Genomic DNA, 102,618 nt, shown 5'->3' on the forward strand with positions numbered 1-102,618 from the left:
CGACGTACCCCGTCCAGGGGCAGCGGGTACTGCCCGGACCTGTTCGGGCGGTTGCCCTGGTAGGGGTCCAACGGCAACTCGAGTTGCTTGCCCCCGGCTGTGCGGGTGCGCCGACCGCCGGTGTCGGTCCCGGTGGGTGAGGCCGGTGGTGGCGTGGTGCGCTGGACGTCCAGGGGCAGCCGGTACTGCCCGTCGCGGCCGAGCACTGGCTTGTTCTCCGGCCAATCGTTCCCCAACGGCAGCACCAGCTGGCGGCCCTGCGAACCGGAGGACTTCGGGGTCGGACCGGACGTCGGCTTCGGCGCGGGCTTGCCTGTCGGGCGGGTGCGGCGTACGCCGGGCAGCGGCAGGACGTACTGCCCGCCTCCGGTGGTGCGCGCGTTGGCGTACGGGTTCGACGAACCGCCGCCGCTGGAAGCTCCACCACCGTTGCCGCCCCGGCCGCCGCCCGAGGGGCGGGGCTTCGGGCTCTTGCCCCCGCCGCTCCCGCCACCGCGGAGCAGACCGAAGGTTTTGTAGACGAGGAAGCCCTTGACCAGCGACCCGATCAGTCCGCTCCGGCCGCTCCCGCCGCGTACTGAGGACAGCACCCAGAAGGGGATTTTGAACAGGATGTATATCAGCGCGAGTGCGACCAGGAGGTTGATCAGACCGGAGGTGGTGGGGCCGAAGAGGGTGAAACCGCCGGGGGCGAGGAACACCTTCATCGCGGTGATCAACGTCAGGCTCTGGCCGAGCTGGATGGCGAGGCAGCCGCCGTAGGCTTTCCACCACCAGTAGGCGATGCCCTCGGTCTGGGGCAGGGCGTGGAACATCAGCGCCAGTGGTGCTCCGGCGATGAGGATGATGGTCAGCGCGACGCGCACCACGTAGGTGATGAGCAGCGCGACGAGCATTCCGGCGAGGAAGATGCCGATGAAGATGATCCAGATGCCGCCGTTGAGGCTGCCGAGCACGAGGTTGCGCAGCGTCTCGCCCGCGGAGTTCGCGTCGACTCCGCCGCCCATGATGGCGGCGACGAGGGCGTTGGCGATCTGGATGCCCTTGGTCGCCACCCACAGCGACAGTGCCCCGGCCAGGAACCCGATGACCAGGCGTGGGGTGAGTTCCTTGATGGAGTGTCGGGTCTGGACGGTTTGGTAGCCCATCGCGATGACCCCTGCGAGGAGGACGAGCAGGCTGTAGGAGATGAGCAGGATCTGCCAGGAGTTGTCCCACAGCTCGCCCACCCGCGGTAGCGAGTCCGGCATCGGCGTGGTCAACAACGTGCGCGAGAGCAGGTCCAGTAGCGGGTTGAGTGCCTCGGTGACGATGCCGCGGAAGAAGGCGTTGATGGCCTCGGTGATGCAGGCGCCGATGTCGGTGATGCCGCAGTCGTCGGCCGGGTCCTCGCCCTGGCCGGGTTGCCCGGTTCCGGGGTTGCTCGGTGGCGTGGTGGTGGTGCCGGGCTGGGGGATGCAGCCCTCACCGGAGCACGGTGCTGTTGGGGTCGTGCTGCCGGTGGGTGCACACGGCTGCAGCGGCAGGGTCGGGTCGCACGGCGGCAGGGGCGGGACCTCGGTCGGCAGCGGCAGCCCGGTCATCGGAGGTGTCGTGGTCGGCGTCGGCAGGGTGCAGATGGGCAGCGGCGGCGAGCCTGGACCGCAGGGGTCCGGGTCGACCGTCGGGATCGGGATCGGCGGCTGGTTGGTCGGCGGCGCGGGCTGCGCCGCGGCAGCCAGGACCACCGGTGTAGCCGAGTCCGGACTGAACGCTGCCGAGGCGAGGGTGCTGCCCAATAGGACGACCAGGCTCACCGCCAACGCCACCAGCGCCCGGCTCCGCGAGAAGCGAAAGAATCGCCCGATCCGCCGGGCCCGCCGAGGGCTCGCGACCGGAGGCGCGAGCATCTCCCGGCGGTCCGCCGACACCGATCCGCTTCGCGCGGTGGGCGTTGTGTCGTGCGGTGAGCTGACAGTGGGGACCGATGCACGGCGTGGGGCAGACCTGACCGGCCTGTTCGGCGGGCGCATCGCCTCAGGCCCCCACGATGCCCTTGAGCACCGTCACGACCAGTGGTGCGAGCGCGGCCAGGGCGTAGCCGATCCCGGCCGCCTTGAAGCACTCTTTGGCCTTCTCCTGCTCGCCGGGGTCACCGCCGCCGAACACGCGGCGAACACCGCCGATGGTGAGGAACACCGTGGCCAGCCCGGCGAGGATGCCCATCAGCCAGTTGCGGATGTTGGTCAGGACCTCGTCGACGCTGCCCGCGATCGCGAGGACCACGGTGTCGGCGTGCGCTGTCGCACCAGAGGTCAGCAGCGCTACCACGACCAGTTCGGCGATCAGCATCATGCGACGGCGGATGCTGCTGCGGCGGTCGCTACGCCTATCAGAGATCGGAGGTGTACTGCCGTTGCTGGTCGGCCGCCGCTGGCTCGCGCACATCGGTCTGTGGGCCCGCGAGGTCACCTCACGGCGGCGGAGGACAACCCTGTGGTGAGGACGGTTGTCACCGGGCCGGCTGTGGTGACGAGGACGAACTGGGGTGCGAGTCAGGCGCATCGCGACGCTCCCGGAGTCGTGCCCGACGGCCGCTGTGGCGAGTGCTGTGTGGACTCGCGCGGCGGGGTGGGCGAAGAGGTGGTGTGCGCGGGGGTGGCTGGTGTCTTCCCGCACCCCTGAACTCCGGAAAATCGGCCCTGTGGGGACACGCGGTCGCCGACTTTCTTCGCCGTGCGCGCTGCCAGATCAGTGACACTGCGTGATGGCAAGGTGGCGGTGGTCGTGTGCTGGGCGGCGGCGGTGATGGTCACCGCGTCGGCCACCTGGGTCGCCACGTCGCCCTCGTGCGGACCGGCGTGTGGGGTGTCGGTGGTGTCCGCGAGGTCATTGAGCAGGTAGGCGACCAGGCGGTGCTCGGCGCGTTGGCGCGCCTTCTTCGCCGCTTGGTAGGAGAGGTTGCATTCGGTCGCGGCGTCGGCCATGGCCACGCCTTCCAGCCGGGTGGAGCCGATGAGTTCGGCCTCGGCGGCGGTGATCGCGTGCTCGGCGACGGCGCGGGCGAGGACGAAGTCGGGGTGGCCCCACGGGGGCGGCGGCGGCGTCGAGCGGAACCCGTGCCCTGAGGGCACCGGCGCGTCCAGCGCCTCGCGCACGCACGCGTGGCCGGCGCGGTAGGCGGCCCACCGCAGACGCAACATGACCCGCGGGCGGCGCAGGTCGATCTCGCCGAGCTCGGCGACGAAACCGGCGAGCACCGCGGCGTGGATGTCGCTCGGGTCACCGGCGAAGCGCGCCGACAAGGTGGCGGCGATGGAGGTCAGCGCGGGCAGCGCGACCCCGACCGCGCCCACGGTCCAGGTGCTGCCCTCGGTGCGGGCGAGCAGGACCAGGTGCGCCCACGCCGCGTCCCGCAGCGTCTGCGGGCAGCGGCGGCGCAGCAGCCGGGCGCGCAGCTCGTTCAGCGGCACCCGGCGCGCCGGAAGACCGGGGAACAACCGGCCGTCCACCGAGACCGGGTGCGGTCCGGCGACCAGCCACTCGAACGCCGACCGCGCCGCGTCCAGCGGCATGGAGTCGCGCTCGAAACCGGAGCGCGGAATAGCCTCACGTGAACTCATGGAATGGCTCCCGAAAGCAAGTCGGAATCAACGACTTGCCCAGGACGCCACGGCGGGTGGTACCAACCGATGACCAAACTGGTACCGAACTAGTACCGCAGAGGTACCGGCGATCTTCACGGCCGCGCCGCAGGCACCACAAGATCCACTCAGGCTGCCATTGTGAATCACCGAGCATGTGTGTCGAGATCAAATCGACTTGTCCGGTAGTACCCGCCTAGCTGGGAGTATGAGTTCCCGGTACTAGTTCGGTACCAGTTTGGTCATAGCCGTGAGCGAGTAGTAACGCGCTGCTGTCAGTCGGGAGCGCCCGCGATCTCCGGCGGATCGGAAAAAGCGCTCGGTCCCCTTCTTTCGGACCCGCCGCCTCTCCCTGTGCGGGCACGCGCGCGCGAACGTTTCCCGGATATTCGCGCCGTGGAATCCGGTGGAGAAAAGTTGGCAGGGGCGTGTCCCCAAAGGGGCTGTATTTCGGAGTTCAGGGGTGTCATCAGCGCCTCGCACCGACAGGCGCACCCAGTTTGGCGAAGGGACACCCGTGACCCAGCCCGACAACTCCGCCCGCCGCTCGCCCCGAGGGCACGCTGACTCTACCCATCCGGCTCCGGCCCGCCCCGGCGGACGCCGAGGCGGCGACCGCCGCCCCTGGCCGACCGCTCCGACCACCACCCGCGTGAGCCCCGGCAAGCCCGCGAAGTCCACGGCCGGCACCGGTCGCTCGCGCTCACGCGGGTCGGCCTCGACCCCGACTCCGGCGACCGTCTGGACCGCCGGCTCCGCGCCGATCGACCTCGACGCCACGTGGCCCGCGGCCCTCGTCGAGCGGATCGTCACCTCGTTCAGCAAGCCCACCGAACAGGTCGTGCTGCTGAGCTGGCCGACCCCCGACCGCGCCCGCCCGAGGCTCGGCGTGGTCGGTGCCGACGGCGTCATCGACCACGCCCCCGGCACCGAGTCGGACCCCGAGCTGGTCGACGCCATCGCCGCCGTCGAACGCCTCGACCGCGCCGCGCGCGTCGAGCGAGTCCCGGTCGATCCGATGTTGACCGGCCTGGCGTCCCGCCCGTTCTGGGCCGACCTCGTCGGCGGGCTGGGCCCGGCTCCCGCGACCCTCCCCACGGCACCGGAAGCCACCGTCGAGGTGCCCTTCCCGGACGCGGTGACCGCACCCGTGGACAGCGCCGACCTGATCATCACCAGCCTGCCGCCGCACCCCTCCGGCCACCACGGTCACGGCAACACCGCCGACCTCATCGCGCTCTACGCGGCACGGCGACTGAGGGTCGGCGGCATCCTCGTCGTGCTCACCCACTGTGACTGGACGTCGGGCGAGCTGACCGACCCGACCGGCGCGGTGGTGACCGCAGGACAGAACGCCGACCTGCTCTACCTCCAGCACATCGTCGCCCTGCACACGCCCGTCCGCGACGGCCGTTTCCACCTCGCCGACACCCACCCCGACGCGCACTCCGACGGTGTCCACGGTGACCTCGACACCGACGACGGCGACGCGCGTGCGCGTCACCGCGCCTCGGTGCGCGGTCTGCCCGCTCCGCATCGGCGCATCCACTCCGACGTCCTCGTCTTCGCCCAGCCGCACGACCACCAGCCGACGCCCGCGGCGTCGCCGAGTGCGCCCACGGACGCGGTCCCGCAGCCCGAAGACCTCCAATGAACACCACGCCCAACCCCGCGCCGAACGACGCCCTCGCCCACCCCGGACCGCACCGCCAGGAAGGCACGCCCGTGACGCACGACGCCACCCACCAGCCCACCGCCGAGTCCTCCGCGACCACCGCCGCAGCGGTCGGCGACGAACCGACCCAGCGCATCCCACGCGCGCTCATCACCGCACTCGACACCTCGCCCACCGCTGTGAACAACTCTGTGGACAACGGTGAGCGGAAGGGCAGCGCGGAGACGCCCGCGGTGTCGGTGTGGACGACCGCGCAGTCCTCGCCAGCGGCCCAGCGCAAGAACAAGTACACCCCTGAGTCGACCGCGCATCCGGCCAAGATGTTGCCCGAGGTCGTCCGTCACGCTGTCACCCACTACACCCGGCCAGGCGAGTTGGTGCTTGACCCGATGTGCGGCATCGGCACCACCCTCGTCGAAGCCGTCCGACTCGGGCGCCGTGCCGTCGGGGTGGAGTACGAACCCCACTGGGTCGATGTCGCTCGCGCGAATCTCGACTTGGCGCGGGAGCAGGGCGTGGGCGGTGACGACGGGATCGACGCGCGGGTGTTCCACGGTGACGCCCGCCAGCTCGTGACGCTGCTGCCGCCGGAGTACGTCGGTCAGGCGGCGCTGGTGGTGACGTCTCCGCCCTATGGTCCCTCGACCCACGGGCAGGTGTCGGTCGCGCCCGGAGCCGGGGTGCAGAAGTACCACCACCTCTACGGCAACACCCTCGACCGGGGCAACCTCGCCAACATCGGCCACCACCGGCTGCTGGCCGGGTTCACGCGCATCCTCGCCGCGTTGCGGACGTTCCTGAAGCCCGGTGGGCACATCGCCATCACCATCCGCCCCTGGCGGGAGCACGCCGAGCTGATCGACCTGCCCTCCCAGATCCTTGCCTGCGGACGCGCCGCCGGCCTGATTCCGGTGGAGCGCAATGTCGCTCTGCTGGCCCGCGCCGCCGAGACCGACCTGGTGGCGCGCGGCAGCTTCTTCCAGCGCGATTTCATCCGCAAGCAGCGCGAGGCTGGGCTGCCGCTGCACTTGATCGCCCATGAGGACGTGCTCGTCTTCCGCACCGCCCTGCACAAGACCACAGGTAGGTCCTCGGCGAGCGTGACCGACCTCGAGCAATTCCGGTCGACACGGTCCGCCGGCCACCTCGGTGACGACCCTGCACGCGGAGGCCGGGCGGCATGACCCGGCACCGTTCACCCCGCTCGTCTCGTGCGCGGGCGGCGCGGCCGCTCGCTCTCGTCCCGGCCCCGGTGATGCCGCTGGGGCCGGGGCGAGGCTCCTCCAGCGCCGAGTCCGGTCCGGTCGTGGGGTCGTTGTGCACCGGCTACGGCGGCCTGGACCTTGGCGTGCTGGCCGCGCTCGGTGGGGGCCGGATTGCCTGGGTCGCCGACCCCGACCTGCACATCGCCCAGGTCCTCGATGCCCGGATGCCGGGCATCCCGAACCTCGGCGACCTGCGGCACATCAACTGGCGTGCGGTTGAGCCGGTCGACGTGTTCGTCGCTGGGTTCCCGTGCCAGGACATCTCCGCCGCGGGCAAGCGCGCGGGCATCGAGAAGGGAGTCCGCAGTGGGCTGTGGACCGACATCGTGGCGGGTCTTCGCCTACTACGACCCGCGCTCGTCGTTGTGGAGAACGTCGCCGCGCTTCGCTGGCGCGGGGGAGGACTCCACCGTGTACTCGGCGACTTGGCCGAAGCGGGGTATGACGCGGCATGGCGTAGCGTCCGCGCCGCCGACATCGGAGCCGCCCACCGCAGGGAGCGGGTGTTCCTGCTCGCCTGGCTGCGCATACCCTGCTCCGGTCACGGAGGCGGGGATGCCGGCGGCGCCGACCGCGTACGACGGCTCGTTGAACGGTGCCGCAGCCGCGAGCAGACAGGGTGGCCCGACGCTGCCGGGCCAGCTTCGGCTGCTGCCGACTCCACGGGCCTCCGACACCGGAACGGCGGGCCGCAAGGCCGGACGGGGATTCCGTCCGCCGCTGTCGCAGCAGGTGCTCCCGTTGGTGGCGCCGGAGGTGTTGCTGCCCACCCCACGCGCCACCGACGGCACGAAAGGATGCCCGGCGCAACGGGGTTCCAAGGGCGACCTGATGCTGCCCTCGGCGGTCATCCGGCTGCTTACCTCGACCGAGGGCCAGGCAGGCGAGGCCACCTCGTAGCGGTGCCCGACTCGACCGGCGGCGTGGCCGGTGAGCCGACCGTTCGGCCGTCGTCCGCGACGGTGAACTGGGGTGTCTACGAGGCGGCGATCCGCCGCTGGGAAACCGTGCTCGACCGCCCGGCGCCGCACCCGACCCAGCCCGGCAACCACGGCCGCCCGGTGCTCGCGCCCGCCTTCGTCGAACACCTCATGGGCCTTCCGCCCGGGTGGGTCACCGACCTCCCGCTGCCCCGCACCGCGCAACTGCGGGCGCTGGGCAACGGCGTGGTCCCACAGCAGGCCGCCCACGCGGTGTCACTGCTGCTGGACGACCTCGCCGAACTTCTCCACACCGACCATCGGCCGCGGGCCGGCAAGGAGGTGCTTGCGGCATGACCACACCAAACCCGGCGGTGCCCGACCCCGGGCCCGCTTTGCGACTGCTGTCCCTGGGCGCCGGGGTGCAGAGCACCACCGTGTTGCTGCTGGCCTGCGAGGGCGAGATCCCACGGTTCGACGTGGCTCTGTTCGCCGACACCGGCTGGGAACCGCGCGCCGTCTACGCCAACCTCGACCGACTGACCGCACACGCCGAACAGCACGGTATCCCGGTGCGGCGGGTCTCGGCCGGGAACATCCGCGCCGACGCCCTCGACCCGAAGCACCGGTTCGTCTCCATGCCCCTGCACACCCTCAACCCGGACGGGTCACGAGGACTCGCCCGCAGGCAGTGCACCTCCGAGTACAAGATCACCCCGTTGAAGAAGGCGGCGCGGGAGCTGCTGGGGTATCCGCATCCGCGTCGGGTGCCGCGAGGGGTGTACGCCGAGCAGGCCATCGGCATCAGCACCGATGAGTTCCACCGCGCCAAGGACTCCGGGCTGCGGTTCCTGCGTAACGTCTTCCCGCTGATCGACCTCGGCTTCGACCGCGCACGGTGCATGGAGTACTTGGCCGAGCGGGGTTTTGGGGAGACGGTGAAGTCAGCGTGTGTCGGGTGTCCGTTCCATGGCAACGCCGGATGGCGGTGGGTGCGCGATCACGACCCGCAGGGCTGGGCGGAGGCGGTCGAGTTCGACCGCGCGATCCGCGACGGTTATCCGCGTGCCACGACGCAGGGGCAGGAGTTGCGCGGGCAGTACTTCCTGCACCGCTCCTGCACTCCGCTGGACCAGGTCGACCTCGACGTGCTTCCGAAGTCGCGGCCCACGAGGCATTTGCGGCTGATCACCACCGACTCGACACATGGGGCCGAGGAGGACGGCGAACCGGACGGTTGCTCGCCGTGGTCGTGCCGCTCGGGAGAACCAGCAGCAGCCGCCGCCGACTGCGGTCGTGCGGCATGAGCATCGCCATCACACCAACCCAGCACGCGCCAGCCGTGTCGAGGTGGCGGGGTCGAGCGATGACGTCCGGTACGTGACGCCAGCCGCGGCGGCGATGACCGGGGACCGGCCCTCGGTCATCGCCGCCACCATCGCCACGGTGCGCTGGCTCGTCCGGGTCGTGTGCGGCGACTCAACCACCTCTTCGATCCATCCGAATCGACATCGACGGTCACCAACAAGCAGGGGAGTGGACCATGTCCAGCAGCAGCCCTCGGCACGCACGACGCATCGCCGGAACCACACGCCCAACCCGCCCCACACCGCCCGCCGAACCCTCAACAGCAATCGAGGACGAGTGCCCGGAGACGCCGACACGGGTGCCACGTGAGTCGGGGGTGGGGGAGGGGCAGGTCGTGTTGCTCACCGCGGAGCAGGCGGCGGCGCGTTTGCAGTTGCGGCCCTCGTGGTTGCGGCGCAAAGCCGCTGCGCGGGTGATCCCATGTCGTTATGTCGGCAAGCATCTGCGTTTCACCCACTCCGACGTGGTGGCCATCGCCGAGCAGTTCGCCAGCACTCCGCGTCCCGTGGCCCGGTTTCGTGGGGGTGGTGTCCCCTGATCGGGTCACCTTCGCCGTGGATGCTTGCCCACTCGGCGGTCACCACGGGTCCATACAGCCGTCATCGCGTCACCCGGTTCGTGGGAAGGTGATCACCCGTGGCCTACGTCGAGCCCTCAGGCCCTGACACTTGGCGGGTCCGCTACCGCAAACCCGACGGCACCCTCGGCTCCATCCCCGGCTACACCAGCAAACCCTCGGCCGAGGCCAAAGCCGAGGAGATCAACGTCGACCAACGGCGCGGGCAGTTCATCGACCCCGACGCGGGCAAGACCCGCCTGCAAGCGTGGGCCGAGGCCTGGTTCGACGCGCTCGATGTCTCCCCGAACACCGAACGCCAATACCGCAGCCTCTGGCGCAACCACCTGCACCCCGACTGGGGCCACCAACCCCTGGCGGGCATCACGAACCTGACCATCCACGCCTGGGCCAAGACCAAACGCGGCGACGGCTACGCCCCCACCACCGTGACCACCATGGTCAAAATCCTGTCCATGATGCTCACCGACGCCGCCGACGAACGCCTCATCCACGCCAACCCCTACCGCCCCAAACGACGCGGCCGCCGCCACCACACCCCCACCCGCGAACGCGTCCACACCACCCCCGACCGCGCCCTGCGCATCGCCCTGCACGCCTACCACCTCACCGGAGCCTGGGCCGCCGCACTCATCATCACCGCAGCCTGGACCGGAGCCCGCTGGGGAGAACTCCTCGGCCTGCAACGCCACAACCTCCACCTCCCCACCACCGGCACCGGTCGGATGATCATCGACCCCGACCACGGGGCCCTCCTCGAGATCGACGGCAAGTTCCAACTCGGCCCACCCAAAACCGCCGAATCCGCCCGCACCGTGTCACTCCCACCATTCCTCACACAACTGCTGCGCCACCACCTCACCACCCACCACCACCCACACGTCTTCATCACCACCACCGGCGAACACCCCCGCCGCTCCAACTTCTCCCGCCGCGTCATGCGCCCCGCCGCCGACGGCACCGGACACCACCCCACCAACTGGCCACGCCTACCCCCGATCGAACCCGGACTCACCTTCCACGGCCTGCGCCACAGCCACAAAACCTGGCTCATCGCCGACCTCATCCCCGACATCGCCCAAGCCAAACGCCTCGGCCACCGCCTCCCCGACAAAATCGAACACATCTACAGCCACGTCGCCCCCGAAATCGAAACCCGCCTCCTCACCACCCTCCAACAACGCTGGCACAACGCCCTCCACACCATCGGCAACCCACCAGACACCCCACTCCTGAAACTTGAGGCCGCGTAGTACTTCGACATCCAGCGCAACGTCGCAGTCAGGGGCGGCAGCTTGACGAGCGCCCGTACCTCTCGCCACATCGGGCCACACTGCTGCTGCTGCTGCTGACCTGATCGGAGATTCTCACCGAACGGCCAGATCTGGGAAGTCGCCGATGGCCTACCCTGCCACTTTGAACTGAGTTGCCACGAACTGGCACGAGCGCACGAACCGTGCGGGCTGTGTGGTCTGATGGCGGACATGACGCGGACCCGCATTCCCTATCCTTCGTGCCGGCCGGTGTATGAAGCGGCGCGGCGCTGGCGGGATCGGAGTCTGCTCGATGACCTGAGCCTGTTCGGTGAGGATCGCATCGCGACCGCCGCGAACGCGGACATCCTGGTCCGCGATTTCGTCGACCAGCCGGACGTCGGCAAGGACACCTTCGTCACGAAGCTCCGCGGCCAGCTCGCCGCGTCGCCACCGTCGGCGGTACGGCTGGTCGCTGAGCTGCTGTACGTGCACCTGTTGGTCGCGCGCAGCACCACGATCGGTGGCCGGATGAAGGCCGAGCACGTGCGCGCCGTGCTCGGGTTCGCCGGAGACGGCCACGACATCCCGGCCGAGTTCGCCGAGGCGCTCGAGTCGGGCCTGGTAAACCCCGGTCAGGGATACAACAACTACCGCTGGCGCCAGTTCTCGCAGCTCATTCGAACCGTCGCGGCTCTGAAACGATTGTCTGAGCCCGCACGGCGGCGCGCGTTGACCGAGCCGGCCGCGCTCGTCGAGCTGCTGGATGGAGTTGAGGACAACGGCGGGGCGATCCAGCGCTACTCCCTGGAGCACCTGCTGTTCCCGGACGTGTTCGCGCCGGTCGTCAGCCGCGAGCATCGGCAGCGCATCCTGGACACGTGGCCGGACCTCGCGGGTCCCGCCACCGAACCGCAGTCGTTCCGGCTCGCTTCTGTTGTCAACGCGTTGGCGCCGAACGAGACTTGGGGCGTCGAGGAGTTCGTGAACTTGTACCGTTCGCCCCACGTGTGGCAATGGTCCGAGCAGAGCGACCGGTGGACCGCGCTGGTGGCATGGGGCAGACGACTGCGGGGCGCCGTCGACCTCGCCGCGATGGAACGCGCCTACAAGCTCGAGGGCGCCGAGGCGCTCAGGACCGCTCGGGAGTCCGGGGCACCCGAGGACGTGCGGAACGCTTTGCGGGGCCTCAACCTCGTCGACTGGCGGGTCACCGACTCGTTCCTGAAGTGGCTGACAAACGCTGAGGACGGCCCCGACGTTCTCGCCCAGCTGTGGACCGACCCCGGCCCCTCCTCGGTGGACCGGTTCCTCGAGCGCCTGCCCCAGACGGCCGTTGCGGGCAGCGGCGCACGGCTGAACCTGGCCTCGGTGCTGCTCGGCGCAGTGGATGTCACCTCCATGCCGCCGTGGCGGGCGCGGGCGGTCGACGCGGCCTACCGGCTCACCAAGCACAGCAAGCCGGAGCCGTCCGCGACCGAGGGCGAGCGGTACGCGTGGTTCCTCGTGTTCCTCGACCAGCTCGTGACCGCGTTCCGGAGCGCGGGCGTCGAGCTCGCCGACCGGCTCGACGGCCAGTCCCTCATGTGGGCGCTGATGACCTACGACCCGCCGAACGAGTGGTCGGACATCGAGGCCGATGCATTTCGGAAGTGGCGCCGCGGCAGCGGCGCGACGCCTCCGGAGCCAAAGCCGGACACACCCAGACCGCCCAGCGATCCCGTCGACGGTGAGCAGGAACGATCGCTGACCGACCTCGCACGGGACCTGTACCTGGACGAACCGTTCCTCGACGAGATCGACCAGCTGCTCAGGGAAAAGAAACAGCTCATCTTCCAGGGCACGCCCGGCACCGGGAAGACGTACGTGGCTCGTGAGCTGGCGGCGTGGTTCACCAAGTCGCGCGACCGCGTCGAACTGGTGCAATTCCATCCCACGTACTCCTACGAGGACTTCGTTGAAGGCTTCCGCCCTCGGGTCGACGGCAGCGGTTTCCGGCTCGTGGACGGACCGCTGCTGAGGATCGCGGAGCGGGCCCGAGCCGACGAGGACAACCAGTACGTGCTCGTCATCGACGAGCTGAACCGCGGCAACGTGGCGCGTGTGTTCGGGGAGCTGTACTTCCTGCTTGAGTACCGAGGCGAGCCTGCGAGGCTGCTGTACCGGGAGGAGCGGTTCTCTCTTCCGCCGAACCTCTTCTTCATCGCCACCATGAACACGGCGGACCGCTCGATCGCACTGCTGGACAGCGCGTTGCGGCGCCGCTTCTACTTCGTCGACTTCCGGTCTGACCAGGGTCCGGTGGCCGAGATGCTACGCCGCTACCTCCAGCACCGGCATCCGAAGTACGAGTGGGTTGCCGATGCCGTCGCCGCCGCGAACCGGCGGATCGCCGACCCCGACGCCGCCATCGGCCCCAGCCACTTCTTCCGCGACGGCAACGAGATCGACGACGCGTGGCTGGATCTGGTGTGGGAGCACGCCGTGCTGCCCACGCTGAGGGAGCACTTCCACGGCCGTCAGGACCGCCTCGTCGAGCTCACCCTCGCCCAACTGCGGGTGGAGGTGGGTGCTCCCGGTGACGACGCTCCTCTTCCGTGAGTACGAGACGCGACACGCGGTTTGGCTCACGCCGCACCAGGCCGAGCTGCTGCGGACCCGGTTCGCCTGCCGGGTGGACTTATCTGACACGTCCGGCCAACGGTACGACGTCCGACCGGGGCGGTTGGTCGGTGCGCTCGTGGACGGTGACACGACGATCGTCGTCCGGCCCAAGCTGGACATCGCCAGGGTCCTGTTCCTGCTCGCGCACGCGGTTGACCCGGAATGGCACGGGGACGCGGCACTCGACGAGGCGAGCTCGCTGACCGACGCCGTGGTCGTGCTCTTCGGCGCCTTGTGCGACCGGGCGCTACGAAACGGTGTCCTGCGGGGCTATCGCGGCCACGAGGAGCATTCGTACACCGTGCGCGGACGTATCGACCTCGCCGAACAGCTGCGCACCACACCGGGTCGCGACCTGCCGCTCGCCGTGTCCTACCAGGAGCACGACGAGGACATCCTGGAGAACCGCCTGCTCCTGGCCGCGCTGCTCGCCGCAGCGGACCTCCCGGCACACGCCGAGGTCACCCGTCGCGCTCTCGTGCGGTTGCGGCGCGCGCTGGCCGGGGTGGCTCCGGTCCGGTACGACGCGCACCAGGTGCCGTCCGTGCCGTGGACGCGCCTCAACCAGCACTACCGGCCCGCGGTCGAGCTGGCACGGCTCATCCTCACCGGCGCGGAGGCCGACCTGCACACCGGTCACGTCCGCGCCCCCGGGCTGGTCCTGGACATGGCCACCGTGTTCGAACGTTTCGTCCGCAACGCCACCCGACGCGCTCTCGGCATCAGCGAGCGAGAATTCCCCTCCGGCTCCTCGACCCGGCTCCACTTGGACGACGCGCGGCAGTTGGCCATCGAGCCCGACCTGAGCTGGTGGGTCGAGGGTCGCTGTCGCTTCGTCGGCGAGCTGAAGTACCGGTACGACAAGGGAAAGGGCCACGCACCGAACCTGTACCAGACACTCGCCTACGCCACCGCGGCCGGCCTGTCGGACGCCATCCTCGTCTACGCCGACGGCCCGAGCACCGGGATGACCCACCACCTGCCGCACGCCGGCGTGCGTATCCACGTCCGGCACCTCGACCTCGGCCTCGAGCCCACCGCTCTCCTGCGCCAGGTCCGCTCCCTGGCCAGCCACATCGCAGACCTCACGACGCGTCCAGGACGTGCGACCGTAACCAGTCGGGCACCGCTACCTGCTTAGCACCTCGCCTAACTGGTCCTAACAAAGTCGTTGGATGTGTCGGTAGCAGATGATGCAGGTGGCGAGGCCGAGGAGGGCTTCGTGGATGTCGTCGCGGCGTTCCCAGCGGATGCGTAGGCGTTTCATGCCGTGGTACCAGGCGGTCGTGCGCTCCACGACCCAGCGGACCGTGCCCAGACCGGAGCCGTGGGGTTCGCCGCGGCGGGCGATTCGTGTAGCGATTCCCCTGGCGCGCAGGAGCCTGCGGTACTTGTCGTGGTCGTAGCCGCGGTCGGCGTAGACCGTCTTCGGGCGTCGACGCGGGCGTCCGCGTCGACCGCGCACGTTGGGCACCGCGTCCGGCAGCGGCTCCAGGCCGATGACGTCGTTGCGGTTGCCGCCGGTGAGCAGGACCGCGAGCGGGATGCCGCCGCCGTCGGTCAGGACGTGGTGCTTGGAGCCCGGTCGGGCGCGGTCGACCGGGCTCGGCCCGCTTTTGGGCCGCGGCGAGCGGCCCGCACGTGCGAGGTGTCGACGACGGCGCGGTCCCAGTCCAACCTGCCCGCCGAGTGCAGCTCCGCGAGCAGTGCCTCGTGCAGTCGAGACCAGACGCCGGCCTGGTTCCAGTCGCGCAATCGTCGCCAGCAGGTCATCCCGGAGCCGAAGCCCAGCTCCTGCGGCAGGAACTCCCACTGGATCCCGGTGTGCAGCACGAACAGGATCCCGCACAACACCTGCCGATCGGGCACCCGCTTCCGGCCGGGGTTGCGAGGTCTGCGTGGCACCACCGGCAACAACGGCTCGATCCGCTCCCACAGGTCGTCCGAGACGATCCACGGCGGCGACTAACCTCTCCTCACGACCGAACATGATCCACAACGGGCACGGCCGACGCAACGACGTTGATCATTTTGTTAGGACCAGTAAGTCACTGGCATTGGACCTAGCTCCCAGATTGCGGTGGCGACGACCTCGGGACGCCATTCGTCGCGCGCCAGATCCAGTCGGCCGGTGAGAGGTCGTTCATCCCGGGATGCGGACGATGGTCGACCAACTGGTGTTCCTGTACCACTGGGCCCGCCTAGCCTTAAGGTCATCATGAGCACCAGTGGTCGGATCTCGTTGATGCCCGCGTGATGATCGAGCAGTCAACCCCGAAACAGGCGCCCAGCACATCATGGGTGACACCGTGACGGAGGTGCACATGGGTCGCCAACAGTTGGTCGACAAACACCAGCCGGTACTTTCGCGCCCGCACCCGGTGCGCAGGCGAGACCGCGCAGCCAGCCGCGTGTCGAGGTTATCTCGGGTCGGGTCGCCCTCGGGGGTGTGTGAGGGGGAGTCCATCGTTGCCACTGCACGGTGGTGGGGTTTTGTTGGTGGGCGAGTTCAGGTGGTGGAAGCATCTGATGCGAGGAGTTCGGTGAATACCTCGCTGGGGTTTGCGCCAGTGGTGGATCTTACGGCTCGGCCGTTGACCTGGCGGCGATCGCGGCCAAGTAGTGTGGGTTGCTGGTGATCTCGGTGCCTTTGGGTAGGTACTCGCGGACGATGCGGTTGAGGTTCTCGTTGCTGTCGCGCTCCCATGGGGGAGTGAGGTGGGCGAAGAACACCAGCAGTCCGGTGGCCGTGACACCCTTGTGCATGACCATTTCCGCGCCGCAGTCCCAGGTCAGCGATCGTGTGATCGAGGATGGCGGCGGGCCGACCGCGGAGATGATGGCCTGGGTGACGGTCAGCGAGTCCCGCCCGGTCAGCAGCACCAGGACCAGGAACCGGCTGGTGCGCTCCACCAGCGTGGCCACCGCTGTCTTGCCGCCCTTGCCGACGACAATGTCGCCTTCCCAGTGCCCCGGCACCGCGCGCCCGGCGACCTCGACAGGGTGTTCATCGAGGTAGCGGGGCTCGCGGATACGCGGCGCAGGGGCTGGGCGCGGCCCGGTTCGTGCGACCGGTGCGCAGCGCGATCAACTCCCGGCGCAACGTGGCGACCGGCTGGGCATAGACCCACTGGTAGATGGCCTCGTGACTCACCCGACCAGCGTCCCCGCCGCCGTGATCACGCGCCAGGCGGCCCGCGATCGAGGCCGGTGACCAGCCGATCCGCAACAACCTGAGCACCCGAGCCCTCAGCACCGGGTCCCGATCCACCGCTAACGCCTTCGGCCGCGTCCGAGCCACCGCAGCGGCCCGCTGCGCACGCTCGACGCGATAGACATCCCGCCCACCGTGACGAGCCACCTCACGCGAGACCACCGACGCGTCACGACCGATCCGGACCGCGATCTCCTTGTACTCCAACGACTCGGCCAAACCCCGGGAGATCTCCTCCCGATCGGCCAAGGTCAACATCCTGCGCACGACAGGGAATCCTTCCCCACCGAACACCAAGATCACATGCTACGACCGACTGAACTCGCCCCCTGGACAAGCCATATCCTTGCAGCTGAGAGCACCTTTCTCCATGAAACGACCGCCCTTACGCCATTCCCCGTGAAAACGGCGAATTAACGCATTGCGCATTGGCGATACTGGAAATTGCGTACTTTTTCTCAATGTTTCAAAATTTCCGTCTCGTTGGAAGTAGCAATATGTTCCATACCGCCTTGTCGTATGACGTGAGGCGCAAGTGTTCAGTTCCCTAATGCGGCGAGTCGTGAGACGCGTAAAATTTCATCTTAATCCGGCACGCGAGGCAATCCACATCGTGTGCTCGCGGCTGATTGCTTCTTCGGCATCAGCCATAGCGTCCACCCAGCTTTCTTCAGACGCGTCCGAAAGTCTTGCTCCAGACAGACTCAGTTCAGTGGCGGCAATCGAGTAAGCGGATGCCAACGAACTGTATTGCTTCAATCCGAGCCAGGCCGCGCCTGCGGCAATCGCAGCTGCGATGATTCCACTTACATCCAGGTTCCAGGCACCAAAAGCGCGACCGCCAGCTAAAACGATGGCAGCAACTTCAGCCGCTATCAATGCAACTCGCCAGTGGGTAGCGTTACGCGCATTGGTTGCCGCCTTTGCGGCGTACCAGCTTCTTTGTTCGGCAACACGTTCTTCGAGGTAGATCCTTTTACGCTCCCCGAAAGAGGTTTCGCGTACACGGGTCATCCCTGAAGTGATTCCAGGTGCTTCCACACCCAGCACCAATCTGTCTTTTCCCTTTTCCGCAACCTCAGCAAGGCGCTCATGCATCAACTGACGCGCTTCGGCTGCGCCCATCGATGGCGGAAAGGGATTTGCGGCCACTGCGTACCGCCAGGCGAGCGTTTTGGCTGACTCGGCTAATGCTCGCCCCGCATACCAATCGCGTTCAGGCTGCGTCGTCATGAGAGCGATCTCGGCAACGAGTGCGACCCCGAAAGAGAGTAAAGCTAGTATCGCCCAGAGATCGAAGTTATCAACTTTTAAGCTCAGTGCTCCACCAACGGATGCGCCTACCGCACCAAGAAGACGAGCACGACTCCATCGCAGCATACGGCGCTGACCGCGGAGCGATGCCCTGTCTGCTTCGACAAAGAAGCCAGGCAATTCAAAGGCGGGGGACGTCATGGGCACTTCCGGTTGTGATCAAACAGCAGGCGAGTATTCGTCGCAGACTGAGCCCGCATTGTACGCGCCCGATAGGCGTCATCAATGTAGCCTGCAAGATCAGCAGCCGAGCTCGGGACGTCGTAGTATCTGGCGTAGCGCTCGCCCTGATTCTCGGTCAAATTATCGTGAAGGCGAGGAGGAAGATTGGGATTATAGTGAGCAACCGATGGCAAGCGAATCGCCATGAGTCCGTTCCGGCTTGAGTTCACCGTATTGCGCAACGATGCTGCGATCTCCCAGTCAACGAACCTACGAGCCCACGTGCACTTACCAATCATTACGATGGTTACCGTGCTGGTATTAAGGTAGAGCTGCCGGATCCGACTCTTGATGTAGTCGGGGTCCCAGCTATCGATGATGTCTCCCGGCATACTTGCACCGATACCGCGCGAGATAAAAACATCGTTCGTGTGGTCAAACGTATCGACAAACCGCTGAACTTCTTCTTCGTCTGCTTGGTGATATGAGATGAAGCATCGATGCCTAGTATAAGAGAGCAGGGTCCTCGATGTATGAGTCATGGTATTCTCCGCGCCTGTAATTATGGTCTGCCTACACTGCGTCCGAACTCACGATGAAGGGTAGAGACTACGTCGCCAAAAGTTTCACGTATGTTGCCGCGACTGAACCCGATCTGCTGGACGCCATCAATGTTGGAGAAGAGCTCAACATCCTCCTCAACTACCAGTACTGCACGGTGCCATCCCAACCTGCCCTGGAACAGTCCAACTTCATGCACCACATTCTGACGAGCACGCTTAGTGCCAGCTTCCGTGGTATCATCACCGGTAAGTACAAGTATTGCGAATGCTGCATCTGAAAGCAGACTTTCGAGAATATCTCGGATACCGTGACCTGCGCGTGCTCCCGTTTCATATGCCTGGACAGTTAGACCGTGCTGATGGAGAAGGTGATCTTTTAGGTCACGCCACAAATCAGAGCGACCATGGCCAATGAACACTGCTGGTGATCGCAGTGCTATCGCGTTTGCTGCTGGCAACGGACTGGGCACCCCGGTTGTCGCTGCAAACAGATTCATAACTGATTCGATCTTATCTGTGCTGTTGGCTTCCACTGCAACTGACGTTCCGGCAGGACCTGCAACGTCACTTGAGAACCGGAGCTCCAGCGTCACGGCTTCCCGCAGTGTAGAGTACTCCTGGTATGGAGGGAGTACGACTGTCAATGTCGCCGACAAGGGCTGCCGTCGATAGTCATCCATCCATGCATCGATGTCGTCGTGCGTCCAGATGCTGTGGCCATGAGCAACCACCATCGACGAAAAGCGAACTGGTTCTTTATCCTTCACGGTATCGAGAAGGCGAAACCGGCTAAGTACAGAAATGGCTGCATCAATAACTTCCACCGGGAACTGTGCGCCGGGAAAGTACGTTTCACGTTTCATTCATGCCCTTCCGGTTGTGCAGCCAACCGCGTGACGCGCGAGTTCGGGGTATCTTATCTTAACGAGTGCATGCATGGCAGACTTTTAGGTTGACTGTTCGTTCGCAGATGCCTGCGATGCTCAGCTTCATGTACACGACCTATTGAGACGAAAGTGATCACCTTCCTGTAGGTTGATCACTCGTGGTCGATGTCGAGGGTGCGCATCGGTTGTCGCCTGCCGAGCGTGAAGTGCTGCGGTTGCGGGTGGTGGCGGCGTTGGAGGCCGGTCGGGTCGAGGGCTATCGGCAGGCGGCGGAGGTGTTCGGGGTCTCCGAACGGTCGGTGGGCACGTGGTGGCGTGCCTACCGGCGGGATGGTCGTGGCGGCCTGGCGACTCGCAGGGGGCGTCCCGGCCCTGCTGAGCTGATCGCTCCACAGGATCGGGGCACGCTGTTCGCGGCGATGGCCGACTACACCCCCGAAGAGTTGCTGATCGGCGGCCCGCTGTGGACACGATCGGCGGTGGTCGAGCTGATCCGGCTGGTGGTCGGGGTCGACATGACCGAGCAGGGCGTCGGGTTGTGGCTGCGCCGCCACGGCTTCACCCCGCAGCGCCCGGCGCGCCGCGCCTACGAGCAGCAGCCCGCCGCGGTGCGCGCGTGGCTGGATGAGGAGTACCCGGCGATTGAGGCACGCGCGAAGGCTCAGGGGGCCGCGGTCGCGTGGGTCGACCAGTGCGGGCTGCGCTCGGATGCCGCACCGCCAGGCAGGTCTTGGACACCGAAAGGCCGCACGCCGATCGTGCGGGTGACCGGGAAACGCCTGCGGGTCAACGTCATGTCCGCGGTCGCCTCGCGAGGCGCCCTGTGGTTCACCGTGTTCACCGAGCGCTTCACCGCAACCGTGTTCACCGCGTTCCTCGACCGCCTCGCCCGCCAAGCGGGCCGGAAAGTGCACGTCATCGCCGACCGGCACCCGGTCCACCGCAGCAAGACGGTCCGCGCCTGGCTGCAGACCAACAACGAGCGGATCGAACTGCACCTGATGCCCGGCTACAGCCCAGAGCTCAACCCGGACGAGTGCTCAACGCCGACCTCAAACGCAACGTCAACGCCGCACGGGCCCACACCGCCGACCACCTCGCCCACGAAACCCGCCGCTTCCTGCACCGCCGCCAGCGCCAACCGCACATCGTCCGCGGTTACTTCCGGGCACCCCACGTCCGCTACGCCATCATGTAGGCAACCGAACAATTTCGACTCAAATATGTTGAAGCGCCTGGGGCGGTAGGTAGACCCGCTTCGTTGCGTTGGTACTATGACAAGCAGAAGGTGGAAAGTCAGTCACAAGCCCCGGTGATGGTGAGAATGCCGTGCAGGCAGACAATCTGGTCTGCCGCGGGCAGCGGCAGCAAGCGAAAAGACATCGTGGCGATCTGGCCTGGTTCCAGTTTCCAGCGAAAGTCAACCAGGAGCCGTCCCGGTACGACGCTGGCGGTCGGGTCGAGCCAGAGGTTGCGCCTCAGGCGGATCGCTGCCCTGCGGTATAGGAACCAGGCGAGCGCCACGACGCTGATGATCACCGCCACTCCGGGGGAGCGGGCCAGCAGCACCACCGCGTCCGCGCGGCTGCCCAACCAAGCCACCAACGCCGCCCTGCACCAAGACGACCGGCAAAGTTACCTTGACCGCCTTCAGTACCGCGGGTGGTCGACCTGCTTGGCCACCGCAGCACAGACGGGCTGCTTGCCGCCGTCGACCGCGCCCGCGCGCCAGCCACCGGCCAGCACCAGTTACGCGACCAGCGCTCCCGCATCGCCAGCCAAGACCACGACGCCACCGCCTGGGTCGGCGGCACACCGAGCTGCGCACCGAACCCGCACCCGGGCCGCCATGTTCTCTGAGCAGACCGGCTGCGTACTACCTGGCAGGCACAGCAGCCGCGTACCAGCGGGCCCGCGCCGCGGAACGCGCCCGACAACTCGCCTACGACCAGCCCGCACTACCCCAGCCCATCCCCAGGGCGGGGACCAAGCCTGTAGCGGTCGGTGCCCGGCAGGACTCGTACCAGGACTGTCGGTGGTCGCGCCTAGACTCGCACCATGCGATGTACAGCGCCCGTACGCGGCCACATCCGGGGCGGTGGCGCAGACTGCCCTGTTCATGGTGGCCAATACCGGTCGTCCTACTCCCCGTCCTCCTACACCTCGCCGACCCCTCGCGCTTCGAGCGGTAGAGGCGGGTCCAGCGGTGGAGGCGGCGCTGGCCGATCGACTCGTCCGCGTTGGTCGCCGGCCAACTCTCCCGTCACCTACAGCTCTGACGAAGTCGCGGCACTGGATCGCTACCGTCAGAAGGTTGAAGCGGTGGGACCACGGGCCGAGTCCTACGACCTGTTCCTCTGCCATGCCTGGGACGACCGGCGAGAGACCGCGACTGAACTACACGACCTCCTCGAAGCCCACGACGTGTCGGTCTGGTTCAGCGAGCGGGACATCATCCTCGGCCTGCCGTTCATGCGGGAGATTGACAAGGGCTTGGCCAAGACGCGCATCGGTCTCGTCCTCATCACGCCCGCCTTCCTCAAGCGCATCGAAAACGGTGGTGTGTCCGAAAAGGAACTCTCCGAGCTGCTGGCTCGCGACCTGCTGATCCCCGTCGCGCACGGGGTGAGCTACGACGAAATTCGGGCGATCAGCCCGCTCCTCGGCTCCCGTAACGGTCTCAGCACTGACGAGGACTCGCTAGAAGACATCGCTAAGAAGATCGCTGAACTCGTCGCCTTGTAGAACCTCTTCGCGAATCTCGAGAGTGGAGTGCGTCCCGGCCACCCACTGGCGGGCGACCGAGTAGACGCTTAGGTCCTGGGCCACGCCCACCCTCGGGGGTCGGCGGGCTCATCGTCGGTAGTTGGCGAGCGCGGTCGCCGCCTGCGAGGACGGACACGCTTAATCTCCCCGCGCCCGCGCGGACAACTTTGGACGTTGACAGCCCTGCTCAGCAGCAGTGTCGACAAACGAAGGTCTCCGAGACACCGGATCGAGCAGCGTTTGCCCAGGTGGGTTTGTATCGCATGCCGTGTCTCTCGATGTCCGAGGTCGTGTGCACGGATGTCCCGAAGTCCCGAGCATAGGCTTGCGTCAAGAGGGTGGGCGGGAGCGCCAGGGCGCATTGGGGTCGATCAGGGGTGTCGAGCATGAGTTGGCACCAGGTGAGGACGGCATCGACGGCGAGTTGGACATGGCGGGACGGCGGCCGACCCGGCGGGCGCGGGTCCGTGTCCCTGTGCCGGTGAGGTTGTGCAGCTCGTTGACCCCGAGCGCGACGTCACTGACGGAGCCGAGGATCTTCTTCACCGCGTCGCTGCTGTCCGGTCCCGAAGCGATCGAGGCGGGGTGCAGCTGCAGGCTTCCGCCAGGGACTCACCGACCGCGGCCTGACCTACGCGGTGGCGGCCACTCCGATCGCCACCGCCCACCCCGCCAGCGTCGCCGGTCGTACGCCTACGGCGGAATCAGCCGTCAGCCCGAACCCCGCTACCCCGACCCACCGATCGTTCTGAAGACGCTGGTGATGGCCGCGGTCGGTCAGCGGGGAAGTTCGTGGTCTGGCGCCACGGCTCCCACAAGAGTCCAGCCAGCCCGACCGGACGCATGCGGTCGTGGTTCCTCGCGCCGCAGGTCCGCCCGGCCTACCGGCACATCCCGCGCAACCCAGACAGCAGCCTTCCGCAGTGCTGGCTGCTCGCGGAATGGCCCACCGGCGCGGCCGAGTCCACCGACTACTGGCTGCCTACCCTTTGTCGGAAGCTGATCCAGGCTGATCAACTCCTGGCTCAGGGGCCGGAACGTGGCGATGTGTGTCGGGAGTTGTAGGTCACTGAGGCCACCTATTACCGGTGGCGCAACCAGGTCGGAGGGTTGAAAGTCGACGACGCCAAACGGTTGAAGGACTTGGAACGGGAGAACGCGACGCTCAAGCGACTGTTGGTCGACGCCCAGCTGGAGAAGGCCGCGCTCAAGGAGGTCGCCAAGGGAATTTCTGAGCCCGCAGCAGCGGCGGGCTGCGGTGCATCATCTGATGAAAATCCTGCGGGTCAGCGAGCGGTTCACCTGCCAGGTCGCCGGGCAACACCGTGCCCCCAGCGGCGCCTGCCCGCGGCACAGACACCGGTCGACCTCGACGCGGCGCTGCGGGCGTAGCTGCGCGCTTATGCGGAGGCGCATCCGCGGTGGGGTATTCGGCGGGGCCTACCACGACGCCCGCGGCGAGGGCTGGAACATCAACCACAAGAAGGTCCAGCGACTGTGGAGGGAGGGGGCCTGCGGGTACCGCAACGGCGCCGCCGCAAGCACCTGGGCGTGTCCACCGCCGAGCTGCCGGTCACGGCGGACGCGCCGAACCGGGTCTGGGCGGTGGACTTCCAGTTCGTCGCCCCCACCGACGGTCGACCGGTCAAGATCGTATCCATCGTGTGATGAACACCCGCGAATGTCTCAGCGGACTGGTCGAACGGTCGATCACCGCAGACCGATTGGCCGACTAGCTGGGCCGGATCGCAGTGGACCGCGGATACCCTGCGGTGTTGCGCAGCGACAACGGCCCGAACTGGCCTGCGCGACGACGCGGGACTGGGCCGGTGAATGAGTCGGCTTGGCGTTCATCCCACCAGACCGACCGTGGCGCAACGGCTACATCGAGTCGTTCAACGGCCGGTCCGCGACGAATGCCTCAACCTGCCCCAGTTCTAATCATTGACCCAGGCCAGGGTCGTGATCACCGACTGGAAGACCGAATACAAACAACTCCGACGGCATTCGGCGCTGGGCTCTCAGACCCCCGCCGGCTACACTGCCATCTGCACCCACCGATAACCAGCTCTCACAAGCCCTAGCCCAACTATCGGGTCCCGTCACCCGCGACACGGTTGGGGAACACCTCGGTCCACAGTTCGTCGGGGTTCAGTCGTAGTCCAGGGCCGCGCTCGCCCTGGCGACGGCAAGTTGGGGCAGCTGCGCCCAAGTCCACTCCAGCCGGATCTCGTCGCTGTGGAACTTGTCGACGTCGTCGAATCCCAGGGAGTCGTAGATGTCCGAGCAGAGGAAAGGACGCTGCGGACCCTGCGGTGGTAAGTCAGGGCGGCGTGTTTGCCTGCCAGCAGCAGCCCGGTGATGAGTGCCTCGCTGTCGGCTTCGCCGGTCCACACCTGTTCGAGTTGGTCGACCAGCAGTAGTAGCGGCGGCAGGGCGATAGCGTGCTCGTCGACAGCCCTCAACCTCCCTTCTTCGACGGCACCGGGCACCGGGCGCGCGGCGGCAAGCGCACCACCGCGCTTCACCCCGAACGCCTCCAACGACAGCGACGACGTCAGCGCTTGCATCTGATCACAACCGCTTTAATTCTGCCGGGATTGTCTTACCTTTCCAAGTAAATATCGCTTAACGGGCTGCGACTCTCGCGCGCAGTGCGTCAACGAGACCTACCAGCTCCGCAGGTGTACTTCCCCGATAGACTAGCCCATTAGGAATATCGGCAGGTAGCTTTCCGCAGTCAAGTAGGAGAATTCGGTCGGGTGCCTCGCTCGCTACTGCGTCGTACTCGATCCGCGTCCAGTGCTTGGTCGCGTATACTTCTGTGCTGATCACCAGCACGTAGCGGCTACAGACGCCATAGGTGTTGGGAAGCACCCTATTGAGGTTGCTTCCCCAGAGCGGCGCGTCCTGCTCTGGGGCGTAGAAGACGTTGAACTCATCGCGCAGCGCTCGGTGGATCTGCCTGGCTAACGGCTCGTCCTCCGTGGCGTAGGAAATCGCCAGATCCCAATGCAGCTCGTTGGCGTCACGATCGAGCAACCACTCAGTGAACAGCTTCGGTCCCAGTCGGACGCACCCGTCCTCGACTCGCAGCACGCCGATACTGCGTCCCACGCGCGCGGCCTCGCGGTGCTTGGACCAAGGCTGCGAGCGCAGTTGGGCTCGGGTGAGGCCGTCGGCGGGCAAGCGGTGCAGGAGAGCTCGTCCACTGTTGCCGAGCTGCCGCTCCCACACCTGGAAGGTCTTCACGGCCTGGTCGAAGACCTCGTCCAGCGCGTCGTCGAGTGGCGTTCCCTCATACAGAGCTGCTAGGAGTTGTGTGGTCAGCCAGGCGTGACCACCGCAGTGCTCGACCAACTCGTCGACATCGGCACTGGGTACGTGGGCGGCCAGCAGTTTGACCGCGGCACGGTCCAGCGGGTCGACGTGTTGCTGGTCGGCGGTGTTCAGCGGCGGTGAGCCCTTGTCGTCCGGGTCTCGAAACGAGGCGAGCACCGGCCCGCCTGCCAACAGGATGCCGATGTCATGGCGTAAATGCGTGTCGTCCAGCCAGCGAAGATAGGAGAAGAAGCTCGGTCCCCACTGAGCGAGCAGAACTTTGTCGGCCTCGTCGATCACCAGGGCGAGCGGAGCCACACTGCGCAGCGCGACTGCCACGTCGTGCCGGGTTGCGTGGCTGTGCGTGGTTTCCTGTTCGCCCGACACCGCCCCTAAGAGCGCGCCGAACGCCGCCTGCTCAGATGTCAGATCCCAGCCGCTGACATCCGTGCGCACGAGCGCACGGCCGAGCATCTCCGCTGTGAGTTTGCGGACCAGCGTCGTCTTGCCCGCGCGGCGCCCGCCGATTAGCAGCGCCGACATCCCTTGCCCCAACCGGGCCGCCAACCGGGACAGCACCTCGTCCCGTCCGACGAACAGGTCCCCGGTATGAAAGGGGTTGGGCACCGGTCAGCTCTCCTCGTCCCTTAGCCAGGTGCGGAACAGCCCGATCTGGACGGTGTCGTCGATCAGACCCTGCGCGCGCAGCGCCGAGCGGGCTTCCCGTACCGCGGGTTTCGGAAGGTACTTTGGAATGGGACGATCGAGCGCCAAACACCGCACCACGGCTTGTTCGGCGGCGGTCATGAGCTGCCAGAGGTTGTTGCGGACGAAGTAGCCGATTGCGTCGTCGTCGTGCAGGCGGTCGACGCCAGCGACTAGGTCGGGCCCGGTCATGGCGTGTCGGTCCGCACGCCCACGGCTGATCTCTGCCGCGATAGTACGGATCAGCGACGGATGCCCGCCGGTCAGCTCGAACAGTTCGCGGACGACGTCCCCTGAGACATGCTCGATAGCCATCGCCTGCCCAATTTCGCGGATCATCCGGTCAACCGCATTGCGATCTAGCAGCGTCAGCGGAGTCTCCTGGAAGAATGCGAAGAACGGGTTGGTGCCCGCTGAACCGAGGTCGTTGGAGCGGTTGACGTCGGGCCGCAGGTCCGCGCCGACGACCACGACCTGCCGCAGGTCGCCTTGGGCCAGAGCGCGCAGCGCCCCGCTGCCGCGGATCCAATGCCGGGCCGCTTGTTCTTCACCGGGCGCGGGAAAGATCCTTTCCAGCTCGTCGAGCATGACCACCATGCTGTTGGCCGGATTGCCCTCCGACCTTAGGTATTCCCTCCTACTCTCCAGCGCAGCTTCGAGCTCCGTCGCGGTGACGGGCGATGAGGGTGTGAATGGCCACTTCTTGTGCTCGGCCATTCCCCAGTTATCGAACGCCCTCACCATGAGCGTGAACAAGCCGCTGGGCCAGTCTTCACGGTGCCGGTCGAACCGCTGGAGATCGACCTTGCATACCGGCCGATCAGTCAGACGCTGTCGCAGGATGTTAAGCAGGCTGGTTTTGCCCACCTTGCGCAAGCCAGTGAGTAGGATACTCTCGCCGCGCCGCAACGCGCTGCCAATTGTGTTGAGCATCAGATCGCGACCGAACAAGAACCGTTCATCGATAAGCGCGTTCTTGGTATCGAATAGGTTGTCGCGGTTGCCGTGGTCGCGTTCAAGCTCTGCGAGAAACCCGGCGACCCGCTGGTCTGCGTGCGCCGCGCGCAGCGACCGTGCGCTGATCGTGAGCACCGGGGTGCCGCTCAATCGCATCTCGTCCACCGCCGCCAATGCGTCGGGCCGCAATTCGGTTGCGTGGACCAGGTATCCGAGCTGTCCGTGCGAGAGGTGCACCGCGAATCGCTCCAGCTCGGCCGGGCTCGGCTCCTCAGCGACCCACACCGGACCGGGCCAGAGCAGGCCCGGCATGCTGTGATCCACCCGCAGCGGCCGATCTGCCGCCGCGAACGCGTTCCGCACCATGGCGGCATCCCCCTCCGGCACGGTCAGCTCGATGGCTTTTGTCACCAGCGTGCGGCGTGCGCGGACTGCCCGAAAGACTTGGCCCGCGAGGAAATCGAGATGTTCTGGCCCTGTCCCATCAAGCCGTATGCTCTGCCTAGCACTGATCTCAAGGGGCAACCCGCCTTGCCCGGCGAACGGCCCCAAGCCGATTAGAAGGGGGATCAAGAGCGCGTCCTGGCGCAGCGCCGATTTGATCTCATATCGCTGTTGCTTGGACACCCCAGCCTCGGTGAGAACGACAAGAACGACGTCGTTCGAGCCCAGTTCTCGCTCGATCATTTCCTGCCAACGCGCGCCCGGCGTACTTGAGGTGTGCACGGTACGCACGATCATGCCGTTGAGCTGGAGGGCGTCGATGATCAACCCGATAGCGAGCGGGTCGTGCGACGTGTGAGAAACGAAGACCTTGGAGGGTCCAAGCGTTTCCTGACGGAGGACGCTCCGCTCCGATCGTCGGGTGTCGGGGTGGTTGGGACGCAGGCGCTGCCGCTGACGGACGGTTTCGCGCTCAATCTCCAGGGCCTTTTCATTGTCGCCGAGGTGGCGAAGGTCGATGGCAAGGTTGGTCGCGGAGAGAAGCGTGTCAGGATGGTCAGGTCCCAATCGCTGCCTGCGACGATCAAGAACTTCCGCATCCAACTCCAGAGCCTTTTCATTGTCGCCGAGGTGGCGAAGGTCGATGGCAAGGTTGGTCGCGGAGAGAAGCGTGTCAGGATGGTCAGGTCCCAATCGCTGCCTGCGACGATCAAGAACTTTCGCATCTAGCCTCTGTGCCTGCTCGTAAGAACCAAGCTGGCGGTAGATCGCAGCAAGGCTGCTTTGAATCACCAGCGTGGCGGGGTGACTCGCATCTGAGGCACGGGACTGCCCATCGAGTAGCCGTTGGAGTTCGCTGGCGGCACGACGCGGGTCGCCCAGATTCGCTAGCCATTGAGCAAAACTGGCACGAGTGGCGTCGGTGCCGGGGTGGTCCGGTCCCAGAACTCGTACCTGATCATTGAGCAGCTCTTCCAACTCCGCGACGGCACGCTTGGGATCACCCGCTCTACCGCGCCATGACGCCAGGTTGTGCCGTGTGATAAGGGTGTCGGGATGGTCTGGGCCGAGCACTCGTATCCGATCGACAAGCAACCCGTCGAGCGTCGAGACCGCTGCTTCTGGATCACCGGCTTCACCGCGCCACTGAGCCAAATTGTTCCGGGCGACGAAAGTGTCAGGGTGCTGCGCACCGAGGATTCGCGTGGAGTCATCCAATAAACGTTCGAAATCGTTGAGCGCACCGATGATGTCGCCCGTGGCGCCGCGCCATTGGGCCAGGTTACTCCGGGTGACGAGGTTTTCGGCGTGGTCAGGGCCCAGTAACCGCGTCCGGTCTCGGAGGATCGCCTCGAGTTCGGCCACCGCGGCCGAGTAGTCACCCGCTTCGCCCCGCCAGTGGGCGATGGTAGTGCGGATAGCGAGGATGGCTGGGTCATCGGGGTACAGGACCCGGCTGGCGTCATCGAGCACCCGCCCGCACTCACTGAGCGCACCGGCGATGTCACCTGCTTCACCGCGCCAGTTTGCGCACTCCATTCGAGTTGCCCGTGTACTGGGGTGGTAGACCCCTAGGCGGTCGATGGCGGTGTCGGATAACTTGCTGAAGTAGGCGGCCGCATCAGCGGCGCGCCAGCTCGTCCCCAGGCTACGTCCAGCCAACACCAGCACCGGATGGACTTTATCCCGCCACAGCTCGTTGTCAGCGAAATGGGCTAGCCGGGTGACATTGGCGCGTAACACTGAGTCGACAGATGAGTCCTGATTGACATCCGACCAAAGCTCCACCAATCCGTCTGCTGCTGAGCGCGCCAACCGGGCCGCTTCCGGCTCGGACAAGCTGTCCCAGGTGGCGCGTTGCACCAGCGGGTGCACTCGCATAAGCGGGATAAAGCTGCCCTGGTTCGTATCAATCAGGTTCAGCAGCTGCAGCCCGGCAAGGCCCAGCCTTACTTCGCCCCCAGTGACTGCGCGCCCGGTCCGTTCTGCGAGGAGTTCGAGGACAGACGGTGTCTCGAAGAGGTCGAGCGGGATGCCGCTCGCAGCTAGCGGACTGGCGATCTCCAGCAGGAGCCGGGCGACCCCGACCGGGGGCATGCAGTCGACCTGTTCCAATGACAGGGACACGATTGAAGCACCGAATGTCCAATCTTCTCGCATAGCTCGCTGAGGCCCTGCGTCAGCGAGCCGCTCGCTGTACTCGGCGCAGGAAATGCGGCGCTCCCGCAGGTACGCTCCGGCCAGCGACAGTGCCAGTGGAAGGTGCCCGAGGTCGTGAGCTAGTTGTTCGGCGCCATTGAGCAGTTCCGGCGTGTCGACCAGTACGGCGTGGAGGTGCGACCGCGCCTCCGCCGGACTGAACGGATCCACAGTGAGGCGTCGTCGTCGATGGCCGGATAGCCCCGCATCGCGACGTCGCGTAGTCGCCAATACCCGACTGGATTGACCGACGGGCGGCCACAGGGACCACAGGTCCTTCGGCTCCTGGATGCCGTCCAAGACCACCAGCCAGCGGGCCGATGTCACGGTCAGCCAATCCATTAGACGCCGAGCGCCTACCTCTGGGTCGGAGTCGGATGCTCCGGTTAGGTCAGCAATCAGCGCTGCGTACGCCGTGGTGATCGACTCACGCGACGTGGCGTCGATCCACGCCAACAGGTCGAGCTCGGCCGCCTCCCACGCGCGGTTGCTCTCAGCGACGACAGCCTGAGTCTTGCCGACCCCCGCCATACCGGTCAAGATCGTCGTGTGCACACCGTCGTCGGCTAGGGGCGCGGCGAAATACGCTCGATCCTGAAATACACGCGCAAGTGGCGGCATCATCCCGAACCGGTAAGGCAATCGCCCCGGTGCTCCGCTCACGCGTATGCGTACCGAGCCACCTGCCTGGATGACCGGACCAGTGATGGAGCCGGACACCGTCACGGCGTTGGACACTCGCCCGGGTTCGTAGCTCATCAGTTCATTATCGGTGCCCGTGCCCGCTCTGTTACTTGCGATGGTCACCGCGACTGAGGACCTGGATCATGGAGAGTGCGGTCACTACAGTCTGGCGCGATACCGACCCGGACGAGCGCCAAGTGAGGATGTGCGCGTGATCGGCCGAGGACTGACCGACGATGCCCCTCCCCGGACTGTTTGACTCGGCGGACAACGCATCCATAGCAGGCCAACGACGGTACGTGAACGCGGTTCGCCTCAGATTGACCCTCGCGGTCGTCGCGGCGGCCACGGGCGTGGTCGCATGGAAGGTGGGCACTCGCGGGATTGACCTCGCCGCTATGGCACGGCCCTCACCTTGAGCGCGCGGCGTCCCGACGGTGGTGGAGTGGCGTCGATGGTGGCGGCACCGCCGCCAGGACGCGGCGATGCGGACGGACGCGCCGCGGGTGGATCCAGCCATGGAGCAGGAGTTGGCGCGGTATCAGGCCGGGCTGCGGCCGAGGACCGCGCAGCGTGGGAGCTCATGGCGTGCTTCGATGATGAGTGGACGCTGTTCCTCGGCTACGCCGACCGCCGCGGCGAGGTCGACTTGGTGACCACCGGGCCGGCGGGGTGTGGGGCGATCGAGGTCAAAGGCCGAGGCGTGCGGGTCCACGTCGACGCCGAAGACTGGACCTTCGAGAAGTTCGACCGCTACGGCAACCTCGTTGAATACGGCGTGCTGCACGATCGGGGCGGGCGCAGCTGGGGCCGCCAGGTCACCGACGTGGCCAGAGAACTGGAGACGTTCCTGCGCGAGCGCAACGCGGTCGTAGTGGTGCACACCGCCGTGGTGCTTATCCACGAGCGCGCCGAGATCGACGCCTGCCAGCGGCTGCGGGTCAACAGTCTCCACGTCGGTACCGACCACTTGATCGAACAGGTGCGCAGCGCACCCACCGTGCTGCACGCCCAGCAACGAGCCAAGGTCGACCGCCTGATCGGCCAAGTCCACACCTTCCATCACCAGCGCCGTAGACGCTGACATGCGAGGCACTTCGGGTTGCGGGATGCGCTTCGCGTCTGGTGACCGGCCTGGGATCGAGGGTTGATCGAGCTGTAGGAACGCCTCCGGCAGCTAACGCTTCGTTGCCGGGTCGAGTAGCAGCGGTACAGCCACTAGTGCGGTGGCCATGAACGTTCACCGGGTTGATCAGGCCGCGTGTGGTCGGCCCCAGCGTTGGTGTCGTTCGCTGCGGATGCGTGCTCGTTCGCGGCGTTGGGCGGCGAGGAGGTCCGGGTGGCGGGCGTTGGCGTTGCGCCAGCCCAGGTGCGCTTGGAGTTCGCGGGCAGGACTGTGTGGTTGGGGTGGTTCGAGCTCGCGATGACGAAAGTCCGCAGCGGTCCGGACTGGGGCTCGATCGGGTTGGCCCAAGAGGCATAGGTCGGGGTCAGGCAGAGTTCGGCCTTGTTGTGCCGCGTCCATGTGCGGATGTCGGGCGTGGTGTTGCCGACAGGTTGTCCATGATCATGTATGGGTGCGCCGTCCGGTCTTGCCGCCCTGATCGACTTCAGAGCGGCAAGACCGTTCGCGCCGCTCTTGCGGCGGCGGGTGACGCCCCCTAGCAGGGTCGTCGCCGATGGAGTAGCAGCCGTGGAAGTAGCGGACGCCGTGGGTGCGCCGGTAGGTGGCTGGCAGGCGATGAGGGCGTGTGCGGGGTGCCAGCCCGAACCCTCCCTGACCTGCTAGTTCGCGATGAGTTCGAGGGCTTCGCCGAACCGGAGACCGGGGGTATCGCTGGTGACGAGCGCGATGTCCCCGTCGGTCTGCACGTCGTGGCCGGCGAAATACAGCAGCGCCAAGTCCGCGCCCTCCGCCAGCAGCGCCCGCACGTCGGCGAGGACCAGCCCTCTGGTCACGGTGCCGGTCAGCGACTTGCGGTGGAAGTTGGGGCTGTCGTCTTCGTTGCGGGCCAGCAGGGGGTGGAGTGCTCTCGCATCGTTCTCGCACCCACCGAGCTCCTTGAAGTTCTGGTACCGGTCGATGCCGACCAGTGGCGCGCGTTTCATCTCAAAGCCCTTCGACGAAGTGGGCTACCGCGGTTGGCCGCGGTGCCGGCGCGGATCACGATCTTCTCGCCCTGGGACATGCGCACTCCTCCGGTCGGCTTGGCCGTTTCGATTCGGTCATCCCACGACTCTTGTGGTCAGTGCGCCAGCGGTGACGTAGTACGCCGGTTCGACGAAGAAAAGCTCCACCGCTTCGGACGGGAGGTCGGTGGTCGACGTAGTCGTGAGGGTGGCGAGGTCGAGCATGACCAACTTGGCGGTCCGGTGGTACGTCCCCACCGCCAAGTGCCTCGACCCGAGCGCCATCACGCCGTTGAACCTCTCCACGTCCACGCGGCCGAGCAGCCGGTCGTCGAACAACGAGAGCTTCACGATGGCGGAGTCGCCGACACTGCCCACGTAGAGCGCGTCCCCCTCGACCTTCAGGACGGCGGGGCTGATAACGGTCGGCACGACTTCCACGACGGAGTTCGTCGCGAGGTCGACCCGGGTCACGCTCATACCACTCAGGCTTCCCACCAGCAGGTGATCCTGATGTCCCGCCAGGCTCCACGGGCCGCCGGGCACGGACAGCGACGCAAAGCCGGACCCAGTTCCCGCGTCCGCCGTCACGACGGTGTCGATCCCCGGCAGCGCCACCGCCACCCGCCCCGCGGCGACCTCCACCGCGGCGGCCCTCGCCGGAAGCCCGGTACGCCACACCTCCCGGTAGTCACCGTTGATCTTGCGCAGCGCGAGGAGCTGGTACGGCCCGAACGTGGTCGCGAACACCGTGCCACCCGAGGTCGCCAGCAGGTGCGGCACCTCGGCGAACCGGTACAGCACGGTCGACCGGTCACCCCGCACGGCGAGCAGTTGCCGGTCGGCCCGGTTCACGCCGACGACCTCGTTTCCGGCTGCGGACAACGTAAAGTCCAGCTCCACGCTCGCCACGACGGTCCCCGGCATCGGAGGCAGTGGCGCCGTGGTCGGTGAAGTGGCCACCAGAACGCTGCCGAGGAACGTCAGCACGATTGACGCGATCCACGGCCACGTGATCCATCGGCGCTGCCACCGGACGATCCGCGCCTGCCGAGGGGATGGGGAGCGCAGGAGCGACGCGCCCACGAGCCGCTCCGGCGCGGACACCGCTGGCGCCGGTGATGAGAGGTGGGTCCTGGTAGCGGAGAACACCTCGACGGCTGCCTGCTCGATCGCCAGGAGGTACGACGTGTCGTCGCGGCCGTTCGACACGATGAGGTGCGGCGTCCCGTCGCCATCGAAGCGCAGGACGAGCACGCCGGGATGAAGCAAGTCCTGCGGCGGAAAGACGGTCGCGTCCAGGCCGAGCGCGGCGGCGAGCACCTCGAGGCGAACGCCCGCCTCGGCACGCGGCACGGGTGGCAGCACGAAAATCGCCCGGCCGAGCGCTCCCTGGCGGCGCACCGCTTCGACTTCGTCGACGAGGCCTTTCGTTCGGCCGACGACGAGCACGACGCACCGGTAGGCCCTGATCTTCTCCACCACGATCTCGAACCAGTCGGCCCCGAAGAACTCGCGCGCCGCGCCCAACGGCGGCAACTTCGTGTTCGGCTCACCCAGGGCTCCGACCGGCCCGAACTTCCACAGCGACCACACCATAAGCTCCTCGAACCGCTCACGGCGACGCAGGGCCAGGCGTTCGAGGAGCGACTGGCGGTTCGTGCGCCGAGCCCGGATCGTCACGCCGTCGTCGAGGAACGACCGCAGCAGCAGGATTTCGTCACGACCGTCCCGCTCCAGCGCGCGCCGTGCCTGACGCGCGGCCACCCGCCGGGCCAGCCGGTACGGCACGTCGGCCAAGGCGAACACGAGCACGCCCGAGAACAGGGTCAGTTCGCTGAGCTTCTTCACGCCCTCAGCCGGTATGCCGCCCGGCACGCCGAGTCGGCTGACCGCGGCGACGGTGATGAGCTCCAGACCCAGGCCGGCGAGCGCGATGCCGATCGTGCCGGCGAGCACCACGAGCGCCGACGAACCGAACCCGTGAGTCGCCCGGAACCGGGACCGGCCACCCCGCTTGGCCCGCACGATCCCGGCCAATGACACGACCAACCCGACCGATGCGAACAGGAGCAGTTGTTCGACCGCCTTGAGCCGGTAAGCCGCGGTGAACACCACGATGAACAATGCGCCTCGCGCGAGCACGCCGAATCGGTGCGCCTTCGCTCTCTGCCGCGCTCGCGCGGAGACATCATCGACCCGGACGCCCGCGCGCACCGGACGGGGACGTTGTGGAATGAATCGCTTGGCCAAGTGCTCGCGGGTGCCGCGGTCGGCCAAGCTCACCGCGAACCAGGCCAGCAGTTGGAGGCTGCCGATCGTACCCAGGACCGTGAAGTAGAGCTCAACCTGGGCAGAGCGGACGGAAATGGACGACTGCTGGGTCAGGTCCGCCGAGTCCGCCACTTTGGCGTACTGCTCGTTGCCGAGTGCGCGCAACGTCGATTCCACCGCTGGCGGATCGGATCGCACGGCCGCCCGTGACCAGATTGACGTCACGCTGATTAGAACACGTCCTCGCACCGCGTGCACCGCGCGGTTGTCCGTGCCGTCATTGGTCGGTTCCCGGACCACTCGCACCCGCGGCGCGTCGAAGCCCTCCAGGCCACCGGCGTCGCGCAGGCCCCCGAGAACGGCGGCGAGGTCGCCGTTCGGTGCTTCGGTCAGTCGGATGGCGACGGTGTGCGAGCCGTCGAACGAGACGAACACGCGCTGGTGCGCCGCGACCACCGAGCCGTCCCGGACCTCCTCGATGTACGAACCGGTGCCCGCGATGATCTCGTCCGGGCGGAGCGGGTGATTTCCGGTAGGGTAATAACCGCTCATGTCACGAACGGACAACAACTGATCGACCAACCGCCGGTCGCCCGACTGCTCGTCCCGCACTTCCGCTGAACTGCTGCCGGAAAGCGCGAAAACCGCCGACAACACCGGAAGCAGTACGATCGCCTTCACCCAACGGCGACGGTCGGACATCCTTTTCGAGCGAAGCACGACGCCCCCCGCCCACTTCGGCAGGAGCGCCCCTGCGCTGCCGCCGGTGGTTACCCTGTTCTCGCATTCGACCGCTCAAGCGTTACTCGGATCGGCGCATAACCGGAGTGTCGCGTCCAGCGCCGGGGACCGCATCGAGTAGCGGCCCTCACGACCGACCGGCCGCCGGAGATGCATCCGGCGGCGGATCACGTGCAGCCAGTCCCGGGTCGCGATCAGGGCGCGCATCGCGTGGCTGGTGTGGGCGTTGAGATTGTCCCAGATCAGCACGATCGGTCCGTCGAGCTGCTGATGGGCGGCGTCGAGCAGGGCGGCGTAGTTGGTCTCGGCGAAGCTGCGCTGCTCGCCCTTGCGTCTGCGGTGGACCACCGTGCGGTAGATCAACCGGGGCCGTTGCCCGGGGCGGAGACAGACGAGTCCGGCGATCGAGACTCGGCCCGAGCCCTTGCCCGACACCGCCACGGTCGGGGGTCCGCCCGCGCCGCCCCCAGGTGCGGGCTTTCGGCGGGCGCAGTGTCTGCCCGGCCTCGTCCTCGAAGCACAGCCAGGCGCCGCGCTCCGCCGCTACCGTTTCCTGCTGGCCACGTCTCCCGCCGCCAGGTCACGACCGCATCCTCATCGCGCTCCACAGCGCGGTGCGCGGGCACCTGCGGCGAGAATCCCATGCGGTGCAACAGATACGATACCCCGCGCGGCGTGTAGCGGGTGTGGAACAGCCGAGCGATCAGGTCGGAGACCCGGGCCAGGGTCCAGCGCTGATCGTCGCCGAACCCCGCACGCGGCCGGACCGCGATCCATGGCTTCGGCGAGCCGGTCCAACCGCCGCTGGTCGAGTCGGCACGACGACCCGCTCGGCCCCTTCGACGCCAACCCGGCCTCGCCCTCGGCGCGCCATCAACGCCGCCACGTGTAGACCGCGTTGGTCGACACCCGCAGCCGACGGGCGATCTCCGCCACGGGCACGTCCCGCCGAACCACTCCGCTGCCTTCAACCGGACCTGCTCGCGTGTGGCCCTGCCCCCGCTCGGACAGACCACCACCATCCGCAGCGAGCTAACAGCTTACGGAACTACTGCAAACGTGTCGACCTCCATCGCTCGAGGCTTGATCGGACGTCGCGGCATAGCCGGAGGACGGCAACCCGCAGCGTCTGTCGACGCCGGGGCGAGGGCGAGCCGAGGTCTGGGCGGCCTGGCTCCAGCCTCGGCTCTGCGTGCTCCGTGCGGTAATCATGTGAAAGGGGGACGGACGGACACGCCAGTCTCTCCTGAGCAGGCGCATCTGGAGGCGGATGGGAGCTTGTCGAGCACGGTGGTGGTCCAACGAGGCCCGCGCCCAGCACCGCCCGACCGCGTATAAGCGCCCCACCCGTGGCGGTTGAGAGTGGAGTCAAGTTGGCAACTCCCATGAGCTAACGCTCCCTAGATTCTTGGCGATGGTTGATCTGTGTCGGGACACAGTGGGTTACCAGGGCTGCTGCCGTTGGTCGACGGCTATCAGTACGACGTCTTCCTCAGTTACCGCCGGTCGGGGCCTGGGAATGCAGCGCAGTGGGTGCGTGAGCACTTCCATCGCATGCTCCAGGACTGCTTGGCGGACGAGATCGGATCGTCGGATGTGTTCGTCGATTTGAACGTGGAGACCGGCTCACATTGGCCGACGTTGCTCCAGCAGGCGCTCGCGCGCAGCAAGGTGCTGGTGGCCGTGTGGTCTCCACCATACTTCGAGTCCCCATGGTGCCTTGCCGAGTGGCACACCATGGTCGCCAGGGAACAAGCGTTTGAGGGACTGGTGAAGTTGGTGTATCCGATCACCTACGCAGACGGGGTCAACTTCCCTGAGGACGCAAAGCAGCGGCAGAGCCGCAGCGTGCATGCTGTATCGAACCCCTACCCATCCTTCCGGGGTTCGCATCGGCAGGCGGATCTCTTCGAGGTGGTTCGGGAGATCGCGGGCGAACTCGCAGACCAGCTCGCCTCTGCCCCGCCGTGGCAGGCAGACTGGCCTGAGTGTTCGATTCCGGCGCCGGTGACGATGGCGCCCGCTGTGCTTCCGGCGTACCAGCGGTGATCGTCACGTTCACGGCTCAGCGTCGGGGCGGCCCGTTCGATGAGATGCCAGCAACAGTGGCGACGCTTCTCGTACAATGGGGATACGCCGTTCTTCTCGTCGATTGGAACCCCTCCGTCGGCCCAACCGCAGAACGCGGTTTGGCGGATCTGCTCGCACACCGGCTCGCGCCACGCGAGGTGATCGTTCCCTTGACGGTCGTTGGTGGAGACGTCGTCGACACGGTACCGGCTGGTGATTGGACTCTTCTGCCCGACGGTTTCGATGCTTGGGCGTCTGCTTACAGTCAGGGTTTGGCGGACTTCGTGGAGGAGTGTGCCGAGGAGTGGCGGGCGATGTACGAGGTTGTGGTGGTGCGGGACGGAGCCCAGGATCACCCGAGCCGGGGAATCGCTGTCGCGCATGTTCCCGATGCGCTGGTGGTTGCTAGTGACGACGCCGCGGCAGTGCGCGTCGCTGCCGAAGGCAGGGACCGGCTGCCCTATGGACGCGGCCAACTGCTGGTGCTGCCTATGGGCGGTGCGGTCGATGCCTTCGAACGGTGGACACACACCTGGGTACATGCCACAGTACAGCCGGAACAGGTCGTGGAAATCGCGTCCGCTGACATGCGGGCGTTGACTGCGCTGCTCGCAAGTGAGTTCGCGGGAACCGACCAGTTGGTGGCTGACATCAACGGTTACACGTTCGCCGCCGAGCACCGCAATGGGCGATCGATGCCTACTAGGAGCGCCGCACGTGACCTGACCATCACCCCCGTGCCCGTCGTTGCCGACCACAACGGAGAAGATCCCACACCCGAGGTGGCGATTGACGGCCCGGGTCGAGATCGGATGGGTGCGAAGGACAGTCGGCAGGAGTTGGTGGGCGAGAGCTTTGCCCCCTTGCGCGACATGCTCTCACCCTCCGCCCTCACCGTATTGGAACGGTACCGCGCCCTCGAGCTTGACACGACGAATGCGCCCCGGATGACGACGGGGGAACGACCAGGCTCCACTCTGTACCGTGCCGATGCACTGCTGCTGCCGCTGCGGTTCGTCCGAGACGCCCCGTTGCTTAGCCGGTTGAACGAGGTGTTGGATCCGATCGGGGTGTTCCTCGAACCGGTCGTGCCAGAGACGACGCATTGGCGAAAGCTGATGCCCAGGCTGAATGCAGACTTGCCGGTGACTGCGCTGCTGCGGCTGCAGGAGGACTCCACCCTCGACGACCTACCCGATCCGTGGGCGGTGCTGCTTCGCCTGCGCCGAAAGATAGGAGAGGAGAACGTGGCGGGGATCGGGCTGGAGCACCTGGTCCATGCGGCACACGCAGGGGTCCCAGGGCGGCTATCTGCCATCGGTAAGATTGGAGGTGTGGGGTCCGAGCCGGGAGTTCAGGCCTCCGGAGCTTTTCCTGTCGGTCACGGAGTGCCCCTAGGCTCCGGGCCTGCAGTTGGGACGCAGTCGGCGACTCACATCCGAACCCCTGTGCGGCTGTTCCAGACGAGGCCGCGCCGTCGTCGAGGAGTCGACCTAATGGCGGGCAGACGGCCCGTGGTGGCTGTGTTGGACACCGGTATCGGCACCCATCCGTGGCTGCCGGTCGGATCTAACACCGAGGACTCGACCGTAGTCGAGGTGGCCTGGAACTTCCAACAGATTCTCGCCGATGCCGAGAGTGCCCTGACCATCGCTTCCGCACACAGTTCCGGGTCGTCTCTGGCCTCACCGGCGGAGCCCATCCAGCACTGGGCTGACCCGATCAATTCGTACTCGGGGCACGGGACGTTCGCCAGCGGCCTGATCCACCAGACTTGCCCGGACGCACGCATCCTGTCGCTGCGCGTCATGCACGCTGACGGTATCACCACTGACCGGATACTACTGCTTGCTCTGGAGTGGCTCAGGCTGCGCGTGGTCGCAGCGTTGGAGGAGGGCAAGCCCGAGGAATTGGTTGACATCGTATCGATGTCGCTGGGCTTTTACCCCGAGTTCCACGACGCCCAGACCGCGTACCTGCTTAGCGGTGCGGTGCGGAGACTGACCGAATTGGGGGTGACCGTCGTGGCCGCTGCGGGCAACGACGCCACGGCTCGCCCGTTCCTTCCCGCTGCTCAGGAACCGGACTCCGGCACCGCCAACCCGCTTTTGATCGCCGTTGGCGCGTTGAATGCCTCTGGCAGGACTATCGCTGCATTCAGCAACGAGGGTGATTGGGTAACTCATTGGGCCCCAGGCAACGCTCTTGTGTCCACCATCCCGCTGTCCCAAGATCCCCGCGTGGCTGAACGCAGTTCGCATTCAGGGGCAAGCGCATTCCCTGCTGACCCCACGATCGGCTTCGCCTCATGGTTTGGCACGTCGTTCGCCACCCCTGTGGTCGCTGGCATGATCGCTAATGAACTGACCGCCGCCCCAGACCCATCCGATTCGACGCACCGACCCGCTCGCGCCGCGACTGCCCTTGCTGCAGTGAACACCCACCTTCGCGACCTCGGATGGCGCCGCGAACGAGAAGAGCATGAATGACGGTCGCAAGTGCACATCGACGTGGGTGGGCATCAGGAGCGGCTACTGTACTCGCTACGCATTCCTGACAATTCCTAGTTCTTGCCAGCGGGTTCAATCTGCTCCCGGATCGAACGGCGCTGGGCGGTTGGTCAACGGGAGTCAATGCGCTACGTCTAAAGGGTGTCTATATCAGTTTTCGGTCTGATGGTAAATTGGGCAGGCAACGGCTTATGGATGTGGTGGTTCGGTGTGTTAGGTCGGTCGACGGGCAGCTCGACGTGCACGATCTGTTGGGCCGAGATAGACGCAGGACAGCAAAGCCTGTGCGAGCGAAAGGGCCACGGCGGCATCGTGTGGATGCGCCACCCTTTCGGCGTGTAGAATGTGTGTTGCAAGCTTATAGACTATGTCGCCTTGTTTCTGGACGGAGCTGGGAATGACGCCTTCGTCGCGAAGGGCCTCCAGGCCGGTGCTCGTGTGGCCAGCATCGGTTTCGCGTGCGACGACTGCTTCGAGTAGGGAGCGAGCCAGGGTGAGTGCCGCCAGGTGAGCGCCCTGGGTGTGGGCTAGACAGGCAGATTCGTAGGTCGCGACGAGGTCTGCGGGGGCGAACAGGGACAGGGGATCGAACCGGGGCGGCGTGCCCGACTGGATGTAGACCGTACCCCCTTCGGAGTGCACGTTGGTCCGCATGTCCTGAAATGTCTGCGTCGACGGCGCGCCCAATTCCGCACCGAGTTCGTCAGCCCGGTCTTCCAGTCCGAGGCGCTCGCTGCGGATCAAGTCGAACAGCTTGCGGAAGTGGTGGGGATCTCCATCGAGTGCTTGGACGATGCTTTCGATCACCTGCCAAGAGGTGACCCTGCTCCCGGACAAGACGGCACTGATGGTGGACGTGCTGCGCCCCGCGCGTTGCGCGAGCTCTCGGTACGAGGGTTCCCCTCGCTCGAGGTATAGGTCCCGCAACTCCTGGGCGAGGCGAGACGCGGCCCAGGATCCGTCTCGGTTGGGCGCCTGATCCGTCATCGCACTCTCCTGTGTTGCTCGTCCCGGCAACCGTAGCGTAGCGTGAGTGTCGAACGTTCGCGATCGTTCGAGAACATCCATGAGGGGGTCGCATGCTGATCGACTGGCGCCTGGTTGCTCTGGTCTGTGTCTTCGCCTGGGTACTGTTTTTCGTCCGTAAGCACGAGGAGTGGACCCAGCCGATCCTGGTTGCTGTAGCTGCTGTGACTCTCGCAGCTGCCTTGCTGTTCCTCGGCATCCCGCTGATTCACTGAGCGTTCCCCAAGGATCTACCGCCGCCACAACACGACGACCGTCGCCACCGTGTATCCGCAAGGCGTGCTTCGGCGGCATGGAAGTCGCCTGGTCGGTGACAGTACTTGCTCCCTCCGCCAATATCGCGTGTCCTGGGTTGCCGACCTTGTCGACCGCGACCCCGTGCCGTTCGCCGTCGCGTGGACACGGCGATCGACCATCTGACCGGCCTTGGCCGACGGCCAAGAGCACCCGGTGCCCGCGGTCGGCCTGAGGTCGGTGGCGTCAGCGGGCCGCGAGCGCGTCCACCTCGGGCTCGTTGCATCCACGCCAACTACACGCGCACATCCTGCAAGTAGCCGCGGCGGGTGTGTGGGCGAGCGCAGAGTCGATAACCACGCCGCCACCAGCAACCGCTTTCGCTCGTCGAATCCGAGAAGCGTCGGGAACTTCGCCACCGCCCGATCGACCAACTCGTGCGCCACCGTCGTCGACCCGGTCAGCCTGACCGGGGCCAGCCACGATCTCGGTGCTTATCGTGGCTTCGGCTTGCCGAGCGGGTCGGAGTTGGCCTGCAGTGCACCGTACAGATCGAACATCATCGACGTGTTGTCGTTGAGTGCCTTGGTGTGTGCCTTCAGCGCGGCCGTGTGCTCCGCGATCTGATCGTTCCCATGGCGGGTCTCGTAGTAGAGCGCCCGCAACGCTGTGATCTGAGCGATGGGCAACCCTGTGACCTTCTCGGCGCCGCCGTAACCGGTGTACGAAGGCTCGAAGTTGTCGATCGTTTCGTGCATCCAGTTCTCACCAGTTTGGCGCTCGGTCCGGTCCGTGATGTCAGTCATGATCGACATGCTAGCGACACCCACCGCTAAGACCGGGTGATATAGCGGGTTATCGCCCGGTGAACGAGCTGAGTTGCATTGGGCGCGACAACTTGTCACCGTCGAGGTATTTCCGCTTCGTCCTGCAGGTGAGGTGCCCGCGGCGGCTCCTCCGATTCAGGAGTGCCCGATTGTGTGACAGCGGCCAGCGAGCCGATGACCTGGGGCGCGGTTGGCTTTCGTGCGTTGGATGCACGATTCGCCCGTCATCGCGGGAGTGGTCTGTGGGAGGTGGCGGTGGGTTCGTGGGGTGGTCCGGGTGCGGCGCCGGAGCTGTTCGTGTTGGGGCGGCAGCGGTTGCTGCGCCCCGACGAGCAGGTGTTCGAGGCGATGCTGGACGGGTGGGCCGATCAGCAGCTCAGCCGCAACCTCGCCCAGGCCACGGTCGCCCGCCGGGTCGAGGGGGTGCGCCGGTTCCAGGCGTTCACCAACGAGTGGCCGTGGCAGTGGGGGCCGGTCGACCTTGAGGAGTTCACAGCGCAGTTGCGGGGTAAGCGGCGGGCGTTGTCGACGATCCGCTCGTATCAGGGTGATGTGCGCTTGTTCTGCGACTACACCGCCGACCCGCGCTATGAGTGGACCGCGGTGTGCCAGCGGTTGTTCGGCACGCATCCGGCGCAGATCTGCTTCGAGTGGAACACCGCCGCCCACACCAGCGATCACGAGGGGCGCGCGCAGCGGCGGGCGTTGACCAAGCGCGAGTTGCAGGACCTGTTCGACTACGCCGACCTGCGCGTCACCGAGGCCCGCGAACACGGCCGCAAGGGCTGGCTGACCGGCATGCGCGACGCCGCCGCGCTCAAGACCGCCTACGCCTTCGGGCTGCGCCGCCGCGAGCTGGTGATGCTGGACCTGGCCGATTTCGGCGCCAACCCGCACGCCCCACGCTTTGGTGAGTATGGGGTGCTGTATGTGCGGTGGGGCAAGGCGAACAAGGGCAGCCCACCCAAACGCCGCAGCGTCCACACGGTCTTCCCGTGGTCGGTGTCGGTGCTGCGGCAGTGGATCGACGAGTTCCGCCCGCTGTTCGACCGCGCCCCCACAGGACGTGGCCCGTTGTGGCCGAGCGAGCGGGCGGAGCGGATCGCGTTGGCGCGGATCAACGCCCGCTTCGCCGACTACCGCGACGCCCTGGACCTGCCGCAGGAACTGTCGCTGCACTGCCTGCGCCACTCCTACGTCACGCACCTGATCGAGGGCGGGTTCGACCCGCTGTTCGTCCAGCAACAGGTCGGGCACTCCCATGCCGCCACCACCGCCCTCTACACCTCGGTGTCCTCCGACTTCCGCAACCGCACCCTGCAGGCCGCCCTCGACCACACGCTCTCCGCGGCACTCGCCCAGCCGCCCGAGCAGGGTGGTCGGTGATGGGGCGGCGGAAGCTGGGATTCCACTGGAACCTGCGCAGGCTCATGGCCGCCCAGGACCTGTGGAAGACCACCGAACTCATCCCGCTGCTGCGCGAGCGCGGCGTCGAGTTGTCCCCATCGCAGGTCTACCGGCTGGTCACCGACAAACCCGAACGGCTCTCGCTGACCGTGCTGATCGCCTTGTGCGACATCCTCGACTGCACCCCGACCGACCTGATCGAGCACTACGTCGAGGCCAGTACCCGACGCACCGCAACCGCCGACAGCGCCACCGTGGTGGACCTCAAACCGGACCTGCGACCCGAACGGGCCCGCATCCTCGACGAGGACTAGACCCATGGCCCGAGCCCGCACCCACCAACCCGACCCCGCCCGGTGGCCGCCCTGCACCCGCTGCCACCAACACCTACCCACCGGCGCCCATTGGCCCGACGGCCGGATCTGCCGCTACTGCTACCTGCAGGCCCGACTGCACACCGGCGTCTGCGCCGACTGCGGCACCACCACCTCCCTCCCCGGCCGCAACCCGGCCGGAGAGCCCACGTGCACCAGGTGCAGCGGCATCCGGCCCGCGTTCACCTGCCACATCTGCGGCCGGGCCGTCACCGCCGGACGCGCACCGTCGTGCTGGTGGTGCGTCCTGGCCGACCTCCTCACCCGAGCCCTCGACGCAGGCGACGGCACCATCGCCCCGCATCTACGACCGCTCGCAGCCGGGCTGCTGGCAACGCGGCGACCGCAATCAGGCGCCGCGTGGGTGCAGCGCAACCACCCGGTGCTCACCGACCTGGCCACCGGCCGCCTCCCCTGCACCCACGACGCCCTCGACCAACTACCCCACGGCCGGGCCACCGACTACCTTCGGGAACTGCTGACCCACCACGGCCTCCTACCCCCGCGCGACCGGCGACTCGCCGACTTCCAACGCTGGGCCACCACCACACTCGACACCGTCACCGACCCCGAGCAGCGGCGACTCCTCGAGCAGTTCGTCAACTGGCGGCTGCTGCGCCACCTACGCAACCGCAGCAGCCCCGACCACCCACTCGGCCACGGCCCGTTCCAACGCGCCAAGCAACACCTCACCACCGCCATCGCGTTCCTGAACTGGCTCGCCGACCGCGGCCGAACCCTGCCCGAGGCCACCCAGCACGACATCGACGCCTGGTTCAGTGCAGGCCCCACTACCACCCGCCACAGCCTGACCCTGCTGTCCTGGACCCGCCAACAACGCATCCTGCCGCGCCGCATCCAACTCCCGGTGATCCGCACCGACACCGACACCAGCGCCCCGATCAGCAACGCTCACCGCGTCGCCGCACTGCGCACGCTCCTGCTCGACGACACCCTGCCCATCGAGGACCGGGTCGCCGGATGCCTGGTCATCCTCTACGGCCAACCCATCAACAAGATCGCCACACTCCGCGCCGACGACCTCGACCCCACCGCCGACCACGTCCGGATCCGCCTCGGCACCGGCTGGCTCGACGTCCCCGAACCCGTCGCCACCCTCCTTCGCCGCGCGCACACCCGCCGCACCATGAACACCGCGACCAACCCCACCTCCTCCTGGCTATTCCCCGGCCAGATCGCCGGACAACACCGCAGCCACCAACGCATCACCACCACCCTCACCACACTCGGCATCCCACCCCGAGCCATGCGCACCACCACCTGGCGCACCCTCGTCCGCCAAGCACCACCACCAGTCCTCGCCCACGCCCTCGGCATCACACCCGCCACCGCTCTACGCCACGCCCAACTCGCCGGAGCCGACTGGACCACCTACACGGCACGCAGAGCCCGCGACAACTGATTGCAATCGAACACGCAGCTCTACCGGTTCCCGGCGTCGCCTTGGGCCTCGTCCCCTGACACGAACCCAGCCACCTCTGCGGGTACGGCCCGCTCGAAGTGCGCGCCGTGGAAGTTTGTCCACGGTGACGGCGTCACGTAATCCGTGTAGCGGGTGGTCGGCAAGGTGGCCTCGTCGAATCTGGCGTTACCGGTGAAGGTGGCCTCGTCGAATCTGGCGTTACCGGTGAAGGTGGCCTTGTCGAATCTGGTGTCGCTGGTGAAGGTGGCCTTGTCGAATCTGGTGTCGCTGGTGAAGGTGGTCTCGTCGAACCAGGCGTTGCCGGTGAAGGTGGTCTCGTTGAACCAGGCGTTGCCGGTGAAGGTGGTCTCGTTGAACCAGGCGTTGCCGGTGAAGGTGGCCTCGTTGAACCAGGCGTCGCTGGTGAAGGTGGCCTTGTTAAACCAGGCGATGCCGGTGAAGGTGGCCTCGTCGAACCAGGCGATGCCGGTGAAGGTGGCCTTGTTGAACCTGGCGTCGCCGGTGAAGGTGACCTCGTCGAATCCGGCGTCGCCGATGAAGGTGACCTCGTCGAATCCGGCGTCGCCGATGAAGGTGACCTCGTCGAACCTGGCGGTGCCGGTGAAGGTGGCCTCTTCGAACCTGGCGGTGCCGGTGAAGGTGGCCTCGCCGAAATCGGCGGTGTGGGCGGTGCAGTTGGTGAGGGTGAAGTTGATGAGAGTGGCGCCGGTGAGGTCGAGGTCGATGTCGCTCCAGAACGTCGTGGCGGGGTTGTCGGTGTCGGGGCCGGGTTGGAGGTGGTGGGCGAGGATGCGTTGGGCGGTGAGGCGGACTTCGCGTTCCTGGGTGCGGTCGCGGTGTTCGGTGGTGAGTTCTTTGCGGAGGTCGGGGTCGGTGGTGGTGTCGGTGTCGGGTGGGTCGTCGGGCAGGGTGTAGGGCATGCGCAGGTAGGCGCAGAGCACGTTGACGATGGTCTGGCGCTGCTCGGCGTGGTCTTGGGCCAGGCGCTCCAGGGCGTAGAGCCCGCCCAGGCGCACCGGGGCTTTGTCGGAGCCGAGTTGCTCGACGGCCTTGGTATAGAGCTCGGTGATCCGCCGGGCGACGGAGTCCTCGCGCTGCAGTTCGTAGGCGCGGGCGACGTCGGCTTGGTCCTGCTGCTTTTGGGCCAGTCCGATCTCGGTGGAGTGTTGGCGCCGCCAGGCCAGGTAGAGGGCGAACAGTCCGCCGCCGCCGAGGCCGATGCTCAGCCCGGTGCGCAGCGCGTCGAAGCGGGCGGTCACCAGCTTCTCGCCGTCCAGGCCGTTGGTTCCGGCCCACCACAACACCACGACCAAGGCCAGCGTCGCGGTGGCGATGCCTGCGGCGACCCAGGCGATCACCTTCTTCGACAGCGGCGCCATCAGCGGATCAGGCCGCGAGGGCTGCGGCACCGGAGAACTCGTCACCTGCTGATCATCGCGGCATCCGGCGCACCTGTTCCGCCCGCTGGCTGGCTGGCGAACTCGTCACTGTCGAATACGCGGCTCTACCGGTTGAACATGATCAGTGCTCCGAGCCCTGCCCGTCTCCTTCCGCAGACACAAACCCAACCACCTCAGCGGGCACACCCTGCTCGAAGCGAGCGCCCGAGAAGCTTGTCCACGGCGACGGCGTCCAGGGGACCTCATAGCGGGTACTCGGCAACGTGGTCTCAGCGAACCAGGCGGTACCGCCAAACGTGGCCTCACGGAACCCGGCGGTGCCGCTGAACGTGGCCTCGTCGAACCAGGCGTCACCGCTGAACGACGCCTTGTCAAACCAGACGTCGCCGCTAAACGAGGCCCACCCGAAATTGCCAGAGCGGATCGCGCAGGCAGTGAGGTCCAGGTCGATCAGGGTGGTGCCGGTGAGATCGAGGTCGATGTCCTTCCAGAAGGTGTCGACTAGATCGTCGGGGTCGTCGCCGGGGCGCAGGTGGTGGGCGACCCCGCCCACCGCGGCGGCGATCGCGCCTCTAGAGGGCGGCTTCATCGGCGCGGGCGGGCGCTCGGGCTGCGGAACCGGGAACTCGTCACCCACTGATCATCGCTGTACCAGCCGAGCAGGGTTTCCGAACGCCGTCTCTAGGACCGATGCCATGTCGGCCAGCAAGCTGTTCGCGTTCGGCTGGCGATCGTTTCCGAACGGCTACGTGGAGCGGCTCGGCGGCGGCCTCGGCCGTGTGAGCGCACTGACGACGAGGTCTACCGGGTCGACGCTGTCTGGCTCGGTCCGCCGAAGCCCACCTTCCCGTTCCGGGCCCGCTACGTGGGCCTGGGGCGTGGGGACCGCCGTCTACCTGCTCGTTCGCCCCCGGGATGCCCTTCCTGATCCGTTCCGAACGATGTAGCTCAGGGGGCCCATTCCGTGGCCGAGAAGGAGATCTTTTCGGCGTGGCACAGAATCCGCGGGCCCCATCCCGGTCTTCCTGGAGTTCGACCCGCCGATCACCCCGGTTGGGGTGATTACCGAATACGGCAACTTCGCACCCACGCCGTCCGCTGGCGCTGCCGCTTGAATGAGCGACCAACTGGCGGAGCAGTTCGTCAGTTCTCTGCTCGGCGAGAGGTGGGGTGATTACAAGCGGGAGGTGGTTGGCGGATACGTCAACCAAGCGGCCATGATGGCCACTCGAATAGCCCTAAGCGGTTAAGCGGAGGGGGCATCAGCGAACGAGTTGGGTGAGGCGCAGGTCGCCCTGCACAAGGAGTTCACGCCGATGGCAGCCACGGGTATCCGAAGCTGTCGATTCCGCTCGTGGCGGCGGTAGCCATGGGGCCATGGCTGGTTAGGGTGTTCGGGTGGATACTCGTGGGGGTCGTCCGGGTTCTGGCTCGCGTGGGGGCTCCGACAGCCGCCGGAGTCGGCAGGTGCCGGGGGCACAGGTTCCTATTGGTGTCCCGCTGGGTCGGTTTCTCTACGAGCGGCTACAGGAGAAGGGTTTTCAGCGGCTGTGCAACGCGCTGTTGGCGCATCTTTTCCCGGACACGGTGTGCATGCCGGTGGGGCACCGCGACGGTGGCCGGGACGCGCTGCGTCGGACCGAGGGCGGGTTGATCGTCTACCAGGTGAAGTGGTCGGCGAACCCGGTGCGCAATCCGGCGGCTTGGTTGGATGCGGCCATACGCGAAGAGTCTGTCAATATCGCGCGGCTGGTCAACGAAGGGGCCACCGAGTACATCCTCATCACCAGCGTGCCGGGCACGGCGGTGCCGCGCCAAGGTGGCATCGACCAGTTGCAGGCGCGGCTGGAGGAGCACGGGCGCAGGCTGGGCGTGCGGATGGCTTGCTGGTGGCGCCATGACCTAGACGCTCGGCTGGAGGCCGCGCCCCAGCAGTTGCTGTGGGCCTATGCGGACATGCTCGCCGGGCATGATCTGATCGGCTATCTTCTGCGCGCGCCCGAGCGCGCCGAGCACGAGGAGCAGCTGCGGGAGTTGCTGCTCAAGGTCGTCGCCGCCCAGTGGGAGCAGGACGCGCGCGTCAAGTTCAAGCAGGTCGACCTCGATACCCACGCACTGGAGGACTTGTTTGTAGATGTCGGCGCCGAGCGCGTGGCCGTGCCGATCAACCGGTCCGCGCGCTTCTCCCTGGAAGAGAAAGCATCGCTGCTGGGCGAGGTGGGAGGCGCGGCGGCCTACCTGCTCGACGAGGACCGCACACGCGCCACATTCCCGATGACCTTGGTGTTGGGTGCCCCGGGACAGGGCAAGTCGACCCTGGCCCAGTACGTGTGCCAAGCACATCGGGAGAAGCTACTGGCCGAGACCGGCCGCGGCGACGCTGCCGATGCCTCCGACAGAGCGCGCAGGCGGATGGATGGTGTGCAGCAGCCGCGGGTGCCGTTGCGTATCGACCTGCGCGACTACGCCGGTTGGCTGCGCGGATACAACCCGTTCGCCGCCGAGTCGCCCGATGCTCGCAGGCCGCAGCCACGGCGGGCGAGGTCGGTGGAGATGTTTCTGGTCGACTGGCTGCACGCTCTCAGCGGTGGGCGTGCGGTGGACGTGGCGACGGTGCACGAGATCGTCGACCGGTTCCCGCTGCTGCTGGTCTTCGACGGACTCGACGAAATCGCCCAAATCGAGGTGCGGGCCCGAGTCGTGTCCGAGATCGAGAAGGTGTCCGCGAGGCTGCGCAGCTGCCGGTGGCCGGCGCGGGTGGTCGTGACGGCGCGACCGAGCGCCGCGGCGCTGCCCGAGCCATCGGGCGCTACGTTCGAGACGCTTGCCTTAATGCCGTTGGGCGCGCAGTTGCGCGAGGAGTATCTGGACCGTTGGGCGGCGGCCCGGGGCCTGAGTGCCGCCGACCGGGCGGCGTTGGCGCGGATTTTCCGGGCACGCTCGGCGCAGCCGCATATCGCCCAGCTCTCGGAGAACCCGATGCAGCTAACCATCCTGCTGCACTTGATCCAGAAGCGCGGAGAGTCCATTCCCGACGCGCGCACCGAACTCTACGAGTCGTTCATGGAGACCTTCCTCGACCGTGAGGCGGGCAAGACCCCCGCCGTGGCACGCCACCGCAAGGACTTGGAGGAGGTCACCGCGCACCTGGGATGGTACCTGCAGTCACGGGCGGAGAGCGCGAACGGCGACGGACGGTTGAGCGTGCGGCGACTCAAGGTCGCCATCGCCGATTACCTCATCGGGGTCGGCAAGGACGCCGGCATGGTTGAGGAGCTGTTCACCGCGGTCACCGACCGGGTGTGGGCGTTGACCAGCAAACAGCAGGGCAGCTTCGAGTTCGACGTGCAACCGGTGCAGGAATACTTCGCCGCCAAACACGCCTACCAGGTCGCTGGCAGCGGTCAGCGGCTCTTCGACTCCTCGCAGGTCTTCGCCGAGATGGTGCGCCGCCCGTACTGGGCCAACGTGTGCCGCTTCTACGCCGGGTGCTGCAAGGTCAGCGAACTGCCCGCCCTCGCAGCCGTGCTCACCGACGAGTTCACCGACACCGCTGACACGGTTGGATCCCCGCCGGGACACCTGCGGACACTGACCTGGCAGCTGCTCGCAGACGGGGTGTTCACCCCGCGGCCGCACTCACGTGCCGCGGTCGCCGCGCTGCTGGCCGACGACCTCAGCACACACCTGCTACTGCACGACGTGAGCCAAGGCGCGGCCCCCAAGCTGGCCGTCGAGCGGGGGGCGACGGACCTGACTCGCGTCCACTGCGCGATGATCACCCAGGCGCCGGAACGGCCCATGCACCTGCTGCGCACCCAATTGCTGGCCGCCGCCCACAGCGGCAACGCCGTCGACACCGCCGACATCACCGAGTTCGACACCTGGTGGCAGCAGCATCTAGCCGACGCTGCGGGCACCGACCACGAAGCGAGCTGGCTGCGGCTGGGCATCGCTCACGCCGCGGGCACCCGCCTGCCCGCCGAGCTCTCCGAGCGGCTGACGCTGCGCGATCCAGACGCCGCCGCAGCAGCCCTCGACGCTGGCGTGGCGATTCCCGAATCGTCACCGGCCACCGCGGCGCTGCTACGCGCGGTGCTCGACGGTCACTGCAGCGACAGCAGCGACGGCAGGGATGCTGGCGACACCGTGCTGGCTCCGGGTGAGGCAGCCGACCTACTGCGTGTCGCCGCTCCCGCCCGGTTCCTCGGTCTAGCTTCCACCAGTACTACGAGGGACGTGATCATGGTGTGGCCGCACGACGGCCTGCCCTCGGTCCTGGCCGCGAGCAGACCTCGCCCCATCACCGCCGTGATGGACCGACTTGTCCACCGCGACAGCCGATACGAGGCGCTGCGCCGCGCGCGCCGCGTCGGCAAAGGCCAGAAAGGCACCACATCGGTGTGGGGCAACACCGCCCGCGCGCTGGCCGCTATACACGGGCCCAGCCTGCTGGCCACCGAGATCGCAGTCATCGGCGCAGCCGCCTCCACCGAAGATTTCGTCACCGGAGGCGACATCACCCCCGGCGCGCCCGCCTTCGGCCCCCGCGCCGACTACGGACAGATGATCGAGCAGACACGCCGCCGCCGCTCGGACACCGCATGGTGGCGCGAGCACGCCAGCGCGCTCACCGAACCGCTGGATCGCGCGGCCTGGGCACTGGCTCTGCTCGGCGTCGCCCATGTCGATGTCGTCGCCGACTGCCTGGACCTGCTCGAGGACACAATGACTGGCCTGCCCGCCCTACTCGGGCGGGCGATGCTTCAGGCCAATAGCCGACTCGGCTATGCAGGCGTCGCCCGAGCACTGCCGTCGGCGCTGCTACACGAGCACGCCGCAACGTTGGACCCGACAACAGCACTGGCACTCGCGCACCACAGCACCAGCGGCGGCACGCATGCCGACGCCCTTCTCCAAGCGCCCGACGCGGCCGTGATCGCCATGATCGACACCGGGGCCGCCAACTGGCCTGCCGTGTCCTCACTACGCAGGCGAGCCCTAACCCACACCGACCTGGCACAGATCATCGCGGCCCTACGCGCCTGCGGACCGCTCCCCTTCTCCGACGAGTTCCTCGAGCCCGAGGTCGACGACGCCGTTGCCCACCTCGGCTTGGCCCACTGCAGCGACATCAGCGACGACTGGGTACTCGTCTGCACCGCAGCGGTGTCCGCGAAACGAACACACCCGCCGCTAGCCACCATCGCCGACAAACTCGACTGGTTCCCCTGACGACCTCGTGCATGGTTGGGTTGGGCGGGACATGACCATCGACTGCGGTGCCGGTAACGACCTCTACACCTACTCCGGACAAGCCCATAACTGCGAAACCAGCGGCCGCCCCTGAGCACACGGCATATCCTGTGCCGCTCGAAAAGTCGTCGCTGCTGGTCAAGCGGCATGTCTGTACTCGTTGATGAGTCCGCCGAGGATGCGGGTGCGGAGCACTCTGCTGGTGTCGGGGTCGTGTACTGCGGCGGGGTGTTGCTGGTCTGCGGGTGGTAGTTGGTCGCGGGCTTGGTGGGGTCTGTGTCGGTTGTAGTGGTCTTCGTAAGTTGTGAGGATCCGACGTGCGTGGGCTTCGCTGATGATCAGAATGTGGTCGAGGAGTTCGCGTCGGATGGTGCCGATGACTCGTTCGCAGTGGGCGTTCATCCGGGGCGCTTGTGGCGCGCTGGTGATGACGCGCAGGTCGTCGGCGTGGAAGACGGTGTCGAAGGTCGGGCCGTACTTGGCGTCGCGGTCGCGGAGCAGGAAGCGCAGGGACTCGATGCGGGTGCCGAGGTCGGCGGCGAGGTTTCTGGCCTGTTGCGCTGTCCATGCCTGGGTCGGGTGGGCGGTGACGCCGGTGATGTGCAGGCGCCGGGTGCCGTGTTCGAGAAAGGCCAGTGCGTAGAGGCGTGTGCCGAGCACGGTGTCGAGGTGGAAGAAGTCCGCGGCGATGATGCCCTCGGCTTGGGCGGTGAGGAACTCCCGCCAGGTGGGGCCGGTGCGGCGTGGTGCCGGGTCGATGCCCGCGTCGTGCAGGATCTGCCAGACCGTCGAGGGGGCGATGCGGTGGCCGAGCCTGACCAGTTCACCGTGAACGCGGCGATGTCCCCACCGGGAGTTCTCTTTGGCAAGCCGCACTACGAGCGTCGTGATCGCTGCTCGTGTTGGCGGACGGCCGATGCGTCGATGTGCGGAGCAGTCCCACTTACGAGCGATGAACCTACGATGCCAGACCAGCAGGGCGCCCGGCGTGACCGGGAAGACCTCCCGCCAACGGCGACGATCCACCAACCCGGACAAAGCGGCGAACCAGAACCGGTCAGCGGGCTCGTAGCGGACCGGACCCGTCAGTTGCCGTCGCAGTATCGCGTTCTCGTGCCGCAGCACAAGCAACTCGGCATCCTTGACCGCCTCGCTGCGCAGGAGCACCGACGGGATAGACAGCAGCTTCCTGGTCACCTTGTAGAGCAGGGACACGATCACCAGGCCATGCTCCCAACACAGTGACACCGCCTGACTCCACCAGCGGCGACGACTTTTCGAGCGGCACAGCATCAATCCCGCCGAACAGGACAAAAACAAGATTAACGCAAGTGTATGGTTCGCGGCGTTTGCGCCTGATCTTCAAGTCGTCGCTGAATGCTGCAGTCCAGATTCTCAACGAGTTGAACTCTGGGTGGTCCTAGTGAGCCGAAGTCAAACTGTCCTACGGCTTCCCTTATCCAGTCGACAGTCTTCTCTTGCCACTGCGATGCGGATGTTGCAAAGATTAGTAAGTCGGCGCGAAGAATCTTCGCAGCTCTACACTTTTTGTAGATTTCTCGCAAGTTGCTTCTGCGTCCGTCGACTCCGAGATTTCCCGTGCTCTTGCATTCTGCGACGATGAGATCGTTGTTGATGTGTGCGACGAGGTCAAGTTCGACCTCCGCCACCCCGGCTCGCAGTATCTCGATCTCGTCGATGTCGCACAGTCGGCCCTCGTTTCGCAAGTGTGCGGAGAGAAGAGCAGGAACTTCGCCGTTATTGGCGAGTAGATTGTGGCCGACTGGGTGTAGGTCGTAGAACCAGATCGGTTCGTTGGTACGAGGGATCCATGCCGCGTGGTTCAAACTGTTGACAGATTCACAGCGTTGGCAGGTCCAGCGTTGGCCCAAGTGGTCGACCTGGATGAACTGGGTTCGGTTGCAGACGCTGCACTGCAGGACGTGACCTCTGCGTAGCACGTCCGCGTCGAGGGCCGAGTCGAGCAGGTCTCGTGTCTGTTCGGGGGACAGTTCAAGGGTGAGGTTGTGGACGCCGTCGAAGGTCAGGCAGCCGCGGAGGTTACCAATGCGGATGCCATCGCAAACGTTGTCTCGCACTGGATAGGCATCGGGGGTTGATGTGGCTGTCGGGCGCATCGCACGCATGGCGGCAAGCAGCGGTCCAGAAAACAGATCCACGAACGCGGTGCGACTGCCAAGCATCCGGGTGAGGTGAGCACCGTGATGGCCCGCGGGGCTGGTGCGAACAGTAAGGTCGTTGTCCGCGCAGATCGCTTCGACCCAGTCGCGCAGGCCCAGGTCACGTAGGCAGGGCCGCGCTGTCCTGGCCTCTGCCTGCATACCGGGGAAGACCATGTCGAAGCGCTGGGCTTGGAACGAGGTGCCTGCCCTGCTCGATCTGATCCAGGTCAGCCATTCGTCGGTGGCGGGCGAGCGCAGGTGATGACCGAGAATGCCCTTCCCCACGACCGACGGCGGACCGTCCCATGCGATGTCGACATGGATGGGAAGATCGAGCACGGCGAGGGCGGGATCTGTGAGCAGCGGAGCGGGCAACGGCGCCATCATGGTTCGCGTCCCGGTCGCCGTGGTCGAGACGGGGACGGGGTACGAGGATTCGAACTGGCCAGTCACCCCGAAGTGGACACGTCGACGTTGCCTCCAGTCAAGATCCTCCGGCAAGCAGACTTCTGCCTGCCTCGAACGTCTTTGCCGCGTGGTGTTGGGTTGCGATGGAATCAGACGAGCGGCTTCGCCCGCTAGATCCTCGGCCGGTCGACTGGTCGACGTGAAGACCAGCGGAGCCCCCATTCGACCCGCATGATTTACCAGGGTGCTCAGTTGCAGCTGCACGCGCGCCTCCGCCGTGCTACCTGGTTCCGCAAGTTTGTAAGGCAGCCAATAGCCGTTGCCATGGATCAACTTCCACGATCGGGCCAGGGCAAAGTCCTCTGGTTGATCTCCGAGCACGACAAGCCACGGCACTCGACGGTCGTGGCCTTGGTGGATCACACTCAACCCCGTCAAGGTCCCGTCGTGCGCGCCGGGCAACTCACTGGTCAGAGCTCCGGTGTGGACCCCGTTGAAGAAATGGATCAGTTCACGCGGAAGGTCGTCCCCTCTGCCGCCGAGCAGCCACACGGCGCAGGCTGCGAGGGGGTCCTCATCGAGAACGACCTCGCCGACAGCTCGAACCGGGCGCTCGACAGCACCTACCCAGCCAGCCGCAGCTGCACCCAGCAAACCACCCCACGACGGCGGACACGCCAAGGCGGCTGGCGCCCCGTTTCCGGGAAGCGATTCCTGAGCCGGGCTGTGCTCATCGAGCCAGATATGCACCTCGTCCCAGCCCCGATCGAAATCGGAGAGTTCTAGCGGCCGGCGGTAGCTGGAACAGACCGCGAAGGCTTGCTCCCTTGCCAGCTCATCCTCCGCAGTCGCCCCGACACTCTGATCGTCTGGGGACTCGATCTCAATGAAGTCATTGCCCCCAGCAGTAGCTTGCTTCGGCATCTGTAAATCGCCAACTCGCCAAGGCATCGCCAGCACATGATCAGGGTCGTAGGCGGCACACGCCCGCAACGCGACCGGGTCAACCACACCTGACCGATGCGGTACGAGGGCGAATCCTGCTCCTCCCCACCGTTGACACGACAGGAACGCGGCCCGCCGGACCAGGAACGACCAGTCCGCATGGTCGGCGTCGAACACCACCGCAATCCGCGGTGCGCGCAGTCCCATCCGCACCACCGCGTACGGCTCGCCCATCGAGTCCAGCATCAACCAAGTACATCATTGTGTGTACTCAACCCGAAACCGACACGCGATGCGCGAGGTTGACAATTTTCTTGCCGCGTTGAGCTTCGCCGATAACCCGAGGCGGTTGTTACCTGGATCGGGTTGGTGACCAGCATCTTCGGTACCACACCCGCACCCGGAACGCGAGCCACCGGCCTCCCCGGCTGGACACACACTCCGCCCGCACCCACCGGCATACCGACGACTCCAGTCATTCTGAAAGGAGTCTTAGCGCCTGCCGGGCCTCATCCACACTGTTCATCGACATGCTCGCCATGATTACCACGTCTTCGTTCAGCTGGGCTTGGTGGCGCGGGGGATTGTGATGATGTGGGGGTGGGTTCGTCTGCCGGTCTCGGTGAAGATGGTTTGTGCTTGTTGTGTGAGTTGGTGGAGCAGTTCGGTGGGGGGACTGTTTCGGCGGGCTGTGCGGTGTCGGGGGTCGTCGGGGGCGTTCCAGTGGTCGATGGGGTACCAGCCGATGAGGTAGATGCCGGTGTCGGTGTTGAGGTCGGGGAGGTAGCGGTTGGCGAGTTGGTCTTGTTGTGCTGTGTGGAGGTAGGAGTGCCAGGCGCCTTTGATCTCGATGGGGAGTGTGAGGGTGTCGGTGGTGGTGTCGTTGTGGAGTGGGTTGGCGGTGACGAGGATGTCGGGGCGTTCGCCTGAGTCGCCTGCGTCGGTGGGATGGATCATGACTTCGCGGTTGATGACGACGGGGTGGTGTTGGAGTCTGAGTGTGAGTTGGAGGGTGGTGTAAGCGGCGAGGGCACCTTCGGGTTTGGGGCGCCAAGTGGGTGGTGGTCGGTGTCCTGTGGTGCCGGGTGGGCGGGGTGTGCGTTCGCTGTCCCAGAGGAGGTTGCCGTGGGTGTGGAGGTCGTTTTGGATATCGTGGAGGGTGTCGAGGATGAGCTGGGCCAGTTGGGGTGTGGTGTTGACGATACGGCGGGCGGTGTCGGTGAGGAGGGTGGTCACGTCGGTGTGGCGTAATGGGCTGACGGAGTCGGCGTGGTTGCGGCGGGCGACGATGAGGACGCCTTTGTAGACCTGGCTATCGGGGTGTTCTCGGGTGAGTTCCCGGAGACCGCGGATGGCGTCGTCGGTGCCTCGGCGGGCGAGTTCGGCGAGGATGTCGTGGCTCCACTGGCGGATGCGGTCGTCTGCGGTGAGCGTGTACACGCCTCGGCGGCGGACAGGGGGTGCGGGCTCGACGATCGCGGCGAGCCATCGGTGTGCTTGGAGCAGTGCCCGGTCGGGGAGTTCATCGGCGACGAGTGGGCGGGAGTAGCCGTCCGCGAAGTGTCGGGCCAGTCGGTCGGCGAAGTCGAGGCGCGTGACGATCTGCGCGTGCACACCGCTCCAGTGGCTCCGAGCGTCGGCATGCAGGAGCGCGGAAGCGGCGCACACTGCCAGTCTCAATCGGACATCCGGAAGATCACCCTCAGCGTCGTTTAACGTTGTCAGGGCGGAGTTGATCGCAGCCGGATCGCCAGCGTTTAGTGTTAGGCGGATCAGTTTGGTCCAGGCGGAGAACGCGGCGTCTCGACCTGCCTTTGTGGACGGCAGGACAACCGGTCCAACGGTGACGATGCGGTTGGATTCGGGCTCTGAGCCCGGGTTGTCGACGATCGTGTGTTGTTTGAGGGCGGTGAGTACCTCTGCGGCCAACTCGGCGATCAGTGGGACGAGTGTATGGGGCAGCGGCGGGAGTTGCGGCGGGGTTTGGCTGCGTGACAGGGGCGTCCGGATCATCTGGGCCAGGGCGCTGCCGAGTGCTTCGGGCGCGTGCTGCATCGCCCTTCCCAGCAGGGTGTCGTACATTGCGCTCTCCGACGAGCGCCGCCGCCCAACGTTGTCGAGGATCGCCCCCGCCCAAGCCTCCCAACGTGAGTCGGGAAGGCTGTCCAGTTGTCCTGAGTCGTACAGAAGCGCCAGGGCGGCAAACCCGGCATCGGCTACGTAGCTGACCTTCGGAAGTCCCAGCCAGGTTGACCGGCGGTCGTGCTCGTTGCGCAGGTAGGTGGGTGCTGCTGCGGTCAGTTGTGCGCGCAGGTGCTCTTCGGGCCAGAGGCTGGCGGCGGGGAAAGCAGTGAGCCGCCAAGTGCTGACAGAGGTGTACTGGCCTTTCTCGAGGTCGACGGCGAGGTCTTTCACCAGCGTCCAGAACGCGTTGGTGTCACCGTCGACTGCCGCTTGCAACCTGGTGTTCTGCATCGCCGTGAAGCTGTCGAGCCCGGCCCACGGCCTGTCCTGGCTCCTGCGCATCGCCCTGGCCAGAGAGCTGTCGAGGACGACGGGCTCGTAGACGTGGCGCAGGTGGTCCCATTCCGGGGTGTCTTTGCGCTGGTAGGCGAGATCGAAGGTGCCGCGGTCGGAGAAGTCCCCGATCCGGCCCGCCAGGGATCCCATGGCGTCGGCCATCGCGGAGTCGCCTGACGCGCGGTGGTGGTCGACCCGGCTCAGTGCCCAGGAGAAGTCGTCGTTGTCCAGAAGGTTGATGCGTTCACCCTGCGGTTTCTTGTCTAGCGGGCGTGACACCCAGTTGGCGGGGTGTTTCCAGTGTGCTGTGATCAGGTGTGCGTAGTAGGAGATAAAGCTGTCGGTGCGTTCGACGAAGGACCGCACCAGGGCTTCGGCCAGCGAGCGTCGGAACAGCGCGGTGGTTTCAGCCGGGCAGCTGTCAGCGTCCGCCGCGCTGGCCGCGGACGGCATCGGGAGCCGGTCGGCGGCCTGCATGGCCCACGTGATGACTCGCGCGATGCGCGGCAGGTGTCCGGCCACGTCACGGGCCGACAAGACCCGGTCGATGAGAGGGGCGAGGAAGTCCAGAACAGTCTCCCGGTCGAGAGCCGCCCCTGCCACGGGGCTGATGCCGACGTCCTCGTGGTCGTCGAGGTCGGTGTCTGAGGACCGCCGGTCCAGGTCCACACCGACAACGGTGAGAACGTCCTCGACGTGCTGCACGAGCATGCCGACATCGGCGTCGGCGACACCGGCGACGAACCGGCGCAGCCGCCACTCACTTAGGTGCCCGGCGCTGCCTTCGGGAACGGGAACGATGTGCGGTGCGGCCTCGACGAAGGTCAGGTAGTCCGGCCACAACAGGTCCACGAGTTCCGTGACCAACTCCTGCTGGTCATTACTGGAGTCCGCGCCACCACCATGTGGGCTTGTGCTGTCGGCCAGTGCAAGAGAGACCAGAAGGTCGCGGAGCCGCGGACCGGCTTGTCCGGGACCGGTCTCCATGGCCGCATAGGCGGCACTCCACCGCAGGTCCAGCGGCCACTCAGGCGCCACCGCCACACCGACCAGGGACGGGACCAGTTCCTCGATGCCCGCGTCGTGGGCGAAACGCACCGCAAGCCTCGTCCTGGCCAGTCGCTTGGTGTCGGAAGCGTCGAAGCCGGTGTCCTGGAACACCGCCTGGATCTGTGCTGCCAGGCCGGCGTGGTCGAGCTGCCAGCGAGTCCGCTGCCACGCCCTGTCGGTCAGTTCGATGCTCACCGCGCGGTCCAGCAGGCTCTCGACTAACTGCGCCCGCACGTCGGGACTGGTGAAGTAGGCGCTGTGCGCGGCCAGGCCCTCCGGGTCGGCACGGACAAGCCACCGCGCCTCGCTGGGGGCGTGTGCGAGCAGCCACGCGGCGGTCTCGTGGAGGTAGCCCGGGATGCTGGCCGCGTCGTCCTCGGGCACGGTCACCACGAAGACGCTGGCAAGCTGGCGCTGCGCTGCCTTGCCGTGCCCTCGCAGCCGGGTCGCAAGGTGGAGGGCGGCCAGGTAGGCGGCGAAGGACGAATGCGCGAAAGCCACGCGGTTCTCGCCGGTACGGGTGAACAACGCCGTCCGCAGGGTCTCCTGCACCGCCTGCGGAGTGACCTCGAACCCGCCCGCCCCGCTCGTCTCCCGGCCCCCGCAGGCCGCGTCTGACGGGACGTCGTGTCCGCCCATCCCGGCCCGGTCACCCGTCCACAACGTCCGTTGACCGCACAACAGTATGTACGCGGCGATCCTCGACGCGATCACCAGCCGCTGATCCGCGCTCGTCACCTCGGAATGCTGCCGGTCCCGGTCGGGCTCCTCGAGGAGCCCGGCGACCCCGAGCTCGAATAACCTTGCGGGCCCGCCACCCAACTCCTCCGGACGGTGCCGGTACGCCGCGAGCAGCACCTTCAACGTCAACGGATTGCCCGCCAACACACCTGCCCGGTTCTCCACCACCGCGTCCAGGAAATCCCCGGACGGCACACCCGTGCTCTCCACCAGCCTCGCCGCGTCCTCCCGCCGCAACGGAGCCAGATCCGCCACCAAACACGACGTGAACGCCCCTAGCAGAACCTGCGTCAACCGCGGCGGATACTCGGCAGTACGACACGCCACCAACAACCGCAGTCCGCTCGTGTCACGTCCGGCCAGCGACCTCTCTATCTGACGGGGCAACGTCTGCGGGACCGTGCACTCGTCGAGCTGGTCAAGCACCACCACAAGCTCCGGCCCCGGGCCGTCCCCCTTTGCGGGAAGCGCGGTCAAGTGGTTGGTCAGACACTCACGGATCGACGCAGTGTCCACCAGGTCCGAACCGGTCACCCACACGCACCCGGGCTCGCCCGGCAACGGGGGGAGCGTCCGCTCAGACGCACCCGTCACCGACGCGAACATCGTCGTCTTACCCGCACCAGGCTCGCCTAGCAAGACCAACGCTCCACCATCTCGCAGCGCAGCACCCGCAGGCACCAGCTGGTTCTGCCCGACCACCGAGTCATCTGGCAGAAACCCATCCGCGTCCAGCAGGAACGGTGGATCCCCACCCTCACCGCCCTGACGCACACGAAGTCGCCGCTCGACACGGGCCCCGAAGTCCAAACCGCCTGCCATCCCACACTTATCGCACCAACCTCGCCCAAAACTCTCCCGACACGCCGCGACACCACATCTGGACGACACGACATGCTCCGGTTCCGACTGCCTGCCGTACTGGGTCCGGCAACGGTGGACGCCGCGCCGCGGACGAAACGAACTGATCGGGGTCGGTGCTTTGCGCCCGTGGTCTGCGCCGTCGTGGTGTCCGTGTCAGTCACCCGCGACCGGAACGCTCTCAAGATCGCCTTCGACGGTGTTGTCGTTACTGACCGGCTTCCGGCGAACCACCAGACACCCCCGACCACATGTAGGCGGTCCACAGTCCTTCAGTCGGCTGGATTGCGCTGAGATGTACGCCGATCAACGAACATCCGCTTTGCCGTCAAGCGCGGGCTCAGCCGCATCCGTCCGGAGCCGTTCAGTAGGCAAGCAGCTTCTGGACTCGCGGCGAGCGGAGCTCGAACAACGTCCGAATCTCGGGTGCCCAGGAGGAGCGAAACTGGAGATGCGAGAACACTTGAGCAGACGTCAAGTGCGCCGAGCCGACCGTAACGGGCGTGAGTCAAGAGTGTTGATCTATATTCCCGCAGGTCATGGCTTGATTAGGGCGCCGCTGGGGCCAAGGGTCGCAGGTTCAAATTCTGTCAGCCCGACGGTCTGTGAAAGCGCTCCCGTCTCGGAGTAATCCCAGGTAGGAGGGCTTTCGGCTTTTCTGACCTGATCATGGCTATGATTGTTCCCCGGTCACTTTGGGCCAAATGGGGAACCAGCGGTGTTGGACATGTGTTGGACGGGTCCGACTGAGCGCAGTCGGGGACCGCGCAGGGCTTGCACTGGGCCGAGAGCAGGTCACCCGCATCGGTGATCGCTTGGCGGTTCGGGTGCGGGTATCGGACCAGTGGCTCCTGGCTTAACCTGGCCGAACGCTGGCTGGTTCGCCGAACTGGCCAACTTAGTCATGTGTTCCGACCACTACGGTGCTGCTCACGTGTGGGTCCACGTCCCCCACGGATGTTCTTCTGCACATGCTGCGTCGAGAGCCGCTTCGTCGGGCGCAACCTGATCATGTCTCGGCTCGACGCCGAACCGCCCTCTGCGGTAAAGCATCGGTAGACGGTTGGCCACGGAGGGAGCCAGTGGACAACCTCCGGATCTCAGTGCGATCGCGCAGGTGGGTGTCGGCGGCGTGTGAGGTGGAGCTTGATCAACGAAAGATCGCGGCTTGGAGTCTCGTGGGTGCTGTCCCACCTGCCGTGATGGTGAAAGCTGGCCCTTGCTTTCGCTCGACTGTCGCGGGGCGGCCCCGTTCGGCCATTCGGCTGATGTGCTCCGCGAGCTTTGGAAGTAGATGTCAAGTCACGTACGATCGAATCGGCTCCCGGTCAATGGTGCAGCCGTAGAAAAGCAAGGATCGTCGTTGGGTATATTCGATGATCATGCATGCTTGAACAACAATCAGTTTTAGGAGTCGACAACGCTGATGCGTAGACTTAAAACCTTGTTGCTGGCGATGGGTGTGACAGGTGTCATGGTGGTCGCGCTGGCGTCGCCTGCCCATGCGGCGGTTTACGACAGCTATTTCTCGGGTGTCAGCACCCCGGAGTTCACGAACAGCGGGAATCAGCAGGTGGTGTTGTCCGGGCGGGTGCAGCCCGCGGCTGCCGGGCGGACGGTGAGCCTTTATCGGGTGAACGCCGATGGGACGTCGACGTTCGTCCAGGGAGCCGTGACCGACGCCGCGGGCAACTTCGCGATGACGAGCACCGTGTCGGTCATCACGACTTTCCGCTTCTTCAGCGCGAAGCAGGTCGTGGGCGTGGATACCTACCGGCCTGTCTCCTGGGGCGACTTCACCGTCAAGTCCCTGCGCCTGTGGGACTCGTTCGACTACGGCAGCACCGACCAGATGCAGCCCAAGTGGGCCCTGCGGTCCAACCACCTTGACTACGGGGTCGCCGGACGCGAACACACCAAGGCGTCCTGGGATGCGATCACGTTCGACGGCACGGGCGCCGCGCACTTCGGGTTGGTCGCCGACGGGTTAGGGCCTGACGGGCAGCCGCGTTTCAAGGTTCCGCACATCTCGGCCGGGAACCTGGGAGTCGTCAACGGGCACATCGAGGCACGCATCAAGTTCCATCGACCCAAGGGCGCCCACGGTGCCCTGTGGTGGCAGAGCGGCTACGGGCCGGGTGGCGGTGAGTTCGACGTCGCCGAGTTCTTCGGGGAGCGCCAGACCGGCACCGGCGGCGTCGAGAGCCAGAGGATCCAGCACACCCTTCACACGCCGGATGGCAGTCAGATCCTGGGCAACACTTGGACCGGGGCCGCTGTGGGCAGCCTGCCGGTGTTCCAGGAAAACTTCACCGGTGGGGCCAACGGCAGCTGGTGGAACGACTACCACACCTACTCCGGGTACTGGGCGTCGAACCAGTACGTGTTCTTCATCGACAACCAACGGGTCGGCGCCATCACCGACGCACCTGTCGCGACGGTTCCCGGTGAGGTCCTGCTGAGCCTACTTGTCAACGAGGGCGAAGAGTACGAGACGCTCAAGGCCCAGGGAAGCACGAGCGGCTACCGGATGTCGGTGGACTGGATCCGCGTCTGGCGCTAGCTGTCGCGGGCGCGGCGCCAAGATCCCAGGCGCCGCGCCCAGCTGACGAACTGCTGCCTCGCGTGCGGCTGACAGCCTGCCCGGTCCGCGGGCCAGTCCCCGCGGGCCCGGGGCAGGTCCGGCACCAGCACTCGTGCGGACCCAGCACCGTGATGACCACGACGACGAGTTCGCCATCAGGGTCGCGCTCGGGACCGAGCGAGGTAGAGCCAAAGTGGAGGCGCAAGCGGTCAAGAAACGACACACCGAGATCTGAACTCCAGAGCCCGACGGTCTGTCGTGGCTGGCTGCTCTTGTGGGCTTGACCCGTTTTGACGGACATCTGAGATCAGGGGACACGTGTCCTCGGAGGGATGTCCCATCATGGAGCCCATGGGCAGGAAGAAGCGGCGGCCTCGGCGGTCGTTCACCCCGGAGTTCAAGGCCGAGATCGTGGAGCTGTGCGGGCGGGGTGACCGGTCGGTGGGTCAGGTCGCGGAGGACTTCGACCTGACCGAGACCGCGGTGCGGCAGTGGGTCGTGCAGGCCGAGCGCGACTCCGGGACCCGCGCCGACGGGTTGACCACCGACGAGCGGGAGGAACTCGCGAGGCTGCGGCGGGAGAACCGCCGATTGTCGGAGGACGTGGAGATCCTTCGGCGTGCCACGGCTTTCTTCGCGAAGGAGATCCGGTGAACGTGTACCCGTTCATCGAGGCGGAGCGAGCGGGCGGTGGCAACGTCCAGCGGGCGTGCACACTGCTGAAGGTCTCCCGGTCCGCCTACTACGCCCACCGCACCGTCGCGCCCACCGCCCGCGCGCAACAGGAGACCGACCTGAGCGCGCGGGTCGTCGCGATCCACGACGAATCCAAGGGCACCTACGGCGCACCCAGGGTGCACGCCGAGCTGCGAGCCCGGGGGCATTGGCATTCTCGTAAACGCGTCGCCCGACTGCTGCGGCAGGCCGGACGGGCGGGACGCGCGCCGAAGCGGTGGCGCACCACCACCGTCCCCGACCCCGCAGCGACCGTTCCGACGGACCTGATCCGACGCGATTTCGCCTGCGCCGCAACGGATATCGACACACGATGGTGCGGGGACATCACCTACATCCACACCTGGGAGGGGTGGCTCTACCTGGCCACCGTCATCGACATCGCCTCACGACGCGTGGTCGGCTGGGCCACCGCGGACCACCTGCGCACCGACCTCGTCGCCCGGGCCCTGGACAACGCCGTGCGCCAACGGCGCCCCGAGCCCGGCGTGATCTTTCACTCCGACAGGGGCTGTCAATACACGTCCGCCCAACTCGCCACCCTTGCCGACGACCTGAACGTGCGATTGTCGGTCGGCCGCAAGGGCCAATGCTGGGACAACGCCGACGCCGAATCGTTCTTCGCCACCATCAAAACCGAACTGCTCGACCCACAGCCTTGGCCCACCAGGACCATGGCACACAAGGCGATCTTCGAATACATCGAGGGCTGGTTCAACACCCGCCGCCTGCACTCCAGCCTCGGCTACCTCAGCCCCGCCGCCTACGAAGCCACCCGACACCACCCGGTGGACCGGGTAGCCTGACCACACTCATCGACCCTGTCCGTCAAAACGGGTCAACCCCACCTTGGTGGGTCTCGATCCGGCTCGGCGATCGACGCACCAAAGGTGCTGTGGGGTGCCTGCCAGCGAATCACCCGACTCGGACGGTCAGAGGTACCGCTGCGCGAACCAGATGATCAGCGCGATGCACGGTCCCGCGGCCAGTTCGACCACCGTGATGACCGCGGCCGTCTGGTTGCGCTCACGGAGCCTGCGGAAGTCCCTCACCCACTGGGTGATGGCCGCGCATGACGCCATCAGGCCGAGGGTCGGAGCCACCTCCCAGAGGTACAGGAGCGCCAGTGTCAGTGCCGCCATCGCTGCGCCGTGTGCGATGTCGGCGGGCAGTTCCTTGACTCCCTCCCAGAGGGTGCCGCCGATGTAGCGGAGCCTGTCGGCCCAGCGGGACCAGAACCCTGTGCGCGGGCGCACCTTGGTCCTGCGGGCGGCGGCCACCGCTGCCCGCGCGAGAGCCAATCGCGCCTCGCGGCTCACCGGGTGCTCGTCCACGCCGTCGAGTATCCGGACCTGGGCCGCCCCGGGGCGCGAAAGCGCGGAGATCACCCGTTCGGCCGCGCCATGCGCGGGCCCTGCCCTGGGGGCGCGGTGACCGTTGGGGCAACCCGGGGTGATCGGCGGTTGGTCCCGTCCCGAGCGTGTTCGGCGTGGGCTCGGTGTGGACGAAGGTGGTTCAAGCGCGAGGCGAGGGCCCCCTTCGCTGCCGGCTGCTGAAGGTCAGCGTCCATGGGCACGAGAGATCCCGCTTCTCGCGTTGGCGGGCACCTCGGGTGGTGCGTCGTGACCGCCGTGCTGGACCGCTGTGAGAGCGTCCCGACGGTCACCTCGACCGAGCCTGGCCCGGCGCCGGTCGTAACCAGTACATAAGAAGCCGCTGACTGAGGTGATCTCACCAACGGCGATCCCAGCGATGAGAACTCAGCGGAGTTCGTAAACGCTCAGCAGAGCACGGAAGCCCGGAAGACGAAGGACGGGGAACCCCTGGTAGGACTGGATTTGCGAAGATCAAATCCTGACCAGAAGGCTCCCCGTGATCACCTATCGTGCCACACTCGACGTGCCCCGCGAACTCGCCCAGTACCTGGGCCGCCTGCTCCACGCCGAACGCCGCGAACGCGGCACTCGCAAGGGTGTCAGAGCGCTGACCTGCTACGGACAGGCGGTACTGGGGCTGCGCTGGTTCCGCCAGAACACCGACATCACCGCACTGGCCCGCGACCACAGCATCTCCCGCGCCACCGGCTACCGCTACCTCGACGAGGTCATCACCGTGCTCGCCGAGCAGGCCCCGGAATTGCACGAAGCCCTGCAACAAGCCAAGAACGAGGGACTCGCCCACATCATCCTCGACGGCAAGATCTTCTCCACCGACCGCCTCGCCGAGAAGACCACCAGCGTGAAAGGCGAACAGATCGACCGCTGGTACTCCGGCAAAGCACGCGAACACGGCGGCAACATCCAAGCTCTGATGGCACCCAACGGTGTCCCGCTATGGATCAGCGACGTCGAACCCGGCTCGGCGCACGACCTGACCGCGGCCCGCGAGCACGTGCTGGGCGCCCTGCACCGGGCCGCCTCCCAACTCGACCTGCCCACCCTGGCCGACAACGGCTACGACGGGGCGGGCATCGGCGTGTTCACGCCGGTCAAGCAGCCTGCGGATGGCCAGGTACTCGACATCGACACTCGCACCTACAACGCCCTGCTACGCGGCTTGCGCTACACGTCCGCCACATGTACCTGCCAGCCGGGGTTCATGGAACCTGCATCCAGCAGGAACCACCTTTGATCACTGTGGTCGCGGACAGGACGTCTCAGGGCACCGGCACCCCGCACGTCCGCAGCTTTCCAGCAACAGCGTTATCGACGGCTTTCGACGGCCGCAAAACGGCGACCTCTTGACGTCAGGGTCTGCAGTGGCGGTGACGACGATCGTTGCGCGGCTTCAACTCGGTTCGGACTGCCGATAGTGGTCGATAGCTCAACTACGACTCAGCTTTACCTCGCCCAAGAGACAACCCTATTAGGGCTCCCTCCAATGTGAACGAAATTCTTGATCTTGGTGCACTAGGCTCCGCTTTGCTTGTCGGTGGGATTCGTGGGGAGGACGGGCCGAGTATGGAGGACGCGCGGCGGGCCGCTGTCGTGGAGTTTTGGCGGACCGTGGAGATGTTCAGCCCGCAGCAGGTGCCCAAGGTGGACCGCGGTCAGCGGGTGTACGCGGTGGTGCCCGGCGAGCCGTTGCCGTGGGAGCCCGGACACCCGCTGGCCAAGCACAAGCTGACCGCCTACCAGGCGTGGCGGCATGTGGTGTACCTGGGCGTGTTCCCACTGGAGAAGGTGTTCGAACTGGTGGCGTCGGCATTCACGCCCGACCCGGACAGCTACGACGAACGCCCGGGCGGGGAGAGCGCGTTGGCCGCGTTCGCCGTCGACGGGGACGGGCGGGCGGTCGCCGACTCCCTCGTGCTGTCGAGTTGCGCGTGGGCGACCGGCAAGGTGATGGCGGAAGGCCCCGGAGAGCAGGACTGGGCCGCCGACTTCAACAAAGCCGCCGAACAGCACCAGCACACCTGGTGGCGGCTGGTCACCAGCAAGCGGCCCTGGGGCGAGGACGACGACGGCACTACGTCGACAAGCCGGGAGACGCTAGAACTCGGCCGCTCCCGACTCGCCGACACGCTAGCCGCCGCCGTCGAGGCCACCGGTCTGGACGGACTGCTGCCGTGCTCGCGCATCCGCGTGCAGAGCACGATCGTGGCCAGGCGCAACGCCGACAGCACCGGCGGGCACGACTTCCTCAACAGCTTCGTCATGGCCGACCTCGACCGGGTAGCCGGGCACGTAGCGCGCGGCGAGGCGGGCGCGGCCCTGGGCCGGTACCTGCGGCCCGTCGACCGCGTGCCGGTCGACCGGCGGGTGGACGTGCGCGAGCGGGTGGCCGATGTCTTCGCCGAGACCGCCCCCGACCGGGTGCCTGCCGGACGGTGGCCCGCCAACACCGGACACGCCCTTGCCTTGAACCAGCAGCTGGCCGTCAACCGCGCCCTGGGGATGCCGGAGCCCGGGGTGGTCGGGGTGAACGGGCCGCCCGGGACCGGGAAGACGACGATGCTGCGCGACCTCGTCGCGGGCCTGCTCGTGGCGCGGGCGCGGGCGTTGGCGACGCTGCGGAGCCCGGACGAGGCGTTCACCGCCACCACCCACCGCTGGCGGACCGGGAAGTACCCGCGATCGGTGGAGGTGCTGCGCCCGGACCTGACCGGGTTCGAGATCGTCGTCGCCTCGGCCAACAACGGCGCGGTCGAGAACATCACCGACGAGATCCCGGGAGCGGCCGCCGTTGACGAGTCCTGGCGCGAGGCCGCCGAGGCCGTCGACTACTTCCCGCACGTGGCCGCGTCGCTGCTGGCCTCCGACGACGGCACACCCGCGCCCGCGTGGGCGCTGGTCGCCGCCCGGCTGGGCAACAAGGCGAACCGCACCCGGTTCGTGCAGAAGTTCTGGTACCACGAGAACAAGGAGGACACGACCGACCCGGCAACCGGTCTGCTGCACGTCCTCCAGGGGTACGCGGCGTCGTCGTCCGAGCGCTCGTGGGCGGCGGAGACTGCCCTGTTCCGCGACGCCGAGGCCGCGGCGGAGCGGATGCGCCTACGACGGCAGGCGCACTACGAGTCCGCTCTTCGGCTGGCGGAAGCCGTGTCCGCCCAGCGCGCTGCCGAGCACGCCGCACGACTCTGCGACGACGAGGTGGCCGCCGCGGCCAAGGACGCGGCGTCTGCCGACGCCGCGTTGCGCCACCAGCAAGAAGAAGCCGACCGCGCTCTGCGGGCGTTCCGCGCGGAGGCTCGGCGGCGCATGGACGCGGACACGGAGCGGGCCGAGGGCAGGGTGCGGTGGTGGCGGGTCGAGCTGGCCGCCCGGCAGGAGGCGGCCGCGCGGCACGAGACCACCGCACCGGGATTCCTTGACTGGCTACGCTCCTGGGGCGCGGTCCACCGCGAGTGGCGGCGGGTGCGGGCGGCGCTCGCCCACGCCGTCGCGGAGGCCAACCACCAGCTTACGACCGCCCACCACGTGCCGCCGCCTCCGCAGGACCCGCTGCCGCCGGAGTCGCTGCACGCGGCGACCGCCGCCGCTGAGGCCGCGCGGCGTCGCGCGGTGGCCGCGGCCCGCGCGCGGCAGGACGCCGCGATCCGTCTCGCGTCCGCCCGGGAACTCGTGGACCGGTCAACCCAAGAAGTCGCCGGTTTCCCCGACCTCGGCGCGCACGCCCCGGACGCGGCCTGGTGGGGCGACCGGGAGCGGCGGGAACGGGCCGCACTGTGGACCGACTCGGAGTGGAATCAGGCCCGCACCGAGGTCCTCCTCGCGGCCTTGCGGCTGCACAAGGCCTTCCTGCGGCACGTGGCCCCCCGCATGCGGCGCAACCTCCAAGCCGCCATGGACGTGGTCGGCGGGGAGGCGCCGCGCGACCTCGACCCCGGCCACGCCTTGGCCGCTTGGCAGCACCTGTTCCTTGTCGTGCCGGTGGTGTCGACGACCTTCGCCTCGTACGCGCGGCTGTTCGGTCATTTGCGCGAGGAGTCGCTCGGGTGGCTGCTGGTTGACGAGGCCGGGCAGTCCACCCCGCAGAACGCGGTGGGGGCGTTGTGGCGGACCCGGCACGCCGTGGTCGTCGGCGACCCGTTGCAGCTGGAACCGGTGACTACGCTGCCGTTCAAGGCCGAGCAAGCGATCCGCGCGGAGACGGCGGTGGCCTGCGAGTGGTCGCCCAGCTCCACGTCCGTGCAGCGCCTCGCCGACCGGCAGACCGAGTTCGGAACCCTGCTGTCCGACGGCGAGGAGACCACGTGGGTCGGCGCCCCGCTGACCGTGCACCGGCGCTGCGACCAGCCCATGTTCGCCATCGTCAACCAGGTCGCCTACGACGGGCTGATGATCGACGGCACCGCCCCCGGCCCGGGCCGGGCGTTCGCCGAGCGCTATCCGAGCCTGCCGCCGTCGAAGTGGATCGACGTGACCGGCGGTGTCGCCCGAGGCCACTGGATCCCCGAGGAAGGCCACCAGCTCGACAAGATCCTCGCCGCGCTGGTGACACTGCGATTCGACATGCGCAAGGTGATGGCCGTCGGCCCGTTCCGCGACATCGCCCGCGAGCTGCGCTCTCGCACCACCCGCCACCCCGGCCTGACCGCAGGCACCATCCACACCGCACAGGGCAAACAAGCCGACATCGTCGTCCTAGTCCTCGGCGGCGACCCGGCGAAACCCGGCTCCCGCCGCTGGGCCGCCAGCAAACCCAACCTCCTCAACGTCGCGGTGAGCCGCGCCAAGCACCGCCTCTACGTCATCGGAGACCGCGCAGCCTGGTCATCCAACCGCTACTTCGACGTACTCGCCGCCAACCTTCCGCACAGCCACCCTGTGGGCGACCATCCGAACAATCCATCACAAGCGTTCGATTTACCCTAGAAAGGGATGTCCCCGCGGTCAGGGACTTTCGCCACCACACACCGCCGAAGCGCGTGACCCCGCCTGGCGCATGCTGCGGGAAGAAACCCGATTAACTCCCCAACTATCCGTCCAACGACCGCGCCACCGTCCGTCGCCTCGGGGCCTTGTCGACTATATGGTGATCAACTACTGAGCGGCGCAGACGACATTGCGAGGTGCTGATGGCAGTCAACCCGACCCAGGAGCAGGAAGCCGCCCGGCAGATCTTCGTAGAAGGGCGCGACCTGGCCTTGGTGGCGGGGGCCGGGACCGGCAAAACCTCCACACTCCAGTTGATGGCAGAGTCGACTACCAGGTCGGGCATCTACGTCGCGTTTAACAAGTCCATAGCGGTGGAGGCGGCCAGGCGGTTCGGTCCGAACGTCAAGTGCAGCACCGCGCACGCGCTCGCCTACCGCGCGGTAGGCGACGCTTACCGGGAGCGCCTGCGGAACCAGCAGAGAGTTCCCGCCCGGCGTACCGCCCAGTTGCTTGGCATCCGCCGGGATCTCCGCATCGGCTCACACCCGGTCACAGTGAACCACCAAGCCCGCTTGGTGATGGGCATGGTCCGCAGGTTCTGCTACTCCACTGACCGGCAGGTGATGTCACGGCACATGGAACTCGTGAACGGACTCAGCGGACCGCAGCGGGACGAACTGGCGCGGGAACTGCTGCCGTACGCCCAGCGAGCCTGGGAAGACGTCCGCTCGACGAGCGGGAGGCTGCGGTTCGAGCACGACCACTACCTCAAGATGTGGGCGCTGCGCGGCCCCCGACTTCTCGGTGACTTCATCATGCTGGACGAGGCGCAGGACACCAACCCGGTATTGGAGGAAGTCTTCCTCAACCAGGACGCGCAACGGATCTGCGTCGGCGACCCGGCCCAGCAGATCTATGCCTGGCGCAACGCCCGCGATGTGATGTCCGGATTCCCCGCCGAGTCACTGCGGCTCACCGAGTCTTTCCGGTTCGGGCCTCAGATCGCGCACGAGGCCAACCGCTGGCTGCGGTACGCGGAGTCGCCGATGCGGCTGACTGGGCGCGGTCCGGCGGCGTCCCGCATCTGTGAAATCCTCCGACCAGACGTCGTCCTGTGCAGGGGCAACGCCGACGCCATGCGGGAGGTGATGGATTTCCTGGACCATGGGGTTCCCGTGGCACTCACCGGAGGGGGCGACGCTATCAAGCGTGTCGCCGAAGCCGCAGGGGAGCTGAAAAGTGGAAAACGGACCAGTCATCCTGAATTGTTCCTGTTCGCATCCTGGGGAGAGGTCCAGGACTACGTCGAGAACGACCAGGCTGGCCAAGATCTCAAGGCCATCGTGAAACTGGTCGACAAACACGGCCCCGAAAAGCTCATCAAAGCAGTCGACCTGCTCGCCACCGAGGAAACCGCCCACGTGTCGGTGTCGACAGCGCACAAGGCCAAAGGCCGGGAGTGGGACCGTGTCCGTATCGGCCCCGGCTTCGACGCCCCGCCCGTCACCGAGGACGGCGTCCAAGCGGCTCTCCACCCCGCGGAAGCCCGCCTGATCTACGTGGCGGTCACGCGCGCCCGACTCGAGGTCGACCTCCGGGGACTCTCCTGGATCGACAAGTACGAGAAGGCGATATCCGGCGCCGCGTTGCCACTGGCCTCGCTCAGCCTCACCGGGCAACTCCGACACGATGAGTCACCCGTGGCCCGCTTCATGGCCCGCCATCTCCCGAACACGCTCACCTTGCACCAAGACTGCCAGCGGCACCTGGCCGGACTGCCACATCCGATACAACCGGTGGACGTGCAGTACCCCGACTGGTCGGGTTTGGGTCACACGGTGGACTACCGGCTTCGCCTGTCTTTCGGCGGCACGCTGGGACCGGCCGTCGCCGCCGGTGTCCAATTGCTCGCCGAACCGGGGCGTATCGCAGTCGGACCAGGACGGAAAGCGGTAGTGAGCGCAGGCCAAGTCCTGCTGGCAACAGTCGACCGCTACCTCGAGAACCCGACCTTGATGACCGACGAGGCGATGACCCGCATGTGTTACGTCGCAGCCGCCTTTGAGAGCGTGTACCGCACCGGTCAGCTCCGGCGGAACAGCCTGCTTGCGGCAGCGGACGTCGAGACCACCTTGGGTACTCTCATGACCGCCGTGCCCGACTACGTAGTCGAGGACATCCGCGCCCAAATGAAGCTGGCCGACCGCGCCCTGCGCGATTTCCGAGCGCTCCCATCAGGGGCCTCGGTGTGCGGCCCTGTCTTCACCGGCAGCGCCGACGTTCCCGCTGATGCTGATCTCATCCTCAACGGCCTCCTGATGGACTGCAAATCCACAAAGGATCCGAGACGAATCGGCCGAGAGGAACTATATCAACTCGCTGGCTATCTCTTGCTCGACTACGACGACCAATATCACATCAAACACGTCGGTCTTTATTTTTCCCGACAAGGCGGCTTGATCACCTGGCCGGTTTCAGAGTTTCTCCAGAAGCTCAACACAAAAGCACCCCTCAGCCTCCTACGCAAGCAATTTCGTACGGAACTCCGCGCGGAACTCAAGGCGCAGGGCATGTTGTCGCGACCCTGACACCAAGATGATTGGGCGAGGCAAGCGAAAATTCTAGTGAGGCGGTTGATCCGCCACTTCTTCGTACCGGGTTTGACCTGGCCCACGAGGCCCAGGCTTGCGTGTTCTCCCTTTTATACTTCTCATGTGGGCGGAGTCCAGCAGCGCCCCGGACAGGTCGAGCAGCCCATATTCGCGCATTCTCCAGGATTTCCCAGTGCAGGCAGGCGAACACCCTAGCCTGCGCCCAGATCGTGAACCGACGGTGCGCCGTCGACCTCGCTGCCGGAGACGGCGGCAATGCCACACACGCACCCCACCACGCGCATCCTGACACCAGCACGTACACACAATCGCGGCGAACGCGGCCTCATCAGCGATGTTCTGCGTCCCACCACCGTGGGACGCACACCCGAAGACGGCAGCAACGGCAGCGCCAGATCCCACAAACCCGGCGACACGACCTACGACCCCTAACTATGATCAATCAACGAACGGCCACCGCATTGGACACGCTTCAAGCATCGGTTTCATGGCGTACCGCCAGGCAAGAAACTACCACCCCCCAAGTGTTGCACCTGCTTGCCATCTCGATATGCCCGATATAGGTTGGATCCAACTAATGATCTTGAAGTGGGGAGCGGCATGCTCAAGTTGTTGACGATCGGCGTCGCCATGACACTTTCAACTTCCGTTGTGACGGCCTGCACCACAGAACAGGCGATCGTATCGGTCAAACCTTTGGAGGCGGAACCGCGTCAATGGGCGGGTCCAGTGACTCAAGAAGGCATACTTTATGGCGCTGACCAGCATCTTGAGGGATGGGACGGCGGTTATGTCACCGGTGTCGGGTCAGGTCGAGGGGTGTTCGCTTTGGCCGTATCGTCGGATGGTCGAGAGTGGCGGGAGGTCACACTGGAAGGTGCGATCGATCTCGCGGTGCTTCGCCCGGTCGCAGCCCACGGCTCGCAAGCGTATGCGCTGGGTTGGACGTCGGAGGCGTTGACCGTATGGCGGACCGAGGATGGGCGCACGTGGCAGGCTGAGACGTTGAGCCTGGGATCGACCCACTTCGATGTGGGTCATGCAGAGAAGATGTCTTTCACGATTGCCGCCGGGCCTCAAGGGGTGGTCGTGGCTGGCAGCTACGATTTTTATCCCCCAGAAGGGGTTGGCGCCCTTGTCTGGCATTCACCCGACGGAAAGACTTTCCGCCCGGTTGTCATCCCAGGTTCGACCGACAGTTCGTTTTTCGGTGATGTCAAGGTGAGTGCGATCGCTGAGGGTTTTCTCGCAACAGTGGGGTCCGGACGTGAACTATATCAATCGAGAAACGGTCTGAACTGGGTGCGGATACCCATATCATGGGAAGGCGAACTGATTGAATACGCGGCCGCTTCAGGCCCTCGGCTAGTTGTCTTTACCAGATCGTATAAGACTCTGAAATACACGCCCCGCTACCTGATCGACGGGACGTGGCATAACGCCACTCTGGATCCGGGCCGCTTGCCGGACGCCGGCGTGGTGCCCGCGACAGAACACGAGGTAGAAGTGGTACGTCAATGGGGCAGCGGCTTTATCGCCCTGGGACACGTCCGACTCGGCGAGGGCGTCACGACATCGGCGATGGTGTGGCATTCGCGCGACGGGATCAAGTGGAACCGCATGCCGGTGAGGAGCAACGGGTTCGACCGGGTCTGGACGTTCATGGACCTCGCCGTCCGCGGTGGAGAAGCCATGATCACCGGCTACTCGTATGACGGGACCACGGAGTGGCTACACACGTGGAACGCCGCCGTTCCGATTCCGTGAGCTTGTGTCGACGACAGAACAACCGGGCCAACCGCAGTGCGGCGTCGAATCTTCAAGCGGGCTGCTCAGCAGGACGGGACCCACACGCGGTTTTGCAAGTCTGGGCAGAACGTCCGCAAGCCGGTGACCGAAGCGGTCCGAAATGGTTTTCCGGAGTCGTCGACGACCAGTTCACCCTTCTTATCCCCGGACGTCCACTTTATGATTAGCTGCCAGTCGACGAGACCGGTTTCGACCGCAGGGGTTATCACGAACTGTTCTGGTTCCGTCTCATCGACACGGTACGGCCCAGGAGTGGTCCCCTGTTCGACTGACATAACAGGTTCATCAGCATCCAGGTCCACGGAATACAAGCGGGGAACCACTCCCTCCTGGCACCCCAACGGCAGGTAGAGCGCGTCGCTCAACGGCGCTCTACCGAGTACCTGGACCCGGATCTCCTGAATCACGACAGACGTCTTGGAAAGGCCCTGCACGGTCACAGTGACCTGGCCACCGCTGCTGACGGTCCCGCCTGCGGGCGGGACCGTGCGGCTATACGGGACTGCCTTGTCCCCAGGCGAGTTCACGACCCACCCTGAACGGCATGCAACCGGCGACTGCTCAGCCACCGCCGCAACCATCTGCCCGTCACGCTCGGGCACCGGAGTCAACGTCTGCTGCCCGGCTTCACCGTGGAACAGCACCACGACCACAAGTGCGACTATCAACATCGCCACGACAGCCACCACAGCCCACAAGCCGCGGCGCTCATGGGAAACCTTGACGTGGACATCACGCGCCGAGCGAGTCTGGACGACCGTGTCCGGACTGCCTACCACGTTGTTGTGCGTCGAGTTCTGCGCACCAGGCTGCTCAATGATGACAGCACAGTACCGGACCAAGATCGGTATGAGTGCGGATGGCAAGAGGTTGTACACACGGTTGGCAGTGATGACGCAGGTGCGCCCGACTCTGTCGCGACGGTCCAACAGCCGCAGGACGGCCCTCCAGTCGTCAGCGACAACCTGGCGGGGCCATCGGTGCGCAAAGGCGAGCGAGCATCGGTGTCGCCGGTCTCGCGTCCCGAGGTAAGTCGCGAAGGCCCACACCTTTACGAAAGCTAACGCCAGTTCGGCCTCTAGCCGGGCGATACGCCGATGCGCCGCGGCTAGTAGGGCTTCGTTAGGTCGGGTGATGGGGTGTGTCGGTGGTGTGGTCTTCTGTGGCGGTGAGGTCGGAGGAGATGGCGTTGGTTCGCCCGGTGATCGAGGATTTCGCGGCGGGTATGTTCGGTGGATTCGCCCGGCGTGACCAGCGGGGCAAGGGCGAGTTGTATCTGCGTGGCCTGTTGTTGGACGGCAAGCGCAAGTCGATGCAGCCGATGGGTGAGCGTCTCGGGGTGGATCACCAGCAGTTGCAGCAGTTCGTCACGACCTCGACATGGGATCACGTCGAGGTGCGTCGGCGGTTGGCGTTGTGGGCACGGGACTTCGTCGATCCGGACGCGTGGGTGGTGGACGACACCGGGTTCCCCAAGGACGGAATGTCCTCGCCGGGGGTGGCGCGGATGTACTGCGGAGCATTGGGCAAGCGCGCGAACTGCCAGGTCGGGGTGAGCGTGCACGCGGTGACGGACTGGGCGTCGGCGGCACTGGACTGGCGGTTGTTCCTGCCCGAGTCCTGGGACGACCGCAAAGCCGTCGACCCGGATCAGGCCGCCGAAACCCGGCGCAGGCGGCGGCGGTGCGCGATCCCCGACGACCAACGGCACCGGGAGAAGTGGCGCCTGGCGCTGGACATGATCGACGAACTCGCCGACTGGGGCCTGCCGGCGCGGCCCGTGGTGGCCGACGCAGGCTACGGCGACGCTGCCGGCTTCCGCCAGGGACTCACCGACCGCGGCCTGACCTACGCGGTGGCGGTCAACCCGACCACCACCGCCCACCCCGCCACAGCGGTGGCGGTCACACCTGCCTACCGTGGAATCGGTCGCCGACCCGAACCCCGCTACCCCGATCCGCCGATCGATCTGAAGACACTGGTGACGGCTGCGGGCCGCGCGGCAGGGAAGTTCGTCGTCTGGCGCCACGGCTCCCACAAGAACCCGGCGAACCCGACCGGGCGGATGCGGTCGCGGTTCCTCGCGCTGCGGGTCCGCCCGGCCAACCGCCACATCCCGCGAGCCGCCGACGGCACCCTTCCGGAGTGCTGGCTGCTCGCGGAATGGCCCACCGGCGCCGCCGAGCCCACCGACTACTGGCTGTCCACCCTCCCGCCCGACACCCGGCTACGCGACCTGGTCAGGATCGCCAAGATCCGCTGGCGCATCGAACACGACTACCGCGAACTCAAAGACGGCCTCGGCCTGGACCACTTCGAGGGCCGTTCCTGGCTCGGCTGGCACCGCCACGTCACCCTCGCATCCCTCGCCCAGGCGATCTGCACCAAGCTCCGCCGCACCCCAAAAGCCCCTGCGCAGGACTGACCCTCCACGCCGTCCTGCGCCACCTCCAACACCTACTCGCGGTCTGGACAGGCCACTGCCACACCTGCCACCAACCCGTCCAGACCCGAACACCAACAACAAAACCACAGGTCAACAGCACCTAACGAAGTCCTACTAGGCCAGTGCGGGAGCTCTTTGAGATCCCATCGAGCGTCTGCTCAGCCAGTGCTCATCGCGAGCGGAGAGCCGAGTGTGTCACAAGCAACGGCACCGGCCCTCCGTGCTCGTGCAGCGCCCCGAATGCGACGACCGAACCAAGCGAGTGCGCGACGACGACCGCTGGGCCTGTCGCACCTGCAGTTCGAGGCTTCGCGTCGCGGACCTGGACCGTCGCTGCCCCCGGAGTCGTGGCGAGCGGGCGAGCACGGGAAGCTGCCCCGCCCGCAACACCTGAGGCGCTGCTCACGATTCCACTAGCGTGACCGGATCATCGACAAAGTCCCGCCTGCTGCCCGCGGCCGTGCTGGCCGCGGTCGCCGCCTTGGCCACGGGTGCTCAGGCCGTGGCAGTAAACCTGGCGACGCCGCTGCTGCCTGCCTCGTGGGAATGGGCCAAGAACCCGGTGGTGATGTGGCTTGCCGCAGCCGGTTTGACCGCGTTGACCGCCGTTCTCGCGGTCATGGCTGTCCGGCGCTCCACGGCGGACAGCGCGCTTGAGGCGGTCAAAGCAGGTCTTGTCCTGCGTAACAACTTCGGCTTTCAGAAGGTCTTCGGCCTCCACCACGACGCGACAGACGCCGGCAGGAGGTCATCAACCATCAGATGGGCTTTGACGTTCGACGCGGAGAACTCCGGTGACCGGCTGGTCTCGTTGGTCGATATCGAGCCCAACTTCCCTGCACAGATCGCGGAGGCCGGTCATAGGGTCAAGCTGGTGCGTACCCGAGCTGCGGGCAGCATGACGGTGTTCGACAGCGTCAGCGACTGGGCCGAGGGCAACCGGATCAAGCACCGCGCTGAACAGAGCGACTACTACTTCAAGCGGAAGCACGGCCTGCCGATCCACTTGCCATCGGGCATGCGCAAGATCGTCGTTTTCGAGCAGGAGTTTGAACTCCGGTTCGACGGCGTACCGATGACCTTCTCGGACACGTCCGAGATGAGCACCTGGCTCGGCGTCTATCTCCACCTGGGCGCCGTCGAGGCCGGGTTCACCCCGAAGGGCTTCAAGATCCCCACAACCATTACGACGACCGCGGGCGCTTTCACCAGGGATATCACCTACATGCTCGCCGTTGCGGGAGCTCGGCTGCCGATGCCGCTACCCGAGGTGATCGACGACATCATGCACAACCGCAGGCTCGGGGATCTGGGAGAGCCAATCCCCAGGAAACCGGTGAACGGGGCCGCTGAGCTTCCCCCGGTAGCCCGGTGGCTTTCCAGACATGGTCCGATAGGGCCTGAAGGGAGTCGTCCGTGGCACCACCGAAGAAGTACCCCGACGAGCTGAGGTCCCGCGCTGTCCGGTTGTACCGGGAGTCGGATCCCAAGCCGGTGATCCGGCGCCTGGCCGAGCAGCTGGGCGTGCACCACGAGGCGTTGCGGAACTGGATCCGGCAGGCCGAGGCCGACCGCGGCGACCGTGGCGACCGGCCCATGACCATCGAGTCCGAGGAGCTGCGCCGGCTGCGGCGGGAGAACGCGGAACTCAAGCGCGCCAACGAGATCCTGAAGACCGCGTCCGCGTTTTTCGCGGCGGAACTCAACCCGACCCGGCGACGGTCGTGAAGCTCGTGCAGCAGCTTCGTGGCCGCTTCGGGGTCGAGTTCGTCCTCCGGGTCCTGGGCGTCGCCTCCTCCACCTACCACGGCTGGGTGGCCCGCCAGGCCGAACCCTCCCGCCGCGAACGCGAGGACCGGGCGATCACCGCGGAGATCGCCGACATCCACACCGCCTCGGGCGGCACCTACGGCAGTCCGCGGGTGCACCAGGTGCTGCGGCGTCGGGGCGTCCGCGTGTCGCGCAAGCGTGTCGAGCGGCTGATGCGCCAGGCCGGCCTGCAGGGCGCCTTCCTGCGCAAACAGTGGCGCGCCCCGTCGACCAGGCAGGATCCACGAGCGGCACCGGCGCCCGATCGGGTGAACCGGGACTTCACCGCGTCCGCGCCGGACCGGTTGTGGGTGGCCGACGCGACCCGGATCCGCACCGGCGAGGGTGTGTTCTGGCTCGCGGCGGTGCGCGACGCGTTCTCCAACCGGATCGTGGGCTGGAAGACCAGCGACCGCTGCGACACCGACCTCGTGCTCGGCGCGCTGGAATACGCGATCTGGTCCCGCGACGTGCGCGACGGGCAGTTGATCCACCACAGCGACCGCGGGTCGACCTACACGGCCTTCCGGTTCGCGGAACGCTTGGCGGACAACGGGATTCTGCCTTCGATGGGGTCGGTCGGCGACTCGTACGACAATGCCCTGATGGAGAACTTCTTCTCCACGCTCAAGATCGAGCTGGTCTACCGCCGGTCCTGGCGCACCCGCGACGAGGCCGAGAACGAGCTGTTCCGTTATATCGACGGGTTCTACAACACCGAACGCATCCAGAAGGACCTCGGCTGGCTCAGCCCCGACGAGTACGAAGCCGCCTGGCACACCGCCCAGGCCGAACCGACTACCATCCCGGCATCACCGACCCGATCCAGGTAACAACCACCTCGGGTTATCGGGGAAAGCTCAGTTTCGGGTTTCGCGCTTCCATCGTTGCAGCTCTTCCGTTGCCGCCACAGTTTCCGGATGATCACCGAGGAGCCGTTCCCGATCGGCGACAACTTGCTCTTGGATCACGAGCGCCTCGCCCGTCCGGCCAACCTGCTGGTACAAGGCGGCGAGATTGGAGCGGGCGCGGACTGTGTCTGCGTGATCCCCCAGAAGCCGTTCGTAGTCGCCAATAGCCTGCACGAGAACGGTAATCGCCTCGCCCGTCCGGCCAACCTGACCGTATGAGACGGCGAGATTGGAGCGGGCGCGGACCGTGTCCGGATGATCACCGAGAAGCCGTTCGAAGTCGGCGACAACCTGCACGAGGATGGCGATCGCCTCGCTCGTCCGGCCAACCTGACCGTATGAGACGGCGAGATTGGAGCGGGCGCGGACCGCGTCCGGATGATCACCGAGAAGCCGTCCATAGTCGGCGACAAGCTGTTCGTCGATGGCGATCGCCTCATGTATCCGGCCAGCCTGCCAATAGGAAACGGCGAGATTGGAGCGGGCGCGGACGGTGTTCGGATGATCGCCTAGAAGCCGTTCAAAGGTGGCGACAAGCTGTTCGTCGATGGCGATCGCCTCAAGTATCCGGCCAGCCTGACCGTATGAGATGGCGAGGTTCGAGAAGGCGCACACCGTGTCCCGGTGGATGGGGCCAAGGAGGCGGTGGGCTTGTGAGGCAGAGGTGTGCCAGAAGGTGATGGCTGCGGAGAGGAGGTTGGCGCGGATGAGGCTTGTTCCTGCGGTGTCAATGAGTGGGTGGGCGTCGGGTTGCCAAAGGCAGTCGCCGCTGGCGGCGGTGAGTGCGGTGGTGTTGGCATAGAGGGTGGTGAGTAGGTCGGTGGTGGTGTGGTCGTTGGCGGGCCACAGCTGGAGCAGGGCTGTGGCGGTCATACGGGCCGTGACGGCGAGGTCGATGGTGGTTTCGCGGGCGGCGCGGGCGGTAAGGGCGTGAATACGCACGGCGCGGGGCCCGTCGACGAGGGTGTGGGTAATCAGACCGTAGCGATGCAGGATGCGCAGGATCATGCGGGCTTGGTCGGCGGTGACAGGATCGCCCGCGCCACGAGGGTTGCGTCGGGTGAGGTGGTCCAAGACGGCGGAGGTGGCCCAGAGGGTGTCGGGGTGGCCGTTGGGGTCACACAGGGCAGCCAGTTCGAGGGCGGGGCGGGAGAGCCCGGCGGGTTCGCGGGCGTCTGCGGCGTCTAAGGGATGTCTCGTAACTGATCTTGTGTTCCGGGGACTGGTGTCTGTCGGTTAGCCGGTGATGGTGAGGTTGTGGAGGAAGGCGATGCCCGCGGCGGTGGTGGCGAGGGTGTGTCCTGCGCGGCGGTAGTCGCGCAGGATCTTCCAGTTCTTCATCCCGGCCAGGGTGTGTTCGACCCGGGCTCTGATCTTGCGGTGGACGGTGTTGAGCTGTTCCTGCCAGTCGGGTAACTCGCTGCCGTCGCGGGGTTTGCGGTAGGGCATGATCACGTCTTCGTTGCCCTGGTAGCCACCGTCGGCCATCACCGGGCGGCCCGCCAGTCGTTCGGCGATGCCGGAATCCCGGTAGACGGTGCAGTCGTTGCGGTTGCCCGGCTGCGGGTCGCCGGTGGCGATCACCAGGCGGGTGTCGGCGTCGATGGCCACCTGCAGATTGGTCGAATAGCGGTGGTTCTTCGACCGCTCCGCCACCCGGTGATCGCGGGTCGGGACCAGGGTGCCGTCGACGATCGCGACTTGGTCCACGCGGCGCTTGCGCACGGGCGCCAACGCCAACAGCGGGCCGAGGGAGTCCACCACGCGGTGGGCGGCGGAGTGTGAGACCCCGAACAGTGGCCCGATCTGACGCATGGTCAGGTTCGTGCGCCAGTACACCGCGACCAGCAGCACCCGGTCCGGCAACGTCAACCGCCATGGACGACCAGGGCGGCCGTCGGCGATGGCCTCCCCGCCACGCTGGGCCACCACCCGCACCAGCTTGCGGAACTGCCCCGGCTGCAGCCCGGTGAACGGCGCTATCCACTCCGACCGCGACGACGAGATCACCTGCACCCGCACATGATCAACCACCCGCCACACAACCCAACCACCGGGTTACGAGACATCCCTTAGGGCGAGCAGGAGCGCGACGGCGACCGGGCGGCCGTAGGCGTCGGGATCCGAGCCCGGGGGCATGAGGTCGTCCAGGCGCTGGTCCCCGGCACTAAAGAGGGACAAGTAGGCGCCGCTACCGATCTCTTGGTCGATCATGTAGGCGGCGGCGTGTGACAAAGCCAGGGGTAGGTGTCCCAAGACGTCGGCCAGCATCGGGACATGATCATCAAGCAGGTGCGGGACATCGGCGTCGGTGAGTCTCTCGCGCAGATAGTTGGTCGACTCGTCTGGGGTGTAGGTGTCAACGTCCACCCGTCGGCGTCCGGATCCGGTGAGGGCGGCGTCGCGTAGGCGGGTAGTGGCCAGGGTCCAGCCGTTCCTGGTGTGCGGAGGCCACCAGTTCGTCAGGTGGGCGGGGTCGGTGATGTCGTCGAGCACGACCAGCCAAGTGCGCTCGGTGGTGTGCAACCACTCCACCAACGCCGCAGCATCAACAACCGAATCCTCGCCGAGCACGCCAGGGACCCCGACCCGGACAGCGGTCTTGGCGTAAGCGGCGACCACCTGCCTCGCGGTATCGGCATTGACCCACACGACCAAGTCCACCCCAGCGGCGAGCGCGTCTCGGACGAACCAGGCGGCGAGTTGGGATTTGCCCACACCCCCACCACCGGACAGCACCCGCGCTCCACCCTCTTGGGCGAGGACAACATTCTCCCCCCGGTCTCGGGCAGCCCGCACCCGATTCCGCACCCCCTCCCTGGGCTGGAACGCCGACGCCAACGGCGGCGGACTCCCTACCACCACTGGCCATTCCACCACCCGCACCCCGTGGTGATGGTGGTGCTCGATGTTCACATCGCGCATCGACCCGGAGTTCGCCACACCCCCCTCCCGCGCCTCGGCATCACCGGACTCCCGAATCACCACGCTCTCCAGCAACGACTCGCCCTCGGTCACGACCGGGGAACCCGCCGCACACCAGAGTTCGCGACCGAACCGGGCCCCTTGGCGACCGACTTCCCCGACCGGGTGACCCGCACCCTCGTCGTGTCACCTTCGACAACCTCGGCGCCGGAGTTGGCGTTACCACCAATCTCCGCCTCAGCATCCCCCGAATCCACGACCACTACATTCGGCTCCACCGCATCACCCGCCCCGGGATTCTCGGACACATTCCCCTCCTTGCCCTTCCGCGGAAACAGGTACGGCAGCCCCAACGCCATCAACGCCACCACACCACCGATACTGCTGCCCCACTTATCGGCCTTGTCCAACCCCACTACCCACAGATACACCACCAACCACCACGATCAGCCCAAACACGCCACCCCTCCACCACGCCAACCAAGGATCCCGACTTACCGCCACATCAACCACCCCCACGACACGCCACACGACCACAGAAGTCTACGGACCAACCACCACAACAACCATCAACCACACCAACACAAGAACAACCCGCTATGCACCCCACCCGAACGGAGCAAGCACCAACTAGCCACCGACCGCTCGCCGACACCCAACGCACGCTCATGCCGCTGGGCGGGTATGCATGCGACGCGCGCACATGCCGCCGAGCTGGATCGGGCACAGGCCCCACCCAGCCCTGCCGTGTCACACAGGTGCCGCCGAGCCCCCCCCGGGTGACCTGGAGCTGGAACGAAGCCTGGTTGGCCGTAGAAGGAGCGGAACTGGAGATGTGAGCGCACTTGAACGAACGTCAAGTACGCTGAAGTGACTGCAACGGAGGCGAACTGGGAGAGCCGATCTACGTTTCCGCAGGTCAGAGCTTGATTGTGGCACGTCTGGGGGTCAAGGGGTCGCAGGTTCAAATCCTGTCAGCCCGACGATCGAAGTACGGTGAAAGCCCAGGTCAGGGCCTTGGATCACTACGGTGAGACAAGGCCCTGATTCTGTTTGCGGGCACGTCGTCTCACAATTTCTCACGAACGCTCGTACTGCTTGTTTCAGCCCAGGAGTTCGCCGAGTTGGTCGGCTGCCTGCCTGAGGTGCTCGACGTTGGGGTGGATGTAGACCCGCTTGGTGAAGCTGAGGTCCGCGTGGCCCGCCCAGGCGCTGACGATCACGTCGGGCACGCCGGACGTCGCCAGGTAGGTCAGGCAAGCGTGGCGGGCGTCGTAGGGCCGGACCTTCCGCACCTTGGCCTGGTCCATCAGCTTGTGGATCGCCCGCCGGAGTCGGTCGGTCTTCCAGGGTTGGCCCAGTTCGTCGACCAGCACGAACCCGGACCGCTCGTACAGCTCGCCCGCCCTCACCGCCTCCGCGGCCTGCCTCGCCTTGAACGCCTTGAGCGCTGCGCGCAGGGGAGTGGGTAGCGGCAGCTTGCGCTTGCCCTTCTCCGACTTCGGCCCTTTCTCCTCCACCTCACCCTCGACCAGCGTGCGGGTCAGCTCGACCGACAGCGTCCCCGCGTCGAGGTCGACGGTGCTCCACCTGAGCCCGCAGACCTCGGCGGGCCGCATCCCGATCAGCGCCAAGAGCACGGGCGCGTGGAGCCGGTGGTCGCGGATCGCGGCGAGGAACTGCCTCACCTCCGCCTCGCTCCAAGGCACGCGGAGTGCTGCCGCAGCCGCCGCCTTGCGTCGCGCTTCACGCGGGATCTGGGTGTACTGGGCGACGTTGCGGACGACCAGCCTGCGCCGCACCGCCACGTTCAAGGACGACCTGAAGCGCCCCAACGTGAGCTGCACGGACCGGACGCTGAGCCCGCTGCCGACCTTCCCACCGCGCTTCCGTCCTGAGGTGAGCATCCAGCTCACCAACTCGTCCACGTCCTCCTCGGTGACGTCTTGGAGCCGCTTCCCGCCGAGCCGCTCGCGCACCGGAAGCAACGCGTCGGCATAGTTGGCGGCGGTGGCCTTCTCGACGTCGACCGTCGTGGACCTCAACCAGGTGTCCAGCCAGGCGGACACCGTGGTCTTGTCGGGCCCGACGAACGTCCCCTCGTCGGTCTGGTGCTTGACCTTGGCGTACTCGGCGCGGGCTTCCTTCTTGGTGCCGTAGGTCTTGGTCAGCTGCCTGCGCTTGCCTGTCGCCGGATCGCGTCCGATGTCGATCACGAACCGGTACCTCGTCGTACCGTCCTTCAACTCGATCTTCTTGATCGGGTCCCCCACGAGCTTGCAGCTCCTTTGATCAGGCCCCCTCGGATGGGCCCAAGGGGGGCAGTAGTCCCAGGTCCCGCGCCCTGCGGAGATAGCGGGACACCTGAGTCCGGGAACGGTTCATGGCGTGAGCCACCGCGATGCCGGGTGCCCTGTCTCCCGAGGCCACGGCGTCGGAGTAGATCTGCGCGGCCATTTGCGCATCGTGGTCGGCTTGGCTGCGGAAGCGCTGATCGGCACTGGGGACCGGCTCGGCCTCACGCCGGTCCACCGGTTGCACGCCAGGCGGCAACGAGGCGAGCCAACGCTCGCGCACAGAAGCAGGCACCGTCGCCTCGACCATCGCGGCACGCAGCAGTTGGTCGATGAGGACCTGCCTCATCACGGACGTGGTGATCGGCGCCTTCGTCTTGCCCCGCACGGTCGCCTCGATGACCAGCGGGCGGCGGTCCGCGCCCACCATCACTTCCATCTGCATCGTCACGTCCGGCTCGCTGAGCACGAAGCTCGCCTGGAAGTGCGTGGGCACGGCGGTGTCGCGACCTGTCGACACGTACCCACCAGGTGTCAGTTCGTCGACGGACACCCATTCGATCTTGAAGTTCTTCGGTAGGCGGGGCACGGCAGAACGATACGCACCCCTTTCATGCTCCGTAGTCAGATGGTCACGACACACCACCTTTCCATAGTAGTGGTGAGGCAATGACTACAGAGCTTACCCTAGTAGGTATGGCAACCGGGGGGAAGACTCTGGCGGACCGTTCCGCCGAGCTTCAGATATGGATCAAGACGGGCAAGGCTCGGCAGCTCCGCGTCGATGCCGGGCTCAGCCAAGCGCTGGTCGCACAGGACTGTGAAGTCACGGCATCCACTGTGCACCGCTGGGAGATGGGGGACCGACTGCCGCGTGGCCGCAACATCACCGCGTACCACGGCTTCCTGGCTCGTTTGGTCGAGCGGGAGCAAAGGGGTGAGACCGATGGGGAGTAGGCAGGAGGCCAAGCGGCGGCCGACCCTGGCGGAGATCAAGGCGACGTGGCCGCCCGCCGTGGACGTTCCGACCGCGGCGACAGCGTTCGGGATGAGCCGCAGCAAGGCTTACGACTTGGTCGCTCGTGACGAGTTCCCCGCCAGGGTGGCCAAGTACGGCGGCCGGATCATGGTGATCACCGAGTCGCTCGTTCGTGCCCTGTCGGCGGGGGATTGACGTCATGGCTGAGTTCGGAAGACAAGCTCCGCCTGGCGCGCACGACGAACCGCCGATCCGGCGCCTGCGCGTGAGGGCGGTGCACGAGGTCGACATCAGGCAGACGCGGTTCGCGTGGCGGGACTACCTACCCGTCGGCGAGGTCGCCCTGCTGGTCGGTAAACCTGGCATCGGCAAGAGCACGGTCGGCGTGGACGTGGCGGCGAAACTGACCACGGGACAGCTCGACGGCGACTTCACCGGCGAGCCGCAGCACGTCCTCTACTCCACAACGGAGGACTCGGAGTCCACGCTCAAGGCCCGGCTCATCGCGGCCGGGGGAGACCCGCAGCGGCTGCACTTGGTCGACGTCGTCTACGGCGATTCCCCAGACGGCACGCCGCTGATCGTCAACCTCGACCTCGACGCGGTGCGCGAGGTGATCGAGGCGTGGAGACCCGCCCTCTTCGTGCTGGACGCGCTCAACTCGTCCCTCTCCGGGCAGCTCAACGACAACTCCGTCGTGCGTCCGCAGTTGGAGAAGTTGAGGCTCCTGGCGCAGCGGACAGGCACGGCCATCCTGGGCATCGGGCACTTCCGGAAGGCGACGGCGGGCGTCGATCCGGTCGACGCCATCGGTGGTGCCGGGGCCTACGCGCAGGTCGTCCGGCACGCCTTGGGGTGTGCCGCGGAGGATGAGGACAACTACGTCCTGTCGGTCATCAAGTCGAACGTGGTGTCGGTGTCGAGCGTCCCGTCGCTGTCCTACGGGACTGCCTCCGCCACCGTCACGGCCGACGACGGAGGGGAGACCGCGGTCGGTCGGATCGTCTGGCAAGGGCGGTCGACGGCCTCGGTCGTCGACCTCCTCCAGCGCTCCGCGTACGACGACGGGGACGAGCGCGCCGATGCCGCCGCGTGGCTCACCACCTACCTGGTGGAGCGCGGCGGTGAGGCCCCGGTGCTGGAGTTGTTGGACCAGGGACACCAGGCGGGCTTCTCCAAGGACACCCTGAAGCGAGCCAAGACCAGAGCCAAAGTGCGCTCCGAGAAGGCCGACTTCGGCGGCGGCTGGGTGTGGCGGATCAACCCGACAGGGCACGAAGGGAGCACGCAAGGGGGTGAAGGGAGCAGCGCGGGTGACGCCACTCCCTTCGCTTCCTTCGTGCGCCCTTCGCGGCACGAGGACGACCATCCGCCGCCGTAGCAAGCTAGAGGTCAGGACACCTGAAGGGCATCCTGACCAAACGGCACCGGCTGACCGCGCAGCCGACGCGCCATCGACCCGGGGGCACTTCCGTGCCGTCGGCGACGGGCGAGGGGCGGTGCGGCAGCGAGGTCACCGGGGCGCCGTGCGCGCAGTCGGCACCGCGCCCGGCTCGACACCACGGGGGCGTTGCGCGGGTGGCTCCGACCTTCGCGGATCACGGATTGACAAGGCACGGCTGGGCACCTCCCAGCCGGTCGCCCGACTTGAGAGCCAGCGGGCTCCGGAGAGCCCGCCTGTCGTTTCGGGGGAACGATGAGCACGAGGAAGCAGGGTGTGCGTCGGCAACGGCGTGTGCGCGGGGGCGCCGAGACCCGTATCAACATCCGCACCACGGTCATGGTGCGGGCCGCGTTGACAGTGCGGGCAGCGGTGGCCGGGTTGTCGGTGCCGCTGTACCTGGTCGAGTGCGGGCTGCGCGAGCCCGACGGCTGGTCCCTGCGCCAGCAGCGGCACTGGGTGGCCGAGTGGGAGGCCGCCGCGGTGAAGCTGTCCCGGTCGGGCAGCGCGCTCAACCAGCTCGCCCGCCAAGCCAACAGCGGCCACGCCGTCGGCCGGCAGCAGTTGCAGGCGGCGTTGGCCTACCACCAGCGAGTCTTGGACGAACTGCACCGGGTGCTCGGTGCGGTGGACCAGCACCGAGGGGCCGGGCGGTGATCGTCGAGGTCGCGGGCCGGGGCAAGCGCGGCTCCAACACCTTGGGGCTGCTGCGCTACCTGTTCGGCCAAGGCCGCTCCAACGAGCATCGCGACCCGCACGTCGTGGCGGCGTGGGACCCCGAGTGGGTACGTGGCGGGGCCTGGGGCGAGGATGCGACCACTGCCCCAGGACGTGCCCGGCTGGCCCAACAGCTGGACGCCCTGATGACCGGGCACCAAGTGGACTTGCCCGACGGGCACGTCTACCACGTGGTCCTGTCCATCCCGCCCGCCGACGTCGCCACCGCTGGCTACGGACCCCAGCAAGAAGCGCACACCAATGAGGACGGGAAGCACTCCACCCAGCAACGGCTGCCGGACGAGGTGTGGCGGGAGCTGGTCGAGTCCGGCATCGCAGCCCTGGGCTTGGGCGCCGATGACGACGGGCAGGGCGGCTGCCGGTGGGTCGCGGTCCACCACGGCCTCTCCACCAAGCGCAACGACCACGTCCACGTCGTGGTCAACGTGGTGCGTGGCGACGGCCAAGTGGCCAACCTGCACCGGGACTTCCTGCGGTGGCGCGACTGGTGCCGCCAGGCGGAGGACGAACGCGGTTGGACGCGCACCGCCCCGGCTGGCGAAGGCCGCTCCAAGCCCACCTCGCGCGTCGAACTCGTGCGCGCGGACGCCACCGGGCAGCGCACCGAGCGGGACCGGCTGCGTGACCTGGTCACGGCCGTGGCTGCCGGGGCCGCGGACGAGATCGGGTTCGTGATGAACCTGCGTCGCCGTGATGTGCTGGTCGCCGCCTATCCCGACACCGGGCCGGTCACCGGCTACAAGGTCGCCTTGCGTCCCGCGCAGCACGCCGCCGAACAGGACCGCCCAACACCTGAGCCGCTGTGGTTCGCAGGGTCGACGCTGCGCCGTGACCTGTCCTTGCCGCGGCTACGCGCTCGCTGGCCCAACGCCAGACCACTGCCCGCCATTAGTCAGCAGGTGCTGTGGCGCGACCTCGCCGACCATCCCGTCGACCCGCAGGACCTCACGTCCGGGACGAGTGAGCAGACGTTGCGGCGAGAGTTGAAACGGGCCTGCGCGGCGGTGGAGGCCGCTACCGGCACCGCAGAGGGCGTGGCCATGACACCGGACCTGGACCAACGCACCTGGCACCTGTTCGTCGAGCGCACCGCAGATCTGGTTGCCGTAGTTCGGCACCACGACCCACACCAACTGCTGGAGCTGGTCCACGACCAGCTCACCCGCGCCGCGCAACTTCCCCGCCCCGCCCCGGTAAGCAGACCCGTCGCGTCACCGGATGCCAACCGGTTGTCGGTCCCGCTCGTCACGGCGCAGGAGGCGCTGCGGCTGCTGGGCGGTGCCACACGCGTCGCCGCCCGGGTCCGCGATGTCACGCCAGCCGCCCTCGCCCTGGTGGTGGTGGCCGTCCTGAGCATCGTCACAGCCCTCTGCGCGATCGCCGAGCGCCAAGCCATCCGCCAAGGCGCCCGCCACCAGCTCGACACCACCGTCCCCGTCCTGAAGGAGCACCCGATCCTCGGCAACCTTCTACCCAAGCGACCCGCACCGCGCCAAGCGACCACCACAATCAGACGGCCTACCGCTCAACCAGGATCGCCAAAGCCTTCCCCTGTCACAGTGGCACGACCTCACCGAGCCGCCCTGCCCAACGCGACCAGGCGCTCAGGGCCCGCGCGGTGATCCAAGCGTTGAAGGTCACGCTCACATCCCCCGGATGAGCGTCACCGAGTCCTCTGGGCTCAACGCTCTCCGCTGCAGCCGTTCCACCAAGTCCTCGAAGTGCGTCACCGCGTCGACGTCGAAGGTGTAGTGCAGTGCCAGGCGGGTCGGCTCCACGACCACCGGTGGTGTGCCGTGCACGAGCTGGAACGGGTTGACCGGCAGCTCGGCCTGTGCGGGGATGATGCGGATATCGACATTGCTTCGGCCTGCCAGCTCCAGCAGGAACGCCCGCTGGTCGTCCATGACCGGTGTGCCGCCGATCCGACGCCGGAACGCGTGCTCGCTGGTGACCCACCGAAACGCCAGTGGATCACGGTCGTCGGTGAGTGGTGCCCGTCGAAGCTCTCCCACCTGGTCCTGCGTCCAGGCGTCCAGCTTCGTCAGCGCTGCCGCGTACATCTGCGTTCGGAGGTGCACTGGCACCAGCCACGGGTCGAACACCGTGATCCGATCGGCGAAGGCTTCCAAGCCCAAGACCAGTTCGCTGTCGCGTTGCCCGGTCACCGCGGCGACATCCGGTTCGGTGGTCTTGTGACGAGCAACCGCCAACATCGAACTCAAACGCGGGAACCATGCTATTCGGCCGAGGCGGCTGCAGAGCACCTCGATGGCCGGCCGGCTCAACAGGTTCTTGCCGCTCAGCGCTTGGGTCACCGATGCCCTGGACACTCCCAGCCAGGACGCCACCATCGCGTGGGTCACTCCTGTTTCGGCTACCAGCCACTCCAGCTCGAACCGCAACAGCCGCCGCGCCGCCGTCGGCGTCAGCGGTACCCGAGGGTGATCACGAAGCGGGGAAACAATCGGCTCGATGATGGGGGCAGCGGTCACCGCTTGGCCTCCAGCCGCCGCCCACCCGGTGTGGCCGTTGCGGCGGGCAGCTCACCATCCCGCAGCCGCACCACACATCCCCGCCGTCGGACGCACTCCACCAACCGCGCCACCCGATCCGGTCTCGGTGACAAGTGGCCGGCGTTCAACACCACCGCGGCCGACGCCTGCGGCAGACTCAGCGCGTCCAGGAGCCCTCGGAAGCCGATGCGGTCGTCGTCCAGCGCACCACCGCTGTCGGTGAACACCGCACCCAGACGCCAACCCTCACGGGCACACCACGCAGCGAGCTGCTCCTTGCACTCGCTGACATAGGACTGGTCATCCACCATGCTGCGGACATAGCCATACACCAGCAGAAAGTCCTGTTCGTGCTTCACGGCAACTCCTCGCCATCCCTGGGCGTGCTGGTTCGTTCAGCCGCTGACCAGGATTGCTCGCAGGTCTCAGTTTCCTTGCACCGCTGGCGGTATCGCTCGACGCACCGCAGCAAGGCATCGTGCAGGTCGTGGTACCAGCCTTTCGAGAAGGCGGAGCGCATCAGGCCAGTGCTGTGCTCGTGGGCGGTCTCCAGCGCCCCGACGTACGCCTCGTAGTAGGTGAGACGTTCCAGATCAGTTGGGTCGTCGCGCAGCGCGAACCGCATGAAGTGGTCAACCACTTCAGGGGCGTTCGCCGACTTGGGCCACGGTGGAACCATCCAGTGCTCTGGATTGCGCAGAGAACGAAGGCCGCCACCTGGCGCGTGAGTCATGGCGTCCACAGCGCGCCTACCGTGACAACCAACGACAGCGTTGACATCAACACAGCTCCAAAGTCATTGCAGAACAAGGGCTAACGCACGACCGACGGCAACCGCGGATGCTTCTTGGCCGCCTCACGGATCTTCTGGTAGCCGCGCTCGGCGGCGTTGGCCACGACCTGTTCCACCGCCGAGGTACAAGTCATCACCACGAAGCTCAGGGCCGAGAGCTCAAGCACCGACAGCTCCACCGTGAGCGCGACTTGCTCAGGCGGCTTCGGCGGGATGGACCGCTTCTTCTTGCTCACGGGCATGGGCTCCAATTAGTCGGCGATGGTTGGCACTCAGCTCCGAAGCTGACCGACCTGGAACCGTGGAAGAGCACACCGTGGAGGTGAAGGTCAGGCTTGGCGCGGCCGTTCCTGGTCGGAGCATCCGAGGATGGGTACCTGGTAGACAGCCTGTGACCAGGCGGTTGCGGGGTACAGGTCGGAGACTGCGTACTCTCCGTGCATCCGGGAAACAGGCCCGCCGCTGACCTACGCACGTCCCGCTCCAGCTCACACCGAAGGGCGCTCAGCGCGGTCGTCTTGCCCGCAACGTCTTGGTTCCCGAAGGCGACGAGCATCTACTTCTCCTGGGATGGGTAGTCGAGGGCACGCAAGCCATCAAGAATCCGTTGCAACACAGCGGGATCGGACATGACCGCGGCCTGAGGACCGCCAGGCGCGGCTGGGGCTGGACGACGCGGCATGGGCACGGGAAGTCGCGTTGTTTGCTCGGCGCTGGATTCGCGGCTCAACATGCACCAGGCGACGCGCTGACCGGGCTTCGGCAAGTCAACCGCCCAGTGGTCGACGGCCGCCAAGGCCGGTGAAGTAGCGAGCAAGGTGTCAAGCGGGCCGTTGCCGGTGTCCCATACCTCAATCCGCAGCGTCTGTGTGCCGTAGGCGAGTCGAATGCCGAGGAGCGTCAGCTGCTCCGAGCGCAGGTGTTGCACCGGCGTGGGGTCGACAACCCCGGTGCTCGCAACGGCATGCGCTATCAGTTCGTCGAGGACATCGCGGGCAGCATCGACGAACGTTGGTGCCATGCCTTGTTGCCGCGTGGTCAGCTCTAGCAACAGCCGGGCGCAGGTGATCGCGCTCGGTATGGCGAGCAGCACCAACTCGGCGACAGCCTCGTTCCTTGCCCGCGAGTCCTGTTCCAAGGACGGCCGTTCCAACAGCGCGGTCATGACGGCCTTCGGGTCACAACAGCGCCGTGGGTGATCCACTCGGGCCGGAGGCCCTGGTGCAGCCGGGCGCTGGCATCAACCATGCCGACGCGAACCAGCAGGCCATCGAGAAGCTGCACTTCGAGGGCGGGCACGGTTACACCACCGCCAGGTTGTGGTCGATCAAGCGGAGGTGCTCGCACGGCCAGAGTGCGTCGAGAACCAAGCAGTGCTGAGCATCTTCGGCGAACGCTGCCGACGCCCATGCCGCTATGCGTTCGGTGTAGAGCCGTGGGACAAGCCTGGTGCCTGCTCCACTCGGGTTTTGGCTGCTCATCCGGCCTCCTGCCGCCGTTGCCGCCTGGCCCGCCCAGGACGTACCCTCCCTAGGGAACCGGCTGTAGCGGTCTGAACACAGGGCGATAACCGGCGCCTTCCGGACAGAATCCGGGCATCGGGGCGGCTGACCTGGCCAACCGCAACGGCCCGAACGGGGGAAGACCATGACGACGAGACGGCAACGCTTGGCTGCGCGCCGCAAGTCGCTGGGCTTCAGCCAGGAAGCCCTCGCCGAACGGCTCGAAGTCGATCCCAAGACGATCCGGCGTTGGGAGAACGGCACGTCGGAACCACAGCCGTGGCTGTGGCCGAAGCTGGCGCGGCACCTGCAGGTGTCCAGTGAGCAGCTGGAACTACTGCTCGGCGAGGCCGCGGCTGCTGACGACGTTGATGAGCGAGTCGACTTCGCCCGGACCCGCTCCGGCAGCGTCGACCTCATGACCGCCGCACGGCTCCGCTCCCAGGTGCAAGCGCTTGACGAGCGCTACGACCGCGAGCCGTCCTCGTCCTTGCTCGCCGATGCCGGGCACTGCCTGGGACAGATCATGCTACTGCGGGCGAAGGCCGCGGGTAGCCGCGTTCGACGCGAGCTGCTGGCCGCTGAAGCCGAGAGCGCCACCCTGATGGGCCAGCTGGTTTGGGACGCCTCCCAGCGACGGGACAACGCCTCGGCACACCGCTACTTCGACCAAGCCGTGACTGCGGCCCAGCAGGCGCACGACCCGGTGACCGAGAGCTTCGCCTTGCTGCGCAAAAGCTTCGTCGCGCTCTACGGCGAGCAGGATGCCGTGCGCGGGCTCGCGCTGTGCGAGCGAACCGCCCGTTCGGCCGCGGGAGCCAGCGATGTGCTCACGGGCTTGGCCACCCTGCACGCCGCCGAGGCGCACGCCATGCTCGGTGGCCAGAACGCCTGCGAACGAGCTCTCGGGGCAGCCAACACCCACCTCGAACGTGCCAACGACGCCGATGCTGCGATCGAGTTGTTCTCGCCAACCCAGTCGGGCCGGTTGGCAGGCTCCTGCTACCTGTTCTTGAGCCAGCCAAAGCGCGCTCTATCCGTCTTGGAGGCTACAGCCGCGCAGATGCGTGCGCGGTCGAAGTCGCAGGCCATCGTCCTGGGCAACCTCGGCCTTGGCTACATCCGCCAAGGCGAGGTCGACTCCGCAGCGGCGATGCTGCACCAGGCCATCGACGTCATTGAGGAGACTCGGGGCGGCGGCGGACTCAACGTGGTCTTCGGTGCCTGTCGAGAGCTGCAACCGTGGCGCGGGCAGGTTGTCGTCCAAGACGTCTACGACCGCGCCTTCTCCCTGATGACCATTCAACCGGCGGGGTACAACTAGAGCGTGATGAACATCGACAACGCCAAGCGAGCCGTGCGGGAACGGGTATGGGCAGCCTTGGACAAGGCTGGAGCGGTCGAGCCGCCTGGCGCAGCCGGGCACATCCCCAGCTTCGTCGGTGCTGAACAGGCCGCCGAGCGCCTCGCAGGACTGGAGAGCTGGGCGCGGGCACGCGTCGTCAAGGCCAACCCAGACCAAGCCCAACTCCCTGTTCGCAGGCTGGCGCTTGAGCAGGGCAAGGTCGTCTACATGGCGGTTCCCCGGATCGCCACCTTGAAGCCGTTCTACGCGCTCGACCCGGCGACCGTAGACCCAGCGGCTGTTGAGGCAAAGCGCGCGAAGGACTTGGCGCCCTTGGCTGGCCTCGACGAGATGCGGCCGGTGGACTTCATCGTCTGCGGGACAGTGGCGGTGAACCGCCAAGGCGTGCGCCTCGGCAAGGGAGCCGGGTACAGCGACATCGAGGTGGCGCTGCTAACCGAAGCCGGGCTGATCGGACCAGACACGACGATCGTGACGACCGTGCACCAGCTCCAGGTCGTGGACGAGGAGCTACCCGAAACCGAGCACGACTTCAGCGTGGACTGGATCGTGACGCCAGAGGTGGCTATCCGGTGTGAGGGGGCGTCGCGGCGACCGAAGGGACTCGTCCGCGAACATCTGACGGCGGAGAAGATCAAGGCCATCCCGGTGCTCCTAGCGCAGTTCGACAAGTCCTAGTGTCGTGAGCCGGTTACAGGGTGCGGTGATGCCGAGTCCGAAGCTTGATCCGGTGGTGTTGTCCGCCGTAGAGCGGTCGGTGTTGGCTGGGTGGGCGCGGCGGTGGAAGGCGGCGCAGGCGCCGCGGCCGCGGATTGTGTCAACGACTACGTAACCCCGCGGCTCGCACGTCGAATCATTCATGCCCATCATGCTGGTGTGCAGGGAAATGTGGTCTATTTGGAACACGGAATGCCAATTAACGAATGAAACCGTAAGTGCGATGAGTGTGACAGTGACTGTTGTCTTCGGCTCTATTCATAGCCGCTCACTTCTCCGGCAGTGTTGAACTAGCGCGACATGGCCAGCTGGGTACTTGGGCCCGAGGTGACGTCGGGTCCGAGTGCCAGTAGTCGACCGAAGATCGAACTGTCAAAGGAAGGCGCTGCATTTACGGTGTATATACTAAAGAGTCGCTACTGAAGATAAGTGTAATGACACAATCAAGTCGATTGGTATCCGTTCTGGTACTGTAAGGCCGCTACGCGAGGCAGTTGCCTCGTAGGCCTGCGCAGCTCTGATAGGGACGTCCAGCCGTTCTTATCGCGAGCACTAGTGGAGTTAAGGGGGCGCTGTGGCGAACGAAGGGTGGAACTCGTGACAGGAGCACGGGCAGTGCGACGCAGGCGGAGGAAGCTAACCGTCGAAGGCATCCCCGTAGAGGGCGAATTAGTCGAGGTGCGCGGGCAGAAATGGATCGCCGCCCGCGTCGTCCCCGCATGGGAGGTTGACGAACCCCCTACAACGAGTGGACCGATCGAGCCGGGTACAACTGCTCCTGCTACCACCATCGTCCACCTCCAGTCCGTCGCCGACGGGCGCTACGGTGAAACTCTCAGCGTCGTCTGGGAGGTCGAACCTGGCCGACGCGTTCTGCCCGCCAGTTCCCTCCCCGATGTCTCCTCCGGGAAGTACGATCCGCCCGAGCGTCTTGCCGCCTTCCTCGATGCCATCCGCTGGTCCGCCGTCGCCTCCGCGGACGTCAAGAACCTTCAGGCGCCTTTCCGCTCCGGCATTGCCATCGAGCCCTATCAGCTGGAGCCGGTCTCCCGGGCGGTTGGAGCGCCTCGAGTCAATCTCCTGCTTGCCGACGATGTCGGTCTCGGTAAAACCATCGAAGCAGGGCTCGTCGCCCAAGAACTACTGCTGCGCGGACGCGCCCACCGCATCATGGTGATTTCCCCGGCCGGGCTGACCGTTAAATGGCGCGACGAACTCGCTGAGAAGTTCGGACTGGACTTCACCGTCGTCGATTCTGCCCATTGTGCTGAACTGCGCCGTACCCACGGCACCACGGCCAACCCGTTCCGGGTTCACCCGCTTACCATCGTCTCGCTGCCCTGGCTGCGCGGCGCCAAGGCCCAACGACTGCTCGACGAGGTTATCCCGCCCGTAGAGGCGGACAGCGATCAGATGCCCGAGCGTTTTTTCGACCTGCTGATCCTCGATGAGGCTCACCACGTGGCCCCGTCTGCTCCCAAACAAATTTATGCCGTTGACAGTCAGCAGACAAAACTCATCCGCCGCATGGTGCCGCACTTCGAACACCGGTTGTTCCTGTCCGCTACCCCGCACAACGGCTACCGCGAGTCCTACACCGCACTGCTCGAACTCATCGACAACCAGCGCTTCGCCCGCGGCGTCAACCCCGATGAAAGGGCGATCAAGGAAACCGTCGTACGCCGCTTGAAGAACAGTATCACTCGCCCCGATGGAACGCCTTATTTCCGTCGCCGCAATACTCGCGAAATGTCTGTCCGCTACACGGATGAGGAGCGGCGTATCCATGAACTCCTCACTGCGTATGCCGATCTGCGTCGCAAGCGAATTACCCCTGGAGCAAAAGGTGAACGCAAGGCGACCGACCTCGTCGTTCTACTGCTCAAAAAACGACTGTTCTCCTCGCCCGCAGCCTTCGGGCGCACTGTTCAGGTCTACCTGAAGAACATCACCGCAGCCTCCAACACCGTCCGGTCGCGCACTGCCGCAGAGGTCGTTCCCGACTGGCTGGACGACTTTGCAGACGAAATCGCTGACCTCGATGACATCGATTTGGCCGAAGCCGAGGACGATGCACTCGGCCGCACTACGCGTTTGACCCCGAGCCCCGCCGAAGACGAGTTCGATCTGCTCGGTGAGATGCTGCGCTGGGCCGAGACGCACGAGGCGCAAGCCGACTCCAAGGCTTCCACACTGATCAATTATCTCAATACTGTCACCCGCGCAGATGGCAAGCACTGGTCCAACGAACGCGTAGTGGTGTTCACCGAGTACCGTGACACCCAAGATTGGCTGCTTGCGCTGCTGCGTCAGGAAGGCATGGTAGAAAAAGGTCGTATCGAGCTGTTGCACGGCGGTTTGAGCGTCGAGGAGCGCGAACGCATTCGCCTCGGATTCCAGGCACATCCCGCCGAAATCGAGGGGGCGGTGCGCGTGCTCATCGCCACTGACGCTGCCAGCGAGGGAATCGACCTGCAAAAATACTGTTACCGACTCGTCAACTACGATATCCCTTTCAACCCCAACAAGCTTGAGCAGCGGATCGGCCGCATCGACCGCTGGGGTCAGCGCCACGATCCCGAGGTCCGCCACTTCGTCGGAGAGAACTGGCAGAACGCCAAAGCAGGATCCTTCGAGGCCGACCTTGAATTCCTCTCCAGGATAGCTAAGAAGGTCGCTCTTATGGAGGAGGACCTCGGCGAGGTCAACGCTGTACTCGCGGATGCCGTCCAGCGCCGCATGGCCGGGGACCAGCGCCACGTCGACATCGAGAACGCCAAAGCGAGGAAGATCAACGGCCGAAACACCGGTGGCACGGTTGAAGCAGAGCAGAACGTCACCGATCAGGTCAGGCGGCTCAGCGCCGGTTATGACCGCACCATTGACGAACTCGGTATCACCCCGGCGAACATCGCCCGCGTGGTCACTACTGCCCTGGCACTAGACCGCCAGCAACCGCTGCGCTCTGTGCGCGACTCGCACTACCTGCACAGCGGCACGGGTGACGAACTCCGGGACGTCGACTTCGACAACTCCTTCTTCGAGGTGCCCCAGCTGGGCGACTACTGGGAGCGGGCGACCCGCGGTCTCGCTCACAAGCTCCGCCCGCGGGAACGGCGCCCTGTCACCTTTGATCCGCGCGTAGCCAGGCTTGGGCGAGACGACATTGTCCTCGCCCACCTCAAGCATCCCCTTGTCGACCTCTCCACCCGACTGCTGCGCGCCGCCGCCTGGAACGCCGAGCAGATCGATCTGCACCGCGTCAGTGCCGTCGTGAGCGACGATCCACACCTCGAGACCACGCTTGTCAGCGCATACGCCCGATATGTCCTTGTCGGCGCCGATGGAGTACGCCTCCACGAAGAGGTGTTGCACGCTGGCGGATGGCTCAACGACGTCGGCTGGCACCGCCGCTGGGACAGCGTCAACACCCAGCGCGAGACCCTCAGCAAGGCCCTCAACCACGGCATAGCCGCGGCCGAGCACCTGCGCACCCGACTCACTAAAAGTTGGCCAAGGGTTCAGGATCGACTCATGGCCTCGCTCGAGGCCCGGGCCAAGGAACGCCGCGAATCCTTGGACAGGGCCCTGCACCAACGCCGCGAGGAGGAGGAGCACCGGATCAACGCCAACCTGGACCGTTTCGAGTCCACGCTGCGCGCCAAGGTCGACGAGAACGCAGCCGAAGGCGATGATCAAATCGCCCTCTGGGAAGCCGACCAGATGACTCCTGCTGAACGACGGCAGTACCAACTCGATCGCGAACACCTGCAACGGCGCCTAGACGTCCTCGGTGCTGAACGTCGCCGCGAGCTCGCCGCCATCGACGCCCGCTACGGCGACCTCACGTCACACCTCTTCCCCGCAGCCGTTGTCTTCGTCATCCCCCGGAAGGAGGCTGTCCGATGAGCCCTGCTCCCCGCAGCGCCGCTTCCCGTCGCGGCATGAACGCCGGACAGGCTGCCGCGCTCGCCCGCGCCACCGACGGTCGACGCCAGCACAAGGACTGGCTCAACCTCGTCGAGATCACCGGCCCCTTCCTCACCCTGCCCGTTCTCCTCGAAGCCTGGCCCACTCTCGACCCACTCGAAAAAGAACAGCGCGCACCTTTACGGCTCCAACACGGCTTATGGTCCGATGACCCATCCGCCGGGCGTGACGAGTGGATCGCCTACCTGCTCCATGACCTCCTCGAATGGGACGACGCGCTGCACTTACCCGCTGGCGGCGCGGATCCAGTCCTCGATCGCCTCGCCTTGACCGTCCTCGAGCACGACACCACGCTGCGCCCCGACTTCATCCTCGTCGATCCGGACAGCGATCCGGCCCACGATTCCGGCGCCATCACCAAGAGCATCCCGCTGCTCGGCATGACCATCCCGGCAGGCAGCCCTCCCACTTCCCGTCTCCGCGATGGTGACGGCTGGGCCGCAACCCCCGCTGATCGCATGGCGCGTCTGCTGCGCCACCACCGCATCGAACTCGGCCTCGTCACCGACGGTCGCTGGTGGTGCATCGTCTGGGCCCCGGCGGGCGGTGTCACCGCCACGGTGCAGTTCGACACCGTGGGCTGGAACGAAGTCGCCGAACGCGAGGTTGTTCGCGCGTTCATCTCCCTGCTACGCCGATCCCGCTTCTTCAGCGTCCTCGACGACCAGACCCTGCCGCAGCTGCTGCGCAAGAGCCTCGGCAAGCAGGAGGACGTCACCGAAGCCCTCGGAGTTCAGGTCCGCCAGGCCGTCGAATTGCTCGTCGACGCCATCGGCAGGGCCGACACCCGCGCCGTGGAACGCGGCGAACCTGGCCTTGATGCCAAAGGCGTCCAAGCCTCGCAGGTCTACCGGGGCGCGGTCGCGGTCATGATGCGCGTGGTCTTCCTGCTCTTCGCCGAGGAACGCAGCCTGCTTCCGGCAGACAACGAGGTCTACGCCAAGGCGTACTCGGCGGGCGGCCTGTGCGCCGAGCTCGAAGCCCAAGCAGCGATGGGCACCACCGCGGAGCTGGAGCAGAGCACAGCGGCCTGGCACCGGCTGATCGCACTCTTCCACGCGGTGTACGGGGGTGTGGCCCACCCGGAGTTCAAGCTGCATGCCTACGACGGCTCGATCTTCGACCCGAAGACCTACTGGTGGCTCGAAGGCAAACCCGCACCGAACACCGGGGAAGGGCCGACCGGTCACACACCACTCCTACCCATCAACGACTTGACCGTGCTCCACATGCTCCAAGCCGTCCAGCACGTCACCATCGGCACCGGCAAGAACGCCGAGCGCCGAACGCTCACCTTCCGCACCCTCGACGTCGAGCAGATCGGCTACGTCTACGAAGGTCTGCTCTCGTACGACGGCCGACGTGCCGAAGACACCGTGGTCGGGCTCATCGGCAAGAGCGGCCTGGAGGACGAGGTCCTGCTGACCTACCTCGAACAGCTCGCCCGTCCGCACGGGATCGGAGCGGGGGTCGTCGCTCCGGTGGATGTGAAAGGCTTCGCGAAACGCCTGGCCGAAGTGCATAAGGACTCCGGCATCGGTTCGGCAGCCACTCTGGAGAAGAAGCTCGCCCCGCTGTCCGAGGCCGACAAGGTGGAAGCCGAGCGGCTGCTCCACGTGGTCACCGGGGACACGACCTTGGTCGCCCGTTTGCTGCCGTTCTTCTCACTCATTCGCCGCGACCTGCGTGATCTCCCACTGGTGATCGGGGCGGGCTCGCTGTACGTGACGGACTCCGCCACGCGCAAGAACACCGGCACGCACTACACGCCGCGCTTCCTCGCAGAGAAGGTGGCGAAAGGCGCCCTGCAACCGCAGGTCTACGCGCCAGGGCCTTTGGAGACGGCCGACGAGTCGGCCTGGGTGCTGCGGTCCTCACAGGACATTCTGTCGCTGAAGGTGGCGGACATTGCCATGGGCTCGGCGGCGTTCCTCGTCGCGGCCTGCCGTTATCTGGCGGAGAAGTTGATCGACGCCTGGGTGAAGGAAGGCCATAAGGGCGCCGCTGCCTTCCGCGCAGGCGCCCTTCAGACAGCATCCGGGACGGAGATCGACACCGACCCGGTGGTGATCGAGGCCAAGCGTCAGGTCATCGAACACTGCCTGTACGGGGTGGACATCAACCCGATGGCGGTGGAGATGGCCAAACTCTCGCTGTGGCTGGTCTCCATGGACCCACATCGGCCGTTCACCTTTCTCGACGACCGACTGGTGGTGGGTGACTCACTGCTAGGCGTCACCTCGTTGGACCAGGTAGAGGTCGTCCATCTGGACGCGAAGGTCGGTCGCAAGCTGCATAGAGACCGACTCTGGGACTGGACGTCTGGTGTGCGCGCCCGAGTGGGGAACGTCGCGGGAGAGAGGCGGGCCATCACGAAGATCGAAGGGACCGACCTCGCGAGCCTGGATCGCAAACGCCAACTGCTGGACACAGCGCGCGAGCACATGGGGCGGCTGACCCTTGTCGGCGACTTGGCGGCTGGCGCGGCGCTGGTCACGGCTGGGACGTCGCGCGATACAGAGTACGTGGAAGCCGCGTCATGGGCCGACAAGGTCGCCGCGCCGCGCACCGCTGATGACGCGGAGGTTGTGCAGAAGGCTCGCCTTCGTGCGATGGAGTGGTTGGCCAAGGACCGACCGGACGACGGCTTGGTTCGCGAGCCGGTGCACTGGCCGCTTGTGTTCCCGGAGGTCTTCGACCAAGGCGGCTTCGACGCGATAGTGGGTAACCCGCCGTTCCTGGGGGGGCAGAAGCTGACAGGAACTTTGGGCCAGGCGTACCGCGAGTACCTCGTACTGGCGCTCGGGCGCGGTCGGCGAGGTAGCGCGGACCTAGTGGCGTACTTCGCGTTGCGCGCACATCAACTGTTGAACGCACGAGGGCAGACGGGACTCATCGCGACCAACACTCTGGCCCAAGGCGATACCAGGGAGGTCGGGCTTGACCAGCTCACAGCGGATGGCATCGAGATCCGCGGAGCGGTAAAGAGCGCCCCTTGGCCGTCCAAGTCCGCAGCGCTGGAGTACTGCGCTGTGTGGTCCAGCGCTGCTCCAGTCGCCCCAGAGGCGTCGCGGGTACTGGACGATGTGGTGGTGCGGGGTATCACGCCCTCGCTGGACGCGAAGTCGCGAGTCTCAGGTAAGCCGTACCGTCTGGTATCCAACCG

77 protein-coding genes and 6 pseudogenes (1 of these 83 running past the window's edge) are annotated in these 102,618 nt (G+C 66.5%); 45 read left to right on the top strand and 38 right to left on the bottom strand.

Annotated elements, in window-relative coordinates; genetic code table 11:
* The 3 genes from ACTG9Q_RS28430 to ACTG9Q_RS28440 all read right to left on the bottom strand — a co-directional run.
* A protein-coding gene (locus ACTG9Q_RS28430; protein WP_455575994.1) for a hypothetical protein crosses the window boundary here: on the bottom strand, positions 1-1,727 show its 5' portion. The gene continues 367 nt to the left of window position 1, outside the view; 1,727 of the gene's 2,094 nt are visible here — the first part of the coding sequence; it begins with the start codon at positions 1,725-1,727; its stop codon lies off the left edge, out of view.
* Positions 1,728-2,016: 289 nt separating this feature from the next.
* A complete protein-coding gene (locus ACTG9Q_RS28435) occupies positions 2,017-2,334 on the bottom strand; it encodes a pilin (RefSeq protein WP_455575995.1) in 318 nt (105 codons plus the stop codon).
* Positions 2,335-2,534: 200 nt separating this feature from the next.
* Positions 2,535-3,602, bottom strand: a complete 1,068-nt coding sequence (locus tag ACTG9Q_RS28440) for a hypothetical protein (protein WP_455575996.1) — start codon at positions 3,600-3,602, stop codon at positions 2,535-2,537.
* Positions 3,603-4,275: 673 nt separating this feature from the next.
* On the opposite strand from ACTG9Q_RS28440, the gene ACTG9Q_RS28445 reads away from it, so the two are divergent.
* From ACTG9Q_RS28445 to ACTG9Q_RS28470, 6 genes and pseudogenes are all read left to right on the top strand, one after another.
* Complete coding sequence (locus tag ACTG9Q_RS28445) at positions 4,276-5,277, top strand: hypothetical protein (protein ID WP_455575997.1); 1,002 nt, start codon at positions 4,276-4,278, stop codon at positions 5,275-5,277.
* Positions 5,274-6,482, top strand: coding sequence for a TRM11 family SAM-dependent methyltransferase (locus ACTG9Q_RS28450; protein WP_455575998.1), 1,209 nt, complete (start codon positions 5,274-5,276; stop codon positions 6,480-6,482). Before ACTG9Q_RS28445 ends, ACTG9Q_RS28450 begins: the two co-directional genes overlap by 4 nt.
* A gap of 71 nt (positions 6,483-6,553) precedes the next feature.
* Positions 6,554-7,024 (top strand): annotated as a pseudogene (locus ACTG9Q_RS28455) (DNA cytosine methyltransferase); the annotation flags it as partial.
* A 127-nt stretch (positions 7,025-7,151) separates the two neighbouring features.
* Entirely contained in the window at positions 7,152-7,463 is a 312-nt protein-coding gene (locus ACTG9Q_RS28460; RefSeq protein ID WP_455576072.1) for a hypothetical protein, read from the top strand.
* A gap of 2 nt (positions 7,464-7,465) precedes the next feature.
* On the top strand, positions 7,466-7,840 hold the full coding sequence (locus ACTG9Q_RS28465; RefSeq protein ID WP_455576073.1) for a hypothetical protein: 375 nt from the start codon (positions 7,466-7,468) through the stop codon (positions 7,838-7,840).
* Entirely contained in the window at positions 7,837-8,790 is a 954-nt protein-coding gene (locus tag ACTG9Q_RS28470) for a hypothetical protein (protein WP_455575999.1), read from the top strand. The genes ACTG9Q_RS28465 and ACTG9Q_RS28470 overlap by 4 nt, the downstream gene beginning before the upstream one ends.
* A 9-nt stretch (positions 8,791-8,799) precedes the next feature.
* Here ACTG9Q_RS28470 and ACTG9Q_RS28475 read toward each other — a convergent pair whose 3' ends face one another.
* On the bottom strand, positions 8,800-8,970 hold the full coding sequence (locus tag ACTG9Q_RS28475) for a hypothetical protein (protein ID WP_455576000.1): 171 nt from the start codon (positions 8,968-8,970) through the stop codon (positions 8,800-8,802).
* A 215-nt stretch (positions 8,971-9,185) separates the two neighbouring features.
* Between ACTG9Q_RS28475 and ACTG9Q_RS28480 the strand changes: the two genes are divergently transcribed.
* From ACTG9Q_RS28480 to ACTG9Q_RS28495, 4 genes are all read left to right on the top strand, one after another.
* Positions 9,186-9,389, top strand: coding sequence for a helix-turn-helix domain-containing protein (locus ACTG9Q_RS28480; protein ID WP_455576001.1), 204 nt, complete (start codon positions 9,186-9,188; stop codon positions 9,387-9,389).
* 98 nt (positions 9,390-9,487) lie between these two features.
* Positions 9,488-10,681: a tyrosine-type recombinase/integrase gene (locus ACTG9Q_RS28485; RefSeq protein WP_455576002.1), complete on the top strand. Its 1,194-nt coding sequence runs from the start codon at positions 9,488-9,490 to the stop codon at positions 10,679-10,681.
* A gap of 231 nt (positions 10,682-10,912) precedes the next feature.
* Positions 10,913-13,282 (top strand): McrB family protein, encoded by a 2,370-nt coding sequence (locus tag ACTG9Q_RS28490; RefSeq protein WP_455576003.1) that lies wholly within the window; start codon positions 10,913-10,915, stop codon positions 13,280-13,282.
* Complete coding sequence (locus ACTG9Q_RS28495) at positions 13,260-14,486, top strand: McrC family protein (protein WP_455576004.1); 1,227 nt, start codon at positions 13,260-13,262, stop codon at positions 14,484-14,486. The genes ACTG9Q_RS28490 and ACTG9Q_RS28495 overlap by 23 nt, the downstream gene beginning before the upstream one ends.
* Positions 14,487-14,504: 18 nt before the next feature.
* On the opposite strand, the pseudogene ACTG9Q_RS28500 reads toward ACTG9Q_RS28495, so the two are convergent.
* From ACTG9Q_RS28500 to ACTG9Q_RS28525, 6 genes and pseudogenes are all read right to left on the bottom strand, one after another.
* A pseudogene (locus ACTG9Q_RS28500) lies at positions 14,505-15,253 on the bottom strand (IS5 family transposase).
* A 308-nt stretch (positions 15,254-15,561) separates the two neighbouring features.
* Positions 15,562-15,723, bottom strand: a complete 162-nt coding sequence (locus ACTG9Q_RS28505) for a transposase family protein (RefSeq protein WP_455576005.1) — start codon at positions 15,721-15,723, stop codon at positions 15,562-15,564.
* A 131-nt stretch (positions 15,724-15,854) separates the two neighbouring features.
* Positions 15,855-16,817: pseudogene (locus ACTG9Q_RS28510) on the bottom strand (IS30 family transposase).
* Between the two features lie 321 nt (positions 16,818-17,138).
* A complete protein-coding gene (locus ACTG9Q_RS28515; RefSeq protein WP_455576006.1) occupies positions 17,139-18,014 on the bottom strand; it encodes a DUF4231 domain-containing protein in 876 nt (291 codons plus the stop codon).
* The gene (locus ACTG9Q_RS28520) at positions 18,011-18,577 is read right to left on the bottom strand and encodes a TIR domain-containing protein (RefSeq protein ID WP_455576007.1); all 567 of its coding nucleotides are present in this window, start codon (positions 18,575-18,577) and stop codon (positions 18,011-18,013) included. Before ACTG9Q_RS28520 ends, ACTG9Q_RS28515 begins: the two co-directional genes overlap by 4 nt.
* A gap of 20 nt (positions 18,578-18,597) precedes the next feature.
* Positions 18,598-19,461, bottom strand: a complete 864-nt coding sequence (locus ACTG9Q_RS28525) for a TIR domain-containing protein (protein ID WP_455576008.1) — start codon at positions 19,459-19,461, stop codon at positions 18,598-18,600.
* Positions 19,462-19,670: 209 nt separating this feature from the next.
* Between ACTG9Q_RS28525 and ACTG9Q_RS28530 the strand changes: the two genes are divergently transcribed.
* Positions 19,671-20,732 carry an IS630 family transposase gene (locus ACTG9Q_RS28530; RefSeq protein WP_455576009.1) on the top strand — a complete coding sequence of 354 codons (1,062 nt, stop codon included), beginning with the start codon at positions 19,671-19,673 and terminating at the stop codon, positions 20,730-20,732.
* Between the two features lie 49 nt (positions 20,733-20,781).
* Here the strand turns inward: ACTG9Q_RS28530 and ACTG9Q_RS28535 are convergent, their stop codons facing one another.
* Positions 20,782-21,078 carry a hypothetical protein gene (locus tag ACTG9Q_RS28535; RefSeq protein WP_455576010.1) on the bottom strand — a complete coding sequence of 99 codons (297 nt, stop codon included), beginning with the start codon at positions 21,076-21,078 and terminating at the stop codon, positions 20,782-20,784.
* Between the two features lie 69 nt (positions 21,079-21,147).
* Between ACTG9Q_RS28535 and ACTG9Q_RS28540 the strand changes: the two genes are divergently transcribed.
* Positions 21,148-21,345, top strand: coding sequence for a hypothetical protein (locus tag ACTG9Q_RS28540; RefSeq protein WP_455576011.1), 198 nt, complete (start codon positions 21,148-21,150; stop codon positions 21,343-21,345).
* A 462-nt stretch (positions 21,346-21,807) separates the two neighbouring features.
* On the top strand, positions 21,808-22,230 hold the full coding sequence (locus tag ACTG9Q_RS28545; protein ID WP_455576012.1) for a toll/interleukin-1 receptor domain-containing protein: 423 nt from the start codon (positions 21,808-21,810) through the stop codon (positions 22,228-22,230).
* 351 nt (positions 22,231-22,581) lie between these two features.
* Here the strand turns inward: ACTG9Q_RS28545 and ACTG9Q_RS28550 are convergent, their stop codons facing one another.
* Positions 22,582-22,797, bottom strand: a complete 216-nt coding sequence (locus ACTG9Q_RS28550; protein ID WP_455576013.1) for a hypothetical protein — start codon at positions 22,795-22,797, stop codon at positions 22,582-22,584.
* Positions 22,798-22,835: 38 nt separating this feature from the next.
* Between ACTG9Q_RS28550 and ACTG9Q_RS28555 the strand changes: the two are divergent.
* Positions 22,836-23,241 (top strand): annotated as a pseudogene (locus ACTG9Q_RS28555) (transposase); the annotation flags it as partial.
* Positions 23,230-24,315: pseudogene (locus tag ACTG9Q_RS28560) on the top strand (IS3 family transposase). The pseudogenes ACTG9Q_RS28555 and ACTG9Q_RS28560, both read left to right, overlap by 12 nt.
* A gap of 564 nt (positions 24,316-24,879) precedes the next feature.
* On the opposite strand, the gene ACTG9Q_RS28565 reads toward ACTG9Q_RS28560, so the two are convergent.
* Together ACTG9Q_RS28565 and ACTG9Q_RS28570 are read right to left on the bottom strand one after the other, a co-directional pair.
* Entirely contained in the window at positions 24,880-26,199 is a 1,320-nt protein-coding gene (locus ACTG9Q_RS28565; RefSeq protein ID WP_455576014.1) for an AAA family ATPase, read from the bottom strand.
* 3 nt (positions 26,200-26,202) lie between these two features.
* Complete coding sequence (locus tag ACTG9Q_RS28570; protein ID WP_455576015.1) at positions 26,203-30,636, bottom strand: tetratricopeptide repeat protein; 4,434 nt, start codon at positions 30,634-30,636, stop codon at positions 26,203-26,205.
* Positions 30,637-30,797: 161 nt separating this feature from the next.
* Here ACTG9Q_RS28570 and ACTG9Q_RS28575 point away from each other — a divergent pair, with 161 nt between their 5' ends.
* Both ACTG9Q_RS28575 and ACTG9Q_RS28580 read left to right on the top strand, forming a co-directional pair.
* A complete protein-coding gene (locus ACTG9Q_RS28575; protein ID WP_455576016.1) occupies positions 30,798-30,980 on the top strand; it encodes an SLATT domain-containing protein in 183 nt (60 codons plus the stop codon).
* Between the two features lie 26 nt (positions 30,981-31,006).
* The gene (locus ACTG9Q_RS28580) at positions 31,007-31,645 is read left to right on the top strand and encodes a hypothetical protein (RefSeq protein WP_455576017.1); all 639 of its coding nucleotides are present in this window, start codon (positions 31,007-31,009) and stop codon (positions 31,643-31,645) included.
* Positions 31,646-32,346: 701 nt separating this feature from the next.
* Here the strand turns inward: ACTG9Q_RS28580 and ACTG9Q_RS28585 are convergent.
* The 4 genes from ACTG9Q_RS28585 to ACTG9Q_RS28600 form a co-directional block, all read right to left on the bottom strand.
* Positions 32,347-32,670 carry a caspase family protein gene (locus ACTG9Q_RS28585; protein WP_455576018.1) on the bottom strand — a complete coding sequence of 108 codons (324 nt, stop codon included), beginning with the start codon at positions 32,668-32,670 and terminating at the stop codon, positions 32,347-32,349.
* A 117-nt stretch (positions 32,671-32,787) separates the two neighbouring features.
* Positions 32,788-35,667 (bottom strand): hypothetical protein, encoded by a 2,880-nt coding sequence (locus tag ACTG9Q_RS28590; RefSeq protein ID WP_455576019.1) that lies wholly within the window; start codon positions 35,665-35,667, stop codon positions 32,788-32,790.
* A 93-nt stretch (positions 35,668-35,760) separates the two neighbouring features.
* A complete protein-coding gene (locus ACTG9Q_RS28595; RefSeq protein WP_455576074.1) occupies positions 35,761-36,147 on the bottom strand; it encodes a hypothetical protein in 387 nt (128 codons plus the stop codon).
* Entirely contained in the window at positions 36,066-36,728 is a 663-nt protein-coding gene (locus ACTG9Q_RS28600) for a helix-turn-helix domain-containing protein (protein ID WP_455576020.1), read from the bottom strand. The genes ACTG9Q_RS28595 and ACTG9Q_RS28600 overlap by 82 nt, the downstream gene beginning before the upstream one ends.
* A gap of 403 nt (positions 36,729-37,131) precedes the next feature.
* Between ACTG9Q_RS28600 and ACTG9Q_RS28605 the strand changes: the two genes are divergently transcribed.
* Complete coding sequence (locus tag ACTG9Q_RS28605) at positions 37,132-37,755, top strand: TIR domain-containing protein (RefSeq protein ID WP_455576021.1); 624 nt, start codon at positions 37,132-37,134, stop codon at positions 37,753-37,755.
* Positions 37,695-40,265, top strand: coding sequence for a S8 family serine peptidase (locus ACTG9Q_RS28610; RefSeq protein WP_455576022.1), 2,571 nt, complete (start codon positions 37,695-37,697; stop codon positions 40,263-40,265). The genes ACTG9Q_RS28605 and ACTG9Q_RS28610 overlap by 61 nt, the downstream gene beginning before the upstream one ends.
* A 234-nt stretch (positions 40,266-40,499) precedes the next feature.
* Here ACTG9Q_RS28610 and ACTG9Q_RS28615 read toward each other — a convergent pair whose 3' ends face one another.
* Entirely contained in the window at positions 40,500-41,354 is an 855-nt protein-coding gene (locus ACTG9Q_RS28615) for a helix-turn-helix domain-containing protein (protein WP_455576023.1), read from the bottom strand.
* An 11-nt stretch (positions 41,355-41,365) separates the two neighbouring features.
* On the opposite strand from ACTG9Q_RS28615, the gene ACTG9Q_RS28620 reads away from it, so the two are divergent.
* Entirely contained in the window at positions 41,366-41,527 is a 162-nt protein-coding gene (locus ACTG9Q_RS28620) for a hypothetical protein (protein WP_455576024.1), read from the top strand.
* Between the two features lie 513 nt (positions 41,528-42,040).
* Here ACTG9Q_RS28620 and ACTG9Q_RS28625 read toward each other — a convergent pair.
* Positions 42,041-42,352 (bottom strand): hypothetical protein, encoded by a 312-nt coding sequence (locus ACTG9Q_RS28625; RefSeq protein WP_455576025.1) that lies wholly within the window; start codon positions 42,350-42,352, stop codon positions 42,041-42,043.
* Positions 42,353-42,628: 276 nt separating this feature from the next.
* On the opposite strand from ACTG9Q_RS28625, the gene ACTG9Q_RS28630 reads away from it, so the two are divergent.
* From ACTG9Q_RS28630 to ACTG9Q_RS28640, 3 genes are read left to right on the top strand one after another with little or no spacing between them, the layout of a single operon-like run.
* The gene (locus ACTG9Q_RS28630; RefSeq protein ID WP_455576026.1) at positions 42,629-43,759 is read left to right on the top strand and encodes a tyrosine-type recombinase/integrase; all 1,131 of its coding nucleotides are present in this window, start codon (positions 42,629-42,631) and stop codon (positions 43,757-43,759) included.
* A complete protein-coding gene (locus ACTG9Q_RS28635) occupies positions 43,759-44,094 on the top strand; it encodes a helix-turn-helix domain-containing protein (protein WP_455576027.1) in 336 nt (111 codons plus the stop codon). Before ACTG9Q_RS28630 ends, ACTG9Q_RS28635 begins: the two co-directional genes overlap by 1 nt.
* 4 nt (positions 44,095-44,098) lie before the next feature.
* Positions 44,099-45,577 carry a hypothetical protein gene (locus ACTG9Q_RS28640; protein WP_455576028.1) on the top strand — a complete coding sequence of 493 codons (1,479 nt, stop codon included), beginning with the start codon at positions 44,099-44,101 and terminating at the stop codon, positions 45,575-45,577.
* A 20-nt stretch (positions 45,578-45,597) separates the two neighbouring features.
* On the opposite strand, the gene ACTG9Q_RS28645 is transcribed toward ACTG9Q_RS28640, so the two are convergent.
* Together ACTG9Q_RS28645 and ACTG9Q_RS28650 are read right to left on the bottom strand one after the other, a co-directional pair.
* Positions 45,598-47,022, bottom strand: coding sequence for a pentapeptide repeat-containing protein (locus ACTG9Q_RS28645; protein ID WP_455576029.1), 1,425 nt, complete (start codon positions 47,020-47,022; stop codon positions 45,598-45,600).
* Between the two features lie 97 nt (positions 47,023-47,119).
* Positions 47,120-47,635, bottom strand: a complete 516-nt coding sequence (locus ACTG9Q_RS28650) for a pentapeptide repeat-containing protein (RefSeq protein ID WP_455576030.1) — start codon at positions 47,633-47,635, stop codon at positions 47,120-47,122.
* A gap of 830 nt (positions 47,636-48,465) precedes the next feature.
* Between ACTG9Q_RS28650 and ACTG9Q_RS28655 the strand changes: the two genes are divergently transcribed.
* Positions 48,466-52,233 carry an NACHT domain-containing protein gene (locus ACTG9Q_RS28655; RefSeq protein ID WP_455576031.1) on the top strand — a complete coding sequence of 1,256 codons (3,768 nt, stop codon included), beginning with the start codon at positions 48,466-48,468 and terminating at the stop codon, positions 52,231-52,233.
* Positions 52,234-52,392: 159 nt separating this feature from the next.
* Here ACTG9Q_RS28655 and ACTG9Q_RS28660 read toward each other — a convergent pair whose 3' ends face one another.
* The 3 genes from ACTG9Q_RS28660 to ACTG9Q_RS28670 all read right to left on the bottom strand — a co-directional run bounded on the left by ACTG9Q_RS28660 (position 52,393) and on the right by ACTG9Q_RS28670 (position 60,635).
* Positions 52,393-53,475: an integrase core domain-containing protein gene (locus tag ACTG9Q_RS28660; RefSeq protein ID WP_455576032.1), complete on the bottom strand. Its 1,083-nt coding sequence runs from the start codon at positions 53,473-53,475 to the stop codon at positions 52,393-52,395.
* Between the two features lie 101 nt (positions 53,476-53,576).
* Entirely contained in the window at positions 53,577-56,024 is a 2,448-nt protein-coding gene (locus tag ACTG9Q_RS28665) for a hypothetical protein (RefSeq protein WP_455576033.1), read from the bottom strand.
* Positions 56,025-56,348: 324 nt separating this feature from the next.
* Complete coding sequence (locus tag ACTG9Q_RS28670; RefSeq protein WP_455576034.1) at positions 56,349-60,635, bottom strand: NACHT domain-containing protein; 4,287 nt, start codon at positions 60,633-60,635, stop codon at positions 56,349-56,351.
* 1,771 nt (positions 60,636-62,406) lie between these two features.
* Between ACTG9Q_RS28670 and ACTG9Q_RS28675 the strand changes: the two genes are divergently transcribed.
* The 3 genes from ACTG9Q_RS28675 (at position 62,407) to ACTG9Q_RS28685 (ending at position 65,087) form a co-directional block, all read left to right on the top strand.
* Entirely contained in the window at positions 62,407-63,525 is a 1,119-nt protein-coding gene (locus tag ACTG9Q_RS28675) for a glycoside hydrolase family 16 protein (RefSeq protein ID WP_455576035.1), read from the top strand.
* Between the two features lie 372 nt (positions 63,526-63,897).
* The gene (locus tag ACTG9Q_RS28680) at positions 63,898-64,200 is read left to right on the top strand and encodes a transposase (RefSeq protein WP_455576036.1); all 303 of its coding nucleotides are present in this window, start codon (positions 63,898-63,900) and stop codon (positions 64,198-64,200) included.
* A complete protein-coding gene (locus tag ACTG9Q_RS28685) occupies positions 64,197-65,087 on the top strand; it encodes an IS3 family transposase (RefSeq protein ID WP_455576037.1) in 891 nt (296 codons plus the stop codon). The genes ACTG9Q_RS28680 and ACTG9Q_RS28685 overlap by 4 nt, the downstream gene beginning before the upstream one ends.
* Positions 65,088-65,213: 126 nt before the next feature.
* Here ACTG9Q_RS28685 and ACTG9Q_RS28690 read toward each other — a convergent pair whose 3' ends face one another.
* Positions 65,214-65,615 carry a hypothetical protein gene (locus ACTG9Q_RS28690; protein WP_455576038.1) on the bottom strand — a complete coding sequence of 134 codons (402 nt, stop codon included), beginning with the start codon at positions 65,613-65,615 and terminating at the stop codon, positions 65,214-65,216.
* Positions 65,616-66,153: 538 nt separating this feature from the next.
* Between ACTG9Q_RS28690 and ACTG9Q_RS28695 the strand changes: the two genes are divergently transcribed.
* From ACTG9Q_RS28695 to ACTG9Q_RS28710, 4 genes are all read left to right on the top strand, one after another.
* A complete protein-coding gene (locus tag ACTG9Q_RS28695; RefSeq protein WP_455576039.1) occupies positions 66,154-66,912 on the top strand; it encodes a transposase family protein in 759 nt (252 codons plus the stop codon).
* A 380-nt stretch (positions 66,913-67,292) separates the two neighbouring features.
* Positions 67,293-70,601, top strand: coding sequence for an AAA domain-containing protein (locus tag ACTG9Q_RS28700; RefSeq protein ID WP_455576069.1), 3,309 nt, complete (start codon positions 67,293-67,295; stop codon positions 70,599-70,601).
* Between the two features lie 203 nt (positions 70,602-70,804).
* The gene (locus ACTG9Q_RS28705) at positions 70,805-73,192 is read left to right on the top strand and encodes a UvrD-helicase domain-containing protein (protein ID WP_455576040.1); all 2,388 of its coding nucleotides are present in this window, start codon (positions 70,805-70,807) and stop codon (positions 73,190-73,192) included.
* 624 nt (positions 73,193-73,816) lie between these two features.
* Positions 73,817-74,983, top strand: coding sequence for a hypothetical protein (locus ACTG9Q_RS28710; protein ID WP_455576041.1), 1,167 nt, complete (start codon positions 73,817-73,819; stop codon positions 74,981-74,983).
* Between the two features lie 65 nt (positions 74,984-75,048).
* On the opposite strand, the gene ACTG9Q_RS28715 is transcribed toward ACTG9Q_RS28710, so the two are convergent.
* Complete coding sequence (locus ACTG9Q_RS28715) at positions 75,049-75,903, bottom strand: hypothetical protein (protein ID WP_455576042.1); 855 nt, start codon at positions 75,901-75,903, stop codon at positions 75,049-75,051.
* Positions 75,904-76,193: 290 nt separating this feature from the next.
* Between ACTG9Q_RS28715 and ACTG9Q_RS28720 the strand changes: the two are divergent.
* The 4 genes and pseudogenes from ACTG9Q_RS28720 to ACTG9Q_RS28735 all read left to right on the top strand — a co-directional run.
* A pseudogene (locus ACTG9Q_RS28720) lies at positions 76,194-77,475 on the top strand (IS701 family transposase); the annotation flags it as partial.
* Positions 77,476-77,889: 414 nt separating this feature from the next.
* On the top strand, positions 77,890-78,921 hold the full coding sequence (locus ACTG9Q_RS28725; protein ID WP_455576043.1) for a hypothetical protein: 1,032 nt from the start codon (positions 77,890-77,892) through the stop codon (positions 78,919-78,921).
* On the top strand, positions 78,888-79,199 hold the full coding sequence (locus tag ACTG9Q_RS28730) for a transposase (protein WP_455576044.1): 312 nt from the start codon (positions 78,888-78,890) through the stop codon (positions 79,197-79,199). The genes ACTG9Q_RS28725 and ACTG9Q_RS28730 overlap by 34 nt, the downstream gene beginning before the upstream one ends.
* A gap of 5 nt (positions 79,200-79,204) precedes the next feature.
* Positions 79,205-80,113, top strand: coding sequence for an IS3 family transposase (locus tag ACTG9Q_RS28735; protein WP_455576070.1), 909 nt, complete (start codon positions 79,205-79,207; stop codon positions 80,111-80,113).
* Between the two features lie 27 nt (positions 80,114-80,140).
* Here ACTG9Q_RS28735 and ACTG9Q_RS28740 read toward each other — a convergent pair whose 3' ends face one another.
* The 6 genes from ACTG9Q_RS28740 to ACTG9Q_RS28765 form a co-directional block, all read right to left on the bottom strand.
* A complete protein-coding gene (locus ACTG9Q_RS28740) occupies positions 80,141-81,199 on the bottom strand; it encodes a tetratricopeptide repeat protein (RefSeq protein ID WP_455576045.1) in 1,059 nt (352 codons plus the stop codon).
* A 228-nt stretch (positions 81,200-81,427) separates the two neighbouring features.
* Positions 81,428-82,207, bottom strand: coding sequence for a transposase family protein (locus ACTG9Q_RS28745; RefSeq protein ID WP_455576046.1), 780 nt, complete (start codon positions 82,205-82,207; stop codon positions 81,428-81,430).
* 42 nt (positions 82,208-82,249) lie between these two features.
* Positions 82,250-83,209 (bottom strand): NB-ARC domain-containing protein, encoded by a 960-nt coding sequence (locus ACTG9Q_RS28750; RefSeq protein WP_455576047.1) that lies wholly within the window; start codon positions 83,207-83,209, stop codon positions 82,250-82,252.
* The gene (locus ACTG9Q_RS28755) at positions 83,206-83,550 is read right to left on the bottom strand and encodes a hypothetical protein (RefSeq protein ID WP_455576048.1); all 345 of its coding nucleotides are present in this window, start codon (positions 83,548-83,550) and stop codon (positions 83,206-83,208) included. The genes ACTG9Q_RS28750 and ACTG9Q_RS28755 overlap by 4 nt, the downstream gene beginning before the upstream one ends.
* A gap of 669 nt (positions 83,551-84,219) precedes the next feature.
* Positions 84,220-85,389, bottom strand: coding sequence for a tyrosine-type recombinase/integrase (locus ACTG9Q_RS28760; protein WP_455576049.1), 1,170 nt, complete (start codon positions 85,387-85,389; stop codon positions 84,220-84,222).
* Positions 85,390-85,408: 19 nt separating this feature from the next.
* Positions 85,409-85,999: a hypothetical protein gene (locus ACTG9Q_RS28765; RefSeq protein ID WP_455576050.1), complete on the bottom strand. Its 591-nt coding sequence runs from the start codon at positions 85,997-85,999 to the stop codon at positions 85,409-85,411.
* A 107-nt stretch (positions 86,000-86,106) separates the two neighbouring features.
* Between ACTG9Q_RS28765 and ACTG9Q_RS28770 the strand changes: the two genes are divergently transcribed.
* The 5 genes from ACTG9Q_RS28770 to ACTG9Q_RS28790 all read left to right on the top strand — a co-directional run bounded on the left by ACTG9Q_RS28770 (position 86,107) and on the right by ACTG9Q_RS28790 (position 90,190).
* Positions 86,107-86,367: a helix-turn-helix domain-containing protein gene (locus tag ACTG9Q_RS28770; protein ID WP_455576051.1), complete on the top strand. Its 261-nt coding sequence runs from the start codon at positions 86,107-86,109 to the stop codon at positions 86,365-86,367.
* Positions 86,357-86,584 carry a helix-turn-helix transcriptional regulator gene (locus ACTG9Q_RS28775; protein ID WP_455576052.1) on the top strand — a complete coding sequence of 76 codons (228 nt, stop codon included), beginning with the start codon at positions 86,357-86,359 and terminating at the stop codon, positions 86,582-86,584. Before ACTG9Q_RS28770 ends, ACTG9Q_RS28775 begins: the two co-directional genes overlap by 11 nt.
* Positions 86,585-86,588: 4 nt before the next feature.
* Entirely contained in the window at positions 86,589-87,770 is a 1,182-nt protein-coding gene (locus ACTG9Q_RS28780; protein ID WP_455576053.1) for an AAA family ATPase, read from the top strand.
* Positions 87,771-88,106: 336 nt separating this feature from the next.
* Complete coding sequence (locus ACTG9Q_RS28785; RefSeq protein WP_455576054.1) at positions 88,107-88,487, top strand: hypothetical protein; 381 nt, start codon at positions 88,107-88,109, stop codon at positions 88,485-88,487.
* Positions 88,484-90,190: a relaxase/mobilization nuclease domain-containing protein gene (locus ACTG9Q_RS28790; protein ID WP_455576055.1), complete on the top strand. Its 1,707-nt coding sequence runs from the start codon at positions 88,484-88,486 to the stop codon at positions 90,188-90,190. The genes ACTG9Q_RS28785 and ACTG9Q_RS28790 overlap by 4 nt, the downstream gene beginning before the upstream one ends.
* Before the next feature lie 21 nt (positions 90,191-90,211).
* On the opposite strand, the gene ACTG9Q_RS28795 is transcribed toward ACTG9Q_RS28790, so the two are convergent.
* The 5 genes from ACTG9Q_RS28795 to ACTG9Q_RS28815 all read right to left on the bottom strand — a co-directional run bounded on the left by ACTG9Q_RS28795 (position 90,212) and on the right by ACTG9Q_RS28815 (position 93,042).
* Positions 90,212-91,063 carry a DUF5753 domain-containing protein gene (locus ACTG9Q_RS28795; protein WP_455576056.1) on the bottom strand — a complete coding sequence of 284 codons (852 nt, stop codon included), beginning with the start codon at positions 91,061-91,063 and terminating at the stop codon, positions 90,212-90,214.
* The gene (locus ACTG9Q_RS28800) at positions 91,060-91,443 is read right to left on the bottom strand and encodes a recombinase family protein (protein ID WP_455576057.1); all 384 of its coding nucleotides are present in this window, start codon (positions 91,441-91,443) and stop codon (positions 91,060-91,062) included. The genes ACTG9Q_RS28795 and ACTG9Q_RS28800 overlap by 4 nt, the downstream gene beginning before the upstream one ends.
* Positions 91,440-91,826, bottom strand: coding sequence for a hypothetical protein (locus ACTG9Q_RS28805; RefSeq protein WP_455576058.1), 387 nt, complete (start codon positions 91,824-91,826; stop codon positions 91,440-91,442). Before ACTG9Q_RS28805 ends, ACTG9Q_RS28800 begins: the two co-directional genes overlap by 4 nt.
* A gap of 71 nt (positions 91,827-91,897) precedes the next feature.
* Positions 91,898-92,113 (bottom strand): hypothetical protein, encoded by a 216-nt coding sequence (locus tag ACTG9Q_RS28810; protein ID WP_455576059.1) that lies wholly within the window; start codon positions 92,111-92,113, stop codon positions 91,898-91,900.
* Positions 92,114-92,433: 320 nt separating this feature from the next.
* Positions 92,434-93,042 carry a hypothetical protein gene (locus tag ACTG9Q_RS28815; protein ID WP_455576060.1) on the bottom strand — a complete coding sequence of 203 codons (609 nt, stop codon included), beginning with the start codon at positions 93,040-93,042 and terminating at the stop codon, positions 92,434-92,436.
* Positions 93,043-93,068: 26 nt separating this feature from the next.
* Here ACTG9Q_RS28815 and ACTG9Q_RS28820 point away from each other — a divergent pair, with 26 nt between their 5' ends.
* From ACTG9Q_RS28820 to ACTG9Q_RS28840, 5 genes are all read left to right on the top strand, one after another.
* Positions 93,069-93,257, top strand: a complete 189-nt coding sequence (locus ACTG9Q_RS28820; protein WP_455576061.1) for a hypothetical protein — start codon at positions 93,069-93,071, stop codon at positions 93,255-93,257.
* Positions 93,258-93,524: 267 nt separating this feature from the next.
* Complete coding sequence (locus tag ACTG9Q_RS28825) at positions 93,525-94,703, top strand: helix-turn-helix transcriptional regulator (protein WP_455576062.1); 1,179 nt, start codon at positions 93,525-93,527, stop codon at positions 94,701-94,703.
* A gap of 6 nt (positions 94,704-94,709) precedes the next feature.
* The gene (locus ACTG9Q_RS28830) at positions 94,710-95,423 is read left to right on the top strand and encodes a 5-formyltetrahydrofolate cyclo-ligase (RefSeq protein ID WP_455576071.1); all 714 of its coding nucleotides are present in this window, start codon (positions 94,710-94,712) and stop codon (positions 95,421-95,423) included.
* 654 nt (positions 95,424-96,077) lie between these two features.
* Complete coding sequence (drmD, locus tag ACTG9Q_RS28835) at positions 96,078-99,371, top strand: DISARM system SNF2-like helicase DrmD (protein WP_455576063.1); 3,294 nt, start codon at positions 96,078-96,080, stop codon at positions 99,369-99,371.
* A gap of 35 nt (positions 99,372-99,406) precedes the next feature.
* Positions 99,407-102,618: Eco57I restriction-modification methylase domain-containing protein (locus ACTG9Q_RS28840; protein ID WP_455576064.1), on the top strand; the 3,212-nt coding region annotated here is incomplete at its 3' end.

The sequence above is a fragment of the Actinokineospora lacus genome (genome assembly GCF_053813445.1).

Coding starts and splice junctions, on each gene's coding strand:
- ACTG9Q_RS28435 (WP_455575995.1), bottom strand. CDS start 2,334: ATGATGCTGATCGCCGAACTGGTCGTGGTAGCGCTGCTGACCTCTGGT.
- ACTG9Q_RS28440 (WP_455575996.1), bottom strand. CDS start 3,602: ATGAGTTCACGTGAGGCTATTCCGCGCTCCGGTTTCGAGCGCGACTCC.
- ACTG9Q_RS28450 (WP_455575998.1), top strand. CDS start 5,274: ATGAACACCACGCCCAACCCCGCGCCGAACGACGCCCTCGCCCACCCC.
- ACTG9Q_RS28470 (WP_455575999.1), top strand. CDS start 7,837: ATGACCACACCAAACCCGGCGGTGCCCGACCCCGGGCCCGCTTTGCGA.
- ACTG9Q_RS28490 (WP_455576003.1), top strand. CDS start 10,913: ATGACGCGGACCCGCATTCCCTATCCTTCGTGCCGGCCGGTGTATGAA.
- ACTG9Q_RS28515 (WP_455576006.1), bottom strand. CDS start 18,014: ATGACGTCCCCCGCCTTTGAATTGCCTGGCTTCTTTGTCGAAGCAGAC.
- ACTG9Q_RS28520 (WP_455576007.1), bottom strand. CDS start 18,577: ATGACTCATACATCGAGGACCCTGCTCTCTTATACTAGGCATCGATGC.
- ACTG9Q_RS28525 (WP_455576008.1), bottom strand. CDS start 19,461: ATGAAACGTGAAACGTACTTTCCCGGCGCACAGTTCCCGGTGGAAGTT.
- ACTG9Q_RS28570 (WP_455576015.1), bottom strand. CDS start 30,636: ATGAGCTACGAACCCGGGCGAGTGTCCAACGCCGTGACGGTGTCCGGC.
- ACTG9Q_RS28575 (WP_455576016.1), top strand. CDS start 30,798: ATGCCCCTCCCCGGACTGTTTGACTCGGCGGACAACGCATCCATAGCA.
- ACTG9Q_RS28585 (WP_455576018.1), bottom strand. CDS start 32,670: ATGAAACGCGCGCCACTGGTCGGCATCGACCGGTACCAGAACTTCAAG.
- ACTG9Q_RS28590 (WP_455576019.1), bottom strand. CDS start 35,667: ATGTCCGACCGTCGCCGTTGGGTGAAGGCGATCGTACTGCTTCCGGTG.
- ACTG9Q_RS28600 (WP_455576020.1), bottom strand. CDS start 36,728: ATGGTGGTGGTCTGTCCGAGCGGGGGCAGGGCCACACGCGAGCAGGTC.
- ACTG9Q_RS28615 (WP_455576023.1), bottom strand. CDS start 41,354: ATGGATGTTCTCGAACGATCGCGAACGTTCGACACTCACGCTACGCTA.
- ACTG9Q_RS28620 (WP_455576024.1), top strand. CDS start 41,366: ATGCTGATCGACTGGCGCCTGGTTGCTCTGGTCTGTGTCTTCGCCTGG.
- ACTG9Q_RS28625 (WP_455576025.1), bottom strand. CDS start 42,352: ATGACTGACATCACGGACCGGACCGAGCGCCAAACTGGTGAGAACTGG.
- ACTG9Q_RS28635 (WP_455576027.1), top strand. CDS start 43,759: ATGGGGCGGCGGAAGCTGGGATTCCACTGGAACCTGCGCAGGCTCATG.
- ACTG9Q_RS28640 (WP_455576028.1), top strand. CDS start 44,099: ATGGCCCGAGCCCGCACCCACCAACCCGACCCCGCCCGGTGGCCGCCC.
- ACTG9Q_RS28665 (WP_455576033.1), bottom strand. CDS start 56,024: ATGGGCGAGCCGTACGCGGTGGTGCGGATGGGACTGCGCGCACCGCGG.
- ACTG9Q_RS28680 (WP_455576036.1), top strand. CDS start 63,898: ATGGGCAGGAAGAAGCGGCGGCCTCGGCGGTCGTTCACCCCGGAGTTC.
- ACTG9Q_RS28700 (WP_455576069.1), top strand. CDS start 67,293: ATGTTCAGCCCGCAGCAGGTGCCCAAGGTGGACCGCGGTCAGCGGGTG.
- ACTG9Q_RS28705 (WP_455576040.1), top strand. CDS start 70,805: ATGGCAGTCAACCCGACCCAGGAGCAGGAAGCCGCCCGGCAGATCTTC.
- ACTG9Q_RS28710 (WP_455576041.1), top strand. CDS start 73,817: ATGCTCAAGTTGTTGACGATCGGCGTCGCCATGACACTTTCAACTTCC.
- ACTG9Q_RS28740 (WP_455576045.1), bottom strand. CDS start 81,199: ATGATCCTGCGCATCCTGCATCGCTACGGTCTGATTACCCACACCCTC.
- ACTG9Q_RS28770 (WP_455576051.1), top strand. CDS start 86,107: ATGGCAACCGGGGGGAAGACTCTGGCGGACCGTTCCGCCGAGCTTCAG.
- ACTG9Q_RS28775 (WP_455576052.1), top strand. CDS start 86,357: ATGGGGAGTAGGCAGGAGGCCAAGCGGCGGCCGACCCTGGCGGAGATC.
- ACTG9Q_RS28780 (WP_455576053.1), top strand. CDS start 86,589: ATGGCTGAGTTCGGAAGACAAGCTCCGCCTGGCGCGCACGACGAACCG.
- ACTG9Q_RS28815 (WP_455576060.1), bottom strand. CDS start 93,042: ATGACCGCGCTGTTGGAACGGCCGTCCTTGGAACAGGACTCGCGGGCA.
- ACTG9Q_RS28825 (WP_455576062.1), top strand. CDS start 93,525: ATGACGACGAGACGGCAACGCTTGGCTGCGCGCCGCAAGTCGCTGGGC.
- ACTG9Q_RS28830 (WP_455576071.1), top strand. CDS start 94,710: ATGAACATCGACAACGCCAAGCGAGCCGTGCGGGAACGGGTATGGGCA.